The 115,343-nt window shown below is 54.9% G+C and carries 105 protein-coding genes, 2 tRNA genes and 1 pseudogene (2 of these 108 running past the window's edge); 54 read left to right on the top strand and 54 right to left on the bottom strand.

What is annotated here, in order from left to right:
• The 5 genes from secA to greA all read left to right on the top strand — a co-directional run.
• A protein-coding gene (gene secA / locus METAL_RS10440) for a preprotein translocase subunit SecA (RefSeq protein WP_005372139.1) crosses the window boundary here: on the top strand, positions 1-2,246 show its 3' portion. The gene continues 472 nt to the left of window position 1, outside the view; 2,246 of the gene's 2,718 nt are visible here — the last part of the coding sequence; its start codon lies beyond the left edge, outside the window; the stop codon is at positions 2,244-2,246.
• Positions 2,247-2,490: 244 nt separating this feature from the next.
• A complete protein-coding gene (locus tag METAL_RS10435; protein ID WP_005372137.1) occupies positions 2,491-3,459 on the top strand; it encodes a zinc metalloprotease in 969 nt (322 codons plus the stop codon).
• 315 nt (positions 3,460-3,774) lie between these two features.
• Entirely contained in the window at positions 3,775-4,896 is a 1,122-nt protein-coding gene (carA, locus tag METAL_RS10425) for a glutamine-hydrolyzing carbamoyl-phosphate synthase small subunit (protein WP_005372135.1), read from the top strand.
• A 101-nt stretch (positions 4,897-4,997) separates the two neighbouring features.
• Positions 4,998-8,225, top strand: a complete 3,228-nt coding sequence (gene carB / locus METAL_RS10420; RefSeq protein WP_005372134.1) for a carbamoyl-phosphate synthase large subunit — start codon at positions 4,998-5,000, stop codon at positions 8,223-8,225.
• Between the two features lie 96 nt (positions 8,226-8,321).
• Positions 8,322-8,801, top strand: coding sequence for a transcription elongation factor GreA (greA, locus tag METAL_RS10415; RefSeq protein ID WP_005372133.1), 480 nt, complete (start codon positions 8,322-8,324; stop codon positions 8,799-8,801).
• Between the two features lie 45 nt (positions 8,802-8,846).
• Here greA and yhbY read toward each other — a convergent pair whose 3' ends face one another.
• Positions 8,847-9,176 carry a ribosome assembly RNA-binding protein YhbY gene (gene yhbY, locus METAL_RS10410; RefSeq protein ID WP_005372132.1) on the bottom strand — a complete coding sequence of 110 codons (330 nt, stop codon included), beginning with the start codon at positions 9,174-9,176 and terminating at the stop codon, positions 8,847-8,849.
• 49 nt (positions 9,177-9,225) lie between these two features.
• Here yhbY and rlmE point away from each other — a divergent pair, with 49 nt between their 5' ends.
• The 6 genes from rlmE to METAL_RS10380 all read left to right on the top strand — a co-directional run bounded on the left by rlmE (position 9,226) and on the right by METAL_RS10380 (position 14,835).
• Positions 9,226-9,843 (top strand): 23S rRNA (uridine(2552)-2'-O)-methyltransferase RlmE, encoded by a 618-nt coding sequence (gene rlmE, locus METAL_RS10405; RefSeq protein ID WP_005372131.1) that lies wholly within the window; start codon positions 9,226-9,228, stop codon positions 9,841-9,843.
• Positions 9,844-10,028: 185 nt separating this feature from the next.
• Positions 10,029-11,942: an ATP-dependent zinc metalloprotease FtsH gene (ftsH, locus tag METAL_RS10400; RefSeq protein ID WP_005372130.1), complete on the top strand. Its 1,914-nt coding sequence runs from the start codon at positions 10,029-10,031 to the stop codon at positions 11,940-11,942.
• Positions 11,943-12,101: 159 nt separating this feature from the next.
• Positions 12,102-13,442 carry a phosphoglucosamine mutase gene (glmM, locus tag METAL_RS10395; protein WP_005372128.1) on the top strand — a complete coding sequence of 447 codons (1,341 nt, stop codon included), beginning with the start codon at positions 12,102-12,104 and terminating at the stop codon, positions 13,440-13,442.
• Positions 13,443-13,497: 55 nt separating this feature from the next.
• Positions 13,498-14,244 carry a triose-phosphate isomerase gene (gene tpiA / locus METAL_RS10390; RefSeq protein ID WP_005372127.1) on the top strand — a complete coding sequence of 249 codons (747 nt, stop codon included), beginning with the start codon at positions 13,498-13,500 and terminating at the stop codon, positions 14,242-14,244.
• Positions 14,245-14,323: 79 nt separating this feature from the next.
• Positions 14,324-14,725 (top strand): preprotein translocase subunit SecG, encoded by a 402-nt coding sequence (gene secG, locus METAL_RS10385; RefSeq protein ID WP_281023992.1) that lies wholly within the window; start codon positions 14,324-14,326, stop codon positions 14,723-14,725.
• 25 nt (positions 14,726-14,750) lie between these two features.
• Positions 14,751-14,835 (top strand) — tRNA-Leu (locus METAL_RS10380).
• 398 nt (positions 14,836-15,233) lie between these two features.
• Here METAL_RS10380 and METAL_RS10375 read toward each other — a convergent pair.
• The 15 genes from METAL_RS10375 to METAL_RS10305 form a co-directional block, all read right to left on the bottom strand.
• The gene (locus METAL_RS10375; protein WP_005372125.1) at positions 15,234-15,527 is read right to left on the bottom strand and encodes a DUF6916 family protein; all 294 of its coding nucleotides are present in this window, start codon (positions 15,525-15,527) and stop codon (positions 15,234-15,236) included.
• A 54-nt stretch (positions 15,528-15,581) separates the two neighbouring features.
• A complete protein-coding gene (locus METAL_RS10370) occupies positions 15,582-16,055 on the bottom strand; it encodes a GNAT family N-acetyltransferase (protein WP_005372124.1) in 474 nt (157 codons plus the stop codon).
• 120 nt (positions 16,056-16,175) lie between these two features.
• On the bottom strand, positions 16,176-16,694 hold the full coding sequence (locus METAL_RS10365) for a phage tail protein (RefSeq protein ID WP_005372123.1): 519 nt from the start codon (positions 16,692-16,694) through the stop codon (positions 16,176-16,178).
• Positions 16,695-16,705: 11 nt separating this feature from the next.
• Entirely contained in the window at positions 16,706-17,215 is a 510-nt protein-coding gene (locus tag METAL_RS10360) for a phage tail protein (protein WP_005372122.1), read from the bottom strand.
• 18 nt (positions 17,216-17,233) lie between these two features.
• Entirely contained in the window at positions 17,234-17,740 is a 507-nt protein-coding gene (locus tag METAL_RS10355) for a phage tail protein (protein WP_005372119.1), read from the bottom strand.
• Between the two features lie 271 nt (positions 17,741-18,011).
• A complete protein-coding gene (locus METAL_RS10350; protein ID WP_005372117.1) occupies positions 18,012-23,927 on the bottom strand; it encodes a beta strand repeat-containing protein in 5,916 nt (1,971 codons plus the stop codon).
• Positions 23,928-24,100: 173 nt separating this feature from the next.
• A complete protein-coding gene (locus tag METAL_RS19960) occupies positions 24,101-28,657 on the bottom strand; it encodes a cadherin repeat domain-containing protein (protein ID WP_051040366.1) in 4,557 nt (1,518 codons plus the stop codon).
• Positions 28,658-29,856: 1,199 nt separating this feature from the next.
• The gene (locus METAL_RS19955) at positions 29,857-30,651 is read right to left on the bottom strand and encodes a calcium-binding protein (protein WP_005372112.1); all 795 of its coding nucleotides are present in this window, start codon (positions 30,649-30,651) and stop codon (positions 29,857-29,859) included.
• Between the two features lie 26 nt (positions 30,652-30,677).
• Complete coding sequence (locus METAL_RS10335) at positions 30,678-31,871, bottom strand: iron-containing alcohol dehydrogenase (RefSeq protein WP_005372110.1); 1,194 nt, start codon at positions 31,869-31,871, stop codon at positions 30,678-30,680.
• Positions 31,872-31,877: 6 nt separating this feature from the next.
• Entirely contained in the window at positions 31,878-32,174 is a 297-nt protein-coding gene (locus tag METAL_RS10330) for an antibiotic biosynthesis monooxygenase (RefSeq protein ID WP_005372108.1), read from the bottom strand.
• A 141-nt stretch (positions 32,175-32,315) separates the two neighbouring features.
• Entirely contained in the window at positions 32,316-32,960 is a 645-nt protein-coding gene (locus METAL_RS10325) for a c-type cytochrome (RefSeq protein ID WP_005372107.1), read from the bottom strand.
• Positions 32,961-32,962: 2 nt separating this feature from the next.
• Positions 32,963-34,585 (bottom strand): b(o/a)3-type cytochrome-c oxidase subunit 1, encoded by a 1,623-nt coding sequence (locus tag METAL_RS10320; protein WP_005372105.1) that lies wholly within the window; start codon positions 34,583-34,585, stop codon positions 32,963-32,965.
• Positions 34,578-35,105: a cupredoxin domain-containing protein gene (locus METAL_RS10315; protein ID WP_005372104.1), complete on the bottom strand. Its 528-nt coding sequence runs from the start codon at positions 35,103-35,105 to the stop codon at positions 34,578-34,580. Before METAL_RS10315 ends, METAL_RS10320 begins: the two co-directional genes overlap by 8 nt.
• 9 nt (positions 35,106-35,114) lie before the next feature.
• The gene (locus tag METAL_RS10310; protein WP_005372099.1) at positions 35,115-35,267 is read right to left on the bottom strand and encodes a hypothetical protein; all 153 of its coding nucleotides are present in this window, start codon (positions 35,265-35,267) and stop codon (positions 35,115-35,117) included.
• Between the two features lie 549 nt (positions 35,268-35,816).
• Complete coding sequence (locus METAL_RS10305; protein WP_005372097.1) at positions 35,817-37,400, bottom strand: bifunctional aminoglycoside phosphotransferase/ATP-binding protein; 1,584 nt, start codon at positions 37,398-37,400, stop codon at positions 35,817-35,819.
• A 147-nt stretch (positions 37,401-37,547) separates the two neighbouring features.
• Here METAL_RS10305 and METAL_RS10300 point away from each other — a divergent pair, with 147 nt between their 5' ends.
• Together METAL_RS10300 and METAL_RS10295 are read left to right on the top strand one after the other, a co-directional pair.
• Positions 37,548-38,060 (top strand): Hsp20/alpha crystallin family protein, encoded by a 513-nt coding sequence (locus tag METAL_RS10300; protein ID WP_005372095.1) that lies wholly within the window; start codon positions 37,548-37,550, stop codon positions 38,058-38,060.
• Between the two features lie 66 nt (positions 38,061-38,126).
• Positions 38,127-39,155: a zinc-dependent alcohol dehydrogenase family protein gene (locus METAL_RS10295; protein WP_005372093.1), complete on the top strand. Its 1,029-nt coding sequence runs from the start codon at positions 38,127-38,129 to the stop codon at positions 39,153-39,155.
• Between the two features lie 222 nt (positions 39,156-39,377).
• Here the strand turns inward: METAL_RS10295 and METAL_RS10290 are convergent, their stop codons facing one another.
• Complete coding sequence (locus tag METAL_RS10290) at positions 39,378-40,787, bottom strand: TolC family outer membrane protein (RefSeq protein ID WP_005372091.1); 1,410 nt, start codon at positions 40,785-40,787, stop codon at positions 39,378-39,380.
• Between the two features lie 351 nt (positions 40,788-41,138).
• Here METAL_RS10290 and METAL_RS10285 point away from each other — a divergent pair, with 351 nt between their 5' ends.
• Positions 41,139-42,380: a hypothetical protein gene (locus METAL_RS10285; RefSeq protein WP_005372085.1), complete on the top strand. Its 1,242-nt coding sequence runs from the start codon at positions 41,139-41,141 to the stop codon at positions 42,378-42,380.
• 322 nt (positions 42,381-42,702) lie between these two features.
• On the opposite strand, the gene METAL_RS10280 is transcribed toward METAL_RS10285, so the two are convergent.
• Both METAL_RS10280 and METAL_RS10275 read right to left on the bottom strand, forming a co-directional pair.
• Positions 42,703-43,389 (bottom strand): TSCPD domain-containing protein, encoded by a 687-nt coding sequence (locus METAL_RS10280; RefSeq protein ID WP_005372083.1) that lies wholly within the window; start codon positions 43,387-43,389, stop codon positions 42,703-42,705.
• 14 nt (positions 43,390-43,403) lie between these two features.
• On the bottom strand, positions 43,404-45,554 hold the full coding sequence (locus METAL_RS10275) for an adenosylcobalamin-dependent ribonucleoside-diphosphate reductase (RefSeq protein ID WP_005372082.1): 2,151 nt from the start codon (positions 45,552-45,554) through the stop codon (positions 43,404-43,406).
• 371 nt (positions 45,555-45,925) lie between these two features.
• Between METAL_RS10275 and METAL_RS10270 the strand changes: the two genes are divergently transcribed.
• Together METAL_RS10270 and METAL_RS10265 are read left to right on the top strand one after the other, a co-directional pair.
• A tRNA-Ser gene (locus METAL_RS10270) sits at positions 45,926-46,016 on the top strand.
• Positions 46,017-46,030: 14 nt separating this feature from the next.
• Complete coding sequence (locus METAL_RS10265; RefSeq protein ID WP_040578325.1) at positions 46,031-47,683, top strand: DUF6538 domain-containing protein; 1,653 nt, start codon at positions 46,031-46,033, stop codon at positions 47,681-47,683.
• Between the two features lie 10 nt (positions 47,684-47,693).
• Here METAL_RS10265 and METAL_RS10260 read toward each other — a convergent pair whose 3' ends face one another.
• Positions 47,694-47,885, bottom strand: coding sequence for a hypothetical protein (locus METAL_RS10260; RefSeq protein WP_005372078.1), 192 nt, complete (start codon positions 47,883-47,885; stop codon positions 47,694-47,696).
• Positions 47,886-48,180: 295 nt separating this feature from the next.
• On the opposite strand from METAL_RS10260, the gene METAL_RS20760 reads away from it, so the two are divergent.
• Positions 48,181-48,537: a hypothetical protein gene (locus METAL_RS20760; RefSeq protein WP_213069361.1), complete on the top strand. Its 357-nt coding sequence runs from the start codon at positions 48,181-48,183 to the stop codon at positions 48,535-48,537.
• Here the strand turns inward: METAL_RS20760 and METAL_RS10255 are convergent.
• The 4 genes from METAL_RS10255 to METAL_RS10240 all read right to left on the bottom strand — a co-directional run bounded on the left by METAL_RS10255 (position 48,524) and on the right by METAL_RS10240 (position 50,747).
• Positions 48,524-49,291 carry a hypothetical protein gene (locus METAL_RS10255; protein ID WP_005372076.1) on the bottom strand — a complete coding sequence of 256 codons (768 nt, stop codon included), beginning with the start codon at positions 49,289-49,291 and terminating at the stop codon, positions 48,524-48,526. The two genes, METAL_RS20760 and METAL_RS10255, sit on opposite strands and share 14 nt — an antisense overlap.
• A gap of 161 nt (positions 49,292-49,452) precedes the next feature.
• Positions 49,453-50,022 (bottom strand): helix-turn-helix domain-containing protein, encoded by a 570-nt coding sequence (locus METAL_RS10250; protein WP_005372075.1) that lies wholly within the window; start codon positions 50,020-50,022, stop codon positions 49,453-49,455.
• Positions 50,012-50,338 carry a hypothetical protein gene (locus METAL_RS10245; protein WP_005372074.1) on the bottom strand — a complete coding sequence of 109 codons (327 nt, stop codon included), beginning with the start codon at positions 50,336-50,338 and terminating at the stop codon, positions 50,012-50,014. Before METAL_RS10245 ends, METAL_RS10250 begins: the two co-directional genes overlap by 11 nt.
• Positions 50,331-50,747, bottom strand: coding sequence for a hypothetical protein (locus tag METAL_RS10240; protein WP_005372073.1), 417 nt, complete (start codon positions 50,745-50,747; stop codon positions 50,331-50,333). The genes METAL_RS10245 and METAL_RS10240 overlap by 8 nt, the downstream gene beginning before the upstream one ends.
• 160 nt (positions 50,748-50,907) lie before the next feature.
• On the opposite strand from METAL_RS10240, the gene METAL_RS10235 reads away from it, so the two are divergent.
• On the top strand, positions 50,908-51,594 hold the full coding sequence (locus tag METAL_RS10235) for a recombinase family protein (RefSeq protein WP_005372072.1): 687 nt from the start codon (positions 50,908-50,910) through the stop codon (positions 51,592-51,594).
• On the opposite strand, the gene METAL_RS10230 is transcribed toward METAL_RS10235, so the two are convergent.
• From METAL_RS10230 to METAL_RS10210, 7 genes are all read right to left on the bottom strand, one after another.
• On the bottom strand, positions 51,570-52,034 hold the full coding sequence (locus METAL_RS10230) for a hypothetical protein (protein WP_005372071.1): 465 nt from the start codon (positions 52,032-52,034) through the stop codon (positions 51,570-51,572). The two genes, METAL_RS10235 and METAL_RS10230, sit on opposite strands and share 25 nt — an antisense overlap.
• A 23-nt stretch (positions 52,035-52,057) precedes the next feature.
• Positions 52,058-52,267, bottom strand: coding sequence for a hypothetical protein (locus tag METAL_RS20755; RefSeq protein ID WP_213069360.1), 210 nt, complete (start codon positions 52,265-52,267; stop codon positions 52,058-52,060).
• A 194-nt stretch (positions 52,268-52,461) separates the two neighbouring features.
• Complete coding sequence (locus METAL_RS10225; RefSeq protein ID WP_040578324.1) at positions 52,462-52,728, bottom strand: hypothetical protein; 267 nt, start codon at positions 52,726-52,728, stop codon at positions 52,462-52,464.
• Positions 52,729-52,765: 37 nt separating this feature from the next.
• Positions 52,766-54,334 (bottom strand): hypothetical protein, encoded by a 1,569-nt coding sequence (locus tag METAL_RS10220; protein WP_005372070.1) that lies wholly within the window; start codon positions 54,332-54,334, stop codon positions 52,766-52,768.
• 231 nt (positions 54,335-54,565) lie between these two features.
• A complete protein-coding gene (locus METAL_RS20750; RefSeq protein WP_157203465.1) occupies positions 54,566-55,012 on the bottom strand; it encodes a hypothetical protein in 447 nt (148 codons plus the stop codon).
• A 298-nt stretch (positions 55,013-55,310) separates the two neighbouring features.
• Positions 55,311-56,603: an MFS transporter gene (locus METAL_RS10215; protein WP_005372069.1), complete on the bottom strand. Its 1,293-nt coding sequence runs from the start codon at positions 56,601-56,603 to the stop codon at positions 55,311-55,313.
• Positions 56,604-56,648: 45 nt separating this feature from the next.
• Positions 56,649-57,191: a Chromate resistance protein ChrB gene (locus METAL_RS10210; protein ID WP_005372066.1), complete on the bottom strand. Its 543-nt coding sequence runs from the start codon at positions 57,189-57,191 to the stop codon at positions 56,649-56,651.
• 350 nt (positions 57,192-57,541) lie between these two features.
• Here METAL_RS10210 and METAL_RS10205 point away from each other — a divergent pair, with 350 nt between their 5' ends.
• From METAL_RS10205 to METAL_RS10175, 7 genes are read left to right on the top strand one after another with little or no spacing between them, the layout of a single operon-like run.
• Positions 57,542-58,816, top strand: a complete 1,275-nt coding sequence (locus METAL_RS10205; protein ID WP_245549342.1) for a TolC family protein — start codon at positions 57,542-57,544, stop codon at positions 58,814-58,816.
• Entirely contained in the window at positions 58,813-59,874 is a 1,062-nt protein-coding gene (locus tag METAL_RS10200; RefSeq protein WP_005372064.1) for an efflux RND transporter periplasmic adaptor subunit, read from the top strand. Before METAL_RS10205 ends, METAL_RS10200 begins: the two co-directional genes overlap by 4 nt.
• On the top strand, positions 59,874-63,038 hold the full coding sequence (locus tag METAL_RS10195) for an efflux RND transporter permease subunit (RefSeq protein WP_005372063.1): 3,165 nt from the start codon (positions 59,874-59,876) through the stop codon (positions 63,036-63,038). The genes METAL_RS10200 and METAL_RS10195 overlap by 1 nt, the downstream gene beginning before the upstream one ends.
• 5 nt (positions 63,039-63,043) lie before the next feature.
• Positions 63,044-63,472, top strand: a complete 429-nt coding sequence (locus METAL_RS10190) for an EamA family transporter (RefSeq protein WP_213069359.1) — start codon at positions 63,044-63,046, stop codon at positions 63,470-63,472.
• 34 nt (positions 63,473-63,506) lie between these two features.
• The gene (locus METAL_RS10185; protein WP_005372061.1) at positions 63,507-64,223 is read left to right on the top strand and encodes a sulfite exporter TauE/SafE family protein; all 717 of its coding nucleotides are present in this window, start codon (positions 63,507-63,509) and stop codon (positions 64,221-64,223) included.
• Positions 64,224-64,248: 25 nt separating this feature from the next.
• Positions 64,249-64,920 (top strand): heavy metal response regulator transcription factor, encoded by a 672-nt coding sequence (locus tag METAL_RS10180; RefSeq protein ID WP_005372060.1) that lies wholly within the window; start codon positions 64,249-64,251, stop codon positions 64,918-64,920.
• Positions 64,921-64,939: 19 nt separating this feature from the next.
• A complete protein-coding gene (locus tag METAL_RS10175) occupies positions 64,940-66,310 on the top strand; it encodes a heavy metal sensor histidine kinase (RefSeq protein WP_245549341.1) in 1,371 nt (456 codons plus the stop codon).
• Between the two features lie 181 nt (positions 66,311-66,491).
• Here the strand turns inward: METAL_RS10175 and METAL_RS10170 are convergent, their stop codons facing one another.
• The 3 genes from METAL_RS10170 to METAL_RS10160 form a co-directional block, all read right to left on the bottom strand.
• Positions 66,492-67,382 carry a ribose-phosphate diphosphokinase gene (locus tag METAL_RS10170; protein WP_005372058.1) on the bottom strand — a complete coding sequence of 297 codons (891 nt, stop codon included), beginning with the start codon at positions 67,380-67,382 and terminating at the stop codon, positions 66,492-66,494.
• Positions 67,383-67,541: 159 nt separating this feature from the next.
• On the bottom strand, positions 67,542-68,498 hold the full coding sequence (locus tag METAL_RS10165; protein ID WP_005369238.1) for an IS5 family transposase: 957 nt from the start codon (positions 68,496-68,498) through the stop codon (positions 67,542-67,544).
• A 70-nt stretch (positions 68,499-68,568) separates the two neighbouring features.
• Positions 68,569-70,104 (bottom strand): thymidine phosphorylase family protein, encoded by a 1,536-nt coding sequence (locus tag METAL_RS10160; protein WP_005372056.1) that lies wholly within the window; start codon positions 70,102-70,104, stop codon positions 68,569-68,571.
• Between the two features lie 177 nt (positions 70,105-70,281).
• On the opposite strand from METAL_RS10160, the gene METAL_RS10155 reads away from it, so the two are divergent.
• Both METAL_RS10155 and METAL_RS10150 read left to right on the top strand, forming a co-directional pair.
• Positions 70,282-70,869 (top strand): DNA-3-methyladenine glycosylase I, encoded by a 588-nt coding sequence (locus tag METAL_RS10155; RefSeq protein ID WP_005372054.1) that lies wholly within the window; start codon positions 70,282-70,284, stop codon positions 70,867-70,869.
• Positions 70,870-70,875: 6 nt separating this feature from the next.
• Complete coding sequence (locus METAL_RS10150) at positions 70,876-71,316, top strand: VOC family protein (protein WP_005372052.1); 441 nt, start codon at positions 70,876-70,878, stop codon at positions 71,314-71,316.
• A gap of 14 nt (positions 71,317-71,330) precedes the next feature.
• On the opposite strand, the gene METAL_RS10145 is transcribed toward METAL_RS10150, so the two are convergent.
• On the bottom strand, positions 71,331-74,123 hold the full coding sequence (locus METAL_RS10145) for a TonB-dependent receptor domain-containing protein (protein ID WP_245549340.1): 2,793 nt from the start codon (positions 74,121-74,123) through the stop codon (positions 71,331-71,333).
• Between the two features lie 85 nt (positions 74,124-74,208).
• On the opposite strand from METAL_RS10145, the pseudogene METAL_RS22130 reads away from it, so the two are divergent.
• Positions 74,209-74,334, top strand: a pseudogene (locus METAL_RS22130) (DUF29 domain-containing protein); the annotation flags it as partial.
• Between the two features lie 270 nt (positions 74,335-74,604).
• Here METAL_RS22130 and METAL_RS10140 read toward each other — a convergent pair.
• Positions 74,605-74,946: a transposase gene (locus tag METAL_RS10140; RefSeq protein ID WP_005372048.1), complete on the bottom strand. Its 342-nt coding sequence runs from the start codon at positions 74,944-74,946 to the stop codon at positions 74,605-74,607.
• Positions 74,874-75,029 (bottom strand): hypothetical protein, encoded by a 156-nt coding sequence (locus METAL_RS22125; protein WP_245619782.1) that lies wholly within the window; start codon positions 75,027-75,029, stop codon positions 74,874-74,876. Before METAL_RS22125 ends, METAL_RS10140 begins: the two co-directional genes overlap by 73 nt.
• 54 nt (positions 75,030-75,083) lie before the next feature.
• Between METAL_RS22125 and METAL_RS20740 the strand changes: the two genes are divergently transcribed.
• Positions 75,084-75,374: a hypothetical protein gene (locus tag METAL_RS20740; RefSeq protein ID WP_213069358.1), complete on the top strand. Its 291-nt coding sequence runs from the start codon at positions 75,084-75,086 to the stop codon at positions 75,372-75,374.
• Positions 75,375-75,466: 92 nt separating this feature from the next.
• On the opposite strand, the gene METAL_RS10135 is transcribed toward METAL_RS20740, so the two are convergent.
• Positions 75,467-75,817: a hypothetical protein gene (locus METAL_RS10135; protein WP_005372047.1), complete on the bottom strand. Its 351-nt coding sequence runs from the start codon at positions 75,815-75,817 to the stop codon at positions 75,467-75,469.
• A 122-nt stretch (positions 75,818-75,939) separates the two neighbouring features.
• Here METAL_RS10135 and METAL_RS20735 point away from each other — a divergent pair, with 122 nt between their 5' ends.
• The 12 genes from METAL_RS20735 (at position 75,940) to METAL_RS10075 (ending at position 82,915) form a co-directional block, all read left to right on the top strand.
• Positions 75,940-76,755 carry a hypothetical protein gene (locus METAL_RS20735; RefSeq protein ID WP_005372046.1) on the top strand — a complete coding sequence of 272 codons (816 nt, stop codon included), beginning with the start codon at positions 75,940-75,942 and terminating at the stop codon, positions 76,753-76,755.
• Entirely contained in the window at positions 76,752-76,931 is a 180-nt protein-coding gene (locus tag METAL_RS10125; protein WP_005372045.1) for a hypothetical protein, read from the top strand. Before METAL_RS20735 ends, METAL_RS10125 begins: the two co-directional genes overlap by 4 nt.
• A gap of 4 nt (positions 76,932-76,935) precedes the next feature.
• Positions 76,936-77,472 (top strand): phage/plasmid replication domain-containing protein, encoded by a 537-nt coding sequence (locus METAL_RS10120; RefSeq protein ID WP_005372044.1) that lies wholly within the window; start codon positions 76,936-76,938, stop codon positions 77,470-77,472.
• Between the two features lie 90 nt (positions 77,473-77,562).
• Positions 77,563-78,018: a hypothetical protein gene (locus METAL_RS10115; protein WP_005372043.1), complete on the top strand. Its 456-nt coding sequence runs from the start codon at positions 77,563-77,565 to the stop codon at positions 78,016-78,018.
• Positions 78,019-78,029: 11 nt separating this feature from the next.
• Positions 78,030-78,422: a hypothetical protein gene (locus METAL_RS10110; protein WP_005372042.1), complete on the top strand. Its 393-nt coding sequence runs from the start codon at positions 78,030-78,032 to the stop codon at positions 78,420-78,422.
• Between the two features lie 6 nt (positions 78,423-78,428).
• On the top strand, positions 78,429-78,683 hold the full coding sequence (locus tag METAL_RS10105; RefSeq protein WP_005372041.1) for a hypothetical protein: 255 nt from the start codon (positions 78,429-78,431) through the stop codon (positions 78,681-78,683).
• A gap of 34 nt (positions 78,684-78,717) precedes the next feature.
• A complete protein-coding gene (locus METAL_RS10100) occupies positions 78,718-78,930 on the top strand; it encodes a hypothetical protein (RefSeq protein WP_005372039.1) in 213 nt (70 codons plus the stop codon).
• A gap of 62 nt (positions 78,931-78,992) precedes the next feature.
• Positions 78,993-80,222 carry a hypothetical protein gene (locus METAL_RS20730; protein WP_157203463.1) on the top strand — a complete coding sequence of 410 codons (1,230 nt, stop codon included), beginning with the start codon at positions 78,993-78,995 and terminating at the stop codon, positions 80,220-80,222.
• Between the two features lie 4 nt (positions 80,223-80,226).
• Entirely contained in the window at positions 80,227-80,574 is a 348-nt protein-coding gene (locus METAL_RS10090) for a DUF2523 domain-containing protein (RefSeq protein WP_005372033.1), read from the top strand.
• A complete protein-coding gene (locus METAL_RS10085) occupies positions 80,574-81,956 on the top strand; it encodes a zonular occludens toxin family protein (RefSeq protein ID WP_005372032.1) in 1,383 nt (460 codons plus the stop codon). The genes METAL_RS10090 and METAL_RS10085 overlap by 1 nt, the downstream gene beginning before the upstream one ends.
• 99 nt (positions 81,957-82,055) lie before the next feature.
• Complete coding sequence (locus METAL_RS10080; protein ID WP_005372030.1) at positions 82,056-82,475, top strand: hypothetical protein; 420 nt, start codon at positions 82,056-82,058, stop codon at positions 82,473-82,475.
• Entirely contained in the window at positions 82,472-82,915 is a 444-nt protein-coding gene (locus METAL_RS10075) for a DUF29 domain-containing protein (protein ID WP_005372028.1), read from the top strand. The genes METAL_RS10080 and METAL_RS10075 overlap by 4 nt, the downstream gene beginning before the upstream one ends.
• A 680-nt stretch (positions 82,916-83,595) precedes the next feature.
• Here METAL_RS10075 and METAL_RS10070 read toward each other — a convergent pair.
• The 7 genes from METAL_RS10070 to dapA form a co-directional block, all read right to left on the bottom strand.
• Complete coding sequence (locus tag METAL_RS10070) at positions 83,596-83,946, bottom strand: hypothetical protein (RefSeq protein ID WP_005372023.1); 351 nt, start codon at positions 83,944-83,946, stop codon at positions 83,596-83,598.
• Between the two features lie 235 nt (positions 83,947-84,181).
• A complete protein-coding gene (locus METAL_RS10065) occupies positions 84,182-84,463 on the bottom strand; it encodes a hypothetical protein (RefSeq protein WP_005372019.1) in 282 nt (93 codons plus the stop codon).
• Positions 84,464-85,096: 633 nt separating this feature from the next.
• Positions 85,097-85,531, bottom strand: coding sequence for an Hsp20/alpha crystallin family protein (locus tag METAL_RS10060; RefSeq protein ID WP_005372018.1), 435 nt, complete (start codon positions 85,529-85,531; stop codon positions 85,097-85,099).
• A 402-nt stretch (positions 85,532-85,933) separates the two neighbouring features.
• Complete coding sequence (locus METAL_RS19950; RefSeq protein ID WP_005372017.1) at positions 85,934-86,383, bottom strand: hypothetical protein; 450 nt, start codon at positions 86,381-86,383, stop codon at positions 85,934-85,936.
• Positions 86,384-86,475: 92 nt separating this feature from the next.
• Positions 86,476-90,357 (bottom strand): phosphoribosylformylglycinamidine synthase, encoded by a 3,882-nt coding sequence (purL, locus tag METAL_RS10050; protein ID WP_005372016.1) that lies wholly within the window; start codon positions 90,355-90,357, stop codon positions 86,476-86,478.
• Between the two features lie 195 nt (positions 90,358-90,552).
• A complete protein-coding gene (gene bamC, locus METAL_RS19945) occupies positions 90,553-91,338 on the bottom strand; it encodes an outer membrane protein assembly factor BamC (RefSeq protein ID WP_005372015.1) in 786 nt (261 codons plus the stop codon).
• Positions 91,339-91,344: 6 nt separating this feature from the next.
• A complete protein-coding gene (gene dapA, locus METAL_RS10035; RefSeq protein WP_005372014.1) occupies positions 91,345-92,220 on the bottom strand; it encodes a 4-hydroxy-tetrahydrodipicolinate synthase in 876 nt (291 codons plus the stop codon).
• 202 nt (positions 92,221-92,422) lie between these two features.
• Between dapA and METAL_RS10030 the strand changes: the two genes are divergently transcribed.
• Positions 92,423-94,189: a DEAD/DEAH box helicase gene (locus tag METAL_RS10030; RefSeq protein WP_005372013.1), complete on the top strand. Its 1,767-nt coding sequence runs from the start codon at positions 92,423-92,425 to the stop codon at positions 94,187-94,189.
• Positions 94,190-94,309: 120 nt separating this feature from the next.
• Positions 94,310-94,633: a type II toxin-antitoxin system HicB family antitoxin gene (locus METAL_RS10025; protein WP_005372012.1), complete on the top strand. Its 324-nt coding sequence runs from the start codon at positions 94,310-94,312 to the stop codon at positions 94,631-94,633.
• A 200-nt stretch (positions 94,634-94,833) separates the two neighbouring features.
• Here the strand turns inward: METAL_RS10025 and METAL_RS20725 are convergent, their stop codons facing one another.
• The gene (locus METAL_RS20725; protein WP_157203462.1) at positions 94,834-95,052 is read right to left on the bottom strand and encodes a hypothetical protein; all 219 of its coding nucleotides are present in this window, start codon (positions 95,050-95,052) and stop codon (positions 94,834-94,836) included.
• A gap of 36 nt (positions 95,053-95,088) precedes the next feature.
• Here METAL_RS20725 and METAL_RS10020 point away from each other — a divergent pair, with 36 nt between their 5' ends.
• The 3 genes from METAL_RS10020 (at position 95,089) to METAL_RS10010 (ending at position 99,698) form a co-directional block, all read left to right on the top strand.
• Entirely contained in the window at positions 95,089-97,035 is a 1,947-nt protein-coding gene (locus tag METAL_RS10020) for a HEAT repeat domain-containing protein (RefSeq protein WP_213069357.1), read from the top strand.
• A gap of 351 nt (positions 97,036-97,386) precedes the next feature.
• The gene (locus METAL_RS10015) at positions 97,387-98,286 is read left to right on the top strand and encodes a hypothetical protein (protein WP_005372008.1); all 900 of its coding nucleotides are present in this window, start codon (positions 97,387-97,389) and stop codon (positions 98,284-98,286) included.
• Between the two features lie 638 nt (positions 98,287-98,924).
• Complete coding sequence (locus METAL_RS10010; RefSeq protein WP_245549339.1) at positions 98,925-99,698, top strand: MlaA family lipoprotein; 774 nt, start codon at positions 98,925-98,927, stop codon at positions 99,696-99,698.
• 159 nt (positions 99,699-99,857) lie between these two features.
• Here METAL_RS10010 and METAL_RS10005 read toward each other — a convergent pair whose 3' ends face one another.
• Complete coding sequence (locus METAL_RS10005; RefSeq protein WP_213069356.1) at positions 99,858-100,139, bottom strand: YkgJ family cysteine cluster protein; 282 nt, start codon at positions 100,137-100,139, stop codon at positions 99,858-99,860.
• 239 nt (positions 100,140-100,378) lie between these two features.
• Here METAL_RS10005 and METAL_RS10000 point away from each other — a divergent pair, with 239 nt between their 5' ends.
• Positions 100,379-100,864, top strand: a complete 486-nt coding sequence (locus METAL_RS10000; RefSeq protein ID WP_213069355.1) for a hypothetical protein — start codon at positions 100,379-100,381, stop codon at positions 100,862-100,864.
• A gap of 49 nt (positions 100,865-100,913) precedes the next feature.
• Here the strand turns inward: METAL_RS10000 and METAL_RS09995 are convergent, their stop codons facing one another.
• A complete protein-coding gene (locus METAL_RS09995) occupies positions 100,914-101,789 on the bottom strand; it encodes a M28 family peptidase (protein ID WP_005372001.1) in 876 nt (291 codons plus the stop codon).
• 323 nt (positions 101,790-102,112) lie between these two features.
• On the opposite strand from METAL_RS09995, the gene METAL_RS09990 reads away from it, so the two are divergent.
• From METAL_RS09990 to METAL_RS09980, 3 genes are all read left to right on the top strand, one after another.
• Entirely contained in the window at positions 102,113-103,438 is a 1,326-nt protein-coding gene (locus METAL_RS09990) for a HEAT repeat domain-containing protein (RefSeq protein WP_005371999.1), read from the top strand.
• Between the two features lie 70 nt (positions 103,439-103,508).
• Complete coding sequence (locus METAL_RS09985; RefSeq protein ID WP_213069354.1) at positions 103,509-104,684, top strand: SDR family oxidoreductase; 1,176 nt, start codon at positions 103,509-103,511, stop codon at positions 104,682-104,684.
• A gap of 179 nt (positions 104,685-104,863) precedes the next feature.
• Positions 104,864-105,163, top strand: coding sequence for a rhodanese-like domain-containing protein (locus tag METAL_RS09980; protein WP_245549338.1), 300 nt, complete (start codon positions 104,864-104,866; stop codon positions 105,161-105,163).
• Between the two features lie 9 nt (positions 105,164-105,172).
• Here METAL_RS09980 and METAL_RS09975 read toward each other — a convergent pair whose 3' ends face one another.
• The 6 genes from METAL_RS09975 to tnpA form a co-directional block, all read right to left on the bottom strand.
• Positions 105,173-105,694, bottom strand: a complete 522-nt coding sequence (locus tag METAL_RS09975; RefSeq protein WP_005371996.1) for a nucleoside triphosphate pyrophosphohydrolase family protein — start codon at positions 105,692-105,694, stop codon at positions 105,173-105,175.
• Positions 105,695-105,829: 135 nt separating this feature from the next.
• Entirely contained in the window at positions 105,830-106,147 is a 318-nt protein-coding gene (locus METAL_RS09970) for a DUF4359 domain-containing protein (protein WP_005371995.1), read from the bottom strand.
• Between the two features lie 207 nt (positions 106,148-106,354).
• Complete coding sequence (locus METAL_RS09965) at positions 106,355-107,371, bottom strand: agmatine deiminase family protein (protein ID WP_005371993.1); 1,017 nt, start codon at positions 107,369-107,371, stop codon at positions 106,355-106,357.
• Complete coding sequence (gene recN, locus METAL_RS09960; RefSeq protein ID WP_005371992.1) at positions 107,368-109,047, bottom strand: DNA repair protein RecN; 1,680 nt, start codon at positions 109,045-109,047, stop codon at positions 107,368-107,370. Before recN ends, METAL_RS09965 begins: the two co-directional genes overlap by 4 nt.
• Positions 109,048-109,054: 7 nt before the next feature.
• Positions 109,055-109,939 carry an NAD(+) kinase gene (locus METAL_RS09955; protein WP_005371990.1) on the bottom strand — a complete coding sequence of 295 codons (885 nt, stop codon included), beginning with the start codon at positions 109,937-109,939 and terminating at the stop codon, positions 109,055-109,057.
• Positions 109,940-110,234: 295 nt separating this feature from the next.
• Positions 110,235-110,666: an IS200/IS605 family transposase gene (tnpA, locus tag METAL_RS09950; RefSeq protein WP_005371989.1), complete on the bottom strand. Its 432-nt coding sequence runs from the start codon at positions 110,664-110,666 to the stop codon at positions 110,235-110,237.
• Positions 110,667-111,065: 399 nt separating this feature from the next.
• On the opposite strand from tnpA, the gene hrcA reads away from it, so the two are divergent.
• From hrcA to dnaJ, 4 genes are all read left to right on the top strand, one after another.
• Positions 111,066-112,118 carry a heat-inducible transcriptional repressor HrcA gene (hrcA, locus tag METAL_RS09945; RefSeq protein ID WP_005371987.1) on the top strand — a complete coding sequence of 351 codons (1,053 nt, stop codon included), beginning with the start codon at positions 111,066-111,068 and terminating at the stop codon, positions 112,116-112,118.
• Positions 112,119-112,181: 63 nt separating this feature from the next.
• A complete protein-coding gene (gene grpE / locus METAL_RS09940; protein WP_005371985.1) occupies positions 112,182-112,817 on the top strand; it encodes a nucleotide exchange factor GrpE in 636 nt (211 codons plus the stop codon).
• A 71-nt stretch (positions 112,818-112,888) separates the two neighbouring features.
• The gene (dnaK, locus tag METAL_RS09935) at positions 112,889-114,820 is read left to right on the top strand and encodes a molecular chaperone DnaK (protein WP_005371983.1); all 1,932 of its coding nucleotides are present in this window, start codon (positions 112,889-112,891) and stop codon (positions 114,818-114,820) included.
• A 154-nt stretch (positions 114,821-114,974) separates the two neighbouring features.
• Positions 114,975-115,343, top strand: the 5' end (the start) of a protein-coding gene (dnaJ, locus tag METAL_RS09930; protein ID WP_005371981.1) for a molecular chaperone DnaJ. 771 nt of this gene lie beyond the right edge of the window; 369 of the gene's 1,140 nt are visible here — the first part of the coding sequence; it begins with the start codon at positions 114,975-114,977; its stop codon lies off the right edge, out of view.

Here is a 115,343-nt window from a genome sequence, read left to right as displayed (position 1 = left end):
TCAGCCAGATGGACTACGATGTCCGCCGCCAATCCTATGCCTGCGACATTACCTACGGCACCAACAACGAATTCGGATTCGATTATCTGCGCGACAACATGGCGTTCAGCCTGGAGGAAAAAGTCCAGCGCGAGCTTCATTTTGCGATCGTCGACGAGGTCGACTCGATCCTGATCGACGAAGCCCGGACGCCGCTGATCATTTCCGGCCCTTCCGAAGAAAGCTCCGAGATTTATATCAAGGCCAACGCAATCATTCCTTACCTGACCAAACAGGAAAAGGAACACGGTCCCGGCGATTATTCGGTCGACGAAAAAACCCGCCAGGTCCATTTGACCGAAGAGGGTCACGAGCGGGTCGAGCGTCTGATGGTCGAACATGGCCTGATGATGGAAGACAGCAGCCTTTACGATGCTTCCAACATCCGGCTGATGCATTATTTGAGCGCGTCCTTGCGCGCCCACGCCTTGTTCAAAAAGGACGTGCATTACATCGTGCAGAACAACCAGGTCATCATCGTCGACGAATTCACCGGCCGGATCATGCCGGGCCGGCGCTGGTCCGAAGGTCTGCACCAGGCGATCGAAGCGAAAGAGCATGTGCCGATTCAAAGCGAAAACCAGACCCTGGCTTCGATCACCTTCCAGAACTATTTCCGGCTTTATCACAAGCTGTCCGGGATGACCGGTACGGCCGACACCGAAGCCTTCGAATTGAACAAGATTTACGGACTCGAAGTGGTCGTGATCCCGACGCACCGGCCGATGATCCGCAAGGATCTCGGGGACGTGGTGTTTTTGACCGCCGAGGAAAAATACCAGGCCGTCGCCGAGGACATCAAACGCTGCGTCGAACGCCAGCAGCCGGTGCTGGTCGGCACCACCTCGATCGAAAATTCCGAACGGTTGTCCGCGCTGTTGAAAAAACAGGGTATTCCGCATGAAGTGTTGAATGCGAAGCAGCATGAACGCGAAGCGCACATCGTCGAACAGGCCGGTAAGCCGGGCGCGGTTACGATCGCGACGAACATGGCCGGCCGCGGTACCGACATCGTGCTCGGCGGCAGCCTGGAGGCCGAATTAAAGGCGCTCGGGCCCGATGCGACCGAAGCAGAGAAAGAGCATGTGCGCGGCGCCTGGCTCGACCGCCATAACCGGGTGGTCTCCAGCGGCGGCCTGCATGTCATCGGATCCGAACGGCACGAATCCCGCCGGATCGACAACCAGCTCCGGGGGCGTTCCGGCCGTCAGGGCGACCCGGGTTCTTCGCGTTTCTACCTGGCGCTCGAAGACGACCTGATGCGGATTTTCGCTTCCGACCGGGTGGCGGCGCTGATGGCGAAGCTCGGCATGGGCCACGGCGAAGCGATCGAGCATCCGTGGGTGACGCGTGCGATCGAGAATGCGCAGCGCAAGGTCGAAGCGCGCAACTTCGATATCCGCAAGGAAATCCTGGCCTACGACGATGTCGCGAACGATCAGCGGAAGGTGGTTTATGCGCAGCGCAACGAGCTGATGGCGGCCGAAGAAATCTCCGAAATCATCACCGCGATCCGCAAAGACGTGATCAATAACGTGATCAACCAGTATATTCCGCCGCGTTCGATGGAAGAACAATGGGATATCGAAGGACTCGAGGAGCATCTCCTGCAGGAATTTAACGTCGAGGTTCCGATTCGGAAAATGCTCGACGAAGACAAGAAGCTGCAGGAAGAATTTCTGCGTGAGCATATCGTCGAGGCGATGGAGCAGGCGCACAAGGATAAAGAAAAGAAAATTACCCCGGCGGTGATGCGGCATTTCGAAAAATCGGTGATGCTGCAGGTACTCGACAACAGCTGGAAGGAGCATTTGGCGGCAATGGACTATCTGCGCCAGGGTATTCATTTCCGCGGCTACGCACAGAAAGACCCGAAGCAGGAATACAAGCGCGAAGCGTTCGAAATGTTCACGCATCTGCTCGATCACATCAAATACGAAGTGATCACCATCCTCTGCAAGGTGCAGGTCCGGCAGGAAGAAGATGTCCAGGCGATCGATGCGCAGCGCCAGGCGCCGAAAGAAATGCATTTCGAACATGCCGAAGCGTCTGCCCTGGCAACAGAGGAACCCTCCCCTGAAGAAGCTGAAGACGAGCCGAGCCCCGCCCAACCGTTTGTTCGCTATGGCGACAAGGTGGGGCGGAATGATCCGTGCCCTTGCGGGTCCGGCAAAAAATACAAACAGTGCCACGGCAAGATAAACTGATTCAGGACTGTTTATCCTCATCCAATGAACGGCGGTTTTTCAATTCGGAAAACCGGCGTTTCAGTATCAAGCGAACGCTATAGGCGCGTGCATTTTTCTTGACCGGTATATTTTAATCTGGTAAAAGAAACTTCCACCCATTCAAAAGACTCAACCGCAACAGGAGGTATATCGACGAGGTGCCGGGGCATCTATATCTATTGAAATTACGGACTGACATGCCAAGGATCATTAAGGAGGGGTTATGTCTAACAGGACACTTGAAGTTTTTTTCAAAGGGAAATCTCATATTTCACAGGCTATCTCATTGATAGGCGCAATAGGAACTCTCTCTCTGTCGGCCGCAAGTCAAGCGGATGACGCTAAGCCTTTCAAGATTGGAGAAAATGAATGGACGAGCCAACGTGCATTCGTCGAAAACGGTTTCCGTTGCGGCACCATTCATCCCGATGCCATTGCCATGCGCAAAATCAATAACGCGACGCGTAAAAGAGCCAGGCAACGCAGGCTCAGTACCGCCAATATCGCGGAAGCGGTCGTTCCCGTTTACTTTCATGTCATTACTTCAAAAATCGGGGAAGGGGATGTGCCGGATACGGTCATTAATTCCCAGGTAACGATACTCAATGCCGCTTATGGGAGTACAGGCGCAGGATTCGGGGTGCGCTTCGATCTTGTCGAAGTGGATAGAACTACAAACAATGAATGGTATGCGATGAGACCCGGGTCTATAGCCGAAAAAGAAGCCAAAACCGCGTTACGCAAAGGCGGGGCGGATGCGCTGAACCTGTACAGTGCCAATACCGGTGGCGGTATGCTCGGGTGGTCGACTTTTCCGGCATCCTATGTATCGAATCCTAAGGATGACGGCGTGGTAATATTTTTTTCATCCCTCCCCGGCGGCAGTGCCGTGCCTTACAATTTGGGCGATACCGCAACGCATGAAGTCGGGCACTGGTTAGGCCTCTACCATACTTTTCAGGGCGGATGCAATAATAATAAGGGCGACCGTGCCGCAGATACGCCGGCGGAGCGTTCGCCTTCTTACGGCTGTCCTGTCGGACGGGATACGTGTAAAGGAAAAAGATTTCCCGGCGCAGACCCGATCAATAACTTCATGGATTATAGTGACGATATCTGCCTGGACAGTTTTACGAGCATCCAGCGCGAGCGGATGGCCGATTCCTGGATCGTTTACCGAGCAAGGCTTTAGGGCTCATTCCTTTGGCGGCAGCCAGCCGATGACAGGCGTTGCAAACCCAGGTAGCGGATCCTCCGGTTCGGTACGGGATAGCCGGACCGTTTCAAGGGGCACCAATCTGTTCGATGCCGCCTGAAAAGTCAAACCCGCAAAGCGGAACCGCCCGCCGGAAGATAAAAAAGTGCGGCAATCCGCCGAAAATTCGTCTCTTCCCAAAATTGTTAATGACCAAAACCCGATAATTTCGTAAAATTACGCGATTTCAATTTTGTAACGGGATGCGTTCGTACGGATTCATCCCGTTTTGCGCATTTAGAGGTGACGTGTTTGACTAGACCGGCTTTATTGGTTTTGGAAGAGGGGACAGTGTTTCAGGGAACGTCGATCGGCGTCGACGGCTGTTCGGTCGGCGAGGTCGTGTTCAATACCGCGATGACGGGTTATCAGGAGATTTTGAGCGACCCTTCCTATGCCCGGCAGATCGTGACGTTGACCTATCCGCATATTGGCAATACCGGCTGCAACAGCGAAGACAACGAGTCTGCGCAGGTGTTCGCGAGCGGTCTGGTGATTCGGGATTTGCCGGTTTTGGCGAGCAACTTTCGCTGCGGACAGACTTTGCGGCAATACCTGGAGGCCAATCGGGTCGTCGCGATCGCCGATATCGACACGCGCAAACTGACCCGCCTGCTGCGCGACAAAGGCGCTCAGCGCGGCGCGATCGTTGCCGGCGAGACGGCCGATGCCGAAGCCGCGAAAGCCGCGATCGAAAGTTTTCCCGGCCTGAAAGGAATGGATCTGGCGAAGGTGGTATCGGCTGCCGAAACTTACGAGTGGACCGAAAATATCTGGCAGCTCGGTAAGGGGCACACCCAGGCCGGAAATCTGGCCAAGCATGTGATTGCATATGACTTCGGCGTGAAACGCAACATTTTGCGCCTGCTCGCGAACCGCGGCTGCCGGGTGACGGTCGTACCGGCCGAGACGCCCGCCGAAACCGTGTTGGCAATGAATCCGGACGGCGTCTTCCTTTCGAACGGTCCCGGCGACCCGGAACCGTGCACCTATGCGATCGAAGCGATCCGGAAAATCCTCGAAACCCAAACGCCGGTGTTCGGCATTTGCCTCGGCCATCAATTGCTGGCTTTGGCCAGCGGCGCGAAAACCGAAAAAATGAAGTTCGGACATCACGGCGCGAACCATCCGGTTCAGGAAGTCGCGACCGGGCGTGTGATGATCAGCAGCCAGAACCACGGTTTCGCAGTCGATAAAGACAGTCTGCCCGCCAACCTGGCGCCGACCTTCTATTCGCTGTTCGACGGCAGTCTGCAGGGAATTGCGCGTACCGATTGTCCCGCGTTCAGCTTTCAGGGCCATCCCGAGGCGAGCCCCGGGCCGCACGATGTCGAACCGCTGTTCGATGCCTTCATCGAGTTAATGAATAAGTAAAATGCAGGCGCAAGGTCCAAGGCGAAAGGTTCAAAAGAGTTGCTGGACTCACCTTTTTTCCTTCGCCGTGGACCTTGCGCCTTTAGCCTAGATTCTAAATCATGCCAAAAAGAACCGACATCAAATCGATTTTATTACTCGGCGCGGGCCCGATCGTGATCGGTCAGGCCTGCGAATTCGATTATTCCGGTACCCAGGCCTGCAAGGCGCTGCGCGAGGAAGGCTACCGGGTGATCCTGGTCAATTCGAATCCGGCCACGATCATGACCGATCCGGACATGGCCGATGCGATCTACATCGAGCCGATCGACTGGCAAACGGTCGAAAAGATCATTGAAAAGGAGCGTCCCGACGCGATTCTGCCGACAATGGGCGGACAGACCGCGCTGAACTGCGCGCTGGCGCTGGATGCGAACGGCGTGCTGAAAAAATACGGCGTCGAAATGATCGGCGCGACCAAAGAGGCGATCAACAAAGCCGAAGACCGCGAACTGTTCAACCGGGCGATGCGCAAAATCGGCTTCGAAGTCGCCAGGTCGAAAACCGCGCATTCGCTCGAAGAAGCGCTGGCCGCGCAAGAAGAGGTCGGCTACCCCACCATCATCCGGCCATCGTTCACGATGGGCGGCAGCGGCGGCGGTATTGCCTATAACCGCGAGGAATTCATCGAAATCTGCGAGCGCGGCCTGGATCTGTCGCCGACCAACGAACTGTTGATCGAGGAATCGGTGCTCGGCTGGAAAGAGTACGAAATGGAAGTTGTGCGCGATTCGAAAGACAATTGCATCATCGTCTGTTCGATCGAAAACTTCGACCCGATGGGCGTGCATACCGGCGACTCGATTACGGTTGCGCCCGCACAGACGCTGACCGACAAAGAATATCAAATTCTGCGTAACGTCGCGGTATCGGTCTTGCGCGAAATCGGCGTCGACACCGGCGGTTCGAACGTGCAGGTTGCGATCAATCCGGAGAACGGCCGTTTGATCGTGATCGAAATGAATCCGCGCGTATCGCGTTCGTCCGCGCTGGCCTCGAAAGCAACCGGTTTCCCGATCGCGAAGGTCGCCGCCAAGCTTGCGGTCGGCTATACGCTCGACGAACTTCAGAACGAAATAACCGGCGGCAAAACGCCGGCCTCGTTCGAGCCGACGATCGACTATGTGGTGACCAAAGTGCCGCGCTTCACGTTCGAGAAATTTCCGCAGGCCGACGATCGTTTGACCACGCAGATGAAATCGGTCGGTGAGGTGATGGCGATCGGCCGCACCTTCCAGGAATCGCTGCAAAAAGCCTTGCGCGGACTCGAAATCGGCATCAGCGGCCTCGACGAAATCATCGACATGCAGGAAGTCGACGCGCATGAAAACATGCAGCGCGAACTGCGCCATCCGGGGCCGCACCGCCTGCGCTATGTCGCCGACGCGTTCCGGCACGGCATGTCGCTCGAAGCGGTGCACGAGGCCAGCAAGATCGACCCGTGGTTTTTGGCGCAGCTCGAAGATTTGATTGCAACCGAAAAATCGTTGTCGACCAAGACGCTCGCGACGCTGAAGGAAGGCGAATTGTTCCGGCTGAAGCGCAAAGGCTTCTCGGACCAGCGCCTGGCCAAACTGCTCGGCGCGACCGAATCCGAAGTACGTAACGTCCGCCACAAACTGGGTATTCGTCCGGTCTTCAAACGGATCGATTCGTGCGCGGCCGAGTTTTCATCCGATACCGCTTACTTGTATTCGACCTACGAGGAAGAATGCGAGGCACGCGTTTCGGACCGTGAAAAGATCATCATTCTCGGCGGCGGCCCCAACCGGATCGGGCAGGGCATCGAATTCGACTATTGCTGCGTGCATGCGGCGATGGCATTGCGCGAAGACGGTTTTGAAACGATCATGGTCAACTGCAATCCGGAAACCGTCTCGACTGATTTCGATACCTCCGACCGGCTGTATTTCGAACCGCTGACGCTCGAAGACGTGCTCGAAATCGTGCATATCGAAAAGCCGAAAGGCGTGATCGTGCAGTACGGCGGCCAGACGCCGCTGAAACTGGCGCGTGCGCTGGAAGCGGCCGGCGTGCCGATCATCGGCACTTCGCCGGATTCGATCGATCTGGCGGAAGACCGCGAACGCTTCCAGAAACTGCTCGAACGCCTCGACTTGAAGCAGCCGCCGAATGCGACCGCGCGTTCGGTCGAGCAGGCGCTGAATGCGGCGAAGGATCTGGGTTATCCGCTGGTGGTGCGGCCGTCCTACGTACTGGGCGGACGGGCGATGGAGATCGTGTTCAACGAGGAAGGCCTGCAGCGCTATATGAAAGAGGCGGTCAGCGTCTCGAACGATTCGCCGGTGTTGCTGGATCGTTTCCTCGACGATGCGGTCGAAATGGACGTCGATGCGATTTACGACGGCGAGAACGTACTGATCGGCGGCCTGATGGAACACATTGAGCAGGCCGGCATCCACTCGGGCGATTCGGCCTGCTCGCTGCCGCCTTACGAATTGTCCATGGAACTGCAGGACCGCCTGCGCGAGCAGGTGCGCGCGCTGGCCGAAGCGTTGGGCGTAGTTGGCCTAATGAATACGCAGTTCGCGATTCAAGGCAACGACATCTATGTGCTGGAAGTGAATCCACGCGCTTCGCGGACCGCCCCTTTTGTCTCGAAGGCGACCGGCTACCCGCTGGCGAAAATCGCCGCGCGCTGCATGGCAGGCAAATCGCTGGCCGAGCAGGGGGTGACCGAGGAACGCATTCCGGACTATTATTCGGTGAAAGAAGCCGTATTTCCGTTCGTAAAATTCCCCGGCGTCGATCCGCTGTTGGGGCCGGAAATGAAGTCGACCGGCGAAGTGATGGGCGTCGGCAAAACCTTCGGTGAAGCGTTCGCTAAATCGCAGCGCGCAACCGGCATCAATCTGAATCACAGCGGCAAGGTCCTGATCAGTATCCGCGATGCCGACAAGGCGAAGCTGCCCGAAGTCGCGCGCATGCTGACCGAAAAGAAATACCGGATCGTCGCGACCGGCGGCACCGCGAAGGTGCTGCAGGAGGCCGGTATTCCCTGCGAAGTGGTGTACAAAGTGAATCAGGGCCGGCCGAACACGGTCGATATGATCAAGAACGGCCAGATTCAGATGGTCATCAATACGACGGAAGGCAAAAAAGCGATCGCCGATTCGTTTACGATGCGCCGCGAAGCCTTGCAGCACCGGGTCAACTATTACACTACGATGGCCGGTGCGAAGGCGGCCTGCTATGCGCTCGGCGAACTGGATGCCGGCGATGTGAATTGTCTGCAGGATTTGCATCGCAGCGTTGCCGATTTGCAGTAGCCCTGTTCCGGCCGCAATGCGTGCCTTGCGGCCGGCCTTGGCGCGTGTGAATTCCCCAAAATGGAATATAAAAAAATGATTGGAGTTGTAAATTAAATGACTACGAAAGTACCTCTTACCGTGAAAGGCGCGGAAAAATTGCGCGCGGAACTGGAAGAACTGAAAACGGTGATTCGCCCGCGCATCATTCAGGCGATTGCGACTGCGCGCGAGCACGGGGATCTGAAGGAAAACGCCGAATACCACGCAGCGCGCGAACAGCAAAGCTTTGCGGAAGGCCGGATCAAGGAAATCGAGGCGAAACTGTCGAATGCGCAGGTTATCGACGTGACCAAGCTCGATCCGAACGGTAAGGTGGTGTTCGGCGCGACGGTCGAAATCGAGGATATTGATTCCGGCAAAACAGTGACTTACCAAATCGTCGGCGAAGACGAAGCCAATATCAAGGAAAGCCGGATTTCGATCGGTTCGCCGATTGCCCGCGCCCTGATCGGCAAGGAAACCGGCGATGTCGTGACGGTGAAGGCGCCGAGCGGCAATGTCGAATATGAAATTATTTCGGTCGAATATATCTAAATGCGGATACAGGGGTTCAAGGTGCGTGGGCCTTGAACCTTGGTTTTACCGGCGGTGATTGAAAGCCTTTTTAGGCTTCGGTTTTTTAGAAGGCACCGCTTTTTTAATCCTCTTCTCAGGATTGGGCCGGTAGAGAACGGCAATCTGCCCGATCATTTGAATCAATTCGGCTCCCGTCGCGGCGACAATCTCGTCACCGATCGTTTTGCGGTCTTCCCGTTCGGCCCGTATTCTGACTTTTAGCAACTCGTGACAATCGAGCGCAATTTCGACCTCGGCCAATACGGCAGGCGATAGCCCGGCCTGTCCGATCATGATGACCGGTTTATGACTGTGCGCCTCGGCCCGGAGCCGCTTCTTATCCGTTGAGTCCACTCGGTTTTCCTAAAGCAAAAACAGTTATTCTACACGAAATCATTCTGTCATGACCCGAACAAAAAGCAGCAACCGCTGGATGCAGGAACATTTCGACGACGAATACGTCAAAATGGCTCAGAAACTCGGTTATCGTTCGCGTGCGGTTTTTAAACTGAAGGAAATTCAGGACAAAGATCATATTTTGAAACCGGGTATGCGGATTGTCGATCTGGGAGCGGCGCCGGGCGGCTGGTCCCAGTACGCCAAACAGCTTCTCGGCAACCCGTGTCAGATTATCGCCTTAGATATACTGGCTATCGAGCCGATCGACGGCGTCGAATTCATTCAGGGCGATTTTCGCGAACAGGCGGTATTCGATCAATTGATGCAGTCGCTCGAAGGCAAGCGCGTCGATCTGGTCATGTCGGACATGGCGCCGAACATGAGCGGCAGCAAGGGCGTCGATCAGCCGCGCTCGCTCTACCTCGGCGAACTGGCGCTGGAAATGGCGCAGTCGGTGCTTGCAAAAGACGGCGCCTTCCTGGTCAAGTTGTTCCAGGGCGAGGGTTTCGAGAACTATTGCAAACAAGTGCAGCAATCGTTTTCCAAAGTGCTGATCAGAAAACCGAAAGCCTCGCGTTCTCGCAGCAATGAAGTTTATTTGCTCGCGCGGGGCTTTAAATAGAGAGAAAGGGTCCCCATTATTCCCACAACCGATAGCAGAAAATAGGACCCAAACGCTCGCGATGCTGTGCCGATGCAGGAAATATCGGCGGCCAATGTGGGACTCTGCCGTTATTCTGCTGTTATAATGATATCTAAGTTAGATTACGAGAGCCGTAAGGGCCCAGGTCGTGTAAATTGAACGAAATGTTAAAAAATGTCATTTTATGGGTGGTCATCGCGGTCGTGCTGATGTCCATTTTCAACAATTTCGGTCCGCAGACAGAGAGCGCGGATTCGACATTGTCTTACTCGCAGTTTATCGAAGCGGTCAAGTCCGGCCAGGTCAGTCAGGTGATGATCGACGACCAGGTCGTCAAAGGCAAGCTGCAAAGCGGTCAGGTCTTCAGAACCTACGCACCGAACGATCCGCACATGGTCGACGATCTATTGGCGAACGGCGTCGACATCAAGGCTACACCTCCGGAACAGCCTTCCCTGCTAATGCAGCTTCTGATTTCGTTCGGACCGATGCTGCTCCTGATTGCGGTGTGGGTATTCTTCATGCGGCAAATGCAGGGCGGCGGCGCCGGCGCGCGTGGAGCGATGAACTTCGGCAAAAGCAAGGCGCGCATGCTCGAAGAAGACCAGATCAAAGTCACCTTTGCCGATGTCGCCGGCTGCGACGAAGCGAAGGAAGAAGTCGTCGAGATGGTCGATTTCCTGAAAGACCCGGCCAAATACCAGCGTCTGGGCGGCAAGATTCCGCGCGGCGCACTGATGGTCGGGCCGCCGGGCACCGGCAAGACCTTGCTGGCGCGGGCGATCGCCGGGGAAGCGCGGGTACCGTTCTTCACGATTTCGGGTTCCGATTTCGTCGAGATGTTCGTCGGGGTTGGGGCTTCCCGGGTCCGGGACATGTTCGACCAGGCGAAAAAGCATGCACCCTGCATCATCTTCATCGATGAAATCGATGCGGTCGGGCGCCAGCGCGGCGCGGGTCTCGGCGGCGGCAATGACGAACGCGAACAGACTCTGAACCAGTTGCTCGTGGAAATGGACGGTTTCGAAGGCAACGAAGGCATCATCGTGATCGCGGCGACCAACCGCCCCGATGTGCTCGACAAGGCCTTGCTGCGCCCCGGCCGCTTCGACCGCCAAATCACGGTCGGCCTGCCGGACGTCAGAGGCCGCGAGCAAATCCTGAAAGTGCACCTGAAAAAGGTGCCGACCGACACCGATGTCGAAATCAAATATATCGCTCAGGGCACGCCGGGGTTTTCGGGCGCCGATCTGGCCAACCTGATCAACGAAGCGGCCTTGTTTGCGGCACGCTCGAACAAGCGTCTGGTCAGCATGCTCGATCTCGAAAAAGCCAAGGACAAGCTGATCATGGGGGCGGAACGGCGTTCGATGGTGATGAACGACAAGGAAAAGAAAATGACCGCTTACCACGAAGCGGGCCATGCGATCGTCGGCCGGCTCGTGCCCGAGCATGATCCTGTGTACAAGGTCAGCATCATGCCGCGCGGCCGCGCGCTCGGCGTTACCATGTTCCTGCCCGAGAGAGACCAGTACAGCGCCAGCAAACAAAAGCTGGACAGCATGATTTCGAGCCTGTACGGCGGCCGGATCGCCGAAGAAATGATTTTCGGCTGGGAACAGGTCAGCACCGGTGCCTCCAACGATATCGAACGGGCGACCGAACTGGCGAGAAACATGGTCACCAAATGGGGCTTGTCGCAGCGTTTGGGGCCTTTGGCTTACAGCGAGGAAGAGGGCGAGATTTTCCTGGGCCGTTCGGTCACCCAACACAAGACGGTCGCCGAGGAAACTTCGCATACGATCGATGAAGAGATTCGTTCGATCATCGACCGCAACTACGAGCGAGCCGAAAAAATACTGAAGGAAAACATCGACATCCTGCATGCAATGGCCGAAGCGCTGATCAAATACGAGACGATCGATAAGACCCAGATCAATGACCTGATGACACGGCAGCCGGTCAGGGAACCACAGGGTTGGGACGATTCCACGCCACCTTCGTTCACGTCGGTCGGCGATGCGAATCCGAAGGACGACAAACTCGGTTCCTTGGGCGAAGCCGCCAAGCAAAATTAGGTCTTGCCTATCCGCGCTATCATTCGACAAATCAGGGGGAGGCTCCACAGGGCTGGCGCCTCCCCCTTTTTTTGCGCAAACCGGAACCGAATGGATTTTTTAATGGCAAACGCAACCCGTTCGTTAATCTCGAACGATTCTCATGAAGAAATGTAGAACATGGCAAAGAAATATTTTGGCACCGACGGGATTCGAGGCACGGTCGGTAATTATCCGATTACACCGGATTTTTTTCTGAAGTTGGGATGGGCGGCCGGCAAGGTATTCGCGAACGAAGGTTCCGGTTTCGTACTGGTCGGTAAGGATACGCGCATTTCCGGTTATATGTTCGAATCGGCGATCGAATCGGGGTTGACGGCGGCCGGGGTAGGTACCCGCTTGTTAGGACCGATGCCGACACCGGGTATTGCCTATCTGACGCGCACCTTGCGCGCCAAAGCCGGGATCGTGATCAGCGCGTCGCACAATCCGTATTACGACAACGGCGTAAAGTTCTTTTCCGTGAACGGGACCAAACTGCCGGACGAAATCGAAGAGCAGATCGAGCATTATCTGGATTCGCCGATGACTACGGTCGATTCGTCGAGCCTCGGCAAGGCGAAACGCCAGGTCGATGCCGCCGGCCGCTATATCGAATTTTGTAAGGCCAGCGTGCCGCCCCGGCTGGATTTTAAAGGCCTGAAAATCGTGATCGACTGCGCGCACGGGGCGACTTATCATGTCGCACCGCATGTCTTCCGCGAAGTCGGCGCCGAAGTCGCCGTCATCGGCGGTGAACCCAACGGATTGAATATCAATGACCAATGCGGGGCGACGCAGCCTGAAAAACTCGCGCAAACCGTATTGGCGCAGCAGGCCGATTTGGGAATCGCCTTGGACGGCGACGGCGACCGGCTGATTATGGTCGACCATAAAGGCGAAATCGTCGACGGAGACGAACTGATTTACATTATCGCCAAATCCCGTCTGCAGGAAGGATTGCTCTATGGACCGGTCGTCGGCACACTGATGACCAATCTAGGCATGGAAATCGGCCTGAAGCATCTCGGCGTCAAGCTGTTGCGAGCCAATGTCGGCGACCGCTATGTGATGGAAATGCTGACAGAAAACGAAGGCATCCTGGGCGGCGAAGGCTCCGGCCATATCATCTGCCTGGACCGGACCACGACCGGCGACGGCATCATATCCGCCTTGCAGGTGCTGGCCGAAATGCACGGCAGCGGACAGACGCTCTACGAGCTGAAATCCGGCATGCAGAAGTTTCCGCAGGTTCTGATCAATGTAAAAATCGAGAAAAAGCTCGATCCGGCGCACAGCGAGCCGATTCAAAAAGCGGTCAAGGCCGTCGAGCAGAAACTCGGCGACGAGGGCAGGGTGTTGCTGAGAGCTTCGGGGACCGAGCCACTGATCCGGGTGATGGTCGAAGGCCGTTATGAGGATAAGGTCAACGCCTACGCTCATGAACTGGCGGACGCGGTCAGAAATTCTCTTCGGGCTTGAAAAATGATCGGGTTTCCTTTATCATGCGCGATTTAGTTCTTTGAGAGGGAAAACAATGCGTCGGTCTCTGGTTGTTGGCAATTGGAAAATGAATGGCACGCTCGCCAGCGCAAAATCGCTCGTGGAAGGCATCCTGGCCGGCATTGGCAACATCGATGGCGATATCGCGGTTTGTGCGCCTTACGTTCAGATTCCGGCCGTCAGTGAACTTGTCAAAGAAACTAGCTTGGCGTTGGGCTCCCAAAATGTTGCCGATAAGACTTCCGGCGCCTACACCGGCGAAGTGTCCGCCGCGATGCTGGCCGAATTCGGCTGCAAATACGCGATCGTCGGCCATTCCGAAAGGCGCAGCGACTACGGCGATACCAACGAATCGGTCGCGGCGCGGTTCATCCAGGCGCAAACCCAAAACATCGTGCCGATTTTGTGCGTCGGAGAAACGCTGGAACAACGCGAGCGGAACGAAACTTTCGGCGTTATTGACGAACAGCTCGATGCGGTAATCAAAGCCGCCGGCATTGAAGCTTTCCGTAGCGCGGTCATCGCTTACGAGCCCGTTTGGGCTATCGGCACCGGCAAAACGGCGACCGATGATCAGGCGCAGGAAGTCCATGCCTATATCCGTAACTATTTCGCTAAGCAAAATCAGGACATTGCAGCAAAATTACAAATTTTGTACGGTGGAAGCTGCAAACCGGATAATGCCAAAGGCCTCTTCTCGATGCCCGACATCGATGGCGGATTGATCGGTGGGGCCTCTCTGGATGCCGATTCTTTCCTGAAGATTTATCACTCGATTTAAGAAGTTTAGACTTTCTATGTATCAGGCTATTATAATAATTCATGTCTTGCTAGGCTTGAGCATCATTGGCTTGGTGCTGATGCAGCAAGGTAAGGGCGCCGATGCGGGTGCGGCATTCGGAACCGGCGCCTCGGGTTCGGTTTTTGGCGCGCAAGGCGCTGCCTCGTTCCTGTCCAGAACGACCGCTATTCTGGCTACGCTGTTTTTTACGACCAGCCTCGGTCTTGCCGTATTCAACGGTCACCGCGGCGGCACGACTGATATCATGAGCGAGATCGTCAGCGACAAAGAAAACCAGACCTTGCCGGGTGTCGGAGGTACAAAAGTCGATACCGAAGTGCCTGCCGAGCCTAAACCGGCAGCCGATACAGTAGTGCCGGCAGCGGAAACACCTGCTGCTGACACGGCTCCCAAAGAAGCGGCACCCGTCGCCGAACCGAAAAAAGAAGAGCCTAAAAAAGAAACTGCTAAAAAGAAATAGGCTATTTTTAAAATAGTAAATATTTGCCGATGTGGTGAAATTGGTAGACACGCCATCTTGAGGGGGTGGTGACGCAAGTCGTGTCGGTTCAAATCCGACCATCGGCACCAAATTGCAGACTCAAACAGTCTCACAAACCCGCAAGTTGCAAGGCTTAGCGGGTTTTTTATTGTCTTGTGTTTGCCTCATGGAGTCTCACCGAATACCGACAAGTTTTTGGCATATTTGTGGGTATTCTGGCTCGCTTGCGAGAGGATACGCACAAACCGCCCAGAATCGAGAGAAGCTCTTGCCGGGTGGATTCGCCGCAAGGCAATCCGCCATTGCTTTGAAGCCTGCTGGCGTTTTGCTATCGCGAAAACGCCCTAAAGCTCTCAGGTAGGGTACGCTGTGCGTACCGTTTGTCGCAAAAAATGGTACGTACAGCGTACCCTACAAAGCAATGTATAAACACCTTCCGCCGGGCGGGATGAATATCCCGTCGGCGTTTCGAAGAACGACGCTAGCGTCAAGTAAATACCGCCTCATACTGAATGCCGCCGGCATCCTTTCCGACCGGCACCAGGAAGATGTCCATGCTTCCTAGTTGCGGCTGCTGAACCCGATAGATGCGCTGCACCAGCACCGGCTGGCCGGGCCCTTGAAACAGTAAGGAATAAGCCTCGCGCCGACCGTTCAAACTCCGTCCGAATCCGGACACCGAAACCAGCTTCATATCGACGGCGTTCCGATCGTCGATTTGAACCTGAAAATCTTCATTGAGACAGGCTTCCCAATTTTCTTTTGTCAAAGCTTCCAACATGCGAATTACACTCTTCAAAATCTACACTACATAAAAAACCGCTGATTCGGGCTTTCAAGAAGCATCCGCAGGGCGTTCCATCAAAAGATAAACACCGTGCTCGCCGATTTGCTTGAAACCCAAACGGCGATACAGAGAAAGGGCCGGATTAAAGCCTTCCACGTGAATGCGTACGGGTTTGCCGGCAGCGGCGGCTTCTTCGAGAACGTCAGTCAAAAGCTGCGTGCCGACGCCCGCATTACGGTATGCCGGCAGTAACGCGATATCCACGATACGGATTTCTTCCGGCCAGCGTGCGAGATACAGGCGCCCGATGGGCTGTCCATCGAGAAGCAGGACTAAAAAATCGGTATCGCGATAGTTTTCCTGATAATACCGATGCTGCGCGGCAAACTGCATTTCCAGAAACGCGGCCTTTTGCCGTTCGTCCCAATCCACCAGCGCCATTTCGTCCGCGCGCGTGCTGGCGTAGACGGCGCTGAGAAAATCGCGGTCGGTGGTTTCGATCGGTCGAAAAGTAAGGTTCATTCCGGTGTTAATCCTTGAATTTTCATGTGACGACGGTTTTGGGATAGGGCCGAAGCGCCGCAGGATGCGCCTCCTGTGTCGGCGCATCCTGCGGTCCTTATGGTTTTGAATTCTATCCGATTACGCCCTCGGCGGAAACACGCCTTGCAACGCGATGCAGAAATAGAATGTCAGATACGGTTGCATATTGTTGTGCGGTTGATCGCCGCCAGCCGGAGTTAGGAGATTGTCACTAAGCTGACTTAGTGCACCGGGCGCCGCATACTGTCCAATGGCGATTCCTGTCGCCAGCAACTGACCGGCAGGCGTTCGCTCAATACCATCGGCTTGTGATACGTCTATGTTGTGAGAATGGGAGGGTATCTCCGACTCAAGCAAGGTAACAGTCTCTGAGCCCCCTGTTTCGCCGAGGTCGTGAAGCGAGAGACCTGGACCCTGACCAGGATGCATCGGCACTCGGCCTTGCAGGTCGGGCAAAGCGAAATTGCTTTTACCGTTGCCGCCATAGGTTGTTCCCAGTAAAGAAAATAGTGCCGTGTTTTGGGACAGCGGCAGCAATTGTCCATCACACCACGCCCAGCCTTTGGGGGCAAAGTTAAACGGAAAGATTCGGATTTCGGCAACAAAAGGATCTGCCATAGGGGTAACTCCTAAGTGGGTGATGGGAAAATCCCGAATAAAGAAATAATGAAATTAACGCAAAGGTAGGGCTGGAAATTGGTATGTGGCTGACTGCCGCCTACAGCACTGATTGAAGAGGGATGCAGCGTCGTTCTCGGTGCGTCGCTCCCATAGGGAAACACGGTTGCCCCGGTGCTGGCTGCGGGAACGTTGCCCTGCGCGGTGAAAACGGTCGCCGTATTTGCTGTCGCCAGCATTGCATGACTATGCGCCGGAACTTGCTGAGCCGCCAGCGTGATTTCTTCGGCGCCACCCGTTTCCGCCAAAATGAAGCCGTTTCCTTGGTGAACCGGAATCCGGCCGCGAAGGTCGGGCAAGGTAAAGGTTTCTTGACCGTCGCCGCCATAGGTTGTACCAATCAATTGAAAAAGCGTCTCGTTCTCCGAGATCGGCAGTAACTGCCCTTCGCAGAACATCCAGCCCGCGGGAGCGAAATTACCCGCGAATATTCGAATCTCACCGACATACGGTTGTGCCATCTTTAAGTCTCCTCTAGTTTAGGTGGGGCTAGGAAAGATGCCCTGAAGGGCGATACAAAACGACAGCGTCAGAAAAGGCTGCATGTTGAGATGGGCCTGGCTGCCCCCGTGGCTCACGATCGCGTTCGCCGCCATCGCATTCAAACTGGCCGCGCTGCCGTAGAGAGCGGAAGCGCTCGAATTTGCCAGCATCACGCTCGAAGAGGGCGTATTCGTCGTGGCGGTCACGTTCGTGGCTCGTCCGACGTGTGTATGCGTCGGTATCTCTCCGATGGAAAGTGTGTGCGCCTGTTCGCCTCCCCGTTCGCCCAACGTGTGGCTGTAGCCGACATGAATCGGGATTCTCCCGCGCAAGTCGGGAAGGGCAAAATTGACGCGTCCATCCCCGCCAAATGTCGTCCCCAGCAAGGAGAACAGCGTCTGGTTTTGATTGATAGGCAACAATTGCCCGTTACATAGAGCCCAGCCTTTCGGCGCGAAGACGAAGCTCATGATTCTGATCTCGCTTAAAAATGGTTCTGCCATCTGTCTCTCCTCATCGTGTTAAAAAATTGTTGTCTACCCGCGGCCTCGCCGATCCAAACCCCATCGGTGTACGGCAGCGTCGTAGGATGCGGTGACGATAGGAACCGCATCAATCGCGAACGATGCGGTTCGTTCCTCACCGCATCCTACGGCCCTATGTTTCCACCGCTGTGGGAGCGACGCCTTCGTCGCGATGCTCGATGGTCGTTGATTACTGAAACCCTTATGGCGGAACCGCTGGCGCGTTCCGCCCTACAGCTCTGGCCATTCTTCAAGGCGCGCTTGCGCAGTTCGAGAAACCGCTCTCAGCCGAAACGAGATACGTACCGTTACCCGCCGGATTTTGCCCGGAGACAAAATTTTCGACGTCAGGCGTAGCCGTTGCGGTCATGCCTTCCACGCCGAAGGCGTTGGTCGCTGGATTCGTACCTTGTTTGCGCAGGCCGATACCCTTGTTTCCACCGCTGCCTGCGCTGGTATTGCCGGAAATGTCCAGACAAACGTCATCGTCGATTGTTGAGGTCGAATTACCGGCATTTACCGCGATGCCAGGACGCACGCCACCAAGCGGTGCGGCGACCGTGTTGTTCTTGATTGTGATATTCAGCCGTCCCGCGGTACCGTCGTAGGCGACGCCCAGAATACCGTTACCGTCGGTTTGGCTAATCGTGTTGTTGTTGATGGTTGTATCCAGCCTTGGCGTATTGTCAGTGAATACATCCGTCTTGCTGGTGCCGACGCCGATGCCTTGTGATGCGAACGTGTTGTTGGGAGTGATGGTATTGCCGTTGATGGTTGAACTGACCTGAGCGTCGCCGAACGCGGAATGCGAAATGCCAGTGCCGGTAGTGTTGAAAATGCGGTTGTTGTTAATCGCGAAATTCCCTTGGCCGCGTCCATTGACCAGAGCGACTATGCCTTCTCCCTGGAATTTAACGCCCGCGGTTGCGCCTTGCGCCGTGTCGTTGAGCTTGTTGCCGCTGATGGAAATGACGTTGGCCGGATTATTGAACGTGCCGTAACTGCCGCCCGCCTGCGCTTCGGTAACGTTGCCGCCCTGCACCTGAATGCCCCGCCCGCCGGGGAAATGATTGACGATATTGTTGTCGATCGTTCCCTTGGTAATGGATGAACTGCCTCCCGTATGGCCGAACGAGATGACGCTGATGCCGCTGCCGTTCGAATCGGTTGTGGTAGTCGCGCTAGTCAGCGTGTTGTTCGAGATGTTCAGGTTGCTGATCGTACCACTGTAATTTTGAATCCAGATGCCATGAAATGCCGAGTTGTTCAGCGTGCTACCGGTGATTGTGACGGTGCCGTTGATGTGGTTGGCTGTGCCGTCTGCCGGATAGGTATCGAAAGAAATATTGGCGTCGTTTTGACCGCTGACCTTGGCGGTGGCGACATTGTTGATCGTTCCGTTCATGTAGATGAAGTTCTGAACGTTATTGCTGCCGCGAATGCCACTGCGCGCGGTATTCTGAATGTTCAATTGATCGAAAGAGACATTTTGCGCGTTGGTAAGCACGACGCCCACGCCGGTAGTATTTTGAATCGTGCCGCCGGAGCCGTTGTTGGTGCTGCCGCTGTCACCACTGACGGAGAAACTGCCGGTAGTATTGTTCAGCACGATGCCGCTGGCCGCACCGTTGCTCGATACCGCCGTCAGGCTGACCGTGCCGCCGAAATCGCTCAGGTTTACGGCGCTGCCGGTCGTCGAGCTGACGCTGGCCTGATCGACCGTCACGCCACTGATCGCAGCACCTGCTGCATCGTTGATGCCCGGGTTCGCACCGGTTGAAAGATTGAAGCCCTGCGCGCGGACATTGTTTCCGTTCAAAGTCAATGTGCCTTGAATCTGCGGCTGAATGCCGCCGATAGTCGGTCTGTCGATCGTACCGTCTGGTGGCGAGATACCCATCAATGCGTCGAAGGTATTGGTCGGCGAATTCGTCGCGCCTTGGCCGATCAGCCATTGCGCGCTGGCCTGGGACGCCGCCCCGCTCAGCGTGACGCCGACGCCCGATGCCGTGGTGCCGTTGTAGACAAAGATACGATGATTGGCGCTTGTGCTTTTGGCTGTATTGGCCGAGGCCAGACTGTTGAACGGACTGGCCAGCGTACCGGTGCCGTCGGTGCCGGCGGCCGGATTGACGAACCAGACAACCGGCCCGCTCACGGTCATATTGATGGTGGCGGGCGCGCTCGTCGCCGTGCCGGGGCAGCCGTCATCCTTCACCGTATAGGTGGCGGTGGCGGCGCCCGTGTAGCCCGGTTCCGGTTCGAAATCAAAGGTGCCCTCGCCGAGACTGACATTGGAAACGGTGCCGTGAGTGCCGCTACTGATACTGGCCAGGCTGAAGGTCGGCGAGCAGCCGTTGATGCCGGTATCGGCATCGGTTACGCCGGCCAGCAAGCCGGCATCGATGCCGGTGCGTTTCATGTTGGCCTGCACGCTGCCGCCATTCTTGGTCTGCGCCACCGGCGGGTCGTTCACCGGGTTGACCGTGAGGGTGAAGGTCTGCGTTCCGGAAAAGTCCACTCCGCCATTGGTTGTGCCGCCGTTGTCCGAAAGCTGCAAGGTGATCGTGGCGTTGCCGTTCTGGTTGGCCGCCGGGGTGTAAGTGAGCACGCCAGTCGACGATACCGCCGGTCCGGCGCTGAATAGGCTCGTGTTGGTATTGTTCGTGACGCTGAACGTGAGTATCTGACCCGCTTCGTCGGCCGGACCGGCGCTGATCGCGGTCGCCCACGGATTCGCGGTTTGCGGTCCGGCGTCTTCGTCGACGGTTTGATCGGCGCCTTTGGTAAAGCTTGGCGCGTCGTTGACCGCCGTCACATTGATGACGAAGGTTTGCGCCGCCGAGGTATTTGCCCCGCCGTTGGCCGTGCCGCCGCTGTCGGAGAGCGTCAGTGTAATCGTCGCGCTGCCGTTGGCGTTGGCCGCCGGCGTGTAAGTCAACTGGCCCGTGGACGAAATCGCCGGAGCCGTGCTGAACAGGGTGGGGTTGGTATTGCCGGTGATGTTAAAGGTCAGCGTCTGGCCCGCTTCGTCGGCCGGACCGACGCTGATCTCGGTCGCCCAGCCGGGCACGGTTTGCGCGCCGGCATCTTCCAGCACCGTCTGATTGGAGCCTTTGGTGAAGCTCGGCGCATCGTTGACCGGCGTCACATTGATGACGAAGGTTTGTGCCGTCGAGGTATCCACCCCGCCGTTGACCGTGCCGCCGTTGTCGGAGAGCGTCAGCGTAATCGTCGCGCTGCCGTTGGCGTTGGCCGCCGGCGTGTAAGTCAGGACGCCGGCCGACGATACCGACGGTCCGGCGCTGAACAAGTCGGGATTCGTGTTGCCGGTAACATTGAACGTCAGGACTTGCGTATTGCCGTCGCCGTCGCTGATATCGGTCGCCCATCCGGACACGCTTTGCGCCCCGGCGTCTTCGTTCGCCGTTTGATCGGCGCCTTTGGTGAAACTGGGAGCCGTATTAACGACCGTGGTAAACGTCGACGTAAAATCGGCCACCATGCCGCTCGGCGGGTCGATCGCATCAGAATCGTCGATTTCGTCCTTGTGCACCATGACCGTACAGGTATCGCCGTACGGAAGGGCGGCATTCGGAGTCAACTGAAAAGCGGTCGCGTTCGAGGCCGGCAGCGTCGGATTCGATGTAAACGCCACTGCGTTGCCTTCGGGGCATTCGATGCTGAATGCGTCGGCCGTGGCATTGACCGCTTCAGTGAAGGTGATGTCGATGCTGCTGCTCACGGCGACATCCGTCGCGCTGTTTGCCGGAGTGACCGAGTCAACCTCGGGCGGGTTGTCGATATTCAACTGTTTGTCCACCGGGTTGCTGGTGTCTTCGCCGTCGCTCAGCGTTACCCGGAGGGTCCGTTCGGTTCCACTTGGCGTGGCGGCCGCGCTGGCATAGGTCAAATTGCGCAGCAGGGCTTGCGTCGAGACCGGGTCGGCGCTGGCGTTCAGCGTGACGGTCAGGCTGGGAGAAGTTTCGTCGTCGCAATCGAAATCGGTTGCCAATTGGCCGATGGCGGTCGGTCCGCTGCCGTCGAAGTCGTACTGTACCGTGTTCCCGTCGAGAGTGATGTGGCCGGCGCCCGCGCCTTGATCCAACAGGGCGAGCCGGTCGTCATCTTCGCAATTGGTGATGATGTCTGCGATCAGTACGCCGTTATTGAAATTCGCCGAGTCGATGTCGCTCACGGTCGCGGTGCCGTCGAGAACGACCGCGCTGCCGGCATACGCCGGTGTGGCGCCCGGCATCGTGACGACCGGCGCGTCGTTCACCGGGATGATGTCGATCGTGACCGTATCGGTGGCGCTCAAGGCGCCGCCGGCGCCGGTTGCGCCTTGATCGTCGCTGGTGAGGGTCAGCGTCACGTGCTCGGTTGCGTCCGGCGCGGGTTGAAAACTCAGTCCGTCCAATGCCGCGTTGATCGCGGTCAAATTGCCCGTAAAGGTCATGGTGGCGTCGTCCGTGCCGTCGCCCTCCGCAAAGGCCAGATCGTTCGTGTCGCCGAGCGTCAGGCTGCCACTGGAGACGTCGAGCGTGATTTTGAGGTCGGCGCTGTCGGCGTCCACATCGCTTACGCTGATCCGATTGCTATTGTCCTCATTGAAGACGAGGGCGGTGTCTTCGTTCGTGGTTTGATCTGCGACATCTTCGTCTTCGTCCGTGGTTTGCGGCACCGCGTTGACTGGCGCGTCGTTGATCGAGGTGACGTTCACCGTTATCGTCCTTGGGGTCGGATCCAGATCGCTGCCGCCATTGTCGGTGCCGCCGTCATCGCGCACCTGGAACGTAAAACTGGGGTACGGTGCGCCGTTCGCGTTCGCCTCCGGCACGAATTTCAATCTGCCGGCGGCGATAGCGGTGGCCGCAATGTCGGTACCCGCTTCAATTGCTTCCGTAATCTCTTCCGTACCCTCGGTATGCGAAAGGGTCAGGCTGCCGCTGCCGGGCAAGGTGGCGATTTTGACCGAAAGCAGTGCATTGGCGGGCAAGTCGTCGGTATCCGCGAAGCCGAAATCGCCCGCGTTGAAAGCGTAATCGACGTCTTCGTCCGTCGTGACCGTGTTATCCGTGCCGGCCGGCGCGTCGTTGACCGAGGTGACGTTCACCGTTATCGTCTTCGCGGCCGGATCCAGATCGATGCCGCCGTCGGCGGTGCCGCCGTTGTCGCGCACCTGGAAGGTGAAGCTGGCATACGACGCGCCGTTCGCGTTCGCTGCCGGCGTGAATTTCAAGTCGCCGAGATCGGCGACCGCAATCTCGGTATCCGCGACCACTGCGGAACCCGAAAGGGTCAGACTGCCGGTGTCGGGCAAGGTGGCGATTTTGACCGAAAGCAGCGCATTGGCGGACGAGTCGTCGGGATCGGTGAATCCGAAATCGTCCACGCTGAAAACGTAATCGCCGTCTTCCAGAGCGGTAACCGTTTTGTCCGTGCCGGCCGGCGCATCGTTGACCGCATTGACGGTGATCGTGAAGCTTTGCGATCCCGAACTGTTGACGCCGCCGTTGGCGGTGCCGCCGTCGTCCATCAGCGCGACCTTGATATTCGCGGTGCCGTTGGCATTGGCGGCCGGCGTGAAGGTGAGGGCGCCGGTAGCCGGATTGACGGCCGGACCCGCGCTGAACAGCGCGGCATTGTCGTTGGCGGTGACATTGAAAGTCAACGTCTGGCCCGATTCGTTGGCGGGGCCGGCGCTCATGGCCGTGGCCCAGCCGGGTACGGTTTGCGTGCCGGCGTCTTCAAGGACCGTTTGGTCCGCGCCTTTGGCAAAGCTCGGCGCATCGTTGACCGAGTTGACCGTAATCGTGAAGGTTGTTGGCGCGGACGTATTCGCCCCGCCGTTGGCGGTGCCGCCATCGTCGGTAAGGGCGATTTGAATGCTCGCCACGCCGTGCGCGTCCGCCGCCGGCGTGTAGCTCAGCGTGCCGTTCGCCGTCATCGCGGGCGCGACGGCAAACAGGCCGGGATTCGTGTTGCCGATGATGACGAACGTCAATGTCTGGGCGGCTTCGTCGGCGGCTCCGGCGCTGATCGCGGTCGCCCAGCCGGGTACGGTTTGCGCCCCGGCATCTTCATTCACGCTTTGATTGGCGCCGGCGGTAAAACTCGGCGCGTCGTTGACGGGATTGACGGTGATCGTGAAGCTTTGCGGCACGGAAGTATCGCTGCCGCCGTTGGCGGTGCCACCATTGTCCTTGAGCGTCAGCTGGAGAGTCGCGGCGCCGTTGGCATTGGCGGCCGGCGTGAAGGTCAGATCGCCGCTGACCGGATCGACGGCCGGTCCGGCGCTGAACAGCTCTGGATTGTCGTTGGCGGTGACATTGAAAGTCAGCGTCTGGCCGGATTCGTTGGCGGGGCCGGCGCTGATCGCGGTCGCCCAACCGGGTACGGTTTGCGCGCCGGCATCTTCAAGACTGTTTGGTCCGCGCCTTTGGCAAAGCTCGGCGCGTCGTTGACGGGATTGACCGTGATCGTGAAGCTTTGCGGCACGGAAGTATCGCTGCCGCCGTTGGCGGTGCCGCCATTGTCCATGAGCGTAACCTGAATGTTTGCCGTGCCGTTCGCATCCGGCGCCGGGGTAAAAGTCAGATTCCCGGAAGTATCCAGGGCCGGTCCGGCACTGAACAGCTCGGCATTGTCGTTTGCCGTGATCTGGAAGGTCAACGTTTGAGCCGCTTCGTCGAGCGGGCCGGGGCTGATGGCCGAAGCCCAGCCGGCCACGGTTTGCGCGCCCGCGCCTTCGTTGACGGCCGGGTCCGCGCCTTGGGTGAAGCTCGGCGCGTCGTTGACGGAATTGACGGTGATCGTGAAGCTTTGCGGCACGGAAGTATCGGCGCCGCCGTTGTCGGTGCCGCCGTTGTCCGTGAGCGTCAGCTGGAGAGTCGCGGTGCCGTTGGCATTGGCGGCCGGCGTGAAGGTTAAATCCCCGGTAGCCGGATCGATGGCCGGTCCGGCGCTGAACAGCCCCGGATTGTCGTTGGCGGCGACATTGAAAGTCAGCGTCTGGCCCGCTTCGTTGGCGGCGCCGGCGCTGATCGCGGTCGCCCAGCCGGGTACGGTTTGCGCGCCGGCGTCTTCATTCACGTTTTGATCGGCGCCTTGGGTGAAGCTCGGCGCATCGTTGACCGCGTTGACCGTAATGGTGAAGCTTTGCGGCGCGGAAGCGTCGCTGCCGCCGTTGGCGGTGCCGCCGTCATCCGTGAGCGTCAGCTGAATAGTCGCGGTACCGTTGGCATTGGCGGCCGGCGTGAAGGTCAGATCGCCGCTGACCGGATCGACGGCCGGTGCCGTGCTGAACAGCCCCGGATTGTCGTTGGCGGTGACATTGAAAGTCAACGTCTGGCTCGATTCGTCGAGCGGGCCGGAGTGGATGGCCGAAGCCCAGCCGGAAACGGTTTGCGCGCCCGCGCCTTCGTTGACGGCCGGGTCCGCGCCTGGGGTGAAGCTTGGCGCGTCGTTGACGGGATTGACGGTGATCGTGAAGCTTTGCAGCGCGGAAGTGTCGGCGCCGCCGTTGGCGGTTCCACCGTTATCAGTGAGCGTCAGCTGGAGAGTCGCGGTGCCGTTGGCATTGGCGGCCGGCGTGAAGGTCAGATCGCCGCTGACCGGATCGACGGCCGGTCCGGCGCTGAACAGCTCTGGATTGTCGTTGGCGGTGACATTGAAAGTCAGCGTCTGGCCGGATTCGTTGGCGGGGCCGGCGCTGATCGCGGTCGCCCAACCGGGTACGGTTTGCGCGCCGGCATCTTCAAAGACTGTTTGGTCCGCGCCTTTGGCAAAGCTCGGCGCGTCGTTGACGGGATTGACCGTGATCGTGAAGCTTTGCGGCACGGAAGTATCGCTGCCGCCGTTGGCGGTGCCGCCATTGTCCATGAGCGTAACCTGAATGTTTGCCGTGCCGTTCGCATCCGGCGCCGGGGTAAAAGTCAGATTCCCGGAAGTATCCAGGGCCGGTCCGGCACTGAACAGCTCGGCATTGTCGTTTGCCGTGATCTGGAAGGTCAACGTTTGAGCCGCTTCGTCGAGCGGGCCGGGGCTGATGGCCGAAGCCCAGCCGGCCACGGTTTGCGCGCCCGCGCCTTCGTTGACGGCCGGGTCCGCGCCTGGGGTGAAGCTCGGCGCGTCGTTGACGGAATTGACGGTGATCGTGAAGCTTTGCGGCGCGGAAGTGTCGGCGCCGCCGTTGGCGGTGCCGCCGTTGTCCGTGAGCGTCAGCTGGAGAGTCGCGGTGCCGTTGGCATTGGCGGCCGGCGTGAAGGTCAGATCGCCGCTGACCGGATCGACGGCCGGTCCGGCGCTGAACAGTCCCGGATTGTCGTTGGCGGTGACATTGAAAGCCAGCGTCTGGCCCGCTTCGTTGGCGGCGCCGGCGCTCATGGCCGTGGCCCAGCCGGGTACGGTTTGCGCCCCGGCGTCTTCATTTACGCTTTGATCGGCGCCTTGGGTGAAGCTCGGCGCATCGTTGACGGGATTGACCGTGATCGTGAAGCTTTGCGGGGCGGAAGTATCGCTGCCGCCGTTGGCGGTGCCGCCGTCGTCCTGCAAAATCAGCGTGATGACCGCGCTGCCATTGGCGTTGGCGGCCAGGGTGTAGTTCAAGGCGCCGTCCGGGGTAACCGCAGGCGCTTCGGCGAACAGGTCGGGATTCGTGTTGCCGGTGACGGCGAAGGTCAAAGTCTGCGCGGTTTCGTCAATCGCGCCGGCGCTGATCGCGGTCGCCCAGCCGGGTACGGTTTGCGCGCCGGCGTCTTCATTCACGTTTTGATCGGCGCCTTGGGCAAAGCTCGGCGCATCGTTGACCGCATTGACCGTAATGGTGAAGCTTTGCGGCGCGGAAGCGTCGCTGCCGCCGTTGGCGGTGCCGCCGTCGTCCTGCAAAAGCAGCGTGACGACCGCGCTGCCGCTCGCGCCGGGAGCGAGGGCGTAACTCAGCGTGCCGTCCACGGCGACGACCGGAGCTTCGGTGAACAGGTCGGGATTCGTGTTGCCGGTGACGGCGAAGATCAGCGATTGCCCCGACTCGTCGGCGCGGCCGGGACCGATCGCAGTCGCCCAGCCGGCTACGCTCTGCGCGCCGGCGTCTTCGTTGACGTGCTGGTCCGGACCGACGGTAAATACTGGCGCATGATTGATGCTGTCGACAGTAATTGTCATCGATTTGTCGAAAGTCAACGCCCCCAAGCCAGAATCCGTGCTCCGGATATGCACTTGATAACTCGATTGCGTGGGAAAATCGAGTACGGCGGCCGTACGCAATTCCTCGCCGACGATTTGGAAGGCGGCGTTATCGGGATACGCTGACGGATCGGCCAGGGCATAAGTGTGGGTATCGGCAGCATCGGCATCGACACTGCCGAGAGTACCCACCAGGGTTCCGGCCGGCTGCCCCTCTGCAATGCGCGTATAACTCAACAGAATGTCTGTCGGCGCTTCGTTGGCATCGACGATGCCAATCGTAAATTGTTTTTCTGTGAACAAACCGCCGTGATCGGTGCTGCGTACGCGAATGCGGTAAGTCGGTTGGGTTTCAAAATCGAACGCGGCGGCGGTCTGTAATCGATTGCCGACAATCCGGAATGCTGCGTTATCGTCATCGCCGGAGCCGGGAACCAATGTATAAGTCTGACTCTCGCCGGCATCGGTATCGCTCGTGGATAACTCGCCGACAAGCGAATTTTCCGGTTGATTTTCGGCGATTGTCTCTGCGCTCAACGCGATGTCGGTGGGCGCGTCATTGACATCGTTCACGGCGATCGTGAACGCTTTTTCGATAGCCCGGCCGCCGTTTTCATCGCTCCGCACCCGAATGCGGTAACTGGGTTGGGTTTCGAAGTCGAAAGATGCCGCCGTCTGCAAAGCATCGCCGTCGATTTTGAACGAGGCGTTATCCGTTGCGCCGTCGCCGCTGATCAGCGTATAGCTGTAATCGCTTCGCTTATCCGCGTTGACCATCGAAAAATGGCCGACTGCCGTATCGGCCGGCTGGTTTTCATCCACATGCGACGAACTCAGTGCGATATTCAGCGACAACTTGACCTGGATACCCTGGATGGCTTTATTTAAACCCACGTCCGTTCCCTTGAACACCACGAGCGGATTGCCGCAACTGAGAATCGGCAGCGAAAGCACCGGCGGCAAATCGCAACGCAGCATATCCCGGCCGTTTCCGGCGGCCGGCCCGACTTTGAACTTGCCTTGAGTCACCAGATATAAATACGGGCCATACACGTCAACGCCGTCAATGTCTTCCGTATTTTGCGCCAGGTCCGCTTGCTGGCCGTCGAAAAAAAGTTTGAAGCTTCCCGCGGTGTCTTCGCCCGTGCTGCCGGTAAATTCAATCAGGTCCTGTTTATGGGCCAAGAAAGGCTGTCCGTTTTCGTCGAGCAGCCGATTTTTTGCATGGGTGCTGAAAATCAAATGTCCGTCGTTATTTAAGGCTAACGCATCGATATTGGTTTTCACTCCCACGTCGGAGCCGTCGAAGAATAAATCGAAAGTACCTTTGGTGGGCAGCACGCCGGCCCCCCCCCCTTCGGGATCCCAATTGAATTTAACGATGTCCGCCCCCTGGACGCGCACCTTTTGTCCGTTGATGCTCAGTTTGAGGTTACCGAGAAAGGAAAGCAGCAGGTAATCCTCGGCAACATAAAAACCATCGATCTGTTGTCCAACCAGCCCTACATCGGAGCCATCGAAAAAGATCGACCATTCTCCATGCTCGCCTCTTTCGGTGTCGAACAGTAGAATGTCTTCCTTTTTGTACTTCAGGTCGCCGATTTGGCCGTTTGTTTTAGGCGTGACATAAAAAATATCGGCCATTAACGGCGAAGCGGCCAGCAACGCGAACAGCATTACCGGTAACCATTTGTAAATGCGGGTTGTCATTCTACATTTGCCATTGTTGCGTGTCGGAAAACGGGCCGCCGAGTTACTTCAAGAAAATTCAAGAAAATAAGGATTTCCCTTAGGATTTGGCCCCAAATCCTTATCTCCTTCCCGGAAATCTCTGCTTCGGTTTCTCTTCCTTCATGCCGAATAAAGGCGAAGGAGAGGAGGGGGCTTATTCAAAGCCTCCCTAAAATGCGGATATGCCGGAGTCCAAAGCTTGCTTTGGCCTTCCAATGCAATATCGTCAAGCCAAGCCGGCCCCAAAATGCTTTAACAAAGCAAACGCCTGCCTTGCGCGGACGGGATGACGGCCGAAGTCAAAACGGCGATCATGCTCCGCTATGGCGATGATTCGAAATTACAACGGGGATGGAGATCCGGCGCAAAAAGCTTGCTCGACTCAATCGGGCTGTGCTTTACAGCCATCTGTCAAGTGATGCCCCCCTAAGCATAGTAAAGCTTGCGCATAAAGCAAGCTTTTAGGAAATTACTGGGATATGACTTAACGGCACTGGGCGTATTTACCTTATCGTGAAAGTATATTCCAGGTATTTTTCATTTATTGCATACGAACCGACGAATTTTCGCGGTAACGGAATAAGTCCGTAGCCTTTATTGAGTCGTAAGCCGCCGGGTTGAGGTACGAAACCCGGCTTCCTCGTTCCCACGCTCCAGCGTGGGAACGAGAGCTGTAGGGCGTTTTCGCGATAGCAAAACGCCAACCCCCTTCAAAGCGCGGCGGATTGCCTGGCGGCGAATCCGCCCTACAAGAGCTGAACACAGTGAAGCGCACTCCGGGTATCGTTCGCCATTGATGCGCCTCCCGGTCTTATTGAGGTAGATTTTGCATAATAAAATGAAATTAAGCAACACTTAAATGGCTAGACGATGAGTAAGAGCTGTGGGACGTTTTCGCGATAGCAAAACGCCAATAGCCTTCAAAGTGAGGCGGATTGCCTAACGGCGAACCCGTCCTACAAGATACACACTGCATTCATGTAGAGCTGTAGGGCGTTTCGCGATAGCAAAACGCCAACAGGCTTCAAAGGCTATGGCGGATTGCCTGGCGGCGAATCCGCCCTACAAGAGCTGCATCCCTGTAGTCGTGACGGCAGCGTGGAAATGAAAAAATGCGGAAATAAAAAACCCGCCGAAGCGGGTTTTCTGATCGGAGGTTCATCCTGTAGACCGGTCATTCACCGGTTAGGCGAATCGCGTCGATCTACCGCTCCGGTAAAGCTGTTGGGTTGATCGGCCCCGTCGATGTCGTCGATGGCATCGTTGCCGAGTCCGCCATTGAATGTTTCGAAGCCGGCGTCATCGTCCAGATCGTCGGGACCGTTGCCGCCATTCAATATGTCGTCGCCGTCGCCGCCGGTCAACGAATCGGCGCCATTGCCGCCGTTCAGAACGTCGTTATCGGGGCCTCCTCCCAGTTGGTCATTGCCGTTGCCGCCGTTGAGGATGTCCGAACCCGGACCGCCGTCCAGCAAATCTTTGCCGTTACCGCCGTTCAAGGTATCGTCGCCGTTGCCGCCGTCCAGGGAGTCGTTGCCATTGTTGCCTTCGAGCGTGTCGTTGCCATCCTCCCCGGACAAACTGTCGTTGCCGCCGCCGCCGAGGATGACATCATCGCCGTCTCCGCCATCGACCGAATCCGCCCCGCTACCGACGAGAACAATATCATTGCCCGCCAGGGCGTTTATGCTGTCATTGCCCCCATTTCCGCAAATGACATCGCCATTGTTCGTACCCGTGATGAGATCGCGTTTTCGTGTGCCGATAATGAGTTCGGGGCCGCTGCCGCCCGTATAAGGCGTATTGGACTGAACGAAAATCGCGTCTGCCGGATTAAGCCCCGCTTTTTTCGCGGCTTTTCTGCAATCGTGAGGAATCAGCGATCTGGCGAACGCCGCCGGGCTGTTGCTCAACGCGACAATGCCAAACGCCGCCAGGACGCAAGCGGATTTCATCAATTTATGGGAAAACATAGACAACTCCGTTTAAAACTGAATACTCAAAGCCGGGCCGTCAGAATCGTTTCAATTTCGGCATCGGTCAGTACGATCGGATTGGTCTGCATGCTGCTGCCTCGGCTGTTCGCGACGATCAGCGGAAAATCCTCGGCGCCGATACCGTAACGATTCAGGCGCGGCAGTTCCAGTCGTTCGCTCCACTCGGCCAAAAGCTCGGTCAGGGCCGAGCGGGCCGACGAATCGTCCATTTCATTCCGTCCCGTGAGAAGCCGTCCGGCTTCGGCATATTTGACCAAGGCGGGATGATTCGGTTCGCGCGCCTGCAGCGCTTCAATGTTGATCCGCGTCGCGGCAGCCACCAGCGTGCCGCAGACCACCCCATGCGGAATCGGAAAATAGGCGCCCAACGGGGAAGCCAAGCCGTGCACCGAGCCCAGGCCGACTTGCGCGAGGGTAATGCCGGAAAGCAGAGACGCATAAGCCATTGCGCCTCGGCCGTGGCCTGCGGCCGGCTCAATCCCTTCCCATGCCGAAAAAAAACCTTCCTTGAAAGCCTTCATTCCGCTCCAGGCCAGCGCGTCGGTAAAAGGATTGGCTTTGCTCGAAACGTAAGATTCCAGCAACTGGGTAAAGGCATCCATGCCGTCTGCCGCGATCAGTTCGCGGGGGCAACTCGCCAGCAAATCGGGGTCGATCACCGCGTATTCGGGGATCAGACATTCGTCGCGGAACGATTTTTTGAAACCGTCCGGCCCCTGCACGCTCAATACCGCGTTTTTGGTCGCCTCGCTGCCGGTTCCGGCGGTCGTCGGCACGGCGATAAACGGCGTACTCGGGCCCCGGTAAGGGACATTCTTGCCGACGCCTTCGAGGTGGTCCATCACCGAATTGCCGTGCGGCAGGAGGCCCGCGACCGCTTTGGCCGCATCGAGCACGCTGCCGCCGCCGATCGCCACGACCACCTCGACGCCTTCGCCGAGGAACCGGCTTACTGCTTCATCGACCCGCATCGGCGACGGTTCGCCGGAAACGGTAAAATGCAGCCAGCGCAAGCCTTTGGCTTCCAGCTCTTCGATAAAAGCCCGCCAGCGCGGCGTTCCGCAAAACGAGTGTTTACCGGTCACCACCAAAACGGTACGGCCATAGGCGGCAGCCAGCGTGGGGACTTCGCCGATGCGCCCGCTGCCGTAATGGATGCGCGGCAGGCGCGAGATCGAAAAAGGAGCAAAGGGCATAGGCTTTTACCCCTTTGGAAACAGGCCGTGATAACGGACGCCCTGACGAGGTTCGGCCATCCAGTCCGCCACCATGTCGCGCCAGGCCAGATAATGAGCGGTTTCTTTATGAGCTGCCGCGTCTTCGGCCGCTGCATAGGCTTCGTACAGAATAAATTGGGCGGGGTCTTCCGGAGACTGCAGGACATCGAAACGGCGGTTGCCCGGTTCCCGGATGGAAGCCTCGTGGTTCAGCCGGATGGCGGCAATAAAATCGTCGATGCGGTCGGGTTTGACCTGAACGTGGACCAGGGTAACGTGCATGATTTCACCTTAACAACAATGAACAGGGCTGCCATTATACTGCACGCAAGGCTTTCGATTTTACCGAATTTTCGCAAGAAATCCGGCGGTTCGGGGAAAAGAAGTTTTTCCCCAAACTGGATGCGCCGGAATTCGGAAAGGCTATTTCAAGCTTCGGTAATAAACGCTCAACTCTTCGACTTCTTTTTCGGTCAGGGTTTTCGCGATCAAACGCATTTTACCGTAAACGTCGTTATGGCGGCTGCCGTCCTTGAAAGCGGTCAAAGTGGCTTTCAGATACTCGGCCTGTTGTCCGGCCAACGCGGGGATGTCGAGTTTCTGGCCTTCGCCGTTATTGCCGTGGCAGACTTCGCAGGGAACGAGCAGACGCTCGTTGTCGCCTTGCTTCACCAGGGCTTCGGCGCTTTTAAGCGTCTCTTTGCCATAAGAGGTGGGGGGCGGCGGCAGCGAGGCGAACCACGCCGAGAGATCGGCCATGTCCTGCTTGCCGAGTCCTTTCGCGATTCCGGCCATCAGCGGGTTGTCGCGGCTGCCGTCCGCATAGTCCTGCAATTGTTTGAATAAATAAGTCGGCAACTGGCCGGCCAGCGACGGATAGTCCGGGGTTTCGCTGATGCCGATTTCGCCGTGGCAGGCGGTGCAGGTCGCGGCCAGTTCGCGGCCTTTCTGCGCATTGCCTCCCTTTACGAAATTGAGTTGCTCTGCGGTCCACGCAACCCGGGAGGAAGGCGCGGCGCTTGCGAGTGCCGGTGCCGCCAGAATCAGAGAGAGCCATAATCTGTTCATACTCAGTATCCCCAAGGACTGGAGCCGTAGGTCTTCATTAAAAAGAACTGCGCGATCGGATAACCGAAGGCGACCAGCATAAATCCCGCAATCACCCAGTTCCACAGCGTAAAACCGTTCAGGTAGGCCGGCAGGGTTTGAACCGGACGAATCGGCTCCGCGTATTCGATTTCGCCCTCGTAGGGTTCGGTCGCGTTAAGTTGGGTCTTGGCGAGATTGTAGATCAACAGGCCGGCCGACCCGACCAGGATCAGTCCGCCGAAAATCATCGTGATTTCATAGGGTTCCCAGGACAGCGTCAGCAGATTGTTGTAATGGACGCTGTCGATCCGCCGCGGCTGGCCGAGCAGGCCGAGAATGTGCCAGGGCGTCGTCAGGATCACCATCCCGATGAACCAGGCCCAGAGCTGAATCAATGCCAGGCCGTGCGAAAACAGCGGTTTGCCGGTCAATACCGGCCAGAAATAATAAGCGATCCCAAAATACATGATAATCGTGGTGCCGCCGAAAATCAGGTGAAAATGCCCCGGAATCCAGGCCGTGTTGTGCACCATCACGTTCATCGCATAGCTGGCGTTGATCAGGCCGCCGAAGCCGCCCAGGATCAGCATCAGGAGCGACAGAATCATTGTCAGCACCAGGGGATTGGTCCAGGGCAGGGCGCCGATCCAGCCGAACAGGTTTTTGCCGCCGTTCAGGCGGCCGGCGATTTCCAGGGAGGCGATGACCGTGAAGGCGGTAATGAAGGTCGGCAGGGTCACCACAAAGGTGCCGATCGCATGCAGCATTTTCCAGCCGTGGCCTTGTTCGGGGTCCATATAGATATGGTGAAAGCCGATCGGCAGGCTGAATACCACCAGCAGGATGAAAGCGGCCCGGGCCAGTTCGTCGCTGAATATATAACCGCCCGCCTGTTTCGGCACCAGGCAGTAAAAGGCGATATAGGCCGGAATCAGCCAGAAGTACACGATCGGATGCAGCGTCCAGGCAAACAGGGTTCGCGCAAGGCCCGGGTCGATCGTATCGATCCAGCCGAGCGCCCACGGGATCAACTGGAACAGCACTTCGACCGCTACGCCGACGCTGGTCCAGAGCCAGAGGATCGCATTCGCGGCGGTCGCGAACATCGCGAGCGGCACCGGCCGTTCCGGATTCGCCTTTTTCCACTGCACGTACATGACGAGCATCTCGACGCACCAGAACCAGGATCCGACGACCAGCAGCGTCGCGCCGATATAGAACAGCACGTGCGCCTGCATCGGCGGATAGAAGGTGAACAGCACCGAGGCCGCGCCGGTCAGGAGAGGCAGGGCGGCCAATACGACGCCAAGCAGCGACACCCAGAAACCGGCCCAGGCGAACGTCTTGTTCCAGACCGGCAGCTTGAGCGTGGTCGTCGCGACGTAATAGCCGAAACCCATGATGAAAAAAGTGGTCAGCACGAACGCCATCAATACGCCGTGGGTACTGGTCGATGCATAATAGACTTCGCGGGACTGAATTGCGGGGATGAAGCCGCTGCGCTCGACCACCTGATAGATGCCCATCAGGCAGGCCAGCCCGAAGGCGATAAACGCGACCCAGAAATGGGACAGCGCCAGTTGTTTTTCGACGGCATTATTCATGGTTCGCATCTCCTTGGGAGTGTTTGAGGGCTGCCCACTGCGCCTTGCCGATCACCTTGATGTTGTTCCACATATGCGCATGGCCCATTCCGCAATATTCGTTGCAGATCAATGGGTACGCGCCCGCCTGATGCAGCACGGTCTTGACCTCGGCGACATAGCCCGGCACGATCATGGTGCCCATGTTGGTCATCGGGATATGCACGCCGTGGATTACGTCCTGGCTGACCATCCGGAACGTCAGCGGCGTGTCGGTCGGCAGCACGATATCCTGCGGATAAAAACCGTAACGGCCCGCGACGATCCGAACGGTAATATTGCCGGCCGCATCTTCATGGACTCCGAGCTTGTCTTCGGCAAACTCCCCGCTCAAATGCAGGGAAGCGGAGTCGATCGTTTCGATGTGGCTCGGCGCGTGGATACCCTGAAAAAACGCAGAGCCCAGAATCACCAACACGAACAGGCCGGCGATCCCGAGCGAGACGGTCGCCCATCTTTTTTCCAGTCGATCGATATGCATAAGGCCTCCTCAGCCGATAGGTCCGCGCGGCAGAAACACGCCGAAATAGATGAATAGCCAGGCCAGCGTCATGGCGCCGCCGACGATCAGCAATAAAGCCCAGGTGCCGACCGGAGAACTTTCCAGAATTTTTTGCCGCTCTTCTTCGCTTAACTCGCTCATAACCTATTGTCTCAAGAGGGTAGAAATAGAACCGGTTGAAAAAAATATTACTGATTAACAACACGATTTGTAATGCAATTTTATATTACACGTATCCAATCGATTCCGATATAGCCGGAAATCATTTAGAAGCGAAAATTGCGTACGGTTTGAAATGGAGCGGATTATATCGATGATTCGTATGAAAAAAATAAATCGGTTGATTTTTCAGCAAATCGGAACGGTTTCATTCGGAGAGTAGGTAGGGTGGATTCGCCGCCAGGCAATCCACCAGGCTTTGAAGAGGTTGGCGTTTTGCTATTGAGGCTGTGAAAGTATTCAGAAACTTTCAGACCGGTATCCATATATTGAGCCTATTGAAATTTTTAATCACTATATATTGTGTAGAAAATTTCAAAAAACGAATACTTTCACAGTCTCTATCGCGAAAACGCCCTACGGTGCTCGTCATTCCGGTAGGGATTGCCGGAATGACGCCCTTTGTGAATATAGCGCGATTGCCCTGAATAAAAAAATAAATCGGTTGATTTTCAGCAAATCGGCACGGTTTCATTCGGAGAGGGCGGAAAGCAGAAACTCCAGCGCCCGTTCGTCGGCCGAATCCACCGTTACCGCGTCCTTTCGCTCTTCCGGGCTTAAGGCTTCGGCCGTTTGCTGTTGCCGCCGCAGGATCTCGATCGTCGCTTCGGAAGCATCGTTCCGATCTTGGCGCCGCCGGATGCGTTCGTCCAGCACCTGATCGGCCGCTTGAAAATCCAGAATCCTGAAGCGCGCGCCGGAGCTTGACGCCAGTTGCCGGAATGGCGCGCGCTGGGCGGCTTTTAAAAAGGTCGCGTCGACAATCGCGGTCAGGCCGGATTCGAGCACGGTTCGAGCCTCGGCAAGAAGCCTTTCGTAAGTCGATTGCGTGGCATTTTCGGTATAGATACCGCTATCCGGGGCGCTGCCGGTGCCCTGATCGGCTTTAAACCCGAAGATCCGTTTACGTTCGATATCCGAGCGAATCTGCACGGCGCCAATCCGTTCGGACAGCAGGCTCGCATAATAGGATTTGCCGGAGCCGGAAAACCCGTGCGTAATCAGCAGCATGGGGCTGGACATTCGGGTAAAGCGTTCGGCCAGATCCGCATAGACGCCGTATTCGGCATGATTTTGTTCCCACAGCCCGGAATCGTGCTGCTGTTCGGCACGCAGCAGGCTGACTTTGGCCAGCACGAGCGCTCGGTAGACGAGATAATAGCGCAGCAGCGCCACCCCCCGGTAATCGCCGGTGCGTTGCAGATACCGGTTGATAAAACGGAAGGCCAGCGCGTCGAGTCCAAAATGCAGCAGATCGATCATTAGGAAGGCCGCTTCGCTGATCACGTCGATCCAGCGCAGCATCGGATTGAATTCGATGCAGTCGAACAGCACGATTTCGCCGTCGACCCGCGTCATGTTGCCAAGGTGCATATCCCCGTGGCATTCGCGCACGAAACCTAAGTGTTTACGCTGTTCCATCAGTCCGGCTTTGGCCTGCCACTCCGCCAGCCCCCAGTCTTCGATCGCCTGCAACTGTGCGATTCTGCCGGGGTTCTGCAGCCGGGGCCGCAGATGGATGGAGTTTTCTTCGAACCAGTGACGGATATCCGTGCTGTCGCCATAAGGGGAATCGCCCGAGGCTTTGGCGATGCGCGCATGAAAATCGGCGAGCAGGTCGGTGATCCGGTCGATTTCGTTTTGTCCGAAATGGCCGGATTTGCCCCGGTCTTTCAACGTCGCCGCTGTCGGGAACTGGCGCATTTTTACCGCATATTCGATCGCCGCGCCGTTACCCCCCATCCGGGGCCTTTCATAAGTGCCGGTAACCGGTACGACTTCGAGATACCAGTCGGCCGCCAACCGGCGGTTCAGGCGCAGTTCTTCTTGACAGAAATGGCGGCGCCGGGCCAGCGTCGAAAAGTCCAGAAAGCCGAAATCGACCGGTTTTTTGATTTTATACACATATTCGCCGGTCAACAGCACCCAGGAAATGTGAGTTTCGATCAAGCGGATATTTCCGGCCGAATGCGGGTAAGCTTCGGGGAACATCAACCCCTGGATCAGTTTCGATTCGGGGAGCTGCGAAGCCGGCTCGTGTGAGGTCGATGTCATTTTAGGTATTTTTACGAATGTTTTTGCGGGACGGAATAAGTTACTTTACCGGTTGAAAAAACGGGCTGTCCATCGTTTTTTACTCGATCCCGAGCCGGTTCTTTTCTAATCGATTGATTTATTTTCTTACAGTATGGAGTAACGGATATGAAAGAATCAAAAGAAACTCAAGAAAACAAAGACATTGTCAGCCAAGGTTCCCAAACTGAAACCGGGCGCGGCCTGATGGCTTTTGAAGATTTCGACCGCTGGTTCGACGACATGCTGTCGCGCCGCTGGCTGAATCCTTTTGACGTCAAGTTTCCGAGATTCCCCTTGATGAGTTTTCCTTTGAGCATGGAGGTGCCGAAGGTCGATATTATTGAAAACGACAACGAAATCAAAGTCCACGCGGCCTTGCCGGGGGTCAAGAAAGAAGATCTCGATGTTTCGTTGACCAATCAGACGGTTACGATCAAATCGTCCACCAGACAGGAAAAAAAGCAGGAGAGCGGCGAATATTGCCGGCGCGAGATCAGCCGCGGCGAATTTCAAAGAACCGTGTCGCTGCCGTGTCAGGTCAACTCCGATCAAGCGAAGGCTTCGTTCAAGGACGGCATCCTCGAAATCGTATTACCCAAGCTGGAAAAGACGCAGCGGAAGCGTATCGAGATTCATTGACGGAAATCATACGGGCGGTTTCGGCCACCCGCCAGCCCATTAATTTTAAAGAGGAAGCGATCGGTCATGAAAGCCATGGTTCTGACGCGCACCGGAAAATTGGCCGATCATCCGCAGCCGCTGGTGTTGATGGAACTGCCGGTACCGGCGCCGGGAAAAAAGGATGTTTTGATCAAGGTTTCGGTCTGCGGAGTGTGCCACACCGAACTGGATGAAATCGAAGGCCGAACCCCGCCGCCGAATTTGCCGGTGATCCCCGGGCATCAGGCGGTAGGGCATATCGTCGCGGCCGGGGAGCAAGTTAGCGGCACCTTCAAATCCGGCGATAGAGTCGGAGTGGCCTGGATTTTTTCCGCGTGCGGCGCATGTAAGTTCTGCCGCGCAGGCAATGAAAATCTGTGCCCTGATTTCCTGGCAACCGGGCGCGACGCGAACGGCGGTTATGCCGAATACATGGTCGCGCCCGCTCATTTCGTTTATCCGATTCCTCCGGAATTCTCCGATGCGGAAGCGGCGCCTTTATTATGCGCGGGGGCGATAGGCTACCGTTCCCTGCGGCTGACCGGCATTCAGGACGGCGACCGGCTCGGGCTGACCGGATTCGGCGCCTCCGGCCATCTGGTACTGAAGATGGCCCGCTACCGGTTTCCTCAAAGCGAGATCTACGTTTTCGCGCGCAGCCCCGAAGAACGCCGGTTTGCGATCGAACTGGGCGCCGTGTGGGCGGGAGAAAGCGGCCAGACTGCGCCGCATAAACTGGATGCGATCATCGATACCACGCCGGTCTGGGCGCCGATCGTGTCCGCCCTGGTGAATCTGGAAGCCGGCGGCCGCCTCGTGATCAATGCGATCCGCAAGGAAGACGACCGGCATCATCTGCTGGCGTTGGACTATCCGGAACACCTGTGGCGCGAAAAGGAAATCAAAAGCGTCGCCAACATCACGCGGCGGGATGTCGCCGAATTTTTACAGCTTGCGGCGGACATGCGGCTAAAACCGGAAATCCGGATTTACCCATTGGAGCAGGCCAATCAGGTACTGTCGGAGTTGAAGGCCGGCCGGATTCGCGGCGCCAAAGTGCTGCGGATCGGTTAGCGCATTTTCATATCGTGTGTAGGGAAGTCCTCACTTTCTGAAAGGTGCCCTGCCGTTAAGTCCAGCCCCGTAGGGTACGCTGTGCGTACCATCCATGTCAAAAGGTACGCACAGCGTACCCTACCGTCTCAATCCCTGACCGGGGCAGGCTCTGCCGGAATAACGCGCTTTCCTTACGAAGGCCATAGACCCAAAGCGAAAATGCTCTAGCAGGCGCTTCGGTCAAGGTCGCGTTTTATCTACCGCTTTCTCGCCCGGCAAGAGCAGACTGCTGATCCGATCGAGATCGTCTGCCGTCAAATTGCTGGCCAGCTGCTTCAGTTTGATGCTGTTGATCAAATAGTCGTAACGCGCCCGCGCATAGTCCCGTTTGGCTTTGTACAGATCTCTTTGCACATTCAATACGTCGACCATCGTGCGGGTTCCGACCGCGAGGCCGGCTTCGGACGCTTCCAGTGAGGTCTCGGAGGACATGACAGCGGTTTTTAGCGCCTCGACGCGGCTGATGTTGGTGATCACGCCGCGGTAAGCATCCTTGACCTGGCGCGTAATCGAACGCCTGACCGCCGACAAACTTTCTTTGGCGGCCTCGAATTCGAATTGAGCCTGGCGGGTCTTCGAATTGACCGCGCCTCCTTCAAAGAGCGGCACATTCAAGCGCAGGCCGATGTTTTGGGTGTCGCCCCGAAAACCGAAGCTGCTGTTTACATCCGAAACACTGTAAGCGCCGACGATGTCCAGTTGCGGCAAATGTCCGCTGCGTTGAATCTCGATCGATTTGCGCGCCGATTCGGCTTCGTTGTAAGCGGCGATCACCTCGAAATTATTCAGTTCGGCGGTCTCGCTCCATTTGGAAATATCGGCCGGCTCGGGTTTCTTCAAAGGCAGCCGTTCGCCGAGCAGGTCGAGCACCAGTTCCCGTTCGCCGACGATTTCTTTGAGCGCTTCGTTTTGATTGTCCAGCTGGTTGGCTGCCTCGATTTCGCCGGTGAGCGCCTGGTCGAAAGCGGCCTGCGCCTCGTTCACATCGGTAATCGCGGCGATGCCGACTTCGAAGCGCTGTTTGGCCTGTTCGAGCTGGCGTGCGATCGCTTCTTTTTCGGCCATCGCAAATTCAAGGTTATCCCGGGCCGATAGCACATCGAAATAGGCCTGCGTGGTTTTTGTCAGCAGATTTTGCAGCTCGGCCCGGTAGTTGGCTTCGGCCTGGGCGATCACGTTTTCGGACTGGCTCAGTTGCACCCAATGGTCCCAATGAAATACCGGCTGAGTCACGTTCAAATCGAACGTATGGCTCCAGTATTCCTGATCGACCTGCGGGCCGCGGAAGTCGCCGTTGCCGAAGCCGGTGAATCCTTTCGCCTTTTTGTTGTGCAAAAATTCCAGGCTCGATCCGCCGACTGCGGAAGCGGATGGAAAAAATCGGGCCAGGCTTTGTGTTCTGAACTCTTCGCGAGCCGACCGTTCGGCTTCGGCCTTTTTCAAATTAGGATCGTTTTGCAGAGCAAGATCGGCAATCTCCGATAGGCTTTGCGCTCCGGCCGAGTGACCTCCGCAGAGGGCCGTCAGCACCACTAGCGGATAGACGAAATTTATAGCTGCGGTCCGAAATGGCAAAACAAAAGTTTCCATGACTCAGGATATTGATCGATAGCCCGTAATAAAATATCAGAAATACGCCTGTTTTAGTCATGGATCGTCATTTTTTATCCCTGCTTTCTACGTTTTTTCCGTACTTTGGAGAGCGCAGAAAGGGGACAATAAGGCGGAGAATCCGTTGGCGCTTGTTATAATGGACAGGTTTGGTTCTTACTGCCCGCTTTAACCATGCCGGTTACCCGTTGTTTTTGATTCCTGCACCGAGGGGCCGGGCATTCAGGCCGCTTTATTCGTTTACCTGTGCGCAATCGTTATTCTCTTCTTGGCGAAAAGAGAACGGAGCGTATCTCCAAAGTGATAGCTACGAAAAATCAGAATTAAATAATGAAGCGTTTATCGAAAAAAATCATGTTAATTGTCGCGGCGGTCCACATTGGCGGCTGCGCCAGCCTAGGGAAGGGCATGGTTGAAGCGTATTTGGAAAAACAAGAGACCGCGGATACCCGCGTTTGTGAAATATGGGGAAAACCGTTTGCCGGATTGGTGCCTTACCTGAACAATCCGAAAGGAAAAATGAAAGTATTGATGGTGCATGGCGTCGGCGATCATTTGCCGGGCTATTCAACCCAGTTTTTGGAGAAGCTGGCTCAAAAACTGGAGTTGACCATTCAATCTGCGCACCCCAAAAACATTACGCTGACCAATCGCGGCGATCAGAGCAAAAATCTGGGCAATTTGCGCATCCATCGCCTGCTCAGCAAGGATAGAAAAAATGAATTGCTGTTTTATGAATTGACCTGGTCGAAGATTACCGCCCCGCAAAAGGAAGTGCTGGCCTACGACAATTCCGGCGAATATTCATTCCGGCGGGCGAAAATCAACGATTTGATGAAGAAGTTTTCGAACGACACAGGCCCGGATCCGATCATTTACCTGGGAGACAGCCGGGAAGACATTCTGGTCTCGTTCGCCCAGGCTTTTTGCTGGATGGCCCGAGGCGGCTGGAGCGATCTGCCGAATGATGCGATGCAGTCTTGTTCGCTTAATGAGGGTACCTTGGCAGCGAATGTGCGCCACGATGAATTCGCGATCATCTCGCACAGCCTGGGCAGCCGCATCACGATAGACGGCATGCAGCGTATCGCTTCGTTGATCCACGACCGCGACCCGGGCTTTAGAGAAGCCTTGAAACGCAAGGAAATTCCGATTTACATGATGTCGAATCAATTGCCCATGCTACAACTGGGCCGGAAATTGCCCGACATTGCGAATCAAAAACCGGCCTATTGCGAACCGACGGGCGAGCAATATCAAAACCGCATGTTGAGCAAAACTTCGATCATCGCCTTCAGCGATCCGAATGATCTGTTGAGCTACGCGATTCCGCACGGTTTTGTCGAAAAATACCTGGATTCGCGGCTTTGCGTCGAAGTTACCAATATCAATATCAACGTGGCGACCATTTTCGACGCTTTCGGTCTCGGCAAACTGGCCAATCCGCTCGATGCGCATATCGGCTATGATACCGACGACCGAGTGATTGCGTTGATCGCCAAAGGCATCGGCAACCAACAGACCGACAAACTGGTTACGGATAGATGTCTCTGGACGGAAACCGTGGATTGAGAGGAACCGAGGCCGGCTGGACGACAGATGCGCTACGAGCGGTAGGGTACGCTGTGCGTACCTTTTCACCTCGTACCCTACGCGGAAATTCTCATTTCCATCCGCCGTTCCGTCCCCTCCGTAAAGAAAAACGGTCCGCCCGGAACATAACATCGGCGCCGAAAATGAATTCAACCATGTAGGGTACGCTGCGCGTACCTTTTTGGGACAAAAATTAACGGAACGGTTTGAAAATGGTACGCGCAGCGTACCCTGCTTGGCTGGATTCTGCACTATTCTCAACAAGATATCAAACAGATCGAAACCAGTAGCTACGGCTCGATTACCCGCACTTACTCTCCCCACAATTCAAACAAGTCATACACCCGTCCATCATCACCATCGCCTTGGTGCTGCACTTGTTGCAGAGCACGGCTTTTTCGGGGAAGGCCTGGCCTTTGGATGAGCCGTGCAATGCTTCGAATTCGCGGCGCTTCTCGTCGATCAGTTCTTTCTGGTGGTCGGTCAGGCCTTCCGGCTTGATCATGCCGATGTGTTTCATATGGGCTTCGATCGCATGGCCGATTTCGGCGACCAGTGACGGCATGAACACGCCGCCTTTCTTGAAATAACCGCCGCGCGGGTCGAACACCGCTTTCAATTCTTCCACCAGAAAGGTGGCGTCGCCGCCTTTCCGGAACACGGCCGAAATGACCCGCGTCAGCGCCAAGACCCACTGGAAATGCTCCATGTTCTTCGAGTTGATGAAGATCTCGTACGGGCGGCGCTCTTCGTGCTCGGTGCCCGGATTCAGGATGATGTCGTTGATCGTAATATACAGCGCATGCTCGGACTGCGGGGTCTTGATCTTGTAGGTCGAGCCGACCAGCACTTCCGGGCGCTCCAGGTTTTCGTGCATGCGCTCGACGTCGCGCTGCTTCGCTTCGGTCGCGGCCTGTTCGGCGGCGGCTTTGTCTTCCTGGGTCAGCACTTTGTAGCCGACGATCTTTTTGGTGATTTTGTGTGTCATATCGGTATCCTGGATCAAAATTTGCCGTAATAGCCTTCTTTCAAGGCATCGAACAAATTCGCGGCGGTATGGATTTCGCCGTCGTATTCGACTTCCTCGTTGCCTTTGAATTCGACCATATGACCGTCTTCGAGCGTAAACTGGTAGGTCGTGTTTTCCAGATCCTTTTCCTTGACCAACACGCCCTGGAACACTTCCGGATTGAAGCGGAAGGTCGTGCAGCCTTTCAGGCCTTTTTCGTAGGCGTATTCGTAGATCGACTTGAAATCTTCGTACGGGTAGTCGGTCGGCACGTTCGCGGTCTTCGAGATCGACGAATCGATCCATTGTTGTGCGGCGGCCTGGATGTCGACGTGTTGCTTCGGGGTGATGTCGTCGGCGGCGATGAAATAATCCGGCAGCTTATGGCCCGGATCGTCGCTGTAAGGCATCGCGTTCGGATTGACCATTTCCCGGTAGGCCAGCAGTTCGAACGAATACACGTCGACCTTTTCCTTCGATTTCTTGCCGGCGCGGATCACGTTGCGCGAGTAATGATGCGCGAAGCTCGGCTCGATGCCGTTGCTGGCATTGTTCGCCAGCGACAGCGAAATGGTGCCGGTCGGCGCGATCGAGCTATGGTGCGTGAAGCGCGAACCGATCTGGACGAGTTCGGCGACCAGGCCGGGCTCGACATCGGCCAATTGCTGCATGTAGCGGCTGTATTTCGCGTGCAACACTTTGCCCGGCACCTGGTCGCCGATCTTGTAGCCGTCCGCGATCATTTCGGGGCGCTTGTGCAGCATTTCGCCGGTCACCGTAAATAGCTGCTCCATGATCGGCGCGGGGCCTTTTTCCTTCGCCAGCGCCAGTCCTTCCTTCCAGCCTTCGACGGCCAGCACCTTGGTCACTTCTTCGGTGAAGCGCAGCGATTCGGCATCCCCGTACTTCATCCCGAGCAGGGTCAGGGTCGAGCCGAGGCCCAGATAACCCATCCCGTGGCGGCGCTTGCCGAAGATTTCGTCGCGCTGTTTCTGCAGCGGCAGTCCATTGATTTCGACCACGTTGTCGAGCATCCGGGTAAAGATGCGGACGGTCTTGCGGTAGGCGTCCCAGTCGAAATGCGCTTCGCCGGTGAACGGCTTGACTACGAAACGGGTCAGGTTGATCGAGCCGAGCAGGCAACTGCCGTAAGGGGGCAGGGGCTGTTCGCCGCAGGGGTTGGTCGCGCGGATGTTTTCGCAAAACCAGTTGTTGTTCATTTCGTTGACCTTGTCGATCAGGATGAAGCCGGGTTCCGCGTAGTCGTAGGTCGAGCTCATGATGATGTCCCACAGACGGCGCGCGGGCATCGTCTTGGTGATCCGGCAGGCGACCAAGCCGTCATTGTTCACGATATAACCGTCCTTGCCGGGCAGGTCGCGCCAGATGATCTGCTTGCTGTCGCTGAGGTCCAGCCTGTCGGCCTTCACTTCTTTCTCGGTAAGCGGAAACGACAGAGGCCACCCCCGGTCGTTCTTGACCGCTTCGACAAACTCTCGGGTGATCAGCAACGACAGGTTGAACTGGCGCAAACGGCCGTCTTCGCGCTTGGCGCGGATGAATTCGACCACATCGGGATGGCCGACGTCGAACGTCGCCATCTGCGCGCCGCGGCGGCCGCCCGCGGAAGAGACGGTGAAGCACATCTTGTCGTAGATGTCCATGAACGACAAGGGCCCGGATGTATAGGCGCCGGCGCCCGAAACATAGGCGTTTTTGGGGCGCAAGGTCGAGAATTCGTAGCCGATGCCGCAGCCGGCTTTCAAGGTCAATCCGGCCTCGTGCACTTTCGCGAGAATGTCGTCCATCGAGTCCGCGATCATGCCGGACACGGTGCAGTTGATCGTCGAGGTCGCCGGCTTGTGCTCCAGCGCGCCCGCGTTCGACACGATCCGGCCTGCCGGAATCGCGCCCTGGCGCAGCGCCCAAAGAAATTCCTTGTAATATTTTTCCTGCTTCGGCTTGCCGATTTCGACTTCGGAGAGCGCCTTCGCGACCCGTTGATACGTCTCGTCCATCGTCGCATCGATTGCCGTGCCTTCTTTGGTTTTCAAGCGGTATTTGGTATCCCAGATGTCGAGCGAGGCATCTTGATAGGGGATGTCGGTCACGGTGTTGGGGATGACATGAAGAAGTGCTGTCATGGCGATCTCTCTGCTTAGTCGTGGATAAAGGAAAGTAAAAATAACATTAAATCAGCAAGTTAGAAGAAGGGGGAAATCGCCGAAAGAATGTCTATATGTGGATACTTGTGTTTATGCTAACACAATATATTGTGTTTGAAAGAAAAAAGAACCGAAAGTTCGCCGAATGCCGAAACGGAAAAAATACGCCTTGAAAAAAGGCTTTTAGAATCAAAGTAGAGAATCGAGCAAGCTGGGGGGACGGCCGGAAAAAATGACTGGCTTGTGCCGCTCCAAGAGCGAAAAACGGCCGCAATGGTTGCGTCCGGGTCAGAAAAAGCAGGGCAGGGGACTTGCAATAATATCCGAATCGGTTATTATAACCGGCTCACGGAGAGATGGCTGAGTGGTTTAAGGCAGCGGTCTTGAAAACCGTCGTGGGTTTGTAGCCCACCCAGAGTTCGAATCTCTGTCTCTCCGCCATCATATCTATCTGATTGAAAAGGAAAATAATTTTTCCTGTCGTAGCTCATAAACAGCGTTTGCTACAAAATGCTGTTACAAAAAATAGCTACGATATGCCTAAATGCCCCCATCTTTACCGGCGCGGAAATATCTTATATTTTCGAATTGTCGTTCCTGTTCGACTTCGTTCGGTTCTTCCCGTTCGCGAGTTTACCCAATCTCTCAATACCCAAAACTTAAGCAATGCCGTTCCTGCCGCGTATAAGCTCGCCAGTGACGCGAAATTATTATTCAACTATATTGATGAGCTTATGGCGGAAAAAGAGCTTAGAAACGATCTAATACAGGATTTGATTGAGCGCCTCGAAGAGAAAAGACAAAGCGAAGGATTTGATCTATCCAAAGCCGCCGAAGAGGCGAAAAAGAAAAATACCGGGTTGCCACTTAAAGCTATAGCAGCGTTAAAGAGAAAGGATATCGCATTCGATCTTCAGGAGGGACGCCATCAGGAAGAGTTGAGGCTGGCAAAACTGCAAGCAAGAGCGGAAGCTTTTGATAAGCTGGTCAATAGCCAGCAAGTAGCTGCACCACAAGCTCAACACGAGCCAATTAAAACGACATCCCCAAGCAAAGTGCCGATGCTATCCTCCGCCATTGCCACTTTTATGGCGCAATATGACCAAAGCAAAATCGGGATGCTCAAAAAGCATAAAACCGCGCTATCCAAATTTCTCGAATTCATTGGCAATAAACCGATTGACCAAATAAAACACGTCGATATAAACCGCTTTTTTGCCAACTTTGCGCACCATCACAACAAGAATTTTAAAAATTATAAAAGTTCGATTAAGCAACTGATTGAATGGGCTCGCTCATTGCATGAAGGTGCGTTCGATGGCGTTTACATAAATGAAGTCAAATATTCCGGCAATCGGAAAGAAAAGGAACGTTCACAACGATCATTTAAAGATGCAGAACTGTTACGGGTGTTCACTTGTGAGAAAATGCAGGGGTATTGTAACTCCGGTGCTGATGTTCATAAATTTTGGCTACCTGTGATCGGGCTTTACAGCGGTGCGCGAGTCAATGAGATATGCCAGTTAAATCCATTTACTGACATTGTGCATGGGGAAGGTGACGTTTGGTATTTTCACATCACAGAAGATACTGAAGCCGATGAAGATGTTCGTAAATCAACTAAAACCGAAGCGGCCAAAAGAGTTATTCCGATTCATTCAAAGCTAATTGATCTTGGCTTTTTGGATTACGTTGAGAGCCTTAAAAAGGCAAGGTATAAAAGGCTGTTTCCGCAATGGAAAGTTGCTGGAGGTCGAGCCGGTGCGAATGCTGGTAAAGACTTCGTGCGATTTATCGCCGACGTAGGACTTCGTGACGAGACGAAGGGTAAACAGCTAACGGGTATGCACGCATTCAGAAAAACAGCGCTAACACGAGCTTATCGGGGTAAATTCATTAAAGATATGCTATCAATCGTTGGTCATGAAAACGATCTGATGGACGAAACCGGCAGGGCTTTACCTGCCGTGACTATGGATTACATCGATGATGAGGAGCTTGTAATTCCGCTGGCGGATAAGAAAGCGACAATCGAAAAATTGCAGTTCGATATTCCGTTTTGTAAGCCAGTGAAGCCCACTTTTAAAAATCATAGGCGGGCTTCGTAATGCCCCCGCGTTACCGGGAAAACTTGCCGATTTCGATCAACGTGGCGCTGTCGCTGGCACCATTCTGAAATATGACGATGGTGTCGAGTTCGGGGTGATGGCCGGTGTAGAAAGTCTCAGAACCGGCGTGGTGGGTCTGCCGGTTGGTCATGGCTTCGTAAATGTCGGCGTGTTGGTCTAAGGTGATTGCTGAGATAATCATTTGTGCCTCTCTGGCTTTGTTTGTGGAGCGGGGATGGTAGCAAATGAAAATCGAAGTAAGCAAGCAGTTATCTTTTCTGAAAATCAGTTAGTTAAGTATGTTGTGACTTATTTTTAGGCCGATTATTTTGGTGTTAAAAGGCCGTAAAGTGCTTCTGCTTGCCTTTTTGTCTCGTTATCCGCCGTCAGGTTGGTTTTGCTGTTGAGGTAAAGCCGCGCCATTGTAATCAAGCAATTGGTCTATATTGATTTAGTGTTATTTCTTAAATATCAATATCCTTTCTAAGAAGATATCAATGAATCAAACAGACCACGTCGTTAAATATTTGAAAGATAATTTAGAAAATTTAAATTTGGAATGGATAAATACCGGAAGAGTCAGTGAAGACTGGAAATCTCAAATTTTTGGGCACACACTTTATAAACGCCAAATTGGTGTTTATAAAAGAAAAAACATGATTCTTGTTAGGCTTGAGAATAGCTACAATACTCATATTGATGGTGTGACTAAGTATTCAAAGATACCAGCCGGCGACTCATGGGAGGCGAGCTTTTCAAGATTCAGAGGGGGTAAGGGTGTCTGTGTGAAAGTCGATTCCTTAGAGAGCTTCAAAAAGCTACTAAATTGGTATTTTTCTGCTACTCAGAATTGAAAGTTTTTAACTCACAATAGATGCCTGACGCCATTTTGTTTAGCTCTTGTGAAATGTAGTGATATTTGCCAACTTCAGGCCGGTAGTCCTGTCTCGCGATTTTTCTTCTGCGTCGATACATATCCCGCTGCCAGTCTTGTTTTGTGGCATATCCTGGCCAGTTATAGATTGTGTAAAATTCGCCAAACTGCTGAATTAATTTGTTTCGGTCGGTTAAAGGGGATCGGATCGCGTGCTTGACGCCTTTAGCGGCAACTCCGAAAATTTCCTTAAAAGCGTGTTTGACGGTTTCAAGTTCGCCGGGATACAGCAAGATTTCGCCGTTGATATGGGTGATTGTTTTATCGAGGCTATTTTCATGTTCTCTCGTTGTCCAGAGAAGGGGCTTCCTGTTGAGGGTGTCTGATAACTTGCGATACAGCTTTTTATTTAGTGCGGTGGCGTCCATTCCATGAAGGTGCAGCGGAAGGCGAAACACGAACGGCGTGGGTTGCATGTTGTCTTGCCGGGCGTGCATGATGAACTGACACAACAGGAGTTTATGTAATGGGTTCAGTCGGGGATAGGGTAGTGGCTTGGCATTGAAGAATGTCGCCTTGAAGAAAGATAAATCTTTCTTACAGATATGACCCGAATTTTCGACCTTCATTGAGAGGGTCGCAGCCCTTGCCAGCCGTGCGTTTGCGCCTGCTCGTTTTTTACGATTTTCGGCCCTTCTTCGTTCCTTTTTTGTCACTTTTGGGTCATTGCCCATGCTATAATTTCCGCTCGTTTTGTTGGATCAATAGCCGGTTTCGGGTTGCCGCCCTGATCGGCTTTTTTATGTCTGGGCCTGATTTTCAAAATCGGTGCCCGATGTTGAAACGATGGTATTCCGCATCGCCGCCGTGCTCTAAGACTTCCCCTTTTTGCCGGTCAGTCTTCCATCGATACCAAGTCATCATTAAGTAATTCCGTTTCATCGTCGTCTTCGTCCTCTTTGAAACGATCTTGAGCCGCCTGCATTTCTTCGTCAGTCATCTTCTCGATAATCAATCGCGTGGGCTCTTGTATACCATTCAGGGAATCGTTGTTGTCTATTCTAAGTGCGCGTCTTGACACATCTTGCGTAATCTTGAGGCTGGTAGACAGTGCGGCCAGTGATCGCGCCTTAAGGGTGGCAGGGGTGGTAGGGTCGCCCGCCAACTCTTCGAGAGAGAGCGCCAGCGTTTCCCGTAGCTGGCGCACCAGTGATAGGTCATCGATTATCGAGGCCGCTATCTGGTGCTTTAGGTCATCGATAAAACCGGCATCGCTGAGTAACCGCTGCTTTGCCTGTTCGACGGCTTCTGTCGAGATCGTGCCGCGCTCGACGCCGTGCGTTCTGAAATAGCGTTGGAGCGTGCTAGCGCTGATGCCGGTCTCGGTCACAATGGCTGACAGTGTCCAGCCTGCCGCCCGTAATGTGATCGCTCGCTTGAGTTCGTCTGAGGTTTTAGGTCGCATACGGTAGACGCGCTCCTTTCGCCGCTTTGGCGGCTTTCTCAAGCCGTTGACGCTCAAGTTCCTTACAGATGGGCTCCAGACGATCTTTGATAAGCATTTTGATATCGGCCCAATCATAATAGGCTTTGCCGTCAAGCCCTTTCGTGTATGGGATTCGACCGTATTTAAGAACGTTCGAGCGTCTGCCGATTCGCCTATTCTCAGCCAGTAACATCGCAATATCGTTTTTAAAGTCGATGTCGTATCGATGCCGTTTGAGCCATGCGTAAATCAATACGGCCACCTGAGACGGTCTGAGTTTGGTTGAGTCAATCATCAATTACTTCTCCACTTTTCAAGCTTTCAATGTGCTGTTTTTTCCATTGCTGATAATTGCGCTCTGCTGCTTTAAATGCCTCTACGTGGTGTGACTTGTCCGGCAGATTGTCATTTTCAACACCAGCCTGCTTCAAATGCGCTCGAATTAGGTGAAACAGATAGGCGGAAAGGTTCGTTGGGTTCGTCATGTCAAATTGACCAACACCAGCTCCCCAACTCAAGCGACTGAGCTCTTTAATCTGCTCCGGGTGCAAGTAGACTCTGTGACAGATGTATCCAGCCTCCCACATTGCATCATGAAGACATTTGTCCTTTGCTCGTTGCCGCTGCTTAATTTCTGCAAAGGACAGATTTCTGCCTTCAAGTAATGGCTTAGCGCCTCTCTTTTTGAGCTCTTTCTCTTTCATAAAATCCTTATAGATATTTAAAAACAATACATTACAAATATATATTCTACATATTATTTAATGGACGTCCAGTTATTTATTTGACTAAATATAGGCTGTTCGCTATTCTTGACTACATATTAAACGTTCATCTTGTAATGTAGTCATAGGGGTAAACATCATGGCAAACGGTAAATTCATCGCTTATTATCGGGTCAGCACTCAAAAGCAAGGCCAATCCGGTCTTGGGCTGGAAGCTCAGGAATCTGCCGTAATGTCTTATCTGAATGGCGGACGATGGGAATTGGTGGAATCGTTTACCGAAATTGAAACCGGCAAGGGGGCGAACGCACTGGAACGCCGCCCCCAACTCCGGGCGGCTCTGGAACAGTGCAAGAAAATGAAGGCAACGCTGGTAATTGCAAAATTAGACCGGCTGGCCCGTAACGTTCATTTTGTGAGTGGTTTAATCGAGAGTGGCGTCGAGTTCATGGCCGCTGATATGCCTCACGCCAATAAAACGATGATCCAGATTCACGCCGTCATGAGCGAACATGAGCGGGACCAAATCAGCGCACGCACTAAGGCCGCTCTGACAGCCGCTAAGGCGCGTGGTGTCGTTCTGGGTGCCGCCGGTGCAGCCAACTTGAAACCGAACATTGAGGAGCGCCAGCAAGCCGCCGAAGAGTTTGCCGGTAAGCTGAAGGGTGTTATCGAAGGAATGAAGGCGCGTGGATTGTCTCAACGCGCCATGTGTGACGAGCTGAATAAGCTTGGTATTAAGACCGCGCGGGGCGGTGAGTGGTCACTGATTCAGTTGCAACGGGTAATGTCCAGAATTGCTCAAGGAATCAATGTTGTCCGGTAGTTTTGCAAGACGGTTTGACTAACTAGCTTGCCATTCTGCATATCGCGCACCTCGCGCAATAGCGTCCCGGCATCGAACGGGCAATCAGGATATGAAATGGTATCAGACGCAAACTCCCCGACCCTCGCCATTACGATCAGCTTTTGACCACTGCGTGCAAGAGTCTGATAATAATAGACGCATTTGTTGTCAAAGAAGGGTAGGGTCTTAACCAAACTGCCGTCTTTGCCGAAGATCAGAGCGGTAGGCACATAAAAAGCATTCTCGCCCGGCTGCGGACAGCCTACCACTACCTGTTGTGACCATTCTTCACTTTTGCAGAGCGGCGAATCCATAACCAGCATTGCGATTTTGCCCCCACCAATTTCTACATAAGAAGCCTGATCCGCTTGAGAAGCAAAGGGTTGAGTCATCAGCATCGCCAAAATTAATTTTTTCATTTAATCCTCTGGTTGAAAGAGCCTCAATTTGATTGGACCCCATGCAAATATTCAAATTTAACTGGATAACCTTGCCCATTTGGCTGGATAACTCTTTCTGTAAGGGTCGTAGAGACAATTTTTCCGTTCGCGTCCTTTGCTACTGCTATAGATTTTTCATATTGAGTGGCAACACATCCTGAGATAAGGAACGCTACTGCCAACACCGGCAATAGTGAAAATTTTCTTTTCATTGATATTGTTATTATGAGTATTAAGAAGGGGGGCAATTATCAGACATTCGGTTGAGAAAGTCTGTCAGCCAATGATTACAAAGCTGGCAATCGTGCTTAAATGGTGGATTTTCGTTAGAGCCAGCGATACAATGAGGCTGTAGCAGAGACTTGCTACAAAACTCTCTTTCTAATTAACAAAATGAGCTACAAAATCAATTGGTTATGGTGATTGCACGGACAGTCTCTGTCTCTCCGCCATTATACTCATAAAAATCAACAGCTTCCTGGGTTTCTAGCCAGTGCTTTGCCCACCACAGCGAATAATTCCGCAACAAGTAAGTGAGCGTGATAAAAACCAATGATGGCATCATCAGGGTCACAGCCACATAAGCTTGCACGATGCTGGACTGTAATGCCTTGAGCGGCAAGAAAGACGCCTTGCCGGTTTTGAAGCGTTGAAATGCAGTCGGTAATTTCAAGTTTACGGATGAAGTAATCGGATTCAGGGATTGCGTTTCAGTTTGAATGCCTCGCCTTTTTTGACTTTATTCCACAACCGGATCGCACGGCGGCGGACAAAATGTTTGCCCTCTCGTCTTTGCCGATCAGTCCTTCGCGGAGAAAACCGCCCGAGACGAGAGATGTACAGCTGATAAAGTCGCCCGGGGTTTTCCAGTTCACATCGCAAGAACATAGCTGGTCGATTGCGCAGCCTTTGTCGTTTACAATCGATTGTTCCGCTGTTCCGGGGCATTCGTCGTAACCGTTCACCACGTTGTCGCGATCGTCATCGACGTCTACCGTCGAAAGCTCTATCAGCAAACGAATGAACTGCATCACCTTTTCGTTGAAAACATCGTTGTGTCCATTGATGATCTCTTTGTCGACCCGGATATTCAGATAAGGATTTTGCGGAACGGTCCTGTTCAGATGCGTCAGCACCATGTTGTCGAAACGGGTCGAACCGCCTGGCGTTTGTAAGTCCCAAATGTTTTCCATCGTTTCGGAAGTCGCGGCCAGCATGGACTGGCCGTCTTTTAAAGGCTTCAGGGTATGGCTGATCAGCGGTTCGTAATGACCTACCGTGCTTCGGTCGGCTTCGCCTTCGTCCAGTTTCAGCATATGTTTGCAATCGGTTCGCACCAGATCGTCGTGTTCTTCGAAAAGCGTCGAGAATATCCGGCCCAGCGGAAACAGGATGCCGGTCGCGTCGTCGGCTTCCGAGGTCAGAATCGCCAAACGCGGCAACTGTCCCCGAAAGTAGCTGCAGCGCGACTGCGCCAAGTCGTAGAAAGGCGAGTACTGCAGCGCTTCGAATGCCGGGTTCAGCAGGACAATCAAATCGCCGAAGCCTTTTGCGTCTCCTGTATAGGCTTTGCCCTGTTGGCTGTCTATGAAGCGGCTGGCCAGGATTTGCGAAGTCGCACTGTAAACAACGGCGCCGCCGAAGCTGTGGCCGATCACGACGAGGCGGCTTCGGATCGGAGGCTTCAGCGCATTGCGTACATTGGCGATTTCTTCCAGTTTTATCAATAGTTCGGCGATGCCGAGATGGCCGACATCCTGGGCGGTATTTTTCCGATCCCAAAAAGTAAGATAATTGAACGGCGGCACGTCGATCGATTCACCGCGCCAGCCGACATAAATCCCGACGATTTTGCGGGCAGGCCGGCCCAATTTCTTACTGCGATCGGTTTCCATGTCGCTCAGTCTGGCAAGGTTTTCCCTAAAGCGCTCGATATTCGAATCCAGGGGATCTGGATTGGCGTTGTGATGCCAGCCGTGCACGAATACGGTCATTAAAACGCTTTCTTGGGCAGCTTTTGAGTAGAGCATGTCCAGCAGCGCATGCATCTGCCTGCGGTCGCGCACCTGACCCTGATCGTCGATTTCGACGAAACCCAAGGTATATTCGTTATTTGCCCCCGGATTGTAAATGTGTAGGGAGTTTCGCTCGCAGGCATTACCCGGAGAAACGGTACAGGGCTGATAGTTGCTCCGGTATATCGCATTCGATGCGCAACCGGTCAATAAGGCGGCTATGCAGATTAAGGCCCGCGCGGGGGATAGGGAAATCGGACTCATGAGTCTCTCCGAGGAAATGAAAACGAACCCGTGCGGTTCGGTAAAGTCTTTCCCGCATACCAATCCGTTTGTTCGGGCCAGCCGAGTTGTTCACATAAAATAACGACTCTGAGCGGGACGGGGTTTATAACCCCGTCCCCACTGTTTGAAAATTCTCCAAACACAAAATCATCCTCTCGGTTCATATCGCTTTAAACAGCAGCGTTGTAGGGTACGCTGTGCGTACCGGTTTCACCCACCCGTGGCTGTGGTACGCACAGCATACCCTACTATCGTTCGTCGCCGAGCCATTCGAAATCGGCGAAGCGGAATTTGTCGTTGTCCGATTTCAGCACTACATGCACTTGTTGCTTGTTGATCGCCGTCTTCGCCCCTCGGACTCGCGCGCGTGATCAACAGCGTTTCGCCACCAGTATTTTGCAAAAAAGCCAGATATTTTCCCGATGGCGACAATTGTAAATGACTGATGACCGGCAGCGACGCAAAAGCGGTAACCGGCGGCATGTCGGAGCCAGTGGCCGGGCGCGTTTCGGCATTCGCCAGACCGCCTTCCACGCACACCGTACGATCGGGCGGGGCGCTACAAGCGGCCGTCAGGGCAACGGTTATCAGCAAAAACCACATCCAAAGAATCCTCGAAACAGCGAAGTCAATTAAAATAAAAGTCAACAGTAGCAATTACTCTACTTTATCTCACAATTGAGAGCCACTACCAAAGTCTAACCCATAAACTATACCGACAATAAGAAAAAACTGTGGGCGCACACGTCACGACTGCACACTCATGCCCTTTAGGGTACCGCTGCGTCATTGCCATTAAATCAAGCCGTCATTCCGGCATGGATTGCCGGAATCCAGTTGCCAAGGATGGCAAGGGTAATAGGGGCGTCGCGGAAAATGGAAAAAATCGTACGCTAAGCGCTGCGAAGCAGCTCGCGCTGCAGAGGCACCCTACGGTCGCGCACCGTAGCCTGTCTCAGTTACCCTTGACGCGCAGCATCATCATTGTTCCGGCAGCCATTAACAGGGCTGCCAAGCCGAAACCAAGCACCGGCGAGACGGCTGTCCACACCAGGCCAACCGTGGCGCTGGAAATGAACTTGGCGATTCCGTTCACGGTGCCCAGCGCGCCGTAGCTCATGGCCAGCGTGTCCGGCTGAACCATCTCGGCCGTCACCGTGGATTCCAGGGCTTCCTGGACCGCGACATACAGGCCGGCTATGAAAAAGATGCCGGCCAGCAACGGCACGCTGTCGATGCCCACCCAGAATGCGAGCGCCGTCAACACCGCCGTGAGGACGCCCAACACATAGCCCGCGATCAGCACCGGCAAGTGACCGATTCGATCCGCCACCAGGCCTACCGGGTAGGACACGGCAACCTGGACGACATTGCGCCAGACGTAAAGCATGCCGGCCATTTGCACCGCCTGCACCACGCCCTGCGAGGCGGTGAGTATTTGCGTCGCCGCCAGAATCAAGAGGCTGTGCGAAAAATCGCCAATACCGAAAATTCCGACCGCGCCAAGGTAGCGCTTAAAACGCCCCGGCAAACCGCGCAGCGAACTGAAAAATTTGAGCGCCGGGTTCAGTGAGTACTCGGGATCTTTGACCAATGTCAAGAAAGCCAGCACCGCCAGCAGACCGGGAACGACCGAAAGCCACAAAACCAGACGGAACGGGCCGTCGTCAGCGTTCCAATCCAACGCTTGCATCCAGTTCGAGGCCGCCTCTCCCCACGGGAATGAACGCGCCCAGCCCAGCATCGCCACGCCCAACAGCGGACCGACGACCGCTCCGACGCTATCGGCCGCGCGGTGGAAGCCGAATGCCCTGCCGCGCGTTTCCGGCGTGACCGCCTGGATCACGATGGCATCGCGCAACGGGCCGCGCAGGCCCTTGCCGAACCATGACACCACGCGCCCCAACAACAAAAGCGGCCAGCCGGACGCCAGGGCGATCAGCGCTTGGCCTACGGGCGTCAGGCCATAGCCGAGCAGCACCAGTAATTTGCGGTGTCCCAGTTTGTCGGCAATATAGCCGGACGCCATTTTGGTAAAACTCATCACCGCGTCGGCAATACCTTCGATGATGCCCAGCACTGCTGCCGGAATGCCGAGCACTGCCAGAAAACCGGGCAGAATGACGGTGGTGGTTTCGTAGCAGAAATCGCCCAGTGAACTGGTAATGCCGGCGCCTACCACGGTACGGTTGAGCCATCCGTTGCTTTGCTTAGCCTCGGTGGCCGCCGTATTATTGGATTCGCTCATTCTATTCTCCCGGTAGTCGCGCTTTTTTAAAGCGCCTTCTTTACGTTATTGCAGTTCGTTGGGATAGTGGCGGTTTTCGTCATGGGCTTCGAACACGCGCCGGGCGTAGGCGTCCAGCGAGGCTTCGCACCCTTTGAGACGTTCGGCCACTTCGGCCGCCAAGGTAGCGCCGTAGAAGTCCAGCCTGGCGATTTTCTCCAGCCACGACTGGAGTTTTCTGAGATCCACATCGTTCTCTTCCAGCTCGGCATAAGTGAAATGCTCGGCCGCTGTTTCCTTGGCAATCTCGGCCTCGAAGTCGGCGCACTTGCCGAGGAACTCGCGGTATTCCTCATCGCGGTCCGCCTTGAAGCGGGCCACCACCTTCTCCTCCTGCGCGCGGTCGAGGGCGACCGTTTCCAGCAGAATGGATTCGCCCGCCATCTCGTTGATCTCGTTCTCGATAATCTTGAGCCGCCGCGTGTGGTCATCTGTCTTGGGCAGAAGGCACACCCCGTTCTGTAAATAAACAGCCCCCATGCCTTTGAGCTTGCGCCACAGCGCGATGCGCTTCTTGGCCGGTTCAGGAGGGACTTTGTACGTGAGCAATAACTAGTTTTTTGTATTCATATGAACAATCATAATGTAACGATAGTTATATTATAAAGAAAACGTATGTAATGCCACTATTCTGTGATTGCCTTAGGGTGTCCGGTCGAAGCATACCCTAACCTGACATTAATACCCCGCGATTCTGACAAAAATGTAATCTTCCCGTCATCGCCGCGTCAGGCGCGAGTTGTTATCGTTTAATCATGCCTCGATCATTCCCAATCTTTTTGCTTTTATCCGTACTTAATCTGATACTCACCGGCTGCGCGGAATTTCAACGGCGCGAGCTAAAGCCCAACGAGTCAGCCACGCAACTGCAACGGCGCAGCCTTGCAAGCCCCGAATTGTTGAATTTTATTCAGTCGGCAACGCCGGAAAAATCAAGCAATGCCAGCCAAACCTGGAATCTGGACCGGCTGACGCTGGCGGCGATTTTCTACCACCCGGATCTGGCAGTGGCCCGCGCTCAAGCGCAATGGGCGGCGGCCGGCATTAAGACCGCCGGGCAACGTCCCAACCCATTCATCACGATTTCGCCTACCCTGGTGCGCAATTTGGCAACCGCCGCCGTGCCGTGGATTGCAGCAAGTTCCATCGGCATTCCCATTGAAACCGCCGGCAAACGCGATTACAGGATTGAGAAGGCCAGCCAACTGGCCGGCGCGGCCCGCTTACGGATTGCCGACACCGCCTGGCTGGTACGCGGACGATTGCGGGCGGCGTTGTTGGAAGCGTTCGCCGCCGAGCAAACGGTGCGATTTGCCGACCAACAACTCGCCGTTCAACAAGCCATCAATCAACGCCTGGAACAACAATTGGCCGTCGGCGAAATCGGGCCGTTGGAAATCAGCCGCTCGCATTTGGCGCTCAATCAAGCCAAACTCAATGCCGATGCGGCACAAAAACGCGTAGCGGAAAGCAAGGTGACGTTAGCAACGGCCATCGGCATACCGGTCGATGGCTTGGCAAACGCGGTCTTCGACTTCAATGATTTTGCCGTCAATCCGGCTTTGCAGGACGTTCCCGTCGGCGTGCTAAAAACACAAGCCTTGCACACCCGCCCCGATATGTTGGCGGCGTTGGCCGATTACGAAGCTTCCCAGGCGGCGTTGCAGCTTGAAATCGCCAACCAATACCCGAATCTGCAAGCCAATCCCGGTTATTCCTGGGAAATGGGCGAACACCGCTGGACGCTGGGTTCGACGTTACCGTTGCCGCTGTTCCATCAAAACCAAGGCCCGATCGCGGAAGCCGAAGCCAAGCGAATTGAGATGGCCGCGCGCTTCGAAGCCTTGCAGATGAAAATCATCGGCGACATCGATCGGGCGCATGCCGGCGTCGCGGCGCTGATGGATAAATGGCGGGATAGCGAAAACCAAGTCCAAACCCAGAAACGCAACTCGATGGCGATGCAAGCCCAGTATCAAGCCGGCGAAACGGACCGCGTGGCGTTGCTGAGTACCGAACTCGAACAAATCTTGGCGGAACGTGCCCGGTTGGATGTACGGGTCGAAACTCAACAGGCGCTGAACGGATTGGAAGATACGCTCCGCCAACCGCTGCATTCGGTACTTACGTCCACTTCGATTGCCGAATTAGCCGCGATGGAACCCAAGCCATGAAACCCATCGCGTGGTTAACCCTGATCGCCGCCGCGGTCTTTGGCCTCATGGCATTACGGCCGGCAGCAAACGCCGAAAACGAGACCGCAGTCGAAACCGAAGTGGCTGTTAAAATCGCCCGGATCACAAAAACCACGCTCTACCGCTACGTCGTGGCTTATGGCATGGTCGAACCGGAACCCGCGATGGCCGGCAAACCGGCGGCCAGTTCCAAACTCGCGGCGCCGGCGGCCGGCGTTATAGCGCGAGTATTTTGCGAAGAAGGCCAATTCGTTAAAAAAGGCGCCGTCTTGTTCGAACTCGACAGCCGCGCCGCCGATGCCCTGACCGCCAGAGCCAAGGTCGCCGTCGAATTCGCGCAGAAGAATTTTGTCCGCAAACAGCAATTGAATGCGGCGGACAATGTATCGCGCAAACTCTACGACGAGGCCGAACAACTGTTGCAAACGGCGCGCAAGGATCTGGCGAATGCCGAAACGCAACGCGATCTGCTCACGATCAAAGCCCCGCTGGACGGCACCGTTGCCGCAATTCATGTCAAAGCCGGCGAGGCCGTCGGCCTCAATAATATTTTGGCCGATCTGATCGACCTGAAACGGCTGGATGTCGCCCTGAAAATTCCCAGCCAGGAAATCGGCGCCGTTCGCTTGGGCCAGTCGGTCGAGTTCGAGCCAGGTTCGCCAGCCGATCAACCCGTGGCTGGACAAGTCGTATTCATCAGCCCGCAAATCGATTCCCTGACCGATACGATTTTGGTCCGGGCGTCCTTGCCCGGCGGTGCCGGGGTCCGCGCCGGGCAATTCGCTCGGATGCGTGTCCGGGTAGAAGCATTGACAGACCGGCTGACCGTACCCGTCGAGAGCGTGGTGCATAGCGATAGCGGCAGCACGCTGGTTTTAGTCGACGGCAACCGCGCGAAACGGGTGCCGGTCGAAACGGGACTGCGCGACGGCAACCGGGTGGAAATAGCCGGCGATCAGTTGCACGAAGGCATGACCGTGGTGACTGAGGGCGCTTATGGGCTGCCCGATGAAACGCGCATCCGGGTTATCGAATAATGCTGTCGTCCTTTGCCTTTCCGCTCCGCCATCGCCTGGCCATCGTGTTCTTGTGCGTTGTACTTTGTCTGGCCGGCGCCTACGCCGCGTTGAACATGCCGTCGTCGATTTTTCCGCGCACCGATTTTCCCCGCGTGGTGATTTTGATCGATAACGGCGTCATGCCCGCCAACGAAATGATGGCGACCATCACCCGGCCGGTCGAGGAAGCCATGAAGGACATTCCCGGCGTTACCACGATACGTTCGAAAACCGGGCGCGGTTCGGCGGAAGTCAACGTGTTTTTCGATTGGCAGACCGATATGGTGCAAGCGGAGCTGTTCGTGCAAGGCCGGCTGGCCAACGTGCAAAAATCCCTGCCGCCGACCGCAACGTCCGCCGTATGGCGGCTGACCTTTGCCGCGTTTCCGGTGATCGGTTTAAGTCTGACCGGTCCCGGCCACTCGCTGACGGAATTATGGGAAACCGCCCGTTACACGCTGCAACCACGTTTGCTGCGCATCCCCGGCGTCGCCCGGACCGGCATCGTCGGCGGGCGTGTGCCGGAATATCACGTCGTCGTCGATCCGTTGCGGCTGCAAGCCGTCAATCTGAGTCTCAACCAAGTCGCCGATGCATTGCTCAAAAACAATCTTATCGTCCCCACCGGGATGCTGGAAGAAGACTATAAGCTATATCTAACCGTGGCCGACGGCCGTATTCATTCGATCGAGGAACTGGAAAATCTGACGGTGTCGATGCCGGCAGCGGCGCCGGTTCCGTCAACGCCGCCGCAAACCGCGACGGCAACCGCGCATCCGATCCGCATCAAGGATTTTGCCCGCGTCGAACGCAGCCAGGAACCGGCGTTTAATATCGTGACGGCGGATGGCGTCAATGCGGTGTTGCTGAACATCTACAGCCAGCCGAACGGCAGCACCCTGGATATAGCGCGGCAACTCAAGCAGGAGCTGGAGAGCTTGAAACAAAGCCTGCCGCCCGGCATGCGGATTCAGGTGTTTTACGACCAGTCGCTATTGGTAGGCGACTCGATCCGGAGCGTCTGGGAAGCCATCGTGTTGGGGCTGATATTGTCGGTCGCGATTTTGTATGTGTTCCTGAAAAACTGGGGTACTACGCTGATCGCGGCGGTGGTCATCCCGGTCACGGTATTGGCGGCGTTTCTGGTCCTGCACATCAGCGGTCTGGGCTTTAATTTGATGACCTTGGGCGGCATTGCCGCCGCCATCGGTTTGATTATCGACGACGCCATCGTCGTAGTGGAAGCGATTCATGCCAAGTTGCAGCAAGGGCTGGAGCGTCTGAACGCAGTTACCGAGGGTCTGGCGGAAATCTTCCGGCCGTTGCTCGCCTCGACCTTGACGCCGGTCGTGGTGTTTATTCCGCTGGCGTTTCTGGACGGCGTCGCCGGCAGTTTTTTCAAGGCATTGGCGCTGACCATGGTGGTGTCGCTGCTGGCCTCGTTGCTGTTGGCGGTGACGCTGATCCCGGCCTTGGCCAGTTGGTGGCTTGCTTCGCCCGAACAGGCCGTACATCCGGCAAAACTCGCGGCGATGCCATCCGTAGCGATTGAACAGCCCGCAACAAGCGGTTGGTTCGGCAAACTGAGTAAGGCCTATGAAAAAAGCCTGCATTGGGCGCTGCAACAGGCCAAGCCCGTTCTCGCCGTTTGCGGCTTGATCTTGCTATCGGGAGTTTGGCTGTATCAGCAGTTGGACAGCGAGTTTTTACCGTTCATGGACGAAGGCGGCTTCGTACTGGACTACCATGCGCCGTGGGGCACCAGTCTTGCCGAAACGGACCGGCAATTGCGGCAAGCCGAAACCCTACTGCGCTCGATGCCGGAGCTGGACGGTTATTCCCGGCGGACCGGCGCGCGCTTGGCGTTGGGGCTTTCGCAGGCGCACAAGGGCGATTTTCTGGTGAAACTGAAACCGGATCGGCAACGCAAAACCGACGAAGTGGTTGCCGATCTGCGGCAACGGCTGCACGCGGCGGTGCCGGGCCTGGAATGGGAGTTCGCCGGCATCCTGGGCGATCTGATCGGCGATTTGACCTGGTCGCCGCGGCCGATCGAAATCAAACTGTTCTCGACCGACGTGCAATGGCTGAAACAAAAAGCCCCGCAAGTGCGAGCGGCGCTGGACACCGTTCCCGGCGTGGTCGATAGCTTCGACGGCCTGGAAACCACCGGTCCCTCGTTAAGTTTGCGCGTGCGCTATAGCGACGCGATGCGCTTCGGGCTGACCGCCAACGATGTGGCCGTCGCCGTCTCCACCGCCATGCTGGGCCAAAAAGCCTCGTACGTATTGGAAGGCGACCGAATCGTTAATATCCGGGTGCGTATGAAGTCCGAAGCCAGCCGGCAAATCGCCGATCTCAAGGAACTGCCATTGCGTTCAATGGATGGCCGTACCGTCAAGCTATCGCAAGTGGCCGATAGGGTGGTCGATCCCGGCCAGTTGGAGTTGCATCGGGAAGACCTGCGGCAATTGGTGGCGGTTTCAGCGCGCCTGGAAAATCGCGATTTGGGCAGCGCCATGACCGACATCAAAGCCAAACTGGCGCAAGACCCCAGCCTGCCGGCCGGCGTACTGGAGTTCGGCGGCCTGTTTCAACAGCAACAGGAATCGTTCCAAAATCTGCTCATGGTATTGCTGGCGGCTATTTTCCTGGTGTTTACCGTGCTGTTGATCGAGTTCCGCTCGTTCCGCGAACCGGTCGCGATCTTGTTCGGTTCGCTATTGGCGATGTGCGGTACGCTGATGGCGTGGTTCTTGACCGGGACTTCGGTTAATATCGTGTCGTTACTCGGAGCCATTATCGGGATTGGCGTGGTCGCGAAAAACGGTATTCTGATGCTGGATTCGGTGCATAAGCTAAAAGGGCAAAACAAGAACTTGGAACAGGCGTTGCTGGAGTCGGGACGGCGGCGCTTACGCCCGGTATTGATGACCTCGTTGGCCGCCGCGTTGGGCTTGTTGCCGTTGGCCTACGGTATAGGCGCCGGCTCGGATATGCTGAAACCGTTGGCGATTGCGGTGATCGGGGCCTTGGTTTTGTCGGTGTTGCTGTCGTTGATTGCGACGCCGAGCTGTTATTTTGTGCTGCAACGCCGGGCAGTACCGCATCAATCAACACGGAAGGATGACATTAATCGATGATGACGATGACTTCACACTGGTTTTTTTGGGCGCTGTTATCGGCCGTCTTTGCGGCGCTGACCGCCATTTTTGCCAAAATCGGCATTCAAGGTATCGATTCCGACTTGGCGACACTGATTCGCACGGCGATGATCGTTGTGATTTTGGCGGCATTTGTAGGCTTTGCCGGAAAATGGAGCAATCCCTTGCATTGGCCGGCCAGAACCTGGCAGTTCCTGGCGCTGTCCGCCCTGGCGACAGGCGCTTCGTGGCTGTGCTATTTTCGCGCCCTGCAAATCGGCGAGGCCTCGAAAGTGGCGCCGGTGGACAAGTTCAGTCTGGTGCTGGTCGCGGTGTTTGCGTTTGTTTTTTTGGGCGAGCGGCCGAGCCTTCGCGAATGGAGCGGGATTGCGATGGTTGCGGCCGGTGTTTTGACATTAGCCTTTAAACGTTGATGTCTAAATCGACACAAGGAATCTTCAATCTCTTATGGATCAATGGCTTATTATTTTATCGGCGGCTCTCGCCGCCTCGATTGTCGCTGGGATTGCCGGCACGGGCGGCGGCATCATTTTGTTGCCGGTTTTAGTCGCGTCGTTCGGGGTACGCGATGCCGTGCCGTTGTACGCAGTTGCTCAATTGATCGGCAATCTGAGCCGGGTTGGCTTCAATTGGCCGCTGATACGATTTCCGGTGGTGTTCTGGTTTGCTTTGGGGGCGATACCTTGTTCCATCTTGGGCGCCTGGCTGTTCACCCGAATGCCGGACACCGAACTGTTTAAATTTTTAGGCGGATTTTTGATCGGCTCCGTCATTTGGCGGCGCTGGTGTAGCCGCTCGAATACGAGCTTTAGCGTGCGTTGGTTTGCGCCGATTGGCGCCGTTTTTTCATTGGTGTCGGCGATTGGGGGCAGTGCCGGCCCTTTCCTGGCGCCATTTTACCTGTCCTACGGCTTGGTCAAAGGCGCATTTATCGGCAGTGAAGCCTTAGTTACCGCGATCATGCACATCGCCAAACTGGCTTCTTATCAGGAGTTAGGGGCTATATCCCCTGCGGCGTGGATGAACGGGGTGGTCGTAGGCTCGGTGATGATCTTGGGTACTTACACCGGCAAAAATCTGCTCGAAAAACTCTCGGCACAAATGTTTATGAACATGATCGAAGCCGCCATAGCCGGTTTTGGTTTATGGTTTTTGCTCAAGTGATTGTTAAGCGGACGGCGACTTTACTATGCGCATTTTGATTGTCGAAGACGAAAAGAAAACCGCCGCCTATTTGCAAAAGGGGCTGAGCGAACACGGTTTTGTGGTCGATAGTTGCCACGACGGCGAAGAAGGCTTATTGCTGGCCGCGACCGTGGAATACGACCTGATCATTCTCGACGTCATGGTGCCGTTACGCGACGGCTGGTCGGTGCTAGCGGAATTAAGACGGCGGGGCCGGAAAACGCCGGTGTTGTACCTGAGCGCGCGCGATACGCTGGACGATCGGGTCAAAGGCCTGGAACTGGGCGCCGACGATTATTTGGTCAAGCCGTTTGCGTTCGTCGAATTGCTGGCTCGGATTCGCTCGATTTTAAGACGTGGGCCGGTGCGTCAGGCGGAGCACTTGCAATTGGCCGATTTGTCCCTGGACCCGATCCGGCATAAAGCCTATCGCGGCGGGCAAGCGCTGGATTTAACGCCTAAGGAATTTACGCTGCTGGCCTTATTCATGAACCGGCCCGGTGAAGTCCTGTCGCGGACGCTGATTGCCGAACAAGTGTGGGATGTCCGTTTCGACTGCGACAGCAATATCATCGATGTCGCGATACGCCGCCTGCGGCAGAAGATCGACGATCCGTTTCCGCAAAAACTGTTGCATACCGTGCGCGGGATCGGCTATGTCCTTGAACAGCGTTGATCCTGCTCGCCCCTGGTCGATGACCGCCCGATTGACGGGGCTGTTCTCGTTGGCGGCATTGCTGATTTTTCTGGGCATCGGCTTTTATTTGTACCGGTCGTTGACTGAGACTTTTGCGCAAGACAATCGGCAGTTTTTATTGAAGGAAATCCAGTTACTGCAAAACGTATTGGCGGAGCAGCCGCTGAATTTGGAGCGTTTGGCCGACGAACAACGGGAAGGACTGGATTTGCCGACCGGCGAATATTACTCGCGTATTCTGGATGAGCAAGGACATAACCTGAGCGAAACGCCGGGGATGACGGCATTGGCTGCGATGCTGCAATTTCCTCGGCATTCCGGATCGCAACCAGGCAACGAAACAATCCAAGCGCTGCCCGACGGCCGGTACTTTATGCTGATGACGGCAATCAGCAATGCAAAGCCAAAGCATACCGTCCAGATTGGCCTGGACATTTCCCATCAAGCCGCCTTGCTGACCGAATACCGGCGCAATCTAGCGGCGACCCTGCTGATCGGCTTGCTGTTTTCCGGCTTGTCCGCGTTGGCGGTTGCACGACGTGGACTGAAGCCATTGGCGATCATGGCCCGCCATATGGAAGGCGTGACCGCGGCCCAGCTCCATGAGCAATTGGTATCGACCGATTATCCCCGTGAGCTGTTAGACCTGGCTGTGGCCTTTAATGCGATGCTGAGACGCTTGGACCAGTCGTTCGCGCAATTGCAGCAATTTTCCGCCGATTTGGCTCATGAGCTGCGCACGCCGGTCAATAACCTGACCGGCGAATGCGAGGTGATACTGGGCCAGCCGAGAAGTGTCGGCGAATATCGCAACATCCTCGAATCCAATCTGGAAGAATACCGCCGCTTGGCGCAAATCATCGAAACCCTGCTGTTTTTGGCCAGAGCGGACAACACCGAAATTGCGTTGCATAAAATCGGTCTGGACGCGCGCGCCGAGATCGAAGCGGTTTGCAGTTATCTCGACGCATTGGCGGAAGAAAAGCGCATTTGCTTGCTCTGCCAGGGCGAAGGCGAGCTTTATGCCGATGCCCAATTATTTAAACGGGCCCTCAGCAACCTGCTGGTCAACGCCATCCAACACACGCCGGTCAACGGCGAAATCCGCATTTCCATTCAAACAACGGATGACGGCGGCGTCGATATTCGGCTGCAAGACAACGGTTGCGGGATTGCCGCCGAGCACTTGCCCAAGTTATTCGACCGCTTTTACCGGGTGAATTCGGCCCGCTCCGGGGAAGGCTGCGGTTTAGGGCTCGCGATTGTTAAATCGATTATGGAATTGCATCGCGGGCGGATCACGATTACCAGCGAGTTAGGGGAGGGAACCCTGGTTACACTGCATTTTGTACCTGACCGGAGGAATTAAAGTGTGCTGCGACTGTGTCAATACAACCCAAAAATTTGGCGAGAAGTTTTGACACAAGAGGATATTAAACCGAAATTGCGAGAAGGGGTGGTTGGAGTACTGAATGATTCAAGGGAAGCTGGAAGCTTTGTCAGACACGCATAATCAAGACCTTAGCGAACCCTGAGTTCTGGATAAGCCCTTATGCCTGAATCCCGTTCAACATTGCCTCGACCGCGTCGGCCAGTAAGCCGTCGAGTAGAATGGAGGAGGTGGGATGATCGATGCTGTCGGTGCTCCAGAGCGTTTTTACGCCGGCATTGCGAATCACCCGCTCGGCGTCGCCGCAAAACAGCGCATGGGTCACCACCGCATAAATTTCGGCCGCGCCTTTTTCCTTCAGCAATTCCGCCGCCTTAGCCAGCGTCCTTCCGGTGCTGGCCATGTCGTCGACGATTACGACCGGCTGCTTGCGGTAATCGGCGTCGGGCAGTTGCAAGGTCACTTCGGTATCGCCGAGACGGATTTTTTCCGCCACCCGGAAGGCAAAGCCGGTCATTCCGGCGAGCGCTGCCGTCCATTGCCGCGATTCGCTGTCCGGACCGAGCAATAAAGCCGTACCGAGTTTTTGTTTCAGAAAGGCGGCGATCGGCGCGGTCGCGTTCAAACTGATGGCGTGATCGAGCGGTATGGCCTGATTCAGGCGGTCGATCCGGTGCAGATGGGGATCGACCGTAATCACGTCGTCGAACAGATCCGCAAGCCAGCGGCCGATATGCCGCTGGCTGACCGCCACACCGGGCCGGTTCGCGAAATCCTGCCGCATATAGCAAAGATAAGGCGCGATCAGCGTCAGGCGTTTGACGCCGAGTTCCCGCGCCGTGCGGGCGCCAAGCAATAACTCGATCAGCTTGTCGTTCGGTTGGTTCAGGCTGCGGCAAAACAACACCCGTTCCGGCAATTCGGAGGGCAGGGCGACGAAGCTTTCGCCGTCGGGAAAATGGTGGACTTCGACTTCGGCAAGCGGCAGCCCGAGGCGCGCCGCCAGGCGCTGTGCCTGCGGCAGATAGTCCGAAAAGGCCAAGATCAGCATGACGTTAAGGAAGCTCTGAATAAGTGGTTTTTATAAGCGACACCGTGCGACATCCGTGGCACCTCGCCGAAAATGGGCAAATCCTTCCCGGCAGCGCCCGCTATCGGGGTGATTTCACTCAGTGTTCTCGGTTTTCCAGGGCGAAGGACAAAGGTCTCCCTAGGTCGGCTGCAGCGCCTGCCGAACGTGATAAAGATTGCCCAGGGCAAACAGCAAGTAGAGTTGTTGGGCATTCTTGAACAGCCCCCGGTAACGCACTTTGGTATAGCCGAACTGGCGCTTGACGATCCGGAACGGATGTTCGACCATGGCGCGTAACGGCGCCAGCATGTGGTTGTGAAGGGCTTGCTCTACCGGCAACTCCTCACCCTTCCCTCGCTTGAACGGAAAGGCCCAAACCGGCTCACCTTCCAGGCGATCCGCCGCCAGATTCCGGTCCTTGCGGGTATAGGCCCGATCGCCCAGCACGACCCGTTCCTCGCCGTGCAGCAACGCCTCCGTCATGACCCCATCCGCCACCTTGGCGGTGGTCATCTCCACAGTATGCACTAACCCCGACTCGGCATCGACCCCAATGTGCGCCTTCATCCCAAAGTGGTAATTGTTCCCTTTCTTGGTCGAACTCATCTCGGCATCCCGTTTGCGCGCCCGGTTCTTGGTGGACGGCGGGGCAGCGATTAATGTCGCATCGACGATCGTGCCTTGCCGTAGCAACAGGCCTTTTTCGGCCAACAGCGCCGCCGTTTCATCAAATAGGGTTTGTGCCAACTGATGGCGTTCCAGCAGATGCCGGAACTTGAGGATCGTGGTTTCATCCGGCAGGGCGTCCTCGCCCGCATCGAGCCCGGCAAACTCGCGCAGCAGCGGCATGTCGTGCAATACTTCCTCCATCGCCGGATCGGAATAGCCGAACCACTGCTGCATCAGGTGAATGCGCAACATCGTCGCCAAGGGAAAGGGGCGGCGGCCTCGGCCCGCTGTCGGGTAGTGCGGCGCTATCCGGCTCGTCCACAAACTCCAAGGCACTACCTGCTCCATCTCTTGGAGAAATTGCTGCCGCCGAGTCTGTTTCGGTTTCTTCACAAACAGTGGGGCACTGAGTCCGAGTTGCTTCATGGCGGGCACCTATCGAAAATGGCAAGCTGCGGATATTTTATCCCAGGCGTAGGACTTATTCAGAGTTTCCTTAAAAGGTGATCAGCGGTTTAAGCAGCTCGGCGTTACTGCCCAACGTATAGCCGTCGTTCTGCATTGCCAGATTTTGGGCGAAGTTGAAGTCGGCCGGGAATTCCGCATGGATTCGGTACAGTATTTCGCCTTTTTTGACCGGGCTGCCCAATTTTTTCAACAGATCGACGCCGGCCCGTTTCATCATCGGCGCGCCGGCCATCCGGGCGATTTTGGCCATCTGCAGATTGTCGATCTCGGTCACGATGCCGTCGCTTTTGGCGGCCACTTCGTGGCACAGCGAGCCGGGACTGAAATCGACCGGTTTCGGACCTTGCGCCTGGATGATTTCGTTCATTTTCGCGCAGGCCCGGCCCGATTCGAGAATGTCGCGGGCGATCGCGTACCCCTGGCCGCCGCGCACGTCGGGATCGAATTCGATGATGCGTCCGGCCAATTGCAGCGCTTTCTGGCGCAAATCGGCCGGCGCCTCGGGATCGTTTTGCAGCACCAGCATCACGTCGCGGGCTTCCAGCGCCGGACCGATGCCGCGCCCGATCGGCTGGCGTCCGTCGGTGATCATCACTTCCAGATGTAGGTTCAGCCGGTCGCCGACGAATTCGAACAGCTTGCGGAGAGCCAGCGCCTGCCGCATTTGCCGGACTTTCGCCGAAGGCCCGACCGGGATATCGACCAGCAAATGCGTCGAGCCGGCCGCGAGTTTCTTGGATAGAATCGAGGCGACCATCTGGCCTTGGGAGTCGATCCCCAGCGGCCGCTCGACCGCAATCAGCATATCGTCGACCGGCGCGAGCCGGGCAGTGCCGCCCCAGGCCAGGCAGCCCCGCTCGCGGCGCACGATGTCGTGCAGTTGCGTGGGGCTCAGATTCACTTCGCAGAGCATTTCCATCGTGTCGGCCGTGCCTGCCGGCGAAGTGATCGCCCGGCTCGAAGTTTTCGGAATCAACATGCCGTGCGCGGCCACGATCGGCACCACCAGCATCGAGGTCCGGTTGCCGGGAATGCCGCCGATACAGTGCTTGTCCGCCACCAGAGGTTCGTCCCAGTGGATCCGGTCGCCGGATTGCAGCATCGCGCGGGTCAGATACAACAGTTCGTCGCGATCCAGGCTGTTTTGGCCGGTTGCGACTAAAAATGCCGCGATTTCCATCTTCGAATAACGGCTTTCGACGATGTCGTCGGTAATGCTGTCGAAATCGGCCCGGTCGAGCCGTTCGCCGTTGATCTTGCGGCGCACCGCATCCATCGATTTAGGTGGCTCGGCATGATTGACGGTGACCATGCTGCCTTCGACACAGTTGAATTGCTGGAAAGCCTGTTCAGACAAACCGAGTTCTCCCGACTGTACGATCGAAGCATCGTCGACGACATTCAACACCGCCAGGATCTTGATGCCGTTCAAACTGATCTGGATTTTGGACAGCGCCTGAAAACCTTCCGCGCGGTAAACTCCGCATTCGCGGTGCATATAGGCCACGTTTTCATGATAGGTATCGATCGCGATACGGCGAAGTTGCAGAGTGTCGATGCTCATGGACGCGTTTTCGTTCGGGTGGAAAACGATAATGCGTTTTAACGCACCGATTGTCAACTGCGCCGATCTTTACACCCAGGGTCCCGGATGGCATAGTATCCGCCTTAATGAAGCTGACGGCCGGAGTTTGTTTGTTCGAGCTTCCGCTGGGCGAATCGGATAAGTTTCTTTGGGTCGATGAACAAATGCAAATGGGCGCTGAGCAGCCCGCAAATGGAGAATTACCACGATGCCGAATGGGGCGTGCCGGTCCACGACGACCGCCTGTTGTTCGAATTTCTGGTACTGGAAGGCGCGCAGGCCGGGCTGAGCTGGTCGACGATTTTGCGCAAGCGCGAAAATTATCGGCAGGCGTTCGATCATTTCGATCCCGAAACGGTAGCGCGCTACGATGAACGCAAGGTCGAGAAACTTTTGCAAAATCAGGGCATTATCCGCAACCGGTTGAAAATCGAAGCGGCTGTGGCCAATGCGCAAGCCTTTTTGCAAGTTCGGGAGGCATTCGGCAGTTTCGACGCATATCTCTGGCGCTTCGTGAATGGCGAACCGGTCAATCATTACTGGAAGCGCCACGATGAGCTGCCGGCTTCGACGCTGATTTCCGAAATCATGAGCCGCGACCTGAAGAAACGCGGCTTCAAATTCGTCGGGCGCACGATTTGCTATGCCCATATGCAAGCCACCGGCATGGTCAACGATCATACGGTCGATTGTTTCCGCCATGCCGAAATTACCCGTCTTTATCATTCGCAAGACAAGGAGTGAACCGCCATGCGTTTTTTACACACAATGATCCGGGTCCGTAACCTGGACGAGTCGCTCGATTTTTTTTGCAACAAACTGGGCCTGATCGAAGGCAGAAGGATGGAGAGCGAAGCGGGCCGGTTCACGCTGGTCTATCTGCATGCGCCGCTGGATTCCGCGCAGTCGCAAACGATGCAGTCGCCGGAAATCGAACTGACCTACAACTGGGATCCCGAAGTCTATACCGGCGGACGCAACTTCGGCCACCTGGCATTCGAAGTCGACAATATTTACGAAACCTGCCAAAACCTGACGAATGCGGGCATCGTGATCAACCGGCCGCCCCGCGACGGGCATATGGCGTTCATCCGTTCGCCGGACCAGATATCGATCGAGCTTTTGCAGAAAGGCGGCCCGCTGCCGCCGCGGGAACCCTGGGCGTCAATGACGAATACGGGAACCTGGTAAAATTCGGATATACCTTAAAATTTCGCCGTAAAGCCTAAGCGAAAGCTGATCGGTTCCACCGGATGAAAATGGAAATCATCCACCCCGGCAAGGCTTTCACCGGGCAGGCGCGATGGGTAGAAATAGGTAATGCCATCGTCTTTACGGTTCAACAGGTTGAATACTTCCGCCTGGAAACTCAGGTTCTGGGTCACCTCGTAACCGAGTAGGGCGGAGACCAGCAGGGTGGCTTCCGAACGGCGGCCGCCGCTTTCATCCAGGGAGCGCGGCCCGAAATAGCGGAGCCGGGGGCCGCCAAAAAAACCGCCGTGGATATTATGCAATGTCGTTCCGGCGGCGATCACCGTTTCTATCGAGTTCGGGATGTGATTGCCGATGCCCGGTTCGTGGTCACGGAAACGCGCACGGGAGACGCTGACATCGGCATCGAAAGTGATCCAGTCGGCGGGGGAGTAATAGTTGGCGAATTCAAGTCCGTAGCGGCGGCTCGGGCGGCTGGCTTCGGTGGTTCCCGCATCCCCGACAAAGACCAGTTCCGAATCGAGATCCAGCCACCAGAGCGCCAAGGTGCTTTGCAATCCCTTCAGCCAGGTCGAACGTAAGCCGATTTCCGCGCCATAGGTCCGTACCAGGGGAGAGGCGCGATCGACGGCTGTGCCGCTGGCCGGGTCGATGCGGGTGTTGATGCCGCGGGCATCGTTGCTGTGATAGCCGAGGCCGCCATTGAGATAAAATTCCGTTTCCATCCAAGGACCTAAGACAACCCCGAGTTTTGGGCTTACCAAACCGTCATAGCGCTCTCCGGTATTTTGACTAATATTGCTCTGGCTGACGTCAAAGCGAAAGCCGTCGAAGCGCACCCCCGTGCTGGTACGCAGCCAGCGATTCCATTGGGTTTTATTTTCCGCATAAGGGCTGAGACTGGTCACCCAGAGAGTGTCTTGGCGAGTCACCGCGTATTGGTTTTGGGCGTGCGTCTTGGTTAACCCGTTTTGAATGTTGTCGTTACGCAGTTGTAAGCCCAATGTCGTTTCGGAGTCGATAGCGCCCCATTTATGGAACCAAGTGTGGCTGCCCTTGAAACCGGTCGTCCAGCGATCATCGGGCTGTCCGAACTGGTCGCCGCAGGTATTGAAAATGGCGGGATCCATTTTTTCGCCCGGCGATGAGGGCAAGCCCCTGCAACCTTGGGGATTGTTGACCTCATTGTTATCCAGAAAGAAGGTAAAGTTCGAAAACAGATTCAGCGTGGAATAAATGCCGTAAGCCATTAACCGGGTTTCACTCCGGTCGTCCCGGCGATGCCACTCCCCGGTCACGCTGTAACGCTGGCTATGGCCGCCATCGGTCGGGTCGATGGCGCCAAACCGGCCTATCATTCCCTGGTCTACCGCGCGCCTGGCGATCTGATCGGTGGACCGCCAGTCGGCCTTCGTCGCCATGCCGGTGAGGCTCCAGCCACGATCGGTAGCCTCTCGGCTATAGCGCAACAGGCCGTTGAATTTCAAATAGTCATTGCCTACGCCCCATGGGCCGTTATTGTGAACGGTTTCTCCGGCATACAATAAATGACCACCGCCCAGCTTTTGAGACCCCGCCGCCAGTCCCCGGTAGTAATCAAAGCTGCCGCCAGTAAACTTGAGAAGCTGCCGGGGCAGGTCTCTAACATAATGGATGTTGGCGGAGCCGGTACTGGCGAAGTCGCCGTTTTCGGCATAATAATTGCCTTTTTTATATTCCAGCGTTTCGATTAACTCGGGAATGAGGAAATTGGTATCGGTCCAACCTTGGCCGTGCGAATGAGATAACTGGTTGACCGGAACGCCTTCAATCTGGGTCAGAAAATCGGTGCCGTGGTCGAGGTTGAATCCCCGCAAGAAATATTGATTGGCTTTGCCTTCGCCGCTGTGCTGAGTCGCGATCAGGCCGGGGACGGTTTCCAAAACCTCGGCCGGCCGAGTGATCGGTCGATATTGAAGCTGGGCTTGTCCCACATTGCCTTGCGAGGCGCTGTCGGCAATGCCTATTTGCGAATCGGCCCGCTCCGTCACGACGATTTCATCAAGCTCTACACTCTCTTTTTTACGAGTTTTCGATTCAGCTTCTATGACGGCTTCATTGGCCTCAACAGCGGCATTATCCTTTTCCCGAGCATGAACGCTGCTGCCGAGAAAACAGGCAGCCATGAAAATCACCAGGCGAGCGGTCAGTATGCCTGCACCGTGCAGCAGCAGCGTCGCCAGCATGAAACCCAAAGCGAAGGAAACGAGGCCGGCCGAAGCGGGCATTTCCTGGCCGTGCGCGTAGCCATGGAAAAAGGCGAAAAAACCGACGATGAATAAACTGACAGTGGCCCGGAAACGGATTTTTCGGACGATCAGCACGCCGAAAACGAGTACAGAGAACAAAATCATCGTTTCCGCTCCCGGCACGGATAGGCCCATCACTCCAGCAAGACCGCCGAGACTCATGACGCCGACAAAAGCGAGCGGAAGCTGCCAAATAGTCCGGCCCCGCAGTTGCGCAGCCCATATACCGACCGCCAGCATGGCCAGAAGATGATCCCAGCCATGCAGGGGATGATTGAAGCCGTCGGCCCAACCGTTCATACCGCTACTGCCCGTATGAGCCTGAACGAGAGTAGGTGCTAACCATAACGCCAAAAGAAACAGCGCTCTGCGATGGATTATGTTATTTCGGCAGGGCATTGGATAATCTCCTGAGAGTTTGCTTACAACCTTCCCAACAAGCGCGCCAAGAAAACCAAATAGGCCAGTTGCAAACCTGGTATCGAGCTTACAGCACATTGGAAATTTGGGCAAGATTAGCGGCGGCACGGCGCGTGAATGTGGTTAAGGCGTCCGCCCGGTATAGTATTTCAACGCCCAAAAGCGTGGTCGTAGTTGGTCTTTGACCCTTCGCGAACAGCGTTTACGGTTCGTTAAGCTGTTGAATGATAATCCTGGACTCAATTCCCTACTATCAGAGCGTCTGCAGTCCGCTTTGAGCTTGCCGTAGTCCTTGGACGATGGATCAAATTCAGGAAGCCGAGACAGGCCGGGCACTTTTCCCGGCCTGATAGCGCGTTGATATGCCGGCGGATGTGATAAAACTGGGATTACAATTACAACGCCGTATCGACCAGAGTAATCGCACTAAGCGCCTAGAAAAAAGTCAGCTTGTAAATCCCCAAATCCTTCGCCAATTTCATCGATGGCCTGTTCCAGTTCATCTGGCGTATACAGTTTGAATTTGAGCCATTCATATTTCATCTTGTGCCAAAGTAGCTCAATCCGATAAAGCGATGGCCATCAAAAACGCAAAACACCACAGCCCATTGATGCCATTGATGCTCTGCCACCATTTCGCCAGGACTAACTGGCCCGACGACAGCAGGGCCCCGATCACATTCAGTCGCCGTCCCCGTTTCGCCGTGATGGCATGGGGTTTGCCCTTTTTCGTCCAGGCCGACCGATTCGGGGGTTGCGGTGTGAACCCGGCTTCGTCGACATAAGCGAGCTCGATCTCACCAGCCTTCGCTTGGACGATGAGCTCGGCTATGTCGCGTTGGGCTTGCTCGAAACGTTCGGGATCCCGCTTTTTTTTAAACTGTAGCGCGTCCGTTTCCACACATACCCCATCCGTTTCAGTTCGTTACGCAAGGTATTGGCGCCGAGACGAATGCCGCCTTCGGTTTCCAGACGGTCGACCAATAATACCCGGCAGGTTAACGGTTCGGCCTCGATCTACGCCTTTAACCGCGCCCGGTGTTCCTCATTCAATTTGCAAGGGGCGCCGCTGCGCGGTTGATCGGGGAGACTGGCGAAACCGGCTTTGAACCATTTGCGCCGCCGTTCCCGGATCGTCTCCGGCAACACCCCTTGCTTTTCCGCCACATCGAATGTCGTCTTCCCTTCGGCGAGCAGCAGAATCGTTTTGCCCGCTTTCGTTCTCGCCAGTCGCTGCCTTTCTTAATCAAGTTTTGTAACAACTCTCGTTCGGCGTCGGTCAGCTCAACACGGACAACTCGCATTTTCTTCCTGGGCTATCGGGGGTAAATTCTTAAATTTTATACGCAAGCCAACTTGCTTGACAGGACCAAGCGTATAAAACGAGCCATTTGCAGAGATAACGATTCGGTAGCCTAAATTTAACATAATATACATACTCTGTCTGTTAGATTTGCTTCGGCTTTAGTCGGGTAGGTCGTCCATATCATCAAAGCTAACAGGAGGCCTGCCGCGATTCCTGCCTTTTTTCCGAGGGCTTTCCAAGCCTCTTTTACACTGCCTTCGCTCCGGGCCATTGCCGCCGCAATTAAGACCTCTCCGGGTTCAATCTCTAACAAATCAGCTACTTTTACCGCTGTTTCGTCGGACATTAGCCCGCGTTTTCTGATTACTGAAATTGTCGATTGGTCAACCTTCATGGCTTTTGCGACTTTGTAATCACTCCCGAGTTTTTCTTTTAAATCATCAAGATAGTTAATAATTGTTTTCATAGTCGACTCCATTGAATGACGTTTCGATAACTATAGTCTTGACATTGTTCAAAGCATAGATAATCATTATGTCAAGCATGACGTTCTGTCATGTATTTTCTCAGCCACATGGAGCCCAAACCATGAATTTCAAGAAAACCGACGTTGCTACCGTCCTTTCCGTTTTTGTTTCCGAATTTTCTGATTATTGCAATCATGCCTTGATTGGTGGTTTTTCTCTTTTTGATGATTTGTTCTTTGCTGAGAATTGCTTACGTCGCGAAGCCGACCGCATGAAGCATTATGTTCAGGGCGTTGTTCGCTTCCTGATTCAAACGAATAATGCTGAACCGGGTCAATACGATCATTATTTTGAGCTTATTGACTCCGTTCTCGATGCCACACTTAAAACTTTGAAATCCGAACCGGACGACTTTGGGCGTCCCTCTGCCGGCGCGTCCGGTGCTGCTGTAGGGCAGGGGGACAATTCCGAATGCAATGAACGCAATGAGGGTTTGGCCGTTTCTACCCATGAAAAAACGGCCATTTCTGACCACATCCCGGATGATGCTTACACCGTCGATCACGTAGAACCCGATCCAGACGCCTGCCCCGACTGCTACGGCACCGGCCTGGACTTCACCCACCACGCCGATTTCTGCCATTGCGTGAGCTGCAAAATCACGCATCAACCGGGCAATGCTGCGTCGTCGGCTCTCTTCAACCAATCATCGTTTAGGGCAGGGATCATGGGTACTTACCGTGAAGAACTCGAATCCCTTCTTACTCGATGCCCTAACATCAAAACTTGGGACCATATTCGCGTCGTTGCCTTTAAAACGGTCCTTAAAGAATCTCTTTCTGCCCTTAAATCTGTCCATTCTTCAGAGGCCAAATTTAAAAGCTTTCTCGTCGTTTTATCTGGTTATTACGAGGATTCAGCGGGGCATAACTCATGATCCTGCATACCCCCAAATCTCTGTTTACCGAAGAACAACGCCAGTCCATCCTCTACGGCCCTTTCTTCAATGGCGTGGACGTTCCCCTGAAGTCCCTTCTTCAAGTCAAAATCGAACAGTCTTGGGCCAGAGAACAGGCCAGACGCCAAGCCGCCGCATCGGGAACCAAGGTGTAATCTCGTGTTGATCGACTGGATCACCGCTTACGTTTCTCTCGAAACCATCGGCCAGGAGCACTGGGAAAAACTCCGCCTCCTGACCGAACGCGTGATTCGCTTCAAGCCGTCCGACACCTCCCACGACGCGGACGATTGCTACTTCCTGATCGACCGTGATACCGTCGTTTACGAAACTGCCGCCTGGGAATCCGTCCGTTCCGATTCCCATCAAATTGCTTTCCGCGTCGGTTCTGATGCGCTCTGGATACAAGGCTCCCCGGCCCGCGTGTGCGGTTCCGGCGATGCCGTATTCGGCGAAGGGGCCGCTGCCGCGCTAGACCTCTCCGGCTGCGTTCATCGGATGGCGGCTTTTGTCTCACAAAAGCTCGCCATTCCGCTTTTTTTCGAAGACAAGGATTGGCACGTGACCCGGATCGACCTGACCGGCAATTTACTGCTCGACTCCGTCGATGATGTCCGCGAAGCCTTGCGTATTCTCCGTAACTGCGAGGGTGGCCGCTATCGCGTCAGCCAACAGGCTGGCGATACCGTTTACTAGTCCCATTGTTCCCGCCTGCGGAGTGGCAAAGCCTACGCCAAAGGTCCCCATATTCGCCATCAGCTCAAACAAGAGAATTATACCGGGCGCATGTACACGCTTGATGAACAAGCCCTCTTAGACCGCCTCCTTCGCCTGGAGCTAAAACTTGGCGCACAGTGGATACGGGAGCGCGCCGGCGTTCCGTGGTTTCGCTTGAACAAACAAGACTTAACTGATGAATGGGAAAGCTACTTTTTCCGCATGATTGGAGCTGCTGACATGCACACGAACGACGACGTAAAAGAACGCATCTTGGCGGCGGCCAAGACCGAAGGGCGGGGAAAAGCCGCTTATCTGTGCTTCCTCTTCATCCAGGAACATGGATGGGAAAGAGCAAAGAGCGAATACCCTCATAACACATGGTATCGCCATTTACGAGTGATCCGCGATGCCGGCCTCGGCGATGCCGACATTGCCGCCGGTAAGGTGGTCCCCTTGCGTCGCCGTATTATCGAATGCCAGAACGTCCAGTCCTGGCCTCATCTTTTTCAACTCGCTGCTTAGGAGCTGCATCCATGCCACGCATACAAGACATCAAAATCCTCGATCTTGAGGAAACCACCTATTACGACCGCGACGACAGAGACAAAAAAAATCCGCTGCCGGGTTGTATCGTCACGGCCAAGTTTCAGGGCGAAAAATTGCCATTCACCGCCACGCTGAAAAAGGAACATCTCGAATTAGGCGTTCATCGTCAGCTTGACGACATGCGCGGCATGGGCAAGTTCGTGACCATGAACCTCGGGGCCATGTCCGGGGATCGGGGCATTACCTGGTTTTTTCCCAGCGAAGGGCGGGGCGGCGTCAAGCCTGTCCTGCAACCGGTTGCTAAACCGGATTCGCTCGGCAAGCCGGATGACAAAAAGGTCCAAGCATTCATGGGCGGTAAAACGGGCACCACCGGTTAAATCGTCATGTACCTCTGCTTACATCAAGCCTCCGGCCTTCTAACTGCTACCGAAGTCGCGGCACCGATCGATTGCCCGGCCTCGGACTTTTTGGCTGTCAATTCGACCGTCCTGGCCGATACGCTCACGATGTCGCAGTTGTTCCAATCCTATTTTGCCTTCGATCCGGCTCTTTTCGAGTCGCTCGTAGGCTATTCGATCCTGTCGTTTATCGGCGGGCTTGCCATCGGTCTGGTCATTAAATTGATGCAGACTGTTTAACCGGGGGTCTCCCCTCTACTTTGGAGTCATTATCATGAAAAAACTGAAACAAGCCTTTTTTAACCGTTACGCTGCCGGTGCGGCCTTACTCGGCGCTACTGCGGCGTCGCATGCGGACATGTCCTCTGATATCTCGGCAGCATTCACTGGCGCGACATCTAATGTCACGCTGGCCGCTGGCGGTGTCGTTGCCTTGGTGGCGGTCGTGACTGGCATTTCCTTGATTGTCAGCTTGCTCCGCAAGTAAACTCATGTTAACCACGGTCATCATATTGGCTTCTGTCATAGCTGCATTCTCGGCGGGGCTGTATGCGGGCCGTGGTTAAATTCTTTTTGGCTTTTGCTTTTTTGGGGTTTTCTACCTTAGTTAGTTCCAGTACAATTTTCGAAGCTATGGCTAGTTGTCGTGCCCTTGGGCCTGTGTGCACGCCTGTGAGTCAGGTGCCCGGATGTCCCGTTAATGCCGGTACTTATACTAATTATCGGGCAATTTTGCGCTCCCCTTCTTACCCTACTAGTTGTAGTGGTTATGGCTTCTATACCTATAGCGAGGACTGTCCTGCTGGTAAGACGGCCAATTTTTTGACCGGTCAGTGCGAGTATGCGTGTTCTGATGGTCAGGTACATAATCCTGGTGGTGATGGATGTATCGATAAGCCGCCCGATTGTTCGTCTGAGCAAATTGCGCAAATGTGCGGCGGTAGTATTTGTACCGGCACTTTTCAGCCGCCTACTTTGTGTTGGCTTTCCTCTGCCTCTGCGCCTGCCGGTTGTGAATCCGGCACCAAATTTACCGAAGGCTGTCCCCAGGTTTGCGGCCCTGGTCAAACGGTTGATCCTAACACACATGCTTGCCTCGATCCTACCTGTCCCGATGGGCAAACTTATGTTAATGGCTCGTGTAAGACAACTCTGACTTGTAAGACTGGATTTGTCGCCAATTATACGACCGGCGCTTGCGAGTTCAATCAATGCCCGGACGGCTATACGACCGGTGCGGTGAACGGTCAAATGTATTGTGCTAAGCGATTGCAAGGCACAGTTCAGAAGAACGAGCATAAGACCACTCAGGAAAATTCTACCGTCACAACAAATTCGGACGGCTCGATCTCGATCCAGACTACCACTGATTCGGATGCCTCTTCGACCTCAGACGTTGATATTGATACCTCCGGGCTGGCTCAGGAAGAGACTATGCAAGGGGTTGAGAAGGGTATTAAGGGGTTGTCCCAGGGGGACGGCAAGGGAAAGGGCGCGCCTGGTAACGGCGCGTTTGATCCGTCCGTACCGGCTGCGGCGTCCGCTGAAGCTGAAGCTGAATTCAATGCGGCTTTGGCGGCGGCCAAATCCGGGTTTTCATCGTTATTTGCTAATATGCTGCCTGCCGGGGGCGGGGAATTGCCTATTATCGATATTGGCACCATCAAGGGCGTTCCGGTCGTTATCGACATGAATCGTTATGCCGGTCAGTTGGCCATTATCGGTAATGTCATGGTGTTTGCCGCGTTGGTGTTCGCTGTCTATATTGTGCTGGGGTGAACGTATGTCCGTAATTGTCGATGTGGTCAATGCGGTTGTTGATGTTTATGATCTGGTTCAGGACTTCATTACTGAAGGGATTTATAACCTGCTCACTCAATTTACTGCCTGGTTCATAAAATGGGTCACTGTTGCATATTGGAAGCTCAAGCTGGCCGCTCTACAGTTCAGCTATGATGTTGCGATGCAAATGATGGTTGACCTTCAGCTTAGCCAATATCTACAGCTATTTTTTGGCGCGTTGGATAGTCGTGTCGCGTCCATGTTGCAGTTCTTTCGGATTCCTGAGGCCATTAATATTGTTGTCAGCGCCTTTTTCACGAAATTCGTTTTCCGTTTCTTTGGCTTCTGATGGCTACCTCTATTCATCATGGCCCGCCTGGCTCGTATAAGTCTTTTACCTTGGTTCAGCGTCGAGTCATCGACGCGCTGAAGTCGGGCAGGGTGGTGATTACCAATATTCGCGGTTTGACCTCCATCGATCGCATTCGCGATCAGTTTGAATCCGAAGATATCAAAATTCCGGATTCCGCCGATTTGCTTTTTGTGAATACCGAAGTCGATGAAGGCCGCCGTCTTATGGCCGGTTGGTTTCACTGGGTGCCGCTTCGGGCTTTGGTGATCATTGATGAGGGGCAACGGATTTACCCGGACCGTCGCGATTTTAAGATGGAAACTCTCGATCAGCGCGTTGTTCCGTTGGGCTTTCAGGTACAGGACATTGAGATTGAAATTTCGGATGACTATACTGGCAATCGGTATATCGTGCGCCGTCCTGAAGATGTCTTTACCGCGTTCGACATGCAGCGACATTTCCAATGGGATGTGTTTATCTCGACGACCAACATTGCCAAGATCAAGGCCCCGATCCGTGAAGTAGCCGAAACCGCCTATCGGCATAAATCGCTGTCCGGCAAGCTCCCCAAGCCCTTAGCAAAGCTGTTTGGCTTCTATCAGACGTGGTATGAGTTTCAACACGATCCCGAGAACTCGGGCAAGCTCGCCTCAAATCTTATAGGCAAACCTAGGAAATACAAAGCCGATGAACGAATCTTCCGCTGCTACCAATCCACCGCCACCGGCGAACATACCGAAAGTAAAGCCGATCAAAGCATCTTGGGCGATTCGAAGCTCAAGCTATTGGCGGCTGTGCTCATTCTGGCTTTGGGAAGCTTGGTCTACAATTTCGCGACCTATGCAGAGAATCATAAAAAGCCTGGTCTTCAGCCTGCTTCCTCCGCTCCGGCATCTGCTTCGTCTGCTTTACCGTCTCCTCGGTCAGATTCTCCGCTTGGCCGGAGTGATCCTGTTCCGTCTGGTCTCGCTGCTGATAGTCATGTACATCAGCGGCAAAACCTTGATTTTTCTGCTGAGCTAGGATTCCAGGTATTGTCTCTCTCATATCGATCCGCTTACGATCCTTCCCATGATCGCCTTGAATTTCTGGCTAAAACCGCCGAAGGTGATCTTTATACGCTTTCGATGCGTGAGCTACGTGCTCTGGGTTTTCAGGTTGCGGTCCATGGTCATTGCACGCTATTTTTGCTCCGCTCGGACGGCGTATCCCGTTCTGTCCCGTGTTACCCTCCGGCGGATGTGCGCTGCCGTACCTTCGTTGACGCGTCTGACCTGGTGATTCGTCGCGATTGTCGCAAGCGTCATGAACCAGATTCTTCACCGCCCCAAAACGCTTTGGTTGCCTCGGCCTCTTCTTTACTGGATAGAAAACCTTAACCCGTTACGTAAAATAATTATCGTAACGTAACAAATAATTATTGACTTATTTATTGTAACGCGTTACAATAAATTTAAATCAAGCTAAAGGGGGTTTTTATGATTGATCATCTCGACAAACAAACTGTTGATCTTTTCCAAACCGCTAAACGTGGTCGCGGTCGGCCTGTGACTGGTCAGGCCATGACCAACGCCGAACGCCAAAAGCGTTATCGTCAATCACTTAAAATAAAAACCGTTACCGTAACGAATAATCAAGATACTGATGATACTGACTGGCAGAGTAGGGCGCATGCCATTCAGTCCGAACTCGATACACTGCGTGATTATTTGACTCGCCTGGAAGGTTGTGTGGATCGTCGCAACACGATTATTTCTGACTTGCGCGGGGAAATGGCACTAATCAAATCACAGTTGAGCCAGCTAAAGGGCCAGTTGACCAAATGCCGTAACGAAAACCGACTGTTACGCTCTAAAATACAGCATCTTGAATTACAGGCCGATGTAAATAAATTATGAAAGCATCCAACTACGAAACCGATTTTTACACCTGGACTCAGCAACAGGCGGCTTTACTGAAAGCTGGTCGCTTGTCTGAAATTGACGTTGAACACCTGATCGAGGAAATTGAAACTATGGGACGAGCTGAAAGGCGCGAATATGAAAGTCGTCTGTTTGTGCTGTTGCTGCATTTGCTTAAATGGCAATATCAGCCGGTGCGCCGTGGTCGGAGTTGGTTGTTAACGATTAAAGAGCAGCGGATTCAATTTGTCGAGGTTGTGGATGAAAATCCCGGCTTAAGACCGCAATTGCCTATGATTTTGAAATCAGCCTATCGTTTGGCTTTGGTTCGAGCGGCCAGGGAAACCGGACTGGATGATTCGACGTTTCCCGTAGAATGTCCCTGGACGATGGACCAAATTACCGATCAGACGTACTTTCCGGGCGGCGATGCTTGAGCCGTGCGTTATCGAGACAGGAGTCGAGACAGGCCGGGCGCTTTCCCCGGCCTGATAGCGCGTAGTTTGCCTCCGATCGGAGTTGTCCACTTTTCCCCGCGCGTAACTGGGAGACTAAGCCCGATGGTCTCTAGCCGTGCTTAGGCTTTCGATCCTCCCAGTCTTTGATCCCCTTGACCCCCCTTTCTTGATCAACCGCCGTTCGCCGCTGGGCGGTGTGCACACCTTGATGCCTGCAGGCAGAACGCCCTTTTCGGTTGATGCTTTTTACTCGCTCAGCTTTTGTTTTCTTTGTCTACCTTGCCTGCTTAGTGCTAATCGGCATGGCAGGGTCCGGGGCCGCCAAGCCCCGGCGGGTTTGGGCTGCAAGGCCCAATTCAAACGCCGAAGGCGGGGCGCGCGATAGCGCACATTTACTGATTTCTGTTACCTGCTGGGTAATATTTATTCCGAGCTCGTAACAGCCGTTACTCATTGATCGTTATAAAGCCTGGACAAGTAACAGAATCTCCGGTGAGGGGAGGAATGAGCGAGCGCCAGCGAGCGAATGACGACCGAACCGGAGAGTGCCCGTACCTGTAACACGGGCACTTTGTACCACGGGTGGTACAAAACGGTATTTTTACACCCTTAAGCTCAGTGGCTTTTTTCTTTCGTAAAGCCGGGGTTAAAGCCGGGGCTTACCCGGCTTTTTTTGCTTGTTTCGCTTCCCATCGCTTTCGCGCACGCATGAAGTGATTCGCGCAAAAGATGCGGGTTTCATGATCCTGGATATCAAAGCACTGTTCCGGTTTCCGGTACGCCTTTTTGAAGTCCGCCATTGTATGGACTGCTTCGTTATAGGCTTGGGTGCCGTTTTCGTAGGCGATTTGTTCGCGTGTTTTCGGAATGAGCTTGCCGGCCAGATTGGCCAGAAACAGAAATTTCTGTTCTTCGGCTTTGCTGTTCAGGTAGATCAATCCGCCGCCGGCGGCGGTGAGGATCACGACTGCGGTTAAAATGCCCAAAATGACTTGTGTAAATGTTGACATGCTGACCTCTATGTTCAGGATATTTTTTACCTCGAATCCAGTATAGAAGTCTTTTTTAATTCTTAAAGTCTAAATTTTGATCTTTTTAACATGCGTCTAGCAATGCTGCGGCCTCGCGTCGTCGTTTCCACAAGCTTATCCACCAAAACGGTGCATAACCCGCGCCACGTTCTGAGCTCTTTCAGCTCGTCCCTGAGCCTAAACACTTCCTCGGCACGCTCCCGGTGCTCTAAGATCATTTCCGGCGTCCAGCGCGGAGCTTTCCGCGCCGCAGGACGCCACGGCTGAAGGTCCAGCCGTCCCAGCTGTCATGTCCAACGTGCTTGTGGTCCCACAGCTGCAATAGCCGCTCGGCCATCAGTGGCGCGCCGTCCCGGTCCCATTGTTGGATTTCTTCGACCGATACGCCCAACAGCTCGGCCGCACGTTCTTCGTTCAGGCCCACCGTATGCCAGCGAAGATGGTAGAAGGTGGATTTTGGTTTGCGGCCGCGCTTCTTTGCTTTGGTTTCGGTCATGGCTTTTTATCCTGATAAAAAATCTCAGGATAGCTAATAACGTTTTTTGTAATACAATTTTACATAATATACATTATGCGAAGTCGTTATTATGGCTGGCAGAGTTGGGAGTATTTGCTATAATCGAACTTTTACCACGTCCGGCATAAGGTTGGTTTGAACGCCGAACGTGCGGCCGAGGTACTCGACTGTACAATCGTCGAAGTCGAGGAATTCGACATCAAAGGCGCTCCGGTGATGGGCGCACCTTTTGTTGTTATGAGATCGGAAGCACGTCGGCGTCGAGGGCTGGGACGGCTGGCTGGTTTTGCGCAAGCGCTTCGATAACAGCGCACTCTCAGGCCGGAAAAGCACCTGACCTGTCTCGATGACGATCGGTTAAGCCGCTTCCATGGTGATATGCACCCGGCGACCGAGTGGTAGCCCTCATGAGATCTTGGTAACGTTTGGCGGCCAGGTCGATATCCCCGCTTGGCGGTAGCCCGGCTTTTTTCCAGGCAGGAGTGAAGCACATAGACAACCTGAAATAGATCACGTGAAAAACGTCGGCATCGTCAGCGATACGAAGTTCTTCGACGCCCTGCCCTACGCTACGATCAGCATCGGTTGAAGTTGTCAGGCTGGTGGCCGCTCTTACTTGATCGTTTCAACGCTGATCTTCTTGGGCTTGACCTGTTCGCGTTTGGGAATTACGATTTCGAGCACACCGTTTTTAGATTTTGCGCTGATCGCTTCGGCATTGGCGGTATCAGGCAGGCTGAAGTGGCGGTAGAACGAGCCGTAGGTCCGCTCGACGCGTTTATAGCCTTCCTGCTCGGTGCGGGCTTCGCTTTTCTTCTCGCCTTTGATCGTCAGTACGCCGTGTTCCATGCTAACGTCGATGTCTTCGGGTTTGATGCCCGGAATGTCTGCAAACAGCACGAATTTCTCGGCATCTTCTTTAATGTCGACTGCCGGCGTCCATTCGGCGGTCGCGATCGATCCTTCGCCCGAAGCGCCTTCATGCGCGCGTTCGAGCTCGCGTTGCAGTTGATTCAATAAACTCCACGGTTGATAATGATAAGCCATTGTTTCCTCCTCGTTGATCAATCAAGCTGATTATGAATGACGAACCGGATTTCCGGTTTCGTGTTATTACAATTCGTGTTATTACAATAAGGTTTGATAGTTAGTATTTCAAGAGGCAATCCGTAAGGCGGAACGCGTCAGCGGTTCCGCCGTGGCAAGTTCCTTCACAACGCTCACGTATGCCGTAGAGCCGATTTATGAGAATTTCAGTCGACCCGACCTTCCGAGCTCCATTGGCAAGAGCCGTGTGCGGTAGTGCCGCTCGCACCGATCAGGACGAATCCTCTGACTTTCGCGGTGCTGGTGGCGATCCTGTTCGGTATTCGGTTGTTCTACCGGCTGAACGACGCCAGGAAAACGGACGTTAAGCGGTATAAGGAAAAAATTGTCGAGAACTCCTTCTTACATGAAAAACATCACGTATAGGTAAAGTATAACCATCGGAATCACGATCAGTTTGATTTTTTCGAACCGCGTCAATTCTCGCCAGTATTCCATGGCATCGAAAGGGTGCTCGGTTCGAAACTCGCTCCAGGCGAGCCGGCTGCGGCGATATAGATGGAGAAAGTAACGCCCCATCCTGTAGAGAAGATAACTGCCGATCGCCAACAGAACATAAAATACGATCGTCTGCGTCGAGTGCAGATCGGTCTCGAACAAGTGCTCGATCACATGGTCGAGCACCATCTCGACGGACTCGAACAAGATATGGCTGAATTCGACAAAATGATCGAATAAAAAACCCAGGATATTCGTCGTCGTATCGAAAACGACATCCGGAAATAATACGATCAGCGCTAAACTGATCAGCACCCAAATTTTGAGATATTTCCATCTTTTCGAAGGATTCACGCTTTTGTCTCCCGGAGCCAGTGATTTTATCCAACAATAATCGTAGCTGCCCTACTTCGTAATAATCCAGCCCTTCCATATCAACATAACCTTTAACCCACACCGGCCCTGGCATTTCTGAATATCCGCATCCAGGCGCCGTATTCGCCCCAGTCGCCGGGATGCCAGGAGTTCTGCACCGTTCTGAAACAGCGTTCCGGATGCGGCATCATGATCGTGAAACGGCCGTCCCGGGTGGTCAGTCCGGTGATGCCGAGCGGCGAGCCGTTCGGGTTGGCGGGAAAACTTTCGGCTGATTCGCCGTAGTTGTCGACATAGGACAGCGCGACGATCTGCGCCGCAAGGGCCTTGGCATGGCCCTGTGGGAACTCGGCACGGCCTTCGCCGTGCGCGACCGCGACCGGCATTCGGGAACCCGCCATGCCGTTGAAAAAGATCGACGGCGACGGCAGCACCTCGATCATCGCGACCCGCGCCTCGAACTGCTCCGACCGGTTGCGCATAAAGCGCGGCCACAGTTCCGCGCCGGGAATGATGTCTTTCAGTCCGGACATCATCTGGCAGCCGTTGCAGATGCCCAGGCCGAAGGTATCGGGGCGGTTGAAGAACGCTTCGAACTGTTCGCGCGCACGGGCATTGAACAGGATCGATTTGGCCCAGCCGCCGCCGGCGCCGAGCACGTCGCCATACGAAAAGCCGCCGCAGGCGACAAGGCCCTTGAACACCGACAAATCGACGCGCCCCGAGATGATGTCGCTCATATGCACGTCGATGCTGGCGAAGCCGGCGCGGTCGAACGCGGCAGCCATTTCGACGTGGCCGTTGACGCCCTGCTCGCGCAGAATCGCGACTTTCGGCTTCGCGGAAGCAAAAATGAAAGGCGCGGCGACATCGTCGTTCGGATCGAAAGTCAGCTTGACGTTCAGGCCCGGATCGTTGTCGTCCCGGATCCGTTTGAACTGCTGCAGCGCGCAGTCCGGATTGTCGCGCAACGCCTGCATCCGGTAACTGAGCTCGGACCAGTGCGACTGCATCTCGGCGCGCGATGCCTGATAAACGATACGGCCGTTATGGATCATGGTCAGCTGCTGGCGTTCGACAACGCGGCCGATGATCCGGCTGACTTCGCCGAGGCCGGCCTGTTTCAACGCGTCCAACACATCGTCCGCCTCGCCGGTCCGGACCTGGATTACAGCCCCCAGTTCTTCGTTGAACAAGGCCGACAGCAGATCGCCGTGATCGTCCAGAATCAGTTCCGCGCCGAAGCGGCCCGCAAAGATCATTTCCGCGACCGTGGCCAAAAGGCCTCCGTCCGCGCGGTCGTGGTAGGCCAGAAGCTTGCCTTGCCCGTTCAGGTTCTGTATCGCTTCGAAAAACGCTTTCAGCAGGGCCGGATCGTCGAGGTTCGGGCTCGTGTCGCCGAGCTGCCGGTAAACCTGGGCCAGCGCCGAGCCGCCGAGGCGGTTTTTGCCCCGGCCGAGATCGATCAGGATCAGCACGCTGCCGTGCGCCTGGCAGCAAAGCTGCGGCGTCAGCGTCTTCCTGATGTCGGTGACCGGCGCGAACGCGGTAACGATCAAGGACAGCGGCGCGGTCATCGTTTTTTCGCCATCCGCGTCTTTCCAGACCGTTTTCATCGACAACGAATCCTTGCCGACCGGTATCGCAATGCCCAGCGCCGGGCAAAGTTCCATCCCGACCGCCTCGACCGTGTCGAACAGTGCCGCATCCTCGCCCGGAAAGCCGGCCGCGGCCATCCAGTTGGCGGACAGTTTGATGTCGCCGAGCTGGTCGATCCGGGCGGCGGCGATATTCGTGATTGCCTCGCCGATCGCCATCCGCCCCGAAGCCGCCGCATCGATCACCGCAAGCGGCGTCCTCTCGCCCATCGCCATCGCTTCGCCGGTTTCGGCATAAAAACCCGAAGCCGTCACCGCGGCATCGGCGACCGGCACTTGCCAGGGGCCGACCATCTGATCGCGCGCGACCAGGCCGGTCACCGAACGGTCGCCGATATGGATCAGAAAACTTTTGTCCGCGACCGCGGGAAACGACAGCACGCGCCTGATCGCTTCGCCGAGCTCGATGCCGCCAAGATCGACCGGCTGCAGCGCGGGCTTTTGCCGCTGTACGTCACGATGCATCCTGGGCGGCTTCCCGAACAAGACCGACATCGGCAGATCGACCGGCACATCGTCGAGCAGGCTGTCGTCGAGTCGCAGTTGTTCTTCTTCGGTCGCGGCGCCGATTACCGCATATAAGCAGTGCTCGCGTTCGCAGAACGCCTGGAATTGGTCGAGCGACTCGGGCCTAATCGCGACGACATAACGTTCCTGCGCCTCGTTGCACCAGATCTGCATCGGCGACATGCCGATGTCGGCGTTATTCACCTTGCGCAGCTCGAAGCGTCCGCCGCGCTCGCAGTCGTGGATGATTTCGGGTACCGCGTTCGACAAACCGCCTGCGCCGATATCGTGGATTGAAACAATCGGCGAATCCGCGCCGAGCGCGTTACAGTGGTTGATCACTTCTTGGCAGCGGCGCTGCATTTCCGGGTTTTCGCGCTGCACGGAAGCGAAATCGAGGTCTTCGGAGCTTTCGCCTGAAGCCAGCGACGAGGCCGCGCCGCCGCCGAGACCGATCAGCATCGCCGGCCCCCCGAGAATGATGATCAGGGATCCTGCGGGAATCGGCTGCTTGTTCACCAGCATCGGCCGGATCGAACCCATTCCACCCGCGATCATGATCGGCTTGTGATAGCCGCGGTAATTGTTCTTATCCGCACCTGGCGCCGGTTGTTCGTAGCTGCGGAAATAGCCGGCCAAATTCGGGCGGCCGAATTCGTTGTTGAACGCAGCCCCGCCGATCGGGCCTTCAAGCATAATGTCGAGTGCGGAGGCGATGCGCGAAGGCTTACCGTGGTCTTCTTCCCACGGCTGTTCATAACCCGGCACTTTCAGGTGCGATACCGAGAATCCGGTCAGGCCGGCTTTCGGGGTAGAGCCACGGCCGGTCGCGCCTTCGTCGCGGATCTCGCCGCCGGAGCCGGTGGCGGCGCCCGGATGCGGCGAAATCGCGGTCGGGTGATTGTGGGTTTCGACCTTCATCAGGATATGCGCGTCTTCCTCGATGTAATCGTAAAGGCCGGTTGCGGGATCGCGGCGGAAAACCCGGTTGTTGCAACCTTCGATAACCGACGCATTATCGCTGTAGGCGGACAGAATGCCGTCCGGATGCTGCTGGGTCGTATTGCGGATCATTCCGAACAGGGTTTTTCCTTCCTGTACACCGTCGATCGTCCAGTGCGCATTGAAAATCTTGTGCCGACAATGCTCGGAATTCGCCTGCGCAAACATCATCAGCTCGACGTCGGTCGGGTTTCTGCCCAAGCTCTCGAATGCGGAAACCAGATAGTCGATTTCGTCTTCCGACAATGCCAGGCCCAGGATCCGGTTGGCCTGCACCAACGCCGGCTTGCCTTCCTCGACGATCGCGACGCGCTGCAACGGCTGCGGTTCGTGCTTGCCGAACAAATCCGGCGTGTGGCCGCCGTAGCACACGCTTTGCGTCATCCGATCGTGCAACTGGGCCGCCAATTGCCGCTGCACGGAATCGCTCGGCGCCGTGCCGGCTTGCAGGCTGTATTCGATGCCGCGTTCGATCCGGTTGACCGATCCCAGGCCGCAACGTTGCGCGATTTCGGTGGCCTTGCTGGACCACGGCGAAATCGTGCCGGGGCGCGGTACGACCACCAAGCGAATGCCTTCTTCGGTAATATCGGCAGGACCCGAACCGTAATCCAGCAGTTGCTTCAGAATGCTTTGCTGGTCGTTCCGCAGATCGCCCTCTTGATCGACGAAATGCACGAAGCGCGCCGACAAGGAATAAATTCCCGGTTCGACGGCCTGCAAATCGGCGAGCAGTTTGGTGATACGGAAATCGGAAAGTGCAACGGGACCGGGAATGATTAGCATGAATCGATAGAATGAAAAAAGATGAAAACTTAGAAGCGAGGTATGCCTGCGAAAACAATCCGGTTCAGCCATAGCGTACCGATTTCACGGCTCCCGACGTTCGTGAGTATGTAAGATACGCATCGCGTACCTTTTACGGTTATCAAGCGGCTTTGTCCCAGACTAAGGTACGCAAAGCGTACCCTACCCTCTTACTTAATTGCCTTGGATCGTTCCGCCCAGCAACCGCAATAGTTTAACCGCCGTCTCATCGTCGGGGACCGGCTCCAGATCCTTGTTCGTGATCGCCAAGTCGCTCTTGCCGTCGACAGCGATCAACTTGAGCAAATACTGTTTCTCGTTCGCTTCAAATCCTTTGAACAGAAAAATGGCCTCATCCAGAAGCGATCCGTCTTCGGCCTTTTCCTTCTCGGAATCGTACTGAACGTAAAACAGCTTCTGGTCCTGGTCGCGCTGCGTTACCTCGATCGCATTGCGGCTCAATGCCTTACTGACCAGATGCCATGCCCGATCGGATGAACTATAGATTCTCAGCCGGCGCTCGCCGTCGGAAAAACGTACCAATTCGACCGGAGTGCCTTTATCTTTGTCACTGTCCTTTGATGCTTCCGCCGGTTCGGCCGTTTGCTCCGGCCGGGCCGAATCCTCCGACTCTTCGGGCTGCGGTGATTCCTGTCCGGCTTGTTCTTCGGCTGTAGCCTGTTCCGGTTGTGCAGTCTCTTCAGCCGCTTCGCCCGCCTTGCCGGTTTCGGCTGCCTGCCGGGTTTCTTCAACAGGCTCACGCTCCGGTTTCACAGTCGTCTCGGCCGCCTTGCCGGCAGCCCCTTGGCTCAACTCTTCGGGCAAAACCAGAGGCGGGATTTCGGTCGTAAACTGATAATCTTTTTCCTTATCCGGAAACATGCTTTGAATAGTGCTGCATGCGGACAAATTCAACACTACCGCCATGACCGGAAAGAGTAGGCCTTTGCGCTTGTTCATCGCGTTTTAATTGACTCCGGCCTGCCGCATCGCCGCGCGAACGGCATCGTAACAGTCCGGTGTCAGCCAAGTCAGCGGCAGGCGGATTCCGCGCGGCATCAGGTCCATTTCGGCGACCGCCCATTTGACCGGGATCGGGTTGGATTGAATGAACAAGGTCTTGTGCAGGCCGATCAATTTTTCGTCGATTGCGCGGGCGGTTTCGGCATCGCCGGCCATCGCGGCGGCCAACATCTCGTGAACCAGTTTCGGGGCGACATTGCCGGTCACGGTGATGCTGCCGTTGCCGCCCATCAAACAAAACTCGCAGCTGGTGGCATCGTCGCCGGTGTAGAGCGCGAAATTCTCGCCGCACAGTTCACGGATTTTCGGAACACGCGTCAGGTCGCCGGTGGCTTCTTTCACGCCGACGATGTTTTTGAGCTTGGAAAGCCGACCGATCGTTTCCGGCAGCATGTCGCAGGCGGTTCTGCCCGGCACGTTGTAAAGAATTTGCGGAATATCGACCGCATCGTTGACGGCCTGAAAGTGCAGAAACAAACCTTCCTGGGTCGGCTTGTTGTAGTAAGGGGTAACCAAAAGGCAGGCATCGGCACCGAGTTCCTTGGCGCGGCGGGTCAGATGAATCGCTTCGCTCGTCGAATTGGCGCCGGTACCGGCGATCACCGGGATCCGGCCAGCCGCGAATGCAATGATCGAAGCGATCACATCGCAATGTTCGTCTTCATCCAGGGTTGCAGATTCGCCGGTGGTGCCGACCGCAACCAGCGCGTCGGTGCCTTCCGCGATGTGAAATTCGACCAGTTTTTTCAGACTTTCCTTGTCTACCGCGCCGTTTTCAAACATGGGTGTAACCAGCGCTACGATACTGCCTTGAATCATGGACTCCTCGGTGGAATGGATTTTGTGAAATAATTTCCCATTATACCAAGCAAATCGGCAAAACTCAGCTTGTATTATTTACCTTTACGGTACACGCCACATTGAAATCCTGCGCGTAATCTAAAACTGTACTACAATGAACGGTTACATTTCACATTTCTTCTGGGCAATATAGCCCTTCTCCGACTCTGCAGGTAAATTCATGACCCAAGCTGTTCCTTCATCACCTTCATTCCAGGATTTAGCACTGATCGCCCCCGTGCTGAAAGCGTTGGAGGATGTTGGTTATGAAACCCCGTCGCCGATTCAGGCGCAAGTGATTCCCTTCATGCTGCAAGGCAAGGACGTGCTCGGACAGGCGCAAACCGGCACCGGAAAAACCGCCGCGTTCGCGTTGCCGATTCTGTCGCGGATCGACCTGAAGCAACGCGACCCGCAAGTTCTGGTGCTGGCGCCGACCCGCGAACTGGCGATCCAGGTCGCCGAGGCATTCCAACGCTATGCGGCGCACCTCAAAGGCTTTCATGTGCTGCCGATCTACGGCGGCCAGGATTACAGCTCGCAACTGCGCCATCTCGGCCGCGGCGCGCATGTTGTCGTCGGCACGCCGGGCCGGGTGATGGATCACATGCGGCGCGGCACGCTGAAGCTGGAAAACTTGAGCACGCTGGTGTTGGACGAGGCCGACGAAATGTTGCGCATGGGCTTCATCGACGATGTCGAATGGATCCTCGAACAGACGCCGGAAAACCGTCAGACCGCGCTGTTTTCGGCGACAATGCCGCCGCCGATCCGCAAAATCGCCCAGGAATATCTGACCGATCCCGAACAGGTCACGATCAAGGTGACCACCGCCTCGGCCGAAAACATCCGCCAACGCTATTGGGTGGTCAGCGGCCTGCACAAGCTGGATGCGCTGACCCGAATTCTCGAAGCGGAAACCTTCGACGGGATGATCATCTTTGTCAGAACCAAAACCGCTACGGTCGAACTGGCCGAACGGCTCGAAGCGCGGGGGTTTTCCGCCGCGGCGATCAACGGCGACATGTCGCAAGCGCTGCGCGAACGGGCGATCGCGAATCTGAAGTCCGGCAAGCTGGATATTCTGATCGCGACCGATGTGGCGGCACGCGGCTTGGACGTGGACCGGATCACCCATGTCGTCAATTACGACATTCCGTACGATACCGAATCCTACGTTCACCGGATCGGCCGTACCGGACGCGCGGGCCGCACCGGCGATGCGATTCTGTTCGTGGCGCCGCGCGAACGCAAACTGCTCGGCAATATCGAAAAAGCCACCAAACAGAAAGTCGAACAGATGGAACTGCCCTCGACCGAAGTGATCAACAACAAGCGTATCGCACGCTTCAAACAACAGATCACCGACACGCTGGCGGCTGAAGAATTGAGTTTCTACAGCCAGTTGATCGAACAGTACCAGCAGGAGCACAACGTCAGTGCGCTCGAAATCGCCTCGGCGCTCGCCAAGCTGTTCCAGGGCGACGTGCCGCTGTTGATGCAGCAACCGCCGAAAAAAGGCAAAGAATACAAGGACGGCTCCGTACGCACCGAAGAAAAGCCGAAGCGCGAGCAAAAGGGTAAACACAGCGATGCGCTGACCGGAATCGAAATGGAACTGTTCCGGATCGAAGTCGGCTACAAGCACGGCGTAAAGCCCGGCAACATCGTCGGCGCGATCGCGAACGAAACCGGCCTGGACGGCGAACATATCGCGCGGATCAATATCGAAGATGACTACAGTACGGTGGAATTGCCTGCCGGCATGCCGAAAGAGCTGTTTCAGGCGCTAAAAAAAGTCCGGGTGGCGGGACAACGGTTGAATATCTCGAAAATGGACGAATCGGGAAAACCTGCAGCGGAATCCAAGGAAGTCAAAAAACTGGCCAAAAGCAAAAAACGGATCTCTTCGACCTCCAGGAAAGGCAAGGCTTCCAGACAGGACTAAATTAAAATTGGTTTTCCAAATGGATAGTTTGGTTATTAATTCTGTATACCAAACTATCTTTTTTTAAACATTTACAATCTCCGACTCGAAAAATACACTTGACCGCTAAAATTTATTTTTATGGAAAAGATATTTTTTAACGGCAAGCTTTCGAAATTAGAGAGAGTAAAAATGAAACTATTAGCGATAATACAGCCAACTAACAAAGGTTTAACAAAAAATTTTTCGGCATATAGCCCGGATATACCCGGATGCATAGCTAATGGGTCGACCGAGGAAAAAGCCCTGGAAGCCCTGAAGATCACCATTACCCACCAAATTCAAAGCCTGGAAAGACTGGGGCTGGAACCGCCCAAGCACTATTGCAAAGTGAAAATCCTGGAGATCGAAGCGAACGAAAATCGGCAGGACAATTATTTCGCCTATTTGAACCGCCTCCAGTGACAGCCGCGGCCGAGGCAGCCTCGGCCGCCACCCATTCAAGGCCACATTGTTCCCTGCCGCACGGCCGCGGTTAATGAGGCAAGGGCCACCCGGGATAGGTTGATCGGAAAGCCGGGTTTCAGACTTGTAAAATCAAGCACTTTCCTCGCCTGCAATGTTTCTGAGTTAATTCGTGGTGTCGTCGGCACAGTTACAGTTCCTTACAGTTCCGGAAAGTCGTCTAAACTAATACGTGTTTTTAATGCAGAAGCGCACGGTTTTCCGGATTCGCTCCCTACCATAATAAGCAGCAACGCTAGAGCTTTTGCCGAATAGCTCGGGTCTGAAAAAGAGACCGGACCATAAGCTGCAGGGGCAAAAACAGAATTGAGCAATGGCGTATAATAAAAAAGCCTTATTCGATCGGGTTGTTGACCCATTCGCTCCTCTGGAATAAATAGAGTTTTTAGAGAAATATGAAAATAATACTTTATTTTATTTTTTTCATCGGTTTTTTATTTGGAAATACTCTTGTTTCAGCCAAACAAATATTACCGTGTTTTAACCGATCTTCCGGGCCTGAAAAGCAATGTCTGGCCGAAAAAAAGGAAGACAAAAGAAAAAACAAGTCCAATAAAAAAGTATTGACGCCGCCACAAAAAAAACAGTTTGTCTCTTCTGTTGCCCCAAATCAGAAAAAGTATAATAAAACATCAGGCAACAGCAGGAACGAGATATTGGAACTGTTGCAGCGACTGGCCGAGAAGAAAGCGATTTCCAGTATTATTCCGCTTTTACAGGATAGCGAAGCTTATGTACGGGATGCAGCCATTGAAGTAGTGGGGCAATTAAACGTAAGGCAAGCAGTACCCGGCATTATTCCGTTATTGCAGGACATAAACGGTGATGTGCGTGATAAAGCCATAAAAGTTCTGGTGCAGTTCCGCGCGAAGGAAGCGATTTCCAGCATTATTCCTTTGTTGAAACAAAAAGACAGCAAGACACGCATCGATGCGATGGCCGCGCTATTGCAGTTGGAAGCCAAAGAAGCCATTCCGGACATTGCAGCGCTCTTGAAGGACAGCGACAGCAATGTCCGTATGGAGGCATTGAATACCCTCAGAGAAATGCAGGGGACAGAAGCGATTCCTGAAGTTACCGCGCTGCTGAAAGACAATGAGAGCAATGTACGCATTCGGGCCATCGAAATACTGACCCTATTGCAAGGGAAAGCGGCGCTTCCTGCAGTCATGCCGCTGTTGCAGGATAAGGATGACGCTGTGCGTTTGAGCGCATTGCGGGCATTACAGGAATTGGGGGCTCAGGAGTCGATTCGGGGGATCATGCCGCTGCTGCGCGACAACAATGCGAAGATACGTTTTGCCGCCCTCGCCCTGTTAGCTAAAATAAAGGCAAAAGAAGCGATTCCCGGTATTGTTCTGCTTTTGCAGGATAGCGATTTCGAAGTGCGCGGCAATGCAATATCCGTGCTGGAAGATCTTCAGGGAAAAGCCGCCATACCCAGCATCATGCCATTGCTTAAAGATAATGTCGGCCATGTCCGTCTTCGGGCGATAAACTCGTTATCGAAACTGCAAAGAGAAGCATTGATCCCTCACCTCGTCGCTTTTTTACATGACAGCGACGATCGGGTACGAATTCGAGCAATGGGATTATTAAAAGAATTCCGCGATGAAAACAAAGGCATTTCTGAAAAAGATGTCATCCCTCACCTGCTTCCTCTTTTGCAAAGCAGCGATAAAAATACCCGCTATACGGCGGTCGCTACATTAAAGGATCTACAGGCGACAGGAGCCGTTTCCAGTATTGTTCCACTCCTGCGGGATAGCGAAATCGAGGTACGTTTAGCCGCGTTGGAATCGGTAGCGAAATTACAGGGGCAAGAAGCTATCCCGACAATCATCCATTTTCTGAAAGATAAAGACCCTGCCATACGGGTAGGCGCGATGGACGCCCTGGTAGAATTACAAGGTAAAGAAGCGCTTCTCCATATCGCTCCGCTGTTGCACGATGAAGCGATCGAGGTGCGCAGTCAAACGCAAGAAAAATTATCCCAAATGCAGGATCCGTTATTGACGAATCTAATCAATAAAGCGACGACTCTGCTATTAGTGCTATGCCCTATCTTGGCGTTTTTGCCATTGTTTCTGACCGGTAAAAAGTTTTTCGCGAGCATTACGGTTTTCATCGTTTCAGCATTTCTTTTGTATAGGCTCGCCGATGCTTCTCTTGTGGTTCCTTATCTTAGAAAAGGAACCATGTGGCGGGAAATGTACCAGACGGGGCTTTTATTCGTTTTTGCGGGAGCGATGTTTTTGAAATTGAGCTGGTGGATTATCGTAAACTTATTTAAACCTTCGACCGATTTTGAAGAGGACAACATCACTTCGAAGCTTAATTGAAAACTTCGAATAAATCCTCCTTAGGAAAATGTAAAATCGGAAAATTGAATGTCGCCGAATTTCCGATTCCGCAGGACAATGATTGCTATCGTCTTAACAGGTTGCTGAAAAATACTCGTAGCTTCCTTCCCATTTTTTGCGCTGTAGAGTCTTCCGAAAGCCGGATCAGCCCTCGAAAACTCGTTTTAGCCAACTCTCTTCGCCCGGAAGGAACCTAATGCCGTCGTTTGTTTGGTGGATTTTAGGCGTATGAACGCCTAGACGGTACGGTATCGCCAACCCAAAATTTGTGGTTATAATAAAGAAACTATTATCAGATAATATAAAAATAAAGAACGTTGAGGTAATATAATGTCATCTAAAGAATCCGAATTAAAAGCCGAGCTACTCGCCGTCTTTACGGCATTTAGAGAGTCCCATAACGAGCTGATTGCCTGCCTGAATGATGACGCCGCTTATTCCGCCTGGATTCAGCAAATTGATGGGGATCATGCCGCAACCCGGAATATGCTGAAAAGCATCGTACTGAGCTGGTCCTATACCGACGATGGGCAGGAACCTGGAACTACTCTTCAATATAATGGACTGGCACCTTGCTCTATGAGTACGTACCTAACGCTAAACAAGGTGAACGAATGCCGGGATCTGCTGCATAAGCAGCTAATGAAAATGGATTTGCTGGAAGGTGAGCTTGAAATCTCCGATCTCGAAGACGAAGATGATAATCGCGATCGGTTATCAAAAAGAGCCATGACCCGCTTGGGTTATCCGCGATTCAATCGCCGGCAAGCCTGCCGGAAATTTATCGCACTTCCCTACCCCGTGCTTTCGGCCGGCTTTTTCTGGAATCGTTATCGTAAAACCATAAAGCTGGATCGGGCTGAAGTTCAGGCCCGATTGGATAAGCTTTTGCAGCGATCATGGGCTGAGCATGATGCCATATATTATGAGCTTGAGCGGTTTTATGCTATCGACGACGAGTATTTGGTACAAGTTTTCCCGGAAAGCATTCATCGGCGAGTTAACCTGTACGTCAATCAGGATGGCGTAGAAAAACGCATCCAGCGTTACGCGCATACGCCCACTTTCTATGTGTGTACACCGAATGTTCCCCTTCCCCCCAAAACGTTGTTGCCGGACCAACCTGCTGCGAAAGAATGTCGTTTGGCAAAACGCAACATTACAATTGAATGCGAACCTTATTTACCCTTGCTGAATTTGTATCGGTTATTGCCTAAGCATAGGAAATAGCTCAATTTTTTAAGAAGAAATCGTCCAGCCTCGCCACATAGCCAGACCGGCTGGCACTCTGGTTTAATCTGCGGAGAGCGGAAAGGTAAATAATTCGTCGATGCGTCCGTTGGGCTAAATAGGCAGTTTTTCCAGCATCGGGACGAAGAACCAGGGCCGTTGAGAGCCTGACCGTGCAACAGGCAGTGCGCCTTCCGGTGCATTTCGAGCCGGCGAAGAGCCAATGCTTTTGTCGCCGCAGGTACCAGGCCAGGCGGTCGGACAAGGATGAACTGTCCACTCCGAGTCGTTCGGATACCGATGATTTTTATTCCGATAATAACTAAAGTGTTACAATATTATTAATATTGAATCACAACTATCAATCCATTGCGGCAGCCTTTTAATCCCCGTTTTTCAATACCTCTCAAACCACTGACCTTGATTAGGAAATGCACAAAATGTTTATCCCATTCCATTCCGGTATAAGCCAAGCCCTTTCAGTACCCGTCTTTTTAGTAGCGAGCACCTTGATGCTGACAGGCTGTGCGAGCACCGCGAAAGATAAGGAATCGTCGGTAGACATTACACCCCCCTCGCCTCAGGCAAGCCAGACGGATCCTTTTGAAGGATTCAACCGATCGATGTATAACTTCAATATGAAATTGGATAAATATTTTTTCAAACCGGTCTCCGACGGTTATAAATTTATTACGCCCGATTTCGTGGAAACCGGCGTCAGCAATTTTTTTAATAACCTGAAAGGCATCAATGTCGTCTTGAATGACTTTCTGCAGGGAAAGTTCGCTCAAGGCGCCTCGGATACCGGCCGATTTCTGACCAATACGACGATAGGCATCGCAGGTCTGGTCGATGTAGCGAGCGAATTGGGTTTACATTCCAACGTCGAAGACTTCGGGCAAACACTGGCAGTCTGGGGTGTCGGCGAAGGTCCCTATCTGGTGCTTCCGGTCATGGGGCCTACAACTATCCGTGACGGTAGCGGCGGTATCGTGGACAGAGCAGCCAATCCGGGCACCTATGTACCGTTTACCGGTATTATAGAAGGCATCAACGATCGCGCCAAAGCCCAAGGCGCGTTGAACTTTATCGACGAGGCCGCATTGGACCCGTATGTGTTTACCCGCGAGTCCTTCCTGCAGTATCGCCGGCATCTGGTGAATGACGGAAAAACCGAGATCGGCCTCGATCATTTGGATCTGGATGCCTCCTTCGATAGTTCTGCCGATCCGAAGGCGGATAATTCCGAAACCGAAAAATCCGCTACCGATGCGTCAGGCGAGGACCTTGTATCCGTAAAGCCTGCCGATAAGGCCGCGCCTGCCAATCGCCCGGCTTACGACGCGATGATCGAAGCCTTCGAACAAAACTCGGCCAAAGTCGACCGGTTAAGCAAAATCATCAACCGTTGATCTCTTCTACATATTATCGATTCAACCGCAGGAATACGCGCAAACTTAGCCTACCGCCCGGCGTTGTGTTATCGCCGGGAAACCCGCGATCCTAACTTTGTACAGCCGTCGTTATAATAGCGAACGGCGGCTGTCGGGCCAGTGCATCGGGCTGAAAGGCTAGACGTCCACTGCGGACAACGAAGCATCAGTCTTGAAATCCGGCGAAAATTCAGCCTTTTTTCGCATCTCCGGAGACGGTTGCACCGGCTCGGTCAGGCTTTCCCATTCCGATAAAATCGCCATTGCCTCTTCCCTGCTGCTGCCGCAGACATCTTCGGTCGGCTGAAAGCCGGCGCATACGCGAGGGCGGCTGGGGTGCAGAAATATCGCGCATTTGTTTTCTTTGTCCAAATGCAGACAGTGTATGCCGGCGGGCTTGCCGAAGGGATGTAACGGCATCGGGGAAGAAATGGATGGCGCGATACAACACGCGCCGCAGCCAGCTCGACACTGCATCGAAGAACCTCAAAGATTGAAAAAGACGCACTCATATAGTTAATTTTAATGCCTTCCGCGGCTAAAACCGTCATTCTTTATCGCGCATTTCTCAAAATCTATCATCTACTGTAGATGTAGAGCTAGAGTATGAGCTGGTGATATACTACGAAAATATAGTGCTACATTACCTAGCAAGTCTTATGGTGCCAGATTTTCGTGCTCTCGGCGAGGCAAAGAATATGATCGAAAATATTGAAGAAGTCAAAAATCAGCTGAAAGAACTTTCAGAAGTCATCAATTCCTTTACATCCGAAGCCGTACAGCTGCGCATTATCGATTTGGTCTTCAATGCCCAGCAAAAGAAAGCGCCGGACATCACGGCACAAGAACCGGAACACATCCCTCCTCGCCCCAAAAGAAAAAGAATCAAATCAAAAGTTAGATCGTTGTCGACAGACAGGGCAGCGAACGGGGAAGGCCCCGTGTCCATACTCACCAAACTGGCCGAAAGCGCTTTCTTCGAACAACCGCAGTCGATCCGCTCGATTATCGAATATTGTGAAGTCAATTTCGCCAAGAAAATCAGGCAAAGCGATATTTCGGGTAAATTGGCAAAGATGGTGAGGGAAGGCATTTTAAAACGGGAAAAAAACGCAGAAGGCCAATATGAATACAGCAAACCCTAAAGCCGATTTACCCGTTTCGATCGAATTCAACCGAGAAATAGCCTTTTACTCACGCCTTCACCGCCAGATCGGCGACGACCCCTCGCACCCCGTCAACCACGTCGACAAGAAACTCGTAATCGAGCTGCTCTATTCTATCGCCCGGTTTGTGGTAATAAGGATAGCGCAGCGGTGCCGTATCGGTGACCATCAGGGCCGGATAGCCCTGCTTCCAGAACGACCAGTGGTCGGAACTCCACGCCCTCGGAAAACCGGTCGGCAGCGTAAAGGTTTCGCAGGGAATCACGGAATGCCGCCGAAACGATTCGGCTGCTTCGGCAAGCAGAGTATACGAACGGCGGTTGCCGACCAGGGCGATGAAATTACCCCGCGTCGGCGCCATGAGACCGAACAGCGACAAACGCTGGCTGCCGCGTTCCAGGTAGCGGCAGGCGATGTTTTCCAGACAGACCATCGCGACCACATTTTCGCCGCGCTCGCGGCAACGTTCTGCGTAGAGATGGCTCCCCATCTTCTCGGTGCGCAGGAACGGCTTTTCTTCGTTGGTAAACGCGACAAAACGCAAGGTACGGGCGACCGGCCCGGCCGCGAACGCACGGGCCAGCGAGATCAGTGCCGCGACTCCTGACCCGTTGTCGTTGGCGCCGGGCGATCCCTGATGCGTATCGTAATGCGCGCCTACGATCACGATTTCCGACGGCGAAACATCGCCTCGCACCTCGGCTTCGATATTGGCAAATCGCTTACCTTCCGCCTCATACTCCTGCCTAGCCGGGATATAGCCGGCATCGCGCAGCCATCGGTCGATCAGCGAAGCCGCTTCAATCAGTTGCGGATAACGGTAAACATTGCGCTCGCCGATATCGCTGGCAAGCCGGTAGATGTCTTCGCGTAGTTGCACGATATGCTGCTTCGATGCGTTCATCCCGACCCCTCCTCTGCGTAAACCTATTCCTATTGGCAAGGGAGGGCTTACATGAGTTCACTTTTTGAGAAAGGACTACTGGAGACTTTGAAATAGGCAACAGGGTAAATGGAATCTAGTGGTAGGTAGTTATACCAATAGCCCAGGTCATGCTCTAGCTTTACAATTTTCTCCATTGCTATATCTTTATTTTCGCTTCTGCAAAGCGAATAGATGTTCGCATATTCAGAAAACTGAAACCCTACAAACCACGAAGCTTCCGGCCGAACAACATGGCCTTAGGCTTGACAACAATTGGCGCGTAAACCCTACGGAGAATTTTTATGCGCAGAATCGTTTTCTGTAACAAAGGCCTTGCAATAGTACTGCTCTCGTCAGCCATACTGACCGGCTTGCTATTTTATCTGCAAAATACAACCTGGATTGAAACCGAATCCGCCCCCTTGGATTCGGATGAAGAGTCTTCACTACCAAGCCGCCTGAATAATATTTTCATTGATTTCATCGCCGAACACCTCAAACAAAAAAAAGAGCAAAGCCTGTTGCAAAATGGCCTTTCCGAACAGGAACTCATTGCACGCTTGCTGGATGAATCGGCCTCGCTCGATATTCGCAAACTGGATGCCTGGCGATTGGCAGCAATGGGCACGCCCAATGCCAGGCAGGCGTTACTTTCGCTGCTTGAAAACGGGTCGGATGCGATGCGCGCGATAGTCGCCGAAATGCTGGGGCATAGCCGGTGGGCAGACATTCCTGAACTTCTTGCCTCATTATTCCAGGAGCACAATCTTAAGATTTCGCGAGGCGCCGTTTCGGGCTTGATTTTACATGGCGGCTCCAAGTCCATGGAGATGCTACGGGATTTGCTGCTGAACGAAACGACGGATGAAGCCATAAAACGCTATATCGCCTATCGTTTGGGTAACGTGCAGAGCGCCGCCGCGTTGGAAACATTGAAGACAGCCATCTCAACGCCGTCGTTGTCCGAAGAAACCTTTCGCCATATCGCGGTAAGTCTTGGCAAGTTCCCTTTCCAGCAAACCTCCGGGATATTCCGTCAGATTATGGATAATCCTCATCTAGATGCGGAACTCAAAACCGATGCCACCGAGTCGCTCATCCATGCAGGTAAAGCTTCTCTGCCGTTTTTACAAGAGATTAGCGCCACCAATGCCGATCCTGAAGTTCGCGCCTCGGCAGCCTGGGCGGCTGGAGCGCATCCGAACACGGGTCACCTGGGCCGCCAGTTTGCCGACTCATTGCAATCCGAAGCCCATGATGACGTGCGCCGCCGCTTATACGAATCCATGATGCGCCAAACCGATATTCCGGCCGATACGCTACTCGATCGCACCTTAACCGAAACCAAGACGGCCACGCGCATCGCGGCGGCCAATATGCTGGCAATGGCTTTGCAGCAGCCCGGCACGGGCGCCGCCGTGCAACACAGTTATGACCAAAAAATCGTGCCGCAATTACTGGCCACCGCATTGAGCGATGAAAGCATCAATTTACGCTACCGGGCCGTTTTTGCGCTGACGCGGGCCGGCACCGAAACAGCCGCCGCCGCTTTGCGGACCATCGAACGACAAGGCGATCCGCAGATATCGGGGCTAGCGGCCCGCAAAATTGCCCTTTTAACGCATTGACTGTTTTCTAACATCCCCCCGAGGAGTCTCCATGTTCAACCCATCCTGCCGTATCAATTTCCATTCTGGCATGGGAATCATACTCGCCGCATGTGTCATGCTGTTCAGTATGAATGCACGCGCCGATGTAAAATGGAAAATCGTGATTAGTCCCAGTAAAAGCGGAGAAATACCCTGGACAACGTCCAGCCCTTCATCCTCCGGCGTATTGGCCTCCAGCGGTACGCTTTCCTTTAACCCCGGATCTTACCTCGACTTGACTTTTTCGCCACAGCCCGGCTACCGCCTGGTATCCGTCTATAAAAACGCGGACCCTTGGACGCCTTGGCTGGACAACAACCGTCATTATCGATTCGGGCCGGTGGAAAAACCTCACGTGATTGTCGCCAAGTTCGAGTTAATCTCGCCGACAGGTTCGTACGATTTCAGCACGCCCGAAATATTGCCCGAGGGCGTCGCCGAGATATTCAACGGCACCGGACATTACAGCGGCGTAGTGCCGTCCGATATGCCCATTGTCGGCGATAAAGCCTTCGATGCCGACATAGCCATGGACGAAAGCGGCAAGCTCGACATCATGCCCAACAGCCTGGAAGGGTATACGCCGGACACAACCGCCAATACCTCGATTGCGGGCATGCTGAAGACCCGGGACGATACCCCTCAAGTAACGGTCAGCGCAAAGTTTAAAGGGGAGTTCGAAGGCGAAAACGGCGAAGGTTCCGGTGTCGGAACATTATCGGATATCAAGACTCTGGGGCAAAATACCCTGCAAGAGGACGAACAAACTCTGAATTCTTCCGGTAGCGGCTCTTATAATGTCAAGCTGAAGAGTAACGATACCGGAGTAAAGGTCAATTATAAGGAAAAAGAGACCTCGATCGCTCTGCCTGTCACAACCGATGCCAACCGCAATTGGTCCTTTAACGTAATGCTTTCCCAGGAGCCCAATGCGAAAGGCAAGCAGGTTACCTACGCGAAAGGAACCGTGACGCTGCCGACCGGCGATATCGTTTCATTTCCGAAACGCATCGTCAAATATTCGAAAACCAAAGGTTATAAGATCCAGTTTTCCCGCGGCACCAATATGACTAGCAGTTCGGTCGACAAAAAGACGAAATTAAGCATCACCCATATGTTGTTCGATTGCCTCGAAAACAACTGCGTATTAAACGACGGGCAAGTGAGCTACCAATTTCTGGGACAAAAAGGAAAAGGAAATCTGTCCGACTTTATGACGAACTAAAGATTTTGGCGAGACGGCTGCCAGGATTTTGGGAAGGCGTCCTCGCAGCCGCCGTTCATGTTCTCTTTCTTTGGATGGCTCTCTACGGCATAAATATTATGATCAAAAAACGCTTCGGAATCCTTGCTATTCTCATCTTGACGGCGGGATGCCGGTTTCAAAAGCCGGACTATGTTCAAATGCTATCGCCTGCCGAATTACGGCAAGCCATGCTGCATCAGGATATTTTTCTGGTCGACGTGCATACGCCGCAGCAGCGGCACATCAAAGGCACCGACCTTTTCATTCCCTACGATGAGGTGGGGAAATACCTGGACAAACTGCCGAAGGATAAAAATGCCGCCATCTATCTCTATTGCCGAAGCGGGCCGATGGGAAATGCGGCGGCGAAATCTTTGTATGAATTGGGCTACCGCAACCTGTTCAACCTGGAAGGCGGCGCGAAAGCCTGGAAAAAGGCGGGACTGGATTTCGAATAAACTGGTGCCTCATTCATAAAGGCAATCGCTCAGATCGGGAAGACGGTTCCACTCGACTTCGCTCCGATCCTCGGCGCCCTGCCCGCGCCCCGTGCCCGTTTCCATTTGGTGCCGATGGAATAGGCCGAAAGATTTGTCGAAATCCGCATTCAGGAATCCGCCGGACAATTGCGCGCAAGCGCAGTAAAGCGCCGAATAATCTTCGGATAGGCCGGACGAACAGGCATTGATCCGGTCGCCGATCAACCGCATCAGCGAGAGAACCGAGCCGTCGTGCTGCCAGCTTACCGGTTGCATGTTCACTTCGGCGCCCTGCATCGCGACCGCATTTAAAGCCAGATAAGCGAGGCCGGTCAACCTGGCCAGAATGACCGTCATGTCGCCCTGCTTGATCGCCAGAAAAACCTGCTTACCACCTTCCATCAGCCAAGCCTGGCGCAATACGATGGTCATGTCGGAAAGACGTCCTTCTTCTCTCGAAAAACCGAAGTGTTCCCGAAATTCTCTGACTGACTGTAAATGTTTGTTCATGGCCGCTTCCTGATGGAAAAACTGCCCCCCATTCGGGCAACAGAAACCTAATTCAAAGAGAAAACTGGTTACATCATGCACAAGTTTACGACTCACCGCGCCGAAAGTTGGTTCATTTCCGGAAATTTGAGGCGACTACTCATGGAAAACCGGGTCTTCTATCAGAAAAAAACGATTCAGGATGCCGACCGAACGGATATGCTTCTCGCCAAGCGCGGTATCGTAAGTGCTGAAAAAAAGATAATCCTTCCGCAATGTCTGCCGGCCCAGCATTTTGGCCGCGAAACCGCCCAAAACCGAACCGATCATGCCTTCGAGCGGATCTTGAGCCTTCCGGGTCCTTTCGATAATCCGTTGACTGATGAATCGATCATACTCGTCCATTTTCGGATTGGTATAGGTCAAAAGGCCGAGAACGGCAATCAGGACCAACGCAGAAGCTAGCGACTTCATCGGAATCTCCCTACATAAAATAAAGCTTGACCAGGTTTATGATGATAGGGTGGGTAGAGCGAAGCGAAACCCATCACACATAGCCATACCGTACCTCGGTCGATGGGTTTCGGCTGACGCCTCCATCCATCCTACCTTCATCGGATATCTGCCTATAAAAAACAGACGGCAGGCCGGTCCGCCTGCCGCCCGGACTCGAAAGACCGCTTATTTGAACACCGCGGCCGGGAATTGCATCGTCATGCAGTGCAGACTGCCGTATTGATGCACCAGCGGCCGGCAGGGAGTCGGAATGATCTTGCGGTCCGGAAAACAGCCGGCCAGCCGTTCCAGCGCAACCGCATCCGTCGGGTCGTCGTAAATCGGCACCATGATCGCCTCGTTGATGATCAGGAAGTTCGAATAATTGGCCGGCAACTGGCGGCCTTCTTCGTCGAAGATCGCTTTCGGCAACGGCAGCGGAACCAGATGATAGGGCTTGTTTCCCCAGGTGCTCAGGGATTGAAGCTGGCTCTCCATGCGCTTCAGGCTCTCGTAGAGCGGATTGGTCTCGTCGTCGGCGGAGGTATAAGCAATCGTATGCGCATTGCAGAACCGTGCCAGCGTATCGATATGCGCGTCGGTGTCGTCGCCTGGCAAATTCGGCTGGTCGATCCAGATCACGCGCGAAGCGCCGAAAATCAGGCCGAGTTCGCGCTCGATCTCGTGTTTGGTCAACCCCTTGTTGCGGTTTGGATTCAGCAGGCACTGGCGGGTGGTCATGACCGTATCCTTACCGTCGCTTTCGACACTGCCGCCTTCGAGAATGAAATCGACGTCGCGGGTTTTTACGCCATGGAATAAGGCGGCGGCCAGCAAATTGCGGTTCAGCGCATCGTCGTGTTCATACGCATACTTTCCGCCCCAGCCGTTGAAGCGCAGGTTCACCAGCACCGGCATGCCGTCGTCTTCGACGGTCAGAAAGACCGTGTCGCGGACCCAGATGTCGTTGACCTGCGCATGGATGAAAACGATATTATGATTTATGCCGATCAGCCCGCGTATCCGGTTTTCGTGAACCTCGTCGCGGCAGACGATGAACAGCTTTTGATACTGGCTGATCGTTTCCGCGATGAAACGGTATGAAGATTCCACCTCGTCGAGATGGATGAAATCGCCGGTTTCATGCGGCCATGCAATCAAAACGGCGGATTGAGGTTCCCATTCGGCTGGAAATCGAATCATGGTTGTGAGTTCCCTAAAGTTAGCATTTCCCTGGCATGTGCCAGAGTGTTTTCGGTGAGATTGACGCCGCCCAGCATTCGGGCGACCTCCAGAATGCGTGCTTCGCCGTCGAGCACGCGCACGGTCGACGACGTGATGTCGGTCTGCTGGTTCTTCGCGACGAACAGATGATGATGCGCCTGCGCGGCCACTTGCGGGAGATGGGTCACACACATCACTTGGCGGTCGCGGCTCAAGCTTCTGAGCTTCTGGCCGACGATTTCCGCAATGCCGCCGCCGATGCCCGAATCGACTTCGTCGAAGATCATCGTCGGCGTGGTCCTGTCGCTCGAGGTCGTGACCTGAATCGCCAGACTGATCCGCGCAAGCTCCCCGCCGGAGGCGACCTTCGCCAGGGGTTTCGGCGGCATGCCCGGATTTGCGCTAACCAGAAACTCGATCCTGTCGAGCCCGTTCGGTTTCGGCTCGCGGCTGTCGGGCTCGCTCAATTCGACCCGAAACTCGCCCTGCGGCATGCCGAGCTCCTTGATCATCGCCGAAATCTGCTGCCCGAGCCTGGTGGCGCTTTCACGCCGCTTTTCAGTCAATTCGACCGCCAGTTGGCGGTATTGTTCGAGATATTTGGCGACGTCCGCTTCGAGTTCGCCGAGCCTTTCTTCGCTGTGCGTCAGGTTGTCGAGCTCATGCGCCAGCTTTTGCGCGAGCTCCGGCAAATCCTCCGGAGCGGCATGGTGTTTCCGGCTCAGGCTCTGGATCATTCCGATCCGGCTTTCGAGTTCTTCCAGGCGTTTCGGGTCGGCTTCCTGCAATTCGAGAAAGCGGCGCAGGTCGAGCGCGGCTTCTTCGACCTGGATCTGCGCCTCCGCAAGCAGGGAACACACGCCGTTCAGTTCCGGCGCGAAACGGGCCAGATGAGTTAATTCGCTCACGCAGTGGCCAAGCATCCGCAGCACCGACACCTGGTCGTTTTCGTACAGCACGTCGAGCTGCTGCTGGCCGCTGCTTAGAATGTGGCCCAGGTTGGCCAACTTGCTGTGCTCGTCGGACAAGGCCTGGTAATCGAAATGCGCGAGGTCGAGCTGGGCCAGTTCATCAAGCTGATAGCGCAGCAATTCCTCGCGCTCACTGTGGTCCAGGCTGGCTTTTCTCAGTGCGGATAGCTCCCGGTGCGCCTGATGCCATTGCCGGTAACAGGCGTTTAGCCGGTCGAGCAGCGGCTGGTTTTTCGCGAACGCATCGAGCAGGCGGCGCTGTTCGTCCGCGCCGAGCAACGTCAGATGCGCGTGCTGGCCGTGGATTTCGACCAGTTTTTCGCTGAGCTCCTGCAGCGATTGCAGGGTGACCGGGCGGTTGTTGATATACGCCTTTGAACGGCCGTCATCGCTTACGACCCGCCGGATCAGGCACCTGTCGTCGTCGTCGAGTTCGTTCTCGGCCAGCCAGTCGCGTGCGAACGGCGCATCGTCAAGATCGAATTCGAGATTGATTTCCGCGCGTTTCGCCTCCGGTCGTACATAGCCCGAATCGGCGCGGTCGCCGAGCGCGAGCCCGAGCGCGGTCAACAGAATCGATTTGCCGGCCCCGGTTTCGCCGGTTAAAACCGACATGCCTTTTTCGAGATCGAGGTCGAGCGACTTGACTACGGCCAGATCGAGAATATTCAAATTCAACAGCATTGCGCCCTCACCCATTGCTCCAGTTCAGTTTTTCGCGGAGGATATGGAAAAAATCGTGATCTTCCGGGTGCAAAATTCTAATCGGTTTCGGGTCTTTCTTAATCAGGATCTTGTCGCTGATCAATACGTCAGGAATCTGCAGCTGATCGCAGGTAACCAAGGCATTGATTTGCTTGTTCTGGCAAAAGCTCAGCTCGATCTCGGCGCTGTCGTCGATCACGATCGGCCGGTTCGACATCGTGTGCGGATTCAGCGGCACCAGGACCAAAGCGTTCAGCGACGGCGACAGGATCGGCCCGCCGGCGGACAGCGCGTAAGCGGTCGAACCGGTCGGGGTCGACACGATCAAGCCATCGGAGCGCTGGGAATTTAGGAAGACGCCGTCGATCCGGGTGACGATCTCGATCATGCTCGGCGTGACCCAGCGGTGTACCGCAACTTCGTTCAGCGCGGTCTGTTCGTGAATGACCTCGCCTTCGCGGACGATCTTCGCGCGCAGAAAATAGCGCTCTTCGGCCTTATAACGGCCTTCGAGGATCGCATGCAGGCGGCCGGGCAATTCGTCCGGCGAAATATCGACCAGAAAGCCCAAACGGCCAAGATTGATCCCGATCAACGGAATGTCGAAATGCGCGATCGCGCGGGCAGCGGCCAGAAACGTGCCGTCGCCGCCAACCGCGATTACCAGGTCGCAATGCTGACCCAGCGTCTCAGGCGGTTCCGCCTTGATCGGCCTGCTGTCGATACTATCAATACAAACGGCGCTGTCAGTCGCTAGGATCACTCGATAACCGCTGCCGAGCAGATGATCGTAAAGCAGCGACAATGTATCGGCAATGCTGGGATCGCTGGGTTTGCCGATGATGCCGATGGTGTTGAAAGAAGTCCGCATGGGTCGATAGGAGCCGGTAAATCTGGCGATTATACAAAAAAATTGCTTTTGCATTCGTGTTATTGCCGACAGGCGTTTTCGTAGTCGCAAGGAGCGATACGCTCGGCGGGTTCTCCCCTAATTGAACATTTACGAAAGTCATCTCGAATACAAGCGTCAAAAAAATAAGAATCTATTATCAGATAATAGTAAATATCCCCCGGCAAAGCCGGGGGCTTTATGTTGTGAACCGCTCAAAGCGGTATAAGGGGTCGCTAACGCGGCCCCTAATTTAATAGCCACCTCAAGGTGGCGTTCAGTTCCAAAGATTCAATTGTTCAATTCGCTGGTCTTCTTGTTCCTGGTGCCGTATGTATTCTCGGATCATCGTTTCATCTCGACCCACCGTCGAAACAAAGTAACCCCGCGCCCAAAAGTGTTGCCCCACAAAATTTCGTTTCTTCTCTCCATAAACCCGCGCCAAATGGATGGCGCTCTTCCCTTTGACGAAACCGATCACTTGCGACACCGCATACTTCGGCGGTATCGCAATCAACATATGGACATGATCTGGCATCAAATGCCCTTCCAGTATCCGGCTTTCTTTCTGGCTCGCCAGCCTTCGAAAGACCTCTCCCAAATGCTGACGCAATGCTTTATACAAAGTGCGTCGCCGGCATTTCGGGATAAATACCACATGATATTTGCACTCCCAGCGGGAGTGACTTAAGCTTTCATTCTCGTCCATCAGGTTCTCCTCTATCGTGTACTTGGCGGTTCACGATGCTGAGTTTCCTGATGGACTCCGCTGAATGTCAAACTTTCGCTGTCTCCCCGGCAGAGCCGGGGGATTTCTCATTATTGGTTAATATTTATCAGATATCGATTCAGGCTGTCGTAAATCGCTTACAGGGTAAGCGTGTATGATCCCTATTCCTTGGATTTAATGAGCGCGGGGGCTTAGCTGGGATCAAGTCTGCGTAGATGTGAATCAATTAGCACCCGCACTATATCCCGCACTATATATAGTGTGATTAGCCTGGCTTAATCGAGCCGTCCGGTTGACAACTGGTCCTGTTATTGCTAATTTGTTCAGTTGGCACTCGTATTCAGAGAGTGCTAATAACGATTTCTGTTAGAGGTGAGTGTGAGTCATCCGCAACTAAACGAACGTTCCCTGCAATCGCTGAAAGCGTTGATCGAGCGTTATATCAGTGATGGGCAGCCGGTCGGCTCGCGCGTGCTGGCAAAAGATTCAGACTTGAAGCTGAGCCCGGCCACCATTCGCAACGTCATGGCCGACCTCGAGGACATGGGGTTGATCCATTCGCCGCATACTTCCGCCGGCCGGGTGCCGACGGTCAGTGGATACCGGCTTTTCGTCGACAGCCTACTGACGGTCAAGCCGTTGGCGCTCCAGGAAATCACCCGTCTGCAGGGGAGTCTGTCCCGGATCGAGGATAGGGGACAGACGCTCGAGGCGGCTTCGCGCCTGCTTTCCGAACTGTCGCAGATGGCCGGCGTGGTTACTCTGCCGAAGCGGGAAATGCTGTATCTGCGCCATATCGAATTCCTGCCGTTATCTCATTCGCGGGTACTGGTCATCTTCGTAACCAACGAACAGGAAGTGCATAACAAGATCATTCATACTTCCCGCCTGTTCAGTCCGGCCGAATTGCAGCAGGCAGCCAACTATCTGAATTCGGTGTATTCCGGACGCAGCCTGGCGGCGGTACGCGATGCCGTATTGAAAGAACTGCAGGATGACCGCGAACAGATGAACCAGTTGATGCTCGATGCGATCAAGATGGCGCAGATGGCTTTCGAACCAGACGAAAAGAAAGAAGATTTCGTGCTGAGCGGCGAAACCAATCTGATGGGATTTTCCGAATTGTCGGACCGCGACCGGCTGCGCAGCCTGTTCGAAGCGTTCAGCCAGAAACAGAGCGTGATCCATTTGCTCGATCAGTGCATGAAAGCCGACGGCGTACAGATTTTCATCGGCGAAGAATCCGGCTACGAGGCCTTCGACCATTGCAGCCTGGTGACCTCCTCCTATTCGGTCAGCGACGAAGTGGTCGGCGTGCTCGGCGTGATCGGACCGACCCGAATGGCCTACGAAAAAATCATCCCGTATGTGGACATTACTGCAAAATTATTGAGCGCAGCCTTGAATCCGAAATCCGCATCCCCATCATAGCCCCTATGATAATTTCGGGTGCCCCCAACCGGGCATATAACCATTTTTTGCAGGATCTTTTGAATGAGTAACGAACAGGAAAACTTGGAAACCCAAGTAAAAACCGAGGCCCGGCCTGAGGTGCAGAACCAGGCTGCGGCGGAAGCCGAAGCGCCGGCAACCGAACTGGCCGAGCAAGAGCCGACGGTAGAACAGTTGCAGGCAAAACTGGACGATGCCGAACGAAAAGCTCAGGAAAGCCGGGACAAGGCGGTCAGAACGGTCGCCGAAATGGAAAATCTCCGCAAAAGAACCCAGCGGGACATCGAAAGCGCGCGCAAATACGCGCTCGAGAATTTCGCAAAAGCCTTGTTGCCGGTCATGGATAGCCTGGTACTCGGCCTGCAGGCCGCTACCGGCGACAGCCCGGAAGTGCAGAAATTCCGCGAAGGCACCGAACTGACCTTGAAGCAACTCGAGGCGGTATTCAATAAATTCAACATCGAAACCGTCGATCCGCTCGGACAGCCTTTCAATGCCGAACAGCATCAGGCGATGATGATGCAGGAAATCGAAGGCGCCGAGCCGAATACGGTCGTCAACGTCTTCCAGAAAGGCTATACGCTGAATGGCCGTTTGCTCCGTCCGGCGATGGTGGTGGTCGCGAAAGCGCCGCAAAAACCGTCGCAGGATACCCCGATTATCGATGAACAGGCTTGAACTCGCATAAACAGGCCCCATATTGCAAATCAACGTTAACCATCTAAACAAATTCAAGTCTGGAGCATTCAATGGCTAAAATTATCGGAATAGATTTAGGCACGACCAACTCTTGCGTGGCGGTGCTCGAAAACGGCGTCGCGAAAGTGATCGAAAACAGCGAAGGGGCGCGCACCACGCCGTCGATCATCGCCTTCACCAATGACGACGAAGTGCTGGTCGGCCAGTCCGCCAAACGTCAGGCGGTCACCAATCCGAAAAATACTCTGTTCGCGATCAAGCGTCTGATCGGCCGCCGCTTCAAGGACGATGTCGTACAAAAAGACATCCACATGGTGCCTTATAAAATCGTCGAAGCCGAAAACGGCGACGCCTGGGTCGAGGTGCACGGCAAGAAAATGGCGGCGCCGGAAATTTCCGCGCGTGTCTTGATGAAGCTGAAAAAAGACGCCGAAGCGTATCTGGGCGAGGAAGTGAAGGAAGCGGTCATTACCGTGCCGGCTTATTTCAACGACTCGCAACGCCAGGCGACCAAAGACGCGGGCCGTATCGCGGGCCTCGAAGTCAAGCGGATCATCAACGAGCCGACCGCTTCGGCGCTGGCGTTCGGGATGGACAAGCCGAAAGGCGACACCAAAATTGCGGTGTATGACCTCGGCGGCGGCACGTTCGACATTTCGATCATCGAAATCGCCGAAATCGAAGGCGAACACCAGTTCGAAGTGTTGTCGACCAACGGCGACACCTTCCTCGGCGGGGAAGACTTCGACGCACGGATCATCGAATATCTGGCGACCGAATTCAAAAAGGAAAGCGGCGTTGATCTGCACAACGACCCGCTGGCGCTGCAACGTCTGAAAGAAGCGGCCGAAAAAGCGAAGATCGAATTGTCTTCGGCTCAGCAAACCGACGTGAACCTGCCTTACATTACGGCCGATGCCACGGGTCCGAAGCATTTGAATGTAAAACTGACCCGCGCCAAGCTCGAATCGCTGGTCGAAGACTTGATCCTGAAGACCAAAGGCCCTTGCGAAATCGCGCTGAAAGACGCGGGCCTGAAGGCATCCGAAATCCATGACGTGATTCTGGTCGGCGGCCAGACCCGGATGCCGAAGGTCCAGGAAATGGTCAAATCGATCTTCGGCAAGGAACCGCGCAAAGACGTGAACCCCGACGAAGCGGTCGCACTCGGTGCGGCGATCCAGGCCGGCGTACTCGGCGGCGAAGTCAAGGACGTGTTGTTGCTCGACGTGATTCCGTTGTCTTTGGGGATCGAAACGCTCGGCGGTGTAATGACCAAGCTGATCGAGAAAAACACCACGATCCCGACCAACGCGTCGCAAGTGTTTTCGACCGCGGACGACAACCAGACCGCGGTGACCGTGCACGTGCTGCAGGGCGAGCGCGAAGTCGCTTCCGCGAATAAATCGCTGGGCCGTTTCGACCTGACCGACATTCCGCCTGCGCCGCGCGGTATTCCGCAAATCGAAGTGTCTTTCGACATCGATGCGAACGGTATTCTGAACGTGTCGGCCAAGGACAAGGCCACCGGCAAGAAGCAATCGATCGTGATCAAGGCGTCCAGCGGTTTGTCCGACTCGGAAGTCGAGCGGATGATCAAGGATGCGGAAGCGCATGCGGAAGAAGACCGCAAACTGGCCGAACTGGTCGGCACGCGCAACCATGCGGACAGTCTGATCCATGCCACCGAAAAATCGGTCAAGGAACTGGGCGACCAGGTCGGCAGCGACGAAAAAGAAGCCATCGAAAAAGCGGTCGAGGAACTGAAACAGGCCTGCAAGGGCGACAGCAAGTCCGAAATCGAAAGCAAAACGAATGCATTGACCGAACTGTCGGGTAAACTGGCCGAGCGCGTTTATGCGCAAAAATCGGCTTCCGAAGGCGGCGCCGAGGCCGGCGCGCATTCCGCTTCGGGCCATGCGGCCGATGACGGCGTCGTGGATGCAGAGTTTGAAGAAGTCAAGGACGACAAGAAAGGCTAAAACTTTGTAGGGTGGGCGGCGCTTTTCCGCCCACCGGTTTCATCCGCAAAACGGTGGGCAAACGGTGCGACTGTTCGCCTGCCCTACATTTTCCTTGCAGGAACAGACGCTCGGCTGTTCCTGCAATTTTGTTTAAAGCCACTCATAACAACACATGGCAAAAGAAGATTATTACAAACTTCTCGGCGTGGACAGGAATGCCAGCGATGAAGAAATCAAGAAAAGCTACCGCAAGCTGGCGATGAAATATCATCCCGACCGGAACAAGGACGATCCTCAAAAAGCGGAAGCCAAATTCAAACAGATCAAAGAAGCTTACGAAATTTTGTCGGACGCGAAAAAACGCGCGGCTTACGACCAGTTCGGCCATGCGGGGGTCGAGTCGGGCATGGGTGGCGGCCGCTACGGCGGCGGTTTTGGCACGGAAAGTTTCAGCGACGTATTCGGCGACATGTTTGGCGATATTTTCGGCGGCGGCGGTCGCTCGCGCGGCGGCGCGCAGCGCGGCGCCGACCTGCGGTAC

It is taken from the genome of Methylomicrobium album BG8 (genome assembly GCF_000214275.2).
Lineage (GTDB): Bacteria > Pseudomonadota > Gammaproteobacteria > Methylococcales > Methylomonadaceae > Methylomicrobium > Methylomicrobium agile.
Note: the sequence above shows the minus strand (reverse complement) of the source record. Positions and strands in the feature narration are given on the sequence as shown.

Bases quoted from the DNA above. Each gene is read 5' to 3' on its own strand.
- METAL_RS10435 (WP_005372137.1), top strand. From the start codon at position 2,491: ATGTCTAACAGGACACTTGAAGTTTTTTTCAAAGGGAAATCTCATATT.
- carB (WP_005372134.1), top strand. From the start codon at position 4,998: ATGCCAAAAAGAACCGACATCAAATCGATTTTATTACTCGGCGCGGGC.
- greA (WP_005372133.1), top strand. From the start codon at position 8,322: ATGACTACGAAAGTACCTCTTACCGTGAAAGGCGCGGAAAAATTGCGC.
- rlmE (WP_005372131.1), top strand. From the start codon at position 9,226: ATGACCCGAACAAAAAGCAGCAACCGCTGGATGCAGGAACATTTCGAC.
- ftsH (WP_005372130.1), top strand. From the start codon at position 10,029: ATGTTAAAAAATGTCATTTTATGGGTGGTCATCGCGGTCGTGCTGATG.
- glmM (WP_005372128.1), top strand. From the start codon at position 12,102: ATGGCAAAGAAATATTTTGGCACCGACGGGATTCGAGGCACGGTCGGT.
- tpiA (WP_005372127.1), top strand. From the start codon at position 13,498: ATGCGTCGGTCTCTGGTTGTTGGCAATTGGAAAATGAATGGCACGCTC.
- secG (WP_281023992.1), top strand. From the start codon at position 14,324: ATGCAGCAAGGTAAGGGCGCCGATGCGGGTGCGGCATTCGGAACCGGC.
- METAL_RS10375 (WP_005372125.1), bottom strand. From the start codon at position 15,527: ATGTTGGAAGCTTTGACAAAAGAAAATTGGGAAGCCTGTCTCAATGAA.
- METAL_RS10370 (WP_005372124.1), bottom strand. From the start codon at position 16,055: ATGAACCTTACTTTTCGACCGATCGAAACCACCGACCGCGATTTTCTC.
- METAL_RS10365 (WP_005372123.1), bottom strand. From the start codon at position 16,694: ATGGCAGATCCTTTTGTTGCCGAAATCCGAATCTTTCCGTTTAACTTT.
- METAL_RS10360 (WP_005372122.1), bottom strand. From the start codon at position 17,215: ATGGCACAACCGTATGTCGGTGAGATTCGAATATTCGCGGGTAATTTC.
- METAL_RS10355 (WP_005372119.1), bottom strand. From the start codon at position 17,740: ATGGCAGAACCATTTTTAAGCGAGATCAGAATCATGAGCTTCGTCTTC.
- METAL_RS19960 (WP_051040366.1), bottom strand. From the start codon at position 28,657: ATGACAACCCGCATTTACAAATGGTTACCGGTAATGCTGTTCGCGTTG.
- METAL_RS19955 (WP_005372112.1), bottom strand. From the start codon at position 30,651: ATGTTTTCCCATAAATTGATGAAATCCGCTTGCGTCCTGGCGGCGTTT.
- METAL_RS10335 (WP_005372110.1), bottom strand. From the start codon at position 31,871: ATGCCCTTTGCTCCTTTTTCGATCTCGCGCCTGCCGCGCATCCATTAC.
- METAL_RS10330 (WP_005372108.1), bottom strand. From the start codon at position 32,174: ATGCACGTTACCCTGGTCCACGTTCAGGTCAAACCCGACCGCATCGAC.
- METAL_RS10325 (WP_005372107.1), bottom strand. From the start codon at position 32,960: ATGAACAGATTATGGCTCTCTCTGATTCTGGCGGCACCGGCACTCGCA.
- METAL_RS10320 (WP_005372105.1), bottom strand. From the start codon at position 34,585: ATGAATAATGCCGTCGAAAAACAACTGGCGCTGTCCCATTTCTGGGTC.
- METAL_RS10315 (WP_005372104.1), bottom strand. From the start codon at position 35,105: ATGCATATCGATCGACTGGAAAAAAGATGGGCGACCGTCTCGCTCGGG.
- METAL_RS10310 (WP_005372099.1), bottom strand. From the start codon at position 35,267: ATGAGCGAGTTAAGCGAAGAAGAGCGGCAAAAAATTCTGGAAAGTTCT.
- METAL_RS10305 (WP_005372097.1), bottom strand. From the start codon at position 37,400: ATGACATCGACCTCACACGAGCCGGCTTCGCAGCTCCCCGAATCGAAA.
- METAL_RS10300 (WP_005372095.1), top strand. From the start codon at position 37,548: ATGAAAGAATCAAAAGAAACTCAAGAAAACAAAGACATTGTCAGCCAA.
- METAL_RS10295 (WP_005372093.1), top strand. From the start codon at position 38,127: ATGAAAGCCATGGTTCTGACGCGCACCGGAAAATTGGCCGATCATCCG.
- METAL_RS10290 (WP_005372091.1), bottom strand. From the start codon at position 40,787: ATGGAAACTTTTGTTTTGCCATTTCGGACCGCAGCTATAAATTTCGTC.
- METAL_RS10285 (WP_005372085.1), top strand. From the start codon at position 41,139: ATGAAGCGTTTATCGAAAAAAATCATGTTAATTGTCGCGGCGGTCCAC.
- METAL_RS10280 (WP_005372083.1), bottom strand. From the start codon at position 43,389: ATGACACACAAAATCACCAAAAAGATCGTCGGCTACAAAGTGCTGACC.
- METAL_RS10275 (WP_005372082.1), bottom strand. From the start codon at position 45,554: ATGACAGCACTTCTTCATGTCATCCCCAACACCGTGACCGACATCCCC.
- METAL_RS10260 (WP_005372078.1), bottom strand. From the start codon at position 47,885: ATGATTATCTCAGCAATCACCTTAGACCAACACGCCGACATTTACGAA.
- METAL_RS20760 (WP_213069361.1), top strand. From the start codon at position 48,181: ATGAATCAAACAGACCACGTCGTTAAATATTTGAAAGATAATTTAGAA.
- METAL_RS10255 (WP_005372076.1), bottom strand. From the start codon at position 49,291: ATGGGCAATGACCCAAAAGTGACAAAAAAGGAACGAAGAAGGGCCGAA.
- METAL_RS10250 (WP_005372075.1), bottom strand. From the start codon at position 50,022: ATGCGACCTAAAACCTCAGACGAACTCAAGCGAGCGATCACATTACGG.
- METAL_RS10245 (WP_005372074.1), bottom strand. From the start codon at position 50,338: ATGATTGACTCAACCAAACTCAGACCGTCTCAGGTGGCCGTATTGATT.
- METAL_RS10240 (WP_005372073.1), bottom strand. From the start codon at position 50,747: ATGAAAGAGAAAGAGCTCAAAAAGAGAGGCGCTAAGCCATTACTTGAA.
- METAL_RS10235 (WP_005372072.1), top strand. From the start codon at position 50,908: ATGGCAAACGGTAAATTCATCGCTTATTATCGGGTCAGCACTCAAAAG.
- METAL_RS10230 (WP_005372071.1), bottom strand. From the start codon at position 52,034: ATGAAAAAATTAATTTTGGCGATGCTGATGACTCAACCCTTTGCTTCT.
- METAL_RS20755 (WP_213069360.1), bottom strand. From the start codon at position 52,267: ATGAAAAGAAAATTTTCACTATTGCCGGTGTTGGCAGTAGCGTTCCTT.
- METAL_RS10220 (WP_005372070.1), bottom strand. From the start codon at position 54,334: ATGAGTCCGATTTCCCTATCCCCCGCGCGGGCCTTAATCTGCATAGCC.
- METAL_RS10215 (WP_005372069.1), bottom strand. From the start codon at position 56,603: ATGAGCGAATCCAATAATACGGCGGCCACCGAGGCTAAGCAAAGCAAC.
- METAL_RS10200 (WP_005372064.1), top strand. From the start codon at position 58,813: ATGAAACCCATCGCGTGGTTAACCCTGATCGCCGCCGCGGTCTTTGGC.
- METAL_RS10195 (WP_005372063.1), top strand. From the start codon at position 59,874: ATGCTGTCGTCCTTTGCCTTTCCGCTCCGCCATCGCCTGGCCATCGTG.
- METAL_RS10190 (WP_213069359.1), top strand. From the start codon at position 63,044: ATGACTTCACACTGGTTTTTTTGGGCGCTGTTATCGGCCGTCTTTGCG.
- METAL_RS10185 (WP_005372061.1), top strand. From the start codon at position 63,507: ATGGATCAATGGCTTATTATTTTATCGGCGGCTCTCGCCGCCTCGATT.
- METAL_RS10180 (WP_005372060.1), top strand. From the start codon at position 64,249: ATGCGCATTTTGATTGTCGAAGACGAAAAGAAAACCGCCGCCTATTTG.
- METAL_RS10175 (WP_245549341.1), top strand. From the start codon at position 64,940: ATGACCGCCCGATTGACGGGGCTGTTCTCGTTGGCGGCATTGCTGATT.
- METAL_RS10170 (WP_005372058.1), bottom strand. From the start codon at position 67,382: ATGCTGATCTTGGCCTTTTCGGACTATCTGCCGCAGGCACAGCGCCTG.
- METAL_RS10165 (WP_005369238.1), bottom strand. From the start codon at position 68,498: ATGAAGCAACTCGGACTCAGTGCCCCACTGTTTGTGAAGAAACCGAAA.
- METAL_RS10160 (WP_005372056.1), bottom strand. From the start codon at position 70,104: ATGAGCATCGACACTCTGCAACTTCGCCGTATCGCGATCGATACCTAT.
- METAL_RS10155 (WP_005372054.1), top strand. From the start codon at position 70,282: ATGAACAAATGCAAATGGGCGCTGAGCAGCCCGCAAATGGAGAATTAC.
- METAL_RS10150 (WP_005372052.1), top strand. From the start codon at position 70,876: ATGCGTTTTTTACACACAATGATCCGGGTCCGTAACCTGGACGAGTCG.
- METAL_RS10145 (WP_245549340.1), bottom strand. From the start codon at position 74,123: ATGTGCTGTAAGCTCGATACCAGGTTTGCAACTGGCCTATTTGGTTTT.
- METAL_RS10135 (WP_005372047.1), bottom strand. From the start codon at position 75,817: ATGAAAACAATTATTAACTATCTTGATGATTTAAAAGAAAAACTCGGG.
- METAL_RS20735 (WP_005372046.1), top strand. From the start codon at position 75,940: ATGAATTTCAAGAAAACCGACGTTGCTACCGTCCTTTCCGTTTTTGTT.
- METAL_RS10125 (WP_005372045.1), top strand. From the start codon at position 76,752: ATGATCCTGCATACCCCCAAATCTCTGTTTACCGAAGAACAACGCCAG.
- METAL_RS10115 (WP_005372043.1), top strand. From the start codon at position 77,563: ATGTACACGCTTGATGAACAAGCCCTCTTAGACCGCCTCCTTCGCCTG.
- METAL_RS10110 (WP_005372042.1), top strand. From the start codon at position 78,030: ATGCCACGCATACAAGACATCAAAATCCTCGATCTTGAGGAAACCACC.
- METAL_RS10105 (WP_005372041.1), top strand. From the start codon at position 78,429: ATGTACCTCTGCTTACATCAAGCCTCCGGCCTTCTAACTGCTACCGAA.
- METAL_RS10100 (WP_005372039.1), top strand. From the start codon at position 78,718: ATGAAAAAACTGAAACAAGCCTTTTTTAACCGTTACGCTGCCGGTGCG.
- METAL_RS20730 (WP_157203463.1), top strand. From the start codon at position 78,993: ATGCGGGCCGTGGTTAAATTCTTTTTGGCTTTTGCTTTTTTGGGGTTT.
- METAL_RS10090 (WP_005372033.1), top strand. From the start codon at position 80,227: ATGTCCGTAATTGTCGATGTGGTCAATGCGGTTGTTGATGTTTATGAT.
- METAL_RS10085 (WP_005372032.1), top strand. From the start codon at position 80,574: ATGGCTACCTCTATTCATCATGGCCCGCCTGGCTCGTATAAGTCTTTT.
- METAL_RS10080 (WP_005372030.1), top strand. From the start codon at position 82,056: ATGATTGATCATCTCGACAAACAAACTGTTGATCTTTTCCAAACCGCT.
- METAL_RS10075 (WP_005372028.1), top strand. From the start codon at position 82,472: ATGAAAGCATCCAACTACGAAACCGATTTTTACACCTGGACTCAGCAA.
- METAL_RS10070 (WP_005372023.1), bottom strand. From the start codon at position 83,946: ATGTCAACATTTACACAAGTCATTTTGGGCATTTTAACCGCAGTCGTG.
- METAL_RS10065 (WP_005372019.1), bottom strand. From the start codon at position 84,463: ATGACCGAAACCAAAGCAAAGAAGCGCGGCCGCAAACCAAAATCCACC.
- METAL_RS10060 (WP_005372018.1), bottom strand. From the start codon at position 85,531: ATGGCTTATCATTATCAACCGTGGAGTTTATTGAATCAACTGCAACGC.
- purL (WP_005372016.1), bottom strand. From the start codon at position 90,357: ATGCTAATCATTCCCGGTCCCGTTGCACTTTCCGATTTCCGTATCACC.
- bamC (WP_005372015.1), bottom strand. From the start codon at position 91,338: ATGAACAAGCGCAAAGGCCTACTCTTTCCGGTCATGGCGGTAGTGTTG.
- dapA (WP_005372014.1), bottom strand. From the start codon at position 92,220: ATGATTCAAGGCAGTATCGTAGCGCTGGTTACACCCATGTTTGAAAAC.
- METAL_RS10030 (WP_005372013.1), top strand. From the start codon at position 92,423: ATGACCCAAGCTGTTCCTTCATCACCTTCATTCCAGGATTTAGCACTG.
- METAL_RS10025 (WP_005372012.1), top strand. From the start codon at position 94,310: ATGGAAAAGATATTTTTTAACGGCAAGCTTTCGAAATTAGAGAGAGTA.
- METAL_RS20725 (WP_157203462.1), bottom strand. From the start codon at position 95,052: ATGGGTCAACAACCCGATCGAATAAGGCTTTTTTATTATACGCCATTG.
- METAL_RS10020 (WP_213069357.1), top strand. From the start codon at position 95,089: ATGAAAATAATACTTTATTTTATTTTTTTCATCGGTTTTTTATTTGGA.
- METAL_RS10015 (WP_005372008.1), top strand. From the start codon at position 97,387: ATGTCATCTAAAGAATCCGAATTAAAAGCCGAGCTACTCGCCGTCTTT.
- METAL_RS10010 (WP_245549339.1), top strand. From the start codon at position 98,925: ATGAAATTGGATAAATATTTTTTCAAACCGGTCTCCGACGGTTATAAA.
- METAL_RS10005 (WP_213069356.1), bottom strand. From the start codon at position 100,139: ATGCCGTTACATCCCTTCGGCAAGCCCGCCGGCATACACTGTCTGCAT.
- METAL_RS10000 (WP_213069355.1), top strand. From the start codon at position 100,379: ATGGTGCCAGATTTTCGTGCTCTCGGCGAGGCAAAGAATATGATCGAA.
- METAL_RS09995 (WP_005372001.1), bottom strand. From the start codon at position 101,789: ATGAACGCATCGAAGCAGCATATCGTGCAACTACGCGAAGACATCTAC.
- METAL_RS09990 (WP_005371999.1), top strand. From the start codon at position 102,113: ATGCGCAGAATCGTTTTCTGTAACAAAGGCCTTGCAATAGTACTGCTC.
- METAL_RS09985 (WP_213069354.1), top strand. From the start codon at position 103,509: ATGGGAATCATACTCGCCGCATGTGTCATGCTGTTCAGTATGAATGCA.
- METAL_RS09980 (WP_245549338.1), top strand. From the start codon at position 104,864: ATGCTATCGCCTGCCGAATTACGGCAAGCCATGCTGCATCAGGATATT.
- METAL_RS09975 (WP_005371996.1), bottom strand. From the start codon at position 105,694: ATGAACAAACATTTACAGTCAGTCAGAGAATTTCGGGAACACTTCGGT.
- METAL_RS09970 (WP_005371995.1), bottom strand. From the start codon at position 106,147: ATGAAGTCGCTAGCTTCTGCGTTGGTCCTGATTGCCGTTCTCGGCCTT.
- METAL_RS09965 (WP_005371993.1), bottom strand. From the start codon at position 107,371: ATGATTCGATTTCCAGCCGAATGGGAACCTCAATCCGCCGTTTTGATT.
- recN (WP_005371992.1), bottom strand. From the start codon at position 109,047: ATGCTGTTGAATTTGAATATTCTCGATCTGGCCGTAGTCAAGTCGCTC.
- METAL_RS09955 (WP_005371990.1), bottom strand. From the start codon at position 109,939: ATGCGGACTTCTTTCAACACCATCGGCATCATCGGCAAACCCAGCGAT.
- tnpA (WP_005371989.1), bottom strand. From the start codon at position 110,666: ATGGACGAGAATGAAAGCTTAAGTCACTCCCGCTGGGAGTGCAAATAT.
- grpE (WP_005371985.1), top strand. From the start codon at position 112,182: ATGAGTAACGAACAGGAAAACTTGGAAACCCAAGTAAAAACCGAGGCC.
- dnaK (WP_005371983.1), top strand. From the start codon at position 112,889: ATGGCTAAAATTATCGGAATAGATTTAGGCACGACCAACTCTTGCGTG.